97 protein-coding genes, 4 tRNA genes and 1 pseudogene (2 of these 102 cut by a window edge) are annotated in these 115,343 nt (G+C 65.5%); 25 read left to right on the top strand and 77 right to left on the bottom strand.

Annotated features, from left to right (window positions below; genetic code table 11):
- Nucleotides 1–140: the 5' end (the start) of a ribulose-phosphate 3-epimerase gene (gene rpe / locus K940_RS0105525; RefSeq protein ID WP_028476720.1), read on the bottom strand. It extends 517 nt beyond the left edge of the window; only the first 140 of its 657 coding nucleotides appear in the window; its start codon is at nt 138–140; its stop codon lies off the left edge, out of view.
- 96 nt (nt 141–236) lie between these two features.
- On the opposite strand from rpe, the gene K940_RS0105520 reads away from it, so the two are divergent.
- Both K940_RS0105520 and K940_RS0105515 read left to right on the top strand, forming a co-directional pair.
- Nucleotides 237–659, top strand: a complete 423-nt coding sequence (locus K940_RS0105520; protein ID WP_028476719.1) for an anti-sigma factor — start codon at nt 237–239, stop codon at nt 657–659.
- The gene (locus K940_RS0105515; protein ID WP_028476718.1) at nt 659–1,519 is read left to right on the top strand and encodes a SigB/SigF/SigG family RNA polymerase sigma factor; all 861 of its coding nucleotides are present in this window, start codon (nt 659–661) and stop codon (nt 1,517–1,519) included. The genes K940_RS0105520 and K940_RS0105515 overlap by 1 nt, the downstream gene beginning before the upstream one ends.
- 18 nt (nt 1,520–1,537) lie before the next feature.
- Here K940_RS0105515 and K940_RS0105510 read toward each other — a convergent pair whose 3' ends face one another.
- The 18 genes from K940_RS0105510 to pyrR form a co-directional block, all read right to left on the bottom strand.
- The gene (locus tag K940_RS0105510) at nt 1,538–2,887 is read right to left on the bottom strand and encodes an RsmB/NOP family class I SAM-dependent RNA methyltransferase (protein ID WP_081706182.1); all 1,350 of its coding nucleotides are present in this window, start codon (nt 2,885–2,887) and stop codon (nt 1,538–1,540) included.
- A gap of 110 nt (nt 2,888–2,997) precedes the next feature.
- On the bottom strand, nt 2,998–3,921 hold the full coding sequence (fmt, locus tag K940_RS0105505) for a methionyl-tRNA formyltransferase (protein WP_028476716.1): 924 nt from the start codon (nt 3,919–3,921) through the stop codon (nt 2,998–3,000).
- Nucleotides 3,921–4,487: a peptide deformylase gene (gene def, locus K940_RS27045; RefSeq protein WP_036527583.1), complete on the bottom strand. Its 567-nt coding sequence runs from the start codon at nt 4,485–4,487 to the stop codon at nt 3,921–3,923. The genes fmt and def overlap by 1 nt, the downstream gene beginning before the upstream one ends.
- A gap of 147 nt (nt 4,488–4,634) precedes the next feature.
- On the bottom strand, nt 4,635–6,056 hold the full coding sequence (locus K940_RS0105495) for an MFS transporter (protein ID WP_028476715.1): 1,422 nt from the start codon (nt 6,054–6,056) through the stop codon (nt 4,635–4,637).
- A gap of 152 nt (nt 6,057–6,208) precedes the next feature.
- Nucleotides 6,209–7,162, bottom strand: a complete 954-nt coding sequence (locus tag K940_RS0105490) for a triacylglycerol lipase (protein ID WP_036527581.1) — start codon at nt 7,160–7,162, stop codon at nt 6,209–6,211.
- 131 nt (nt 7,163–7,293) lie between these two features.
- Nucleotides 7,294–9,315, bottom strand: coding sequence for a primosomal protein N' (locus K940_RS0105485; protein WP_028476713.1), 2,022 nt, complete (start codon nt 9,313–9,315; stop codon nt 7,294–7,296).
- Nucleotides 9,316–9,420: 105 nt separating this feature from the next.
- Nucleotides 9,421–10,632: a methionine adenosyltransferase gene (gene metK, locus K940_RS0105480; RefSeq protein ID WP_028476712.1), complete on the bottom strand. Its 1,212-nt coding sequence runs from the start codon at nt 10,630–10,632 to the stop codon at nt 9,421–9,423.
- Nucleotides 10,633–10,892: 260 nt separating this feature from the next.
- The gene (coaBC, locus tag K940_RS0105475; RefSeq protein WP_051406902.1) at nt 10,893–12,149 is read right to left on the bottom strand and encodes a bifunctional phosphopantothenoylcysteine decarboxylase/phosphopantothenate--cysteine ligase CoaBC; all 1,257 of its coding nucleotides are present in this window, start codon (nt 12,147–12,149) and stop codon (nt 10,893–10,895) included.
- Between the two features lie 10 nt (nt 12,150–12,159).
- Nucleotides 12,160–12,432, bottom strand: coding sequence for a DNA-directed RNA polymerase subunit omega (gene rpoZ / locus K940_RS0105470; protein WP_036527579.1), 273 nt, complete (start codon nt 12,430–12,432; stop codon nt 12,160–12,162).
- A 113-nt stretch (nt 12,433–12,545) separates the two neighbouring features.
- Entirely contained in the window at nt 12,546–13,130 is a 585-nt protein-coding gene (gmk, locus tag K940_RS0105465) for a guanylate kinase (protein WP_028476709.1), read from the bottom strand.
- Nucleotides 13,131–13,138: 8 nt separating this feature from the next.
- Nucleotides 13,139–13,459: an integration host factor, actinobacterial type gene (mihF, locus tag K940_RS0105460; RefSeq protein WP_028476708.1), complete on the bottom strand. Its 321-nt coding sequence runs from the start codon at nt 13,457–13,459 to the stop codon at nt 13,139–13,141.
- 568 nt (nt 13,460–14,027) lie between these two features.
- Entirely contained in the window at nt 14,028–14,864 is an 837-nt protein-coding gene (pyrF, locus tag K940_RS0105450) for an orotidine-5'-phosphate decarboxylase (protein ID WP_028476707.1), read from the bottom strand.
- A gap of 52 nt (nt 14,865–14,916) precedes the next feature.
- The gene (carB, locus tag K940_RS0105445; protein ID WP_028476706.1) at nt 14,917–18,240 is read right to left on the bottom strand and encodes a carbamoyl-phosphate synthase large subunit; all 3,324 of its coding nucleotides are present in this window, start codon (nt 18,238–18,240) and stop codon (nt 14,917–14,919) included.
- Entirely contained in the window at nt 18,240–19,361 is a 1,122-nt protein-coding gene (gene carA / locus K940_RS0105440) for a glutamine-hydrolyzing carbamoyl-phosphate synthase small subunit (protein WP_028476705.1), read from the bottom strand. The genes carB and carA overlap by 1 nt, the downstream gene beginning before the upstream one ends.
- The gene (locus K940_RS0105435) at nt 19,358–19,879 is read right to left on the bottom strand and encodes a hypothetical protein (RefSeq protein WP_028476704.1); all 522 of its coding nucleotides are present in this window, start codon (nt 19,877–19,879) and stop codon (nt 19,358–19,360) included. The genes carA and K940_RS0105435 overlap by 4 nt, the downstream gene beginning before the upstream one ends.
- Before the next feature lie 150 nt (nt 19,880–20,029).
- Nucleotides 20,030–21,340 carry a dihydroorotase gene (locus tag K940_RS0105430; protein WP_036527663.1) on the bottom strand — a complete coding sequence of 437 codons (1,311 nt, stop codon included), beginning with the start codon at nt 21,338–21,340 and terminating at the stop codon, nt 20,030–20,032.
- Nucleotides 21,341–21,515: 175 nt separating this feature from the next.
- Nucleotides 21,516–22,475 (bottom strand): aspartate carbamoyltransferase catalytic subunit, encoded by a 960-nt coding sequence (locus K940_RS0105425; protein ID WP_028476702.1) that lies wholly within the window; start codon nt 22,473–22,475, stop codon nt 21,516–21,518.
- Between the two features lie 49 nt (nt 22,476–22,524).
- Entirely contained in the window at nt 22,525–23,160 is a 636-nt protein-coding gene (gene pyrR, locus K940_RS0105420; RefSeq protein ID WP_028476701.1) for a bifunctional pyr operon transcriptional regulator/uracil phosphoribosyltransferase PyrR, read from the bottom strand.
- A gap of 291 nt (nt 23,161–23,451) precedes the next feature.
- On the opposite strand from pyrR, the gene K940_RS0105415 reads away from it, so the two are divergent.
- Nucleotides 23,452–24,078 (top strand): alpha-ketoglutarate-dependent dioxygenase AlkB, encoded by a 627-nt coding sequence (locus K940_RS0105415; protein ID WP_028476700.1) that lies wholly within the window; start codon nt 23,452–23,454, stop codon nt 24,076–24,078.
- Between the two features lie 51 nt (nt 24,079–24,129).
- Here K940_RS0105415 and K940_RS0105410 read toward each other — a convergent pair whose 3' ends face one another.
- Complete coding sequence (locus K940_RS0105410; protein WP_081706172.1) at nt 24,130–29,904, bottom strand: TIR domain-containing protein; 5,775 nt, start codon at nt 29,902–29,904, stop codon at nt 24,130–24,132.
- A 1-nt stretch (nt 29,905) separates the two neighbouring features.
- Here K940_RS0105410 and K940_RS0105405 point away from each other — a divergent pair, with 1 nt between their 5' ends.
- Nucleotides 29,906–31,174 carry an SLC13 family permease gene (locus tag K940_RS0105405; RefSeq protein WP_028476698.1) on the top strand — a complete coding sequence of 423 codons (1,269 nt, stop codon included), beginning with the start codon at nt 29,906–29,908 and terminating at the stop codon, nt 31,172–31,174.
- On the opposite strand, the gene K940_RS27040 is transcribed toward K940_RS0105405, so the two are convergent.
- From K940_RS27040 to K940_RS0105375, 6 genes are all read right to left on the bottom strand, one after another.
- Nucleotides 31,164–32,042: an inositol monophosphatase gene (locus K940_RS27040; RefSeq protein ID WP_051406901.1), complete on the bottom strand. Its 879-nt coding sequence runs from the start codon at nt 32,040–32,042 to the stop codon at nt 31,164–31,166. The two genes, K940_RS0105405 and K940_RS27040, sit on opposite strands and share 11 nt — an antisense overlap.
- Entirely contained in the window at nt 32,039–32,725 is a 687-nt protein-coding gene (locus K940_RS27035) for a hypothetical protein (RefSeq protein ID WP_051406900.1), read from the bottom strand. Before K940_RS27035 ends, K940_RS27040 begins: the two co-directional genes overlap by 4 nt.
- Nucleotides 32,725–33,615: a hypothetical protein gene (locus tag K940_RS0105390; protein ID WP_028476697.1), complete on the bottom strand. Its 891-nt coding sequence runs from the start codon at nt 33,613–33,615 to the stop codon at nt 32,725–32,727. The genes K940_RS27035 and K940_RS0105390 overlap by 1 nt, the downstream gene beginning before the upstream one ends.
- A gap of 241 nt (nt 33,616–33,856) precedes the next feature.
- Entirely contained in the window at nt 33,857–34,363 is a 507-nt protein-coding gene (gene nusB / locus K940_RS0105385; RefSeq protein ID WP_028476696.1) for a transcription antitermination factor NusB, read from the bottom strand.
- A gap of 34 nt (nt 34,364–34,397) precedes the next feature.
- On the bottom strand, nt 34,398–34,961 hold the full coding sequence (efp, locus tag K940_RS0105380) for an elongation factor P (RefSeq protein WP_028476695.1): 564 nt from the start codon (nt 34,959–34,961) through the stop codon (nt 34,398–34,400).
- Nucleotides 34,962–35,009: 48 nt separating this feature from the next.
- On the bottom strand, nt 35,010–36,137 hold the full coding sequence (locus tag K940_RS0105375) for a Xaa-Pro peptidase family protein (protein ID WP_051406899.1): 1,128 nt from the start codon (nt 36,135–36,137) through the stop codon (nt 35,010–35,012).
- 180 nt (nt 36,138–36,317) lie between these two features.
- On the opposite strand from K940_RS0105375, the gene K940_RS0105370 reads away from it, so the two are divergent.
- The 4 genes and pseudogenes from K940_RS0105370 to aroB all read left to right on the top strand — a co-directional run bounded on the left by K940_RS0105370 (nt 36,318) and on the right by aroB (nt 40,042).
- Entirely contained in the window at nt 36,318–36,788 is a 471-nt protein-coding gene (locus K940_RS0105370) for an A24 family peptidase (RefSeq protein WP_028476693.1), read from the top strand.
- Between the two features lie 70 nt (nt 36,789–36,858).
- Nucleotides 36,859–38,067, top strand: a complete 1,209-nt coding sequence (aroC, locus tag K940_RS0105365; protein WP_028476692.1) for a chorismate synthase — start codon at nt 36,859–36,861, stop codon at nt 38,065–38,067.
- Nucleotides 38,067–38,717, top strand: a pseudogene (locus K940_RS33465) (shikimate kinase); the annotation flags it as partial. The gene aroC and the pseudogene K940_RS33465, both read left to right, overlap by 1 nt.
- 203 nt (nt 38,718–38,920) lie before the next feature.
- Entirely contained in the window at nt 38,921–40,042 is a 1,122-nt protein-coding gene (gene aroB / locus K940_RS0105355) for a 3-dehydroquinate synthase (protein ID WP_028476690.1), read from the top strand.
- A 54-nt stretch (nt 40,043–40,096) separates the two neighbouring features.
- Here the strand turns inward: aroB and K940_RS27030 are convergent, their stop codons facing one another.
- From K940_RS27030 to K940_RS0105325, 6 genes are all read right to left on the bottom strand, one after another.
- On the bottom strand, nt 40,097–40,576 hold the full coding sequence (locus tag K940_RS27030; protein WP_231390256.1) for a B-4DMT family transporter: 480 nt from the start codon (nt 40,574–40,576) through the stop codon (nt 40,097–40,099).
- Nucleotides 40,577–40,681: 105 nt separating this feature from the next.
- On the bottom strand, nt 40,682–41,497 hold the full coding sequence (locus K940_RS0105345) for a shikimate dehydrogenase (protein ID WP_028476689.1): 816 nt from the start codon (nt 41,495–41,497) through the stop codon (nt 40,682–40,684).
- Nucleotides 41,487–42,929 (bottom strand): endolytic transglycosylase MltG, encoded by a 1,443-nt coding sequence (locus tag K940_RS0105340; protein ID WP_028476688.1) that lies wholly within the window; start codon nt 42,927–42,929, stop codon nt 41,487–41,489. The genes K940_RS0105345 and K940_RS0105340 overlap by 11 nt, the downstream gene beginning before the upstream one ends.
- Nucleotides 42,926–43,489, bottom strand: a complete 564-nt coding sequence (gene ruvX / locus K940_RS0105335) for a Holliday junction resolvase RuvX (RefSeq protein ID WP_028476687.1) — start codon at nt 43,487–43,489, stop codon at nt 42,926–42,928. The genes K940_RS0105340 and ruvX overlap by 4 nt, the downstream gene beginning before the upstream one ends.
- On the bottom strand, nt 43,489–46,158 hold the full coding sequence (alaS, locus tag K940_RS0105330) for an alanine--tRNA ligase (protein WP_028476686.1): 2,670 nt from the start codon (nt 46,156–46,158) through the stop codon (nt 43,489–43,491). The genes ruvX and alaS overlap by 1 nt, the downstream gene beginning before the upstream one ends.
- Before the next feature lie 163 nt (nt 46,159–46,321).
- The gene (locus K940_RS0105325; RefSeq protein WP_051406897.1) at nt 46,322–47,710 is read right to left on the bottom strand and encodes a replication-associated recombination protein A; all 1,389 of its coding nucleotides are present in this window, start codon (nt 47,708–47,710) and stop codon (nt 46,322–46,324) included.
- A gap of 93 nt (nt 47,711–47,803) precedes the next feature.
- Between K940_RS0105325 and K940_RS0105320 the strand changes: the two genes are divergently transcribed.
- On the top strand, nt 47,804–49,447 hold the full coding sequence (locus K940_RS0105320) for an alkaline phosphatase (protein WP_231390254.1): 1,644 nt from the start codon (nt 47,804–47,806) through the stop codon (nt 49,445–49,447).
- Between the two features lie 25 nt (nt 49,448–49,472).
- Here K940_RS0105320 and K940_RS0105315 read toward each other — a convergent pair whose 3' ends face one another.
- Nucleotides 49,473–50,642: a phosphotransferase family protein gene (locus tag K940_RS0105315; RefSeq protein ID WP_028476683.1), complete on the bottom strand. Its 1,170-nt coding sequence runs from the start codon at nt 50,640–50,642 to the stop codon at nt 49,473–49,475.
- A 190-nt stretch (nt 50,643–50,832) separates the two neighbouring features.
- Between K940_RS0105315 and K940_RS27025 the strand changes: the two genes are divergently transcribed.
- Nucleotides 50,833–51,846: a hypothetical protein gene (locus K940_RS27025; protein WP_196812104.1), complete on the top strand. Its 1,014-nt coding sequence runs from the start codon at nt 50,833–50,835 to the stop codon at nt 51,844–51,846.
- 51 nt (nt 51,847–51,897) lie between these two features.
- On the opposite strand, the gene aspS is transcribed toward K940_RS27025, so the two are convergent.
- Nucleotides 51,898–53,688, bottom strand: coding sequence for an aspartate--tRNA ligase (gene aspS, locus K940_RS27020; RefSeq protein WP_036527646.1), 1,791 nt, complete (start codon nt 53,686–53,688; stop codon nt 51,898–51,900).
- Between the two features lie 223 nt (nt 53,689–53,911).
- Here aspS and K940_RS0105300 point away from each other — a divergent pair, with 223 nt between their 5' ends.
- A complete protein-coding gene (locus K940_RS0105300; protein ID WP_028476682.1) occupies nt 53,912–54,817 on the top strand; it encodes a neutral zinc metallopeptidase in 906 nt (301 codons plus the stop codon).
- Nucleotides 54,818–54,848: 31 nt separating this feature from the next.
- Here K940_RS0105300 and K940_RS0105295 read toward each other — a convergent pair whose 3' ends face one another.
- Nucleotides 54,849–56,579 (bottom strand): hypothetical protein, encoded by a 1,731-nt coding sequence (locus tag K940_RS0105295; protein ID WP_028476681.1) that lies wholly within the window; start codon nt 56,577–56,579, stop codon nt 54,849–54,851.
- Complete coding sequence (locus K940_RS0105290) at nt 56,576–56,905, bottom strand: type VII secretion target (protein WP_028476680.1); 330 nt, start codon at nt 56,903–56,905, stop codon at nt 56,576–56,578. The genes K940_RS0105295 and K940_RS0105290 overlap by 4 nt, the downstream gene beginning before the upstream one ends.
- A gap of 200 nt (nt 56,906–57,105) precedes the next feature.
- Here K940_RS0105290 and K940_RS0105285 point away from each other — a divergent pair, with 200 nt between their 5' ends.
- The 4 genes from K940_RS0105285 to K940_RS0105270 all read left to right on the top strand — a co-directional run bounded on the left by K940_RS0105285 (nt 57,106) and on the right by K940_RS0105270 (nt 62,303).
- A complete protein-coding gene (locus K940_RS0105285) occupies nt 57,106–58,107 on the top strand; it encodes an NAD-dependent epimerase/dehydratase family protein (RefSeq protein ID WP_028476679.1) in 1,002 nt (333 codons plus the stop codon).
- A 31-nt stretch (nt 58,108–58,138) separates the two neighbouring features.
- A complete protein-coding gene (locus K940_RS0105280; RefSeq protein WP_028476678.1) occupies nt 58,139–59,167 on the top strand; it encodes a radical SAM protein in 1,029 nt (342 codons plus the stop codon).
- A 128-nt stretch (nt 59,168–59,295) separates the two neighbouring features.
- Entirely contained in the window at nt 59,296–61,227 is a 1,932-nt protein-coding gene (locus tag K940_RS0105275) for a 2-oxoacid:acceptor oxidoreductase subunit alpha (RefSeq protein WP_028476677.1), read from the top strand.
- Complete coding sequence (locus K940_RS0105270) at nt 61,224–62,303, top strand: 2-oxoacid:ferredoxin oxidoreductase subunit beta (protein ID WP_028476676.1); 1,080 nt, start codon at nt 61,224–61,226, stop codon at nt 62,301–62,303. The genes K940_RS0105275 and K940_RS0105270 overlap by 4 nt, the downstream gene beginning before the upstream one ends.
- 33 nt (nt 62,304–62,336) lie before the next feature.
- On the opposite strand, the gene K940_RS0105265 is transcribed toward K940_RS0105270, so the two are convergent.
- The 3 genes from K940_RS0105265 to hisS all read right to left on the bottom strand — a co-directional run bounded on the left by K940_RS0105265 (nt 62,337) and on the right by hisS (nt 65,725).
- Nucleotides 62,337–63,356 carry a malate dehydrogenase gene (locus K940_RS0105265; protein ID WP_028476675.1) on the bottom strand — a complete coding sequence of 340 codons (1,020 nt, stop codon included), beginning with the start codon at nt 63,354–63,356 and terminating at the stop codon, nt 62,337–62,339.
- 150 nt (nt 63,357–63,506) lie between these two features.
- Nucleotides 63,507–64,154, bottom strand: coding sequence for a hypothetical protein (locus tag K940_RS0105260; protein ID WP_051406896.1), 648 nt, complete (start codon nt 64,152–64,154; stop codon nt 63,507–63,509).
- Between the two features lie 284 nt (nt 64,155–64,438).
- Complete coding sequence (gene hisS, locus K940_RS0105250; protein WP_028476672.1) at nt 64,439–65,725, bottom strand: histidine--tRNA ligase; 1,287 nt, start codon at nt 65,723–65,725, stop codon at nt 64,439–64,441.
- 139 nt (nt 65,726–65,864) lie between these two features.
- Between hisS and K940_RS0105245 the strand changes: the two genes are divergently transcribed.
- Both K940_RS0105245 and K940_RS0105235 read left to right on the top strand, forming a co-directional pair.
- Complete coding sequence (locus K940_RS0105245) at nt 65,865–66,758, top strand: peptidylprolyl isomerase (RefSeq protein WP_028476671.1); 894 nt, start codon at nt 65,865–65,867, stop codon at nt 66,756–66,758.
- Nucleotides 66,759–67,028: 270 nt separating this feature from the next.
- Nucleotides 67,029–67,574: a hypothetical protein gene (locus K940_RS0105235; protein ID WP_028476670.1), complete on the top strand. Its 546-nt coding sequence runs from the start codon at nt 67,029–67,031 to the stop codon at nt 67,572–67,574.
- 118 nt (nt 67,575–67,692) lie between these two features.
- On the opposite strand, the gene K940_RS27015 is transcribed toward K940_RS0105235, so the two are convergent.
- The 14 genes from K940_RS27015 to K940_RS0105160 form a co-directional block, all read right to left on the bottom strand.
- On the bottom strand, nt 67,693–68,088 hold the full coding sequence (locus tag K940_RS27015) for a DUF4913 domain-containing protein (protein ID WP_231390252.1): 396 nt from the start codon (nt 68,086–68,088) through the stop codon (nt 67,693–67,695).
- Nucleotides 68,085–69,941, bottom strand: coding sequence for a type IV secretory system conjugative DNA transfer family protein (locus K940_RS0105225; RefSeq protein ID WP_028476669.1), 1,857 nt, complete (start codon nt 69,939–69,941; stop codon nt 68,085–68,087). The genes K940_RS27015 and K940_RS0105225 overlap by 4 nt, the downstream gene beginning before the upstream one ends.
- A gap of 42 nt (nt 69,942–69,983) precedes the next feature.
- The gene (locus tag K940_RS0105220) at nt 69,984–70,529 is read right to left on the bottom strand and encodes a hypothetical protein (RefSeq protein ID WP_231390251.1); all 546 of its coding nucleotides are present in this window, start codon (nt 70,527–70,529) and stop codon (nt 69,984–69,986) included.
- An 80-nt stretch (nt 70,530–70,609) separates the two neighbouring features.
- Nucleotides 70,610–72,307 (bottom strand): peptidoglycan DD-metalloendopeptidase family protein, encoded by a 1,698-nt coding sequence (locus tag K940_RS0105215; protein WP_028476667.1) that lies wholly within the window; start codon nt 72,305–72,307, stop codon nt 70,610–70,612.
- A 40-nt stretch (nt 72,308–72,347) separates the two neighbouring features.
- Entirely contained in the window at nt 72,348–72,653 is a 306-nt protein-coding gene (locus K940_RS0105210) for a transposase (protein WP_231390264.1), read from the bottom strand.
- A gap of 67 nt (nt 72,654–72,720) precedes the next feature.
- Nucleotides 72,721–74,652, bottom strand: a complete 1,932-nt coding sequence (locus tag K940_RS0105205; protein WP_028476665.1) for a hypothetical protein — start codon at nt 74,650–74,652, stop codon at nt 72,721–72,723.
- 7 nt (nt 74,653–74,659) lie between these two features.
- Nucleotides 74,660–76,150, bottom strand: coding sequence for an SCO6880 family protein (locus K940_RS0105200; protein WP_028476664.1), 1,491 nt, complete (start codon nt 76,148–76,150; stop codon nt 74,660–74,662).
- On the bottom strand, nt 76,147–77,625 hold the full coding sequence (locus tag K940_RS0105195; protein ID WP_036527641.1) for a hypothetical protein: 1,479 nt from the start codon (nt 77,623–77,625) through the stop codon (nt 76,147–76,149). Before K940_RS0105195 ends, K940_RS0105200 begins: the two co-directional genes overlap by 4 nt.
- A gap of 221 nt (nt 77,626–77,846) precedes the next feature.
- Nucleotides 77,847–78,659 (bottom strand): hypothetical protein, encoded by an 813-nt coding sequence (locus K940_RS0105190; RefSeq protein ID WP_028476662.1) that lies wholly within the window; start codon nt 78,657–78,659, stop codon nt 77,847–77,849.
- Between the two features lie 117 nt (nt 78,660–78,776).
- A complete protein-coding gene (locus K940_RS0105180; protein WP_155980751.1) occupies nt 78,777–79,055 on the bottom strand; it encodes a hypothetical protein in 279 nt (92 codons plus the stop codon).
- Nucleotides 79,056–79,060: 5 nt separating this feature from the next.
- A complete protein-coding gene (locus tag K940_RS0105175; RefSeq protein WP_028476660.1) occupies nt 79,061–79,357 on the bottom strand; it encodes a hypothetical protein in 297 nt (98 codons plus the stop codon).
- Between the two features lie 52 nt (nt 79,358–79,409).
- Nucleotides 79,410–80,072: a DUF6668 family protein gene (locus K940_RS27010; protein ID WP_051406893.1), complete on the bottom strand. Its 663-nt coding sequence runs from the start codon at nt 80,070–80,072 to the stop codon at nt 79,410–79,412.
- Nucleotides 80,069–80,932, bottom strand: coding sequence for a hypothetical protein (locus K940_RS0105165; protein ID WP_028476659.1), 864 nt, complete (start codon nt 80,930–80,932; stop codon nt 80,069–80,071). Before K940_RS0105165 ends, K940_RS27010 begins: the two co-directional genes overlap by 4 nt.
- 15 nt (nt 80,933–80,947) lie before the next feature.
- The gene (locus K940_RS0105160; protein ID WP_028476658.1) at nt 80,948–81,913 is read right to left on the bottom strand and encodes a hypothetical protein; all 966 of its coding nucleotides are present in this window, start codon (nt 81,911–81,913) and stop codon (nt 80,948–80,950) included.
- A gap of 259 nt (nt 81,914–82,172) precedes the next feature.
- Between K940_RS0105160 and K940_RS27005 the strand changes: the two genes are divergently transcribed.
- A complete protein-coding gene (locus K940_RS27005) occupies nt 82,173–82,637 on the top strand; it encodes a hypothetical protein (RefSeq protein ID WP_036527574.1) in 465 nt (154 codons plus the stop codon).
- A gap of 208 nt (nt 82,638–82,845) precedes the next feature.
- Here the strand turns inward: K940_RS27005 and K940_RS0105150 are convergent, their stop codons facing one another.
- From K940_RS0105150 to K940_RS0105120, 7 genes are all read right to left on the bottom strand, one after another.
- Nucleotides 82,846–85,137, bottom strand: coding sequence for a RelA/SpoT family protein (locus K940_RS0105150; protein ID WP_231390263.1), 2,292 nt, complete (start codon nt 85,135–85,137; stop codon nt 82,846–82,848).
- A gap of 322 nt (nt 85,138–85,459) precedes the next feature.
- Nucleotides 85,460–86,032, bottom strand: coding sequence for an adenine phosphoribosyltransferase (locus K940_RS0105145; RefSeq protein ID WP_028476656.1), 573 nt, complete (start codon nt 86,030–86,032; stop codon nt 85,460–85,462).
- Nucleotides 86,033–86,069: 37 nt separating this feature from the next.
- Entirely contained in the window at nt 86,070–87,770 is a 1,701-nt protein-coding gene (locus K940_RS0105140; protein WP_231390250.1) for an ABC transporter substrate-binding protein, read from the bottom strand.
- A 36-nt stretch (nt 87,771–87,806) separates the two neighbouring features.
- On the bottom strand, nt 87,807–89,039 hold the full coding sequence (gene secF, locus K940_RS0105135; RefSeq protein WP_028476654.1) for a protein translocase subunit SecF: 1,233 nt from the start codon (nt 89,037–89,039) through the stop codon (nt 87,807–87,809).
- Between the two features lie 4 nt (nt 89,040–89,043).
- Nucleotides 89,044–90,741 carry a protein translocase subunit SecD gene (gene secD, locus K940_RS0105130; RefSeq protein ID WP_028476653.1) on the bottom strand — a complete coding sequence of 566 codons (1,698 nt, stop codon included), beginning with the start codon at nt 90,739–90,741 and terminating at the stop codon, nt 89,044–89,046.
- A 112-nt stretch (nt 90,742–90,853) separates the two neighbouring features.
- Nucleotides 90,854–91,240 carry a preprotein translocase subunit YajC gene (gene yajC, locus K940_RS0105125; RefSeq protein ID WP_028476652.1) on the bottom strand — a complete coding sequence of 129 codons (387 nt, stop codon included), beginning with the start codon at nt 91,238–91,240 and terminating at the stop codon, nt 90,854–90,856.
- A 175-nt stretch (nt 91,241–91,415) separates the two neighbouring features.
- On the bottom strand, nt 91,416–92,906 hold the full coding sequence (locus K940_RS0105120) for an NAD(P)/FAD-dependent oxidoreductase (protein ID WP_028476651.1): 1,491 nt from the start codon (nt 92,904–92,906) through the stop codon (nt 91,416–91,418).
- A gap of 65 nt (nt 92,907–92,971) precedes the next feature.
- Here K940_RS0105120 and K940_RS0105115 point away from each other — a divergent pair, with 65 nt between their 5' ends.
- Nucleotides 92,972–93,625, top strand: a complete 654-nt coding sequence (locus K940_RS0105115) for a TetR/AcrR family transcriptional regulator (protein ID WP_369797471.1) — start codon at nt 92,972–92,974, stop codon at nt 93,623–93,625.
- A gap of 39 nt (nt 93,626–93,664) precedes the next feature.
- Here the strand turns inward: K940_RS0105115 and ruvB are convergent, their stop codons facing one another.
- From ruvB to ruvC, 3 genes are read right to left on the bottom strand one after another with little or no spacing between them, the layout of a single operon-like run.
- Entirely contained in the window at nt 93,665–94,747 is a 1,083-nt protein-coding gene (gene ruvB / locus K940_RS0105110; protein ID WP_028476649.1) for a Holliday junction branch migration DNA helicase RuvB, read from the bottom strand.
- Nucleotides 94,748–94,753: 6 nt separating this feature from the next.
- Nucleotides 94,754–95,359 carry a Holliday junction branch migration protein RuvA gene (gene ruvA / locus K940_RS0105105; RefSeq protein WP_028476648.1) on the bottom strand — a complete coding sequence of 202 codons (606 nt, stop codon included), beginning with the start codon at nt 95,357–95,359 and terminating at the stop codon, nt 94,754–94,756.
- The gene (ruvC, locus tag K940_RS0105100) at nt 95,356–95,925 is read right to left on the bottom strand and encodes a crossover junction endodeoxyribonuclease RuvC (RefSeq protein ID WP_028476647.1); all 570 of its coding nucleotides are present in this window, start codon (nt 95,923–95,925) and stop codon (nt 95,356–95,358) included. The genes ruvA and ruvC overlap by 4 nt, the downstream gene beginning before the upstream one ends.
- A gap of 302 nt (nt 95,926–96,227) precedes the next feature.
- Here ruvC and K940_RS0105095 point away from each other — a divergent pair, with 302 nt between their 5' ends.
- Complete coding sequence (locus tag K940_RS0105095) at nt 96,228–96,434, top strand: DUF5988 family protein (RefSeq protein ID WP_028476646.1); 207 nt, start codon at nt 96,228–96,230, stop codon at nt 96,432–96,434.
- Between the two features lie 140 nt (nt 96,435–96,574).
- Here the strand turns inward: K940_RS0105095 and K940_RS0105090 are convergent, their stop codons facing one another.
- From K940_RS0105090 to K940_RS0105030, 12 genes are all read right to left on the bottom strand, one after another.
- A complete protein-coding gene (locus K940_RS0105090) occupies nt 96,575–97,327 on the bottom strand; it encodes a YebC/PmpR family DNA-binding transcriptional regulator (protein ID WP_028476645.1) in 753 nt (250 codons plus the stop codon).
- Between the two features lie 77 nt (nt 97,328–97,404).
- The gene (pdxT, locus tag K940_RS27000; protein ID WP_304412480.1) at nt 97,405–98,091 is read right to left on the bottom strand and encodes a pyridoxal 5'-phosphate synthase glutaminase subunit PdxT; all 687 of its coding nucleotides are present in this window, start codon (nt 98,089–98,091) and stop codon (nt 97,405–97,407) included.
- Between the two features lie 110 nt (nt 98,092–98,201).
- On the bottom strand, nt 98,202–99,023 hold the full coding sequence (locus K940_RS0105080) for an acyl-CoA thioesterase II (RefSeq protein WP_028476644.1): 822 nt from the start codon (nt 99,021–99,023) through the stop codon (nt 98,202–98,204).
- Between the two features lie 41 nt (nt 99,024–99,064).
- The gene (gene pdxS, locus K940_RS0105075; protein WP_231390262.1) at nt 99,065–99,913 is read right to left on the bottom strand and encodes a pyridoxal 5'-phosphate synthase lyase subunit PdxS; all 849 of its coding nucleotides are present in this window, start codon (nt 99,911–99,913) and stop codon (nt 99,065–99,067) included.
- Between the two features lie 259 nt (nt 99,914–100,172).
- Complete coding sequence (locus tag K940_RS0105070; RefSeq protein ID WP_028476642.1) at nt 100,173–101,216, bottom strand: NUDIX domain-containing protein; 1,044 nt, start codon at nt 101,214–101,216, stop codon at nt 100,173–100,175.
- Nucleotides 101,216–102,340: a glycosyltransferase family 4 protein gene (locus tag K940_RS0105065; RefSeq protein ID WP_028476641.1), complete on the bottom strand. Its 1,125-nt coding sequence runs from the start codon at nt 102,338–102,340 to the stop codon at nt 101,216–101,218. Before K940_RS0105065 ends, K940_RS0105070 begins: the two co-directional genes overlap by 1 nt.
- The gene (locus tag K940_RS0105060; RefSeq protein ID WP_028476640.1) at nt 102,337–103,305 is read right to left on the bottom strand and encodes a phosphatidylinositol mannoside acyltransferase; all 969 of its coding nucleotides are present in this window, start codon (nt 103,303–103,305) and stop codon (nt 102,337–102,339) included. Before K940_RS0105060 ends, K940_RS0105065 begins: the two co-directional genes overlap by 4 nt.
- Nucleotides 103,306–103,393: 88 nt before the next feature.
- On the bottom strand, nt 103,394–104,089 hold the full coding sequence (pgsA, locus tag K940_RS0105055) for a phosphatidylinositol phosphate synthase (RefSeq protein WP_028476639.1): 696 nt from the start codon (nt 104,087–104,089) through the stop codon (nt 103,394–103,396).
- A 23-nt stretch (nt 104,090–104,112) separates the two neighbouring features.
- A complete protein-coding gene (locus K940_RS0105050) occupies nt 104,113–104,703 on the bottom strand; it encodes an HIT domain-containing protein (RefSeq protein WP_051406923.1) in 591 nt (196 codons plus the stop codon).
- Nucleotides 104,704–104,711: 8 nt separating this feature from the next.
- Nucleotides 104,712–106,775, bottom strand: coding sequence for a threonine--tRNA ligase (gene thrS, locus K940_RS0105045; RefSeq protein WP_028476637.1), 2,064 nt, complete (start codon nt 106,773–106,775; stop codon nt 104,712–104,714).
- A 282-nt stretch (nt 106,776–107,057) separates the two neighbouring features.
- The gene (locus K940_RS0105040) at nt 107,058–109,301 is read right to left on the bottom strand and encodes a solute carrier family 23 protein (protein ID WP_028476636.1); all 2,244 of its coding nucleotides are present in this window, start codon (nt 109,299–109,301) and stop codon (nt 107,058–107,060) included.
- Nucleotides 109,302–110,359: 1,058 nt separating this feature from the next.
- Nucleotides 110,360–110,431 (bottom strand) — tRNA-Val (locus tag K940_RS0105030).
- Nucleotides 110,432–110,859: 428 nt separating this feature from the next.
- On the opposite strand from K940_RS0105030, the gene K940_RS0105025 reads away from it, so the two are divergent.
- The 4 genes from K940_RS0105025 to K940_RS0105010 all read left to right on the top strand — a co-directional run bounded on the left by K940_RS0105025 (nt 110,860) and on the right by K940_RS0105010 (nt 112,474).
- Nucleotides 110,860–110,932: transfer RNA gene (locus K940_RS0105025), tRNA-Gly, on the top strand.
- Between the two features lie 46 nt (nt 110,933–110,978).
- Nucleotides 110,979–111,049, top strand: a tRNA-Cys gene (locus K940_RS0105020).
- 1 nt (nt 111,050) lies between these two features.
- Nucleotides 111,051–111,125 (top strand) — tRNA-Val (locus K940_RS0105015).
- 119 nt (nt 111,126–111,244) lie between these two features.
- Nucleotides 111,245–112,474: a sigma factor-like helix-turn-helix DNA-binding protein gene (locus K940_RS0105010; RefSeq protein WP_028476635.1), complete on the top strand. Its 1,230-nt coding sequence runs from the start codon at nt 111,245–111,247 to the stop codon at nt 112,472–112,474.
- Here K940_RS0105010 and K940_RS0105005 read toward each other — a convergent pair.
- A complete protein-coding gene (locus tag K940_RS0105005; protein WP_231390249.1) occupies nt 112,440–113,381 on the bottom strand; it encodes a hypothetical protein in 942 nt (313 codons plus the stop codon). The two genes, K940_RS0105010 and K940_RS0105005, sit on opposite strands and share 35 nt — an antisense overlap.
- Nucleotides 113,382–113,840: 459 nt before the next feature.
- Between K940_RS0105005 and K940_RS0105000 the strand changes: the two genes are divergently transcribed.
- Entirely contained in the window at nt 113,841–114,881 is a 1,041-nt protein-coding gene (locus K940_RS0105000; RefSeq protein WP_196812102.1) for a hypothetical protein, read from the top strand.
- Between the two features lie 16 nt (nt 114,882–114,897).
- Here K940_RS0105000 and K940_RS0104995 read toward each other — a convergent pair whose 3' ends face one another.
- On the bottom strand, nt 114,898–115,343 hold the end of the coding sequence (locus K940_RS0104995; RefSeq protein WP_028476632.1) for a LysR family transcriptional regulator. Its footprint extends 475 nt past the window's final position; only the last 446 of its 921 coding nucleotides appear in the window; its start codon lies beyond the right edge, outside the window; its stop codon occupies nt 114,898–114,900.

Raw genomic sequence — 115,343 nt, 5'->3', positions numbered from 1 at the left:
ACCACCGGCAGACCGATTGTGAGGTTCGGTACGAAGTGCGCATCCATCACATCGATGTGCAACCAGTCGGCCCCGGTTACGGCCTGCGCCTCGTCGGCAAGATGGGCGAAGTCGGCGGACAGGATGGACGGCGCGATCATCGGCGCTGCCGGACGCGGGTAACTCGAATGGGGCACAACGCGGCAGTGTAGCCCGCGCGAGGGTTGTCCTGCTCAGGAGTGGGTAGCCTGCATAGGGTGACCAATATTTCGGCGGAACAGGGGCTCTGCAGCACCCCGGTGGACATTCGGGTGGCCGCGTCGGTGACACAGCTGCCCATCGTGCGTGGGCTCGCCGAAACCCTCGTCCTACTCAGCGATTTCACGCTGGACGAAGTAGCCGACATCCGGCTGGCCGTCGACGAGGCCTGCTCGACACTGATTGCCGTTGCCGCCCCGGAGACCAGCCTCAACTGTCGATTCTCCGTCGGAATCAGCGAACTTCTCGTCCGGGTCGAAGGCATTGCGGCGAAGCCCGGGTTGCCCGACCAACGCAGCTTCGGCTGGCACGTCCTTCGGACCCTCACCGATACGGTGAACACGGCGCAGGACTCGTTCGATACCACAGTGTCCGGATATCCGACAACGGTGGAGTTCCGTCGGATCCGGGGGAAGGCGTAGTGGCAGACGAAGACGCCGTATTCGACTCCCAGCGCGACGATGCCGACACCTTGACCACCTCGGACACGGCTGCCGACAGCGACTCCCTCGAGGCCGACAACGCCGTCGCTGGATACGACGATGTCGGATTGCTCTTCCAACAGCTCGCTGCCAGCGAAGCCGGGTCACCAGAGCGCGCGACCCTCCGCGCGGACCTGATCAGCCGCTGCATTCCCCTCGCCGATCACATCGCCCGAAAATTCAGCGGACGGGGCGAGCCGTTCGACGACCTGACTCAGGTGGCACGAGTCGGTTTGGTCCACGCGGTGGACCGCTTCGACGTCGAGCGTGGATCCAACTTCCTGTCCTTCGCCGTGCCGACCATCATGGGTGAGGTCCGCCGCTACTTCCGCGACAACACATGGGCAATGCGCGTGCCGAGAAGGATCAAGGAAACCCACCTGCGCATCGGTGCGGCCATGGACTCGCTGTCGCAGACGCTCGGGCGCTCGCCGACCGCCAAAGAGATCGCTGCGAAGCTGGAGGTGGATCCGGACGAGGTCACCCAAGCCGTCATCGCAGGCAACGCCTATCAGCCCAGTTCGATCGACGCCGCCGCCCTCGGCCGCGACACCGACGCCTCGTTGCTGGACACCCTCGGCGAGGAAGAATCCCAATTCGACAGGGTCGAAGAATATGTCGCGATCCGGCCACTGCTGGCCGGCCTGCCCGAACGGGAACGGCGTATCCTCACGATGCGGTTTTTCGAATCGATGACCCAGACCCAGATCGCGCAGCATATGGGCATCTCCCAGATGCACGTCTCCCGGATTCTATCGAAAACCCTTGCCCGCCTGCGTGAACAATCCAGTCGGGAATGACGACGATGCGGCCACAGCTCAGCGTGGCTTGCGTAGCGCAGCGAGAAACATCGCGTCGGTGCCGTGCCGGTGTGGCCACAACTGGGCTCCTGGCCCGTCCCCGAGATCCACGACCCCGGGGAGTAGATCGCGGGCATCCAGTTGTTCGACGCCCAATCGGCGGGCGGCGTCACCGACAACCGACACGGTCTCCGATAGGTGCGGCGAGCACGTGGAGTACACCACGACACCGCCCGGACGCAACAGGTCCCACGCGGCGGCGAGCAGTTCGCGCTGCAAGACGACCAGCTCGCGCAGATCCGACGGCGTGCGGCGCCAGCGTGCTTCGGGCCTGCGGCGCAGTGCGCCGAGACCCGAGCACGGCGCATCCACCAGGACGCGATCGTATCCCGCGGTCAAACCACTGGCACGACCATCGACGACATGGACCTCGACCGGGAGATCGCGCACAGCGCTACGAACCAGTTCGGCACGGTGCTCAGCAGGCTCGATCGCGTCCACCCGGAAGCCGTCGATCGCGGCGATCGCCCCGAGCAATGCCGCCTTGCCACCCGGTCCAGCACACAGATCGAGCCAACGGCCTCGATCCGGTCCGTCGAGCTCGGCTCGGGTCAGCGCAAGCGCGACCAATTGGCTACCTTCGTCCTGGACTGCAGCCATCCGCTCGCGTACCGGTTCGAGCGCACCGGGGTCACCCCCGTCCATGTAGACCGCGTATGGTGACCAGCGACCTTCCTCGCCGCCGGTCACCAAGGCGAGTTCCTCCGCGGTGATGTCGCCGGGCCTGGCCACCAGGTGTACCGATGGACGGGCGTCGTCCGCGGCCAGCAAGTCGCGCAGTTCGCTCGCACGGGCTCCGAGCGCATCGCTGAACGCCTGCGCAATCCACACCGGGTGTGCGAACTCGAAAGCCACCCGCCCCACCGGATCCGTGGGGGCGAGTGCCTCGATCCATTGCTCGGTGGTTCGTTCACTCGCTCGCCGAAGCACCGCATTGACGAAGCCGGCCTTACCCGAGCCGAATTCGGCGCGCACCATCGCCACCGAGGTATCGACCGCTGCATGTGCGCCGACCCTGGTGCGCAACAACTGATAGACGCCCAAGCGCAGCACATCCAACAACGGCCCATCGATCGCCTCGATCGATCTGCCCGCGCCCTCCGCGATCACCTCGTCGAGCAGTCCGAGCGTCCGACAGGCACCGTAGACGAGTTCGGTCGCCAGCGCTGCATCCCGGCCGGAGACTCCTCGCTGCCGTAGCATCGCCGGCAAGGCGAGATTGGCATAGGCATCGCGCTCGCGCACCGCGCGCAGGACATCCCGCGCCACCGAGCGCGCCGGATCGAACGATTCCCGAGGTGCTGCCATCGATCCCCGGCGAGCCGGACGCTGAGCATCGGGGCGGTTCTTGCGGCCGGACGTCGAACGTCGGTGCGGTGTGCGCCCATTGTCGGCGCCACGCTTGTCGTGCGCGGCGCTCACAGCGCCATCACGCCCGGCTGCAGACGAGCGCCTCGAGCCCAGTCGAGCGCGGCCATCGGTCGCTTGCCCTGCGCCTGAACGCGACCGAGCCGCACCGCAGTCGTGGCGGTGCCGATATGGACACCCGACCTGCGGACGTCGACCACCGCTTGGGGCAACACGTCGTCCACCATCTCGACCGGACCGAGTTTCAGCCGAGTGCCCTGAACCTCGGTCCAGGCTCCCGGCGCCGGGGTGAGGGCGCGAATACGCCGGTCGATCGCCAACGCCGGCTGATCCCACCGAATGCGTGCGGCCGCGGCATCGACCTTGGGGGCGTAGGACACCCCCTCGGTGGACTGGGCTACCGAGGACACCGTGCCGTCCTCCAATCCATCCAGCGTTGCTTCCAACAGCCGAGCGCCACTGTCGGCCAACCGGTGCAGTACCGCGCCCGTGGTATCGGTGACCGCGATCTTCTCGGTCACCGTGCCGAATACCGGCCCGGTGTCCAGTCCGGCCTCGATCCGGAAGGTCGATGCCCCGGTGATCTCGTCACCGGCATCGATCGCCGCCTGCACCGGTGCGGCGCCGCGCCAGGCGGGCAACAGCGAGAAGTGCAGGTTGATCCAGCCGAATCGAGGAATATCGAGCAGCGGTTCGGGTAGGAGTGCGCCGTAGGCAACCACAGGACAGCAGTCCGGGGCCAGATCGACGAGTTGCGCGACGAATTCCGGTTCCGCTGGCCGCCGAGGCGTGAGCACCGCGACGCCGAGTTCGTCGGCCAACCTGCCGACCGGTGACCGAGTCACTCTCCGGCCGCGTCCGGACGCAGCGTCCGGACGGGTGACCACAGCGATCACCTCATGTCGCGTAGAGCGCAGCAGACGCTGCAGCGAGGGAAGGGCCGGTTCCGGGGTGCCGGCGAAGACCACGCGCATCAGCGAGCCGATCCCAACGGATTGGGCCGAGCCCCACCGCTCATCGAACGCGCGGGTCGAGAAGTCGATCCCGCAGCGAACCAGTCGGATTCGCGAATGACTCGCATCGCTTCCTTACGCTGTGCCGGATCGAGACGATCGATGAACAGTACCCCGTCCACATGATCGGTCTCGTGCTGCACACATCGAGCCAGCAACCCCTCCGCCTCGAATGCGATCGCAGTACCGTCGACGCTCATGCCGGACACACGTACGCGCTGTGCCCGTCGGGTGTCGTAGCGCAGACCGGGAATCGACAGGCAGCCTTCCGGGCCGACCTGTTGCTCCTCACCGACGGCCTCCCAGTGCGGATTCACAACATGTCCAGCGGCGTCGGCGGTGTCGTAGACGAACACTCGCAGCCCGACCCCGATCTGTGGCGCCGCCATACCGACACCGCCATCGTCGTGCATGGTCTCGGTCAAATCCGTGACCACCTGTCGCAGATCGGAGCCGAACGTGGTGACCTCTGCCGCGCGGGCGCGCAGGATGGGGTCGCCGAACAGGCGAACGGGCTGAATGGTCACTGTCGGCTCCCGATAGCAAACGAACACGGTCGCCTCATTCTAGTAATACTCTGGCGAAATTCCTGACCCACCAGCCAACAGCTGATACAACTCCTATGCGGACCGGGCGGGGTGCCGATCCCTCCGCCCGGCCGCCCACCATCACGACTACTTCCGGTCGCGGCCAGCTGGCAACGCGAGCGCAAGCGCTGCGACGCCGAGCATGGTTGCAGCCAGCACGAAGAACACTCGACTGTAGGCGCTGCCCAGAGCCGCCGCCTCTGATGTGGGTGTGGCTGCGACGGTGACCAGCACCGCCAATCCGAGCGCGCCGCCGACCTGTCGGGCGGTGTTGATCAATCCCGACGCCGCACCCGCATCGGTGGTCGAGACTCCGGATGTGGCGGCCGTGGTGATCGGGGTGTTGAGTAGCCCGTTGCCGATACTGAAGACGATTGCCGGGCCGAAGATCCCGGTCAGATACGCACTGTCCGCTGTCAGTTGCGCTTGCCACACGAACCCCGCCGCTGCCAGCACCGAGCCCACCGCAATCACGATCCGGCCGTCGATCAGGCGCATCAACCAGGGAGTTACTCGGGCACCGACCACTATTGCCACCACGGTGTGCGGCAGGAAGGCCACCCCGGTCTGCGCCGGGCTGTAGCCGAGCACGTTCTGCATCGACAAGGTGAGAAAGAACCACATGGGAAACAGACACGCCCCGACCAGCAGCATGGTCAGATTGCCCAGCGACACCGACCGCATCTCGAACAATCGCAACGGGATCAAGGGCGAAACCGCGAACCGGGACTCCACCATCGCAAACGCGCCCAACAATACGACGCCGAGGACGATCCCGATGATCGTCGCCGTGGAGGTCCACCCGGTGTCGGCAGCTTCGGCGATCCCGAACGTCAGCACACCCAGTCCCGCCGTCGCCAGCACGGCTCCGGTTGCATCCAACCGCGGGCGTGTCCTCCCCGGCCGGTCGGCAAGCACGTGACGCACGGTCAACAGCCCGGCCACGACCCCGATCGGAACATTGATCAACAGGATGGAACGCCACGACAGGTACTCGGTGAGTACGCCCCCGATGAGGTTGCCCGCTGTGCCACCCGCAATGCCCACCGCGGTCCATGTCGCCAATGCCTTGGTCCGAGTCGGCCCTTCCGGGAAGGTCGCCGTCAGGAATGTCAGCGTGGCAGGAGCCAGCACCGCTGCTCCCAATCCCTGCCCGGCCCGCGCGGCGACCAGCGTAGCGGCGGAATTCGCCAGTCCGCCGACGAGACTCGCGCCGCAGAACATGACCAGGCCACTGAGAAACACCCTGCGACGGCCGTACAGGTCCGCCAACCGCCCACCTAACAGCAAGAACCCAGCGAACGCCAGGAGGTAGGCATTGACGACCCACTGCTGGCCGACCTGGTCGAACTGGAGGGCGTCCCGAATCGACGGCAGTGCGACGTTCACCACCGAGATGTCGAGCACCACCATGAACTGCGCGGCGCACACCACGGCCAGTACGACCCCGCTCGCAGTGGCGCCTGTGCGCTCGGTACCGACGTCGTCAGCGGTCTCGTGGCGCACCATTCCTGCCTCCAATTTGATACGTTCGTATTGGATACGTTCGTATCAGGCTACAAGCAGGACGGAGATCGACCGGCCACCGGTGGCGAGAATCACCACATCCGGGTTCGAAGGAGTGCAGCTGCGAAGGCGGGCGCCCGAAAGGGCGGATCGGATCAGGAATTCCCGGCGATGACCACTTCCGGAATACCAGTGCCGAGCGGCACCGGCCGACACACGGGCTCTGGGTTGTTCGGATCGAGCACGGTGAGTAGCAGCTGCTGCACGAACGGGTCGTACACCATGTGGAAGTGCCCAGTGAGGTTGACCGGGCACATGTCTTGCAGGACGATATTGCGCGCCCCGGGACCTCTCAGTGCGATGTTGTCGAATGGTTGAATCATTTCGTCCACCCGACTGCCGACAGTCACGTACTGCACACCCGGGACGGTATCGCCGCCAGCATTGAGATCGAGCATGATCGGTGACCCGGCTGCCTGCTGGACTGCCGCGAGCGAAGTCACCTCGGCGACCGCCGGCAAAGCACCCGGAATCGCCGCGGCGATCGGCACCAACCCATACATCACGCCACCGTAGCTGGGCGAGGCCAGGCCGACCCACCGCCCGACCTTCGGGCCGCCACCGAGCTTGTTGACGTAATAACGCGTCACGGTGGCGCCTTGGGAGAACCCCACCAGATCCACCTTGCTCGCCCCGGTGGCCGCGAGTACCCGGTCGACGAACGCACCCACCTGGTGGGCGCTCATCACCAGATCCTCGGTGCCGTAACTGTCGGCACCCGGCGCGCCGCCGTAGTTCGGCGCGAACACGCAGAACCCGGCCGCGGCCAGCTGCGGCCCGATCACCGACCAATCGGAGTAGGCCGTGGAATCGGTCCCATGTGCGAGCACAATCGGTCGGGGATGCTCAGCGCTGGGCACACACTCGAAATCGTTGGTGCCCATCGGGGTCGAATTCGGATGACCGGTCTGATACCGCGCAGCAGCCAAATGATCGGACTGCGGCGGACCGGCATTCGTCGGCACGTCGACTGGGCGGAAATCGACCGGCTCGGCCGCACTCGTACCGGATCCCAGAGCGGTAGCCGCGGTCAACAGTCCCGCTAGCATCAGACTCCAGAATCGTGTATTTCTTTCGAGTGTCGATCTATTCCGCTGCCACATAGCACCATAGTCTGGCCTACAGACGCCGAATCCTGAAAGCATTCGACGAATTGCACTGTTCACAGCCGCGGAGTCGGCTAGCCGATATCGATCGGGTCGATCTGGACACGCAGCGGAGCATCGGAACGGTGGGTACTGCGTACCGCGCGAGCAGCACGCAGAGCGTGTGACAGAGCCGAACCTTTGCCGCGCCCGACCCGTAAGAGCATGCGTTCGACCACAACGGGCGAATCACCGGAAGAGAAGGGCCTGCGCGCGCTGTCCGGCAATGGCACCGGGCCGAGCCTGTCGACGGCGCCGGGAAGGTCCGCCGCGGCGAGCAATTCGGCGATGGCTTCGGCCGGGCCATCGATCGCGGCCAGACGCACCGCGGGTGGAAACCCCACCTCCGCGCGCGCGGCGACCTCGGCGCGCGCGGCACCCACCGGATCCCAACGGACCAGCGCTTGCACAGTCGGAAGCGACGGCTCGGCCACGACGACGACCTGCCCGCGTGTCCGGACCAGCGCGGCGGCCGCCATCCAGCGGCGTAGCGCGTCTTCTGCGGCCCGCAGGTCCGCACGACCGAGCAATGCCCAACCATCGAGCAACAGCGCGACACCGTATCCACCCGCGACCACCGGTTCGGCGCCCACCGTCGCGACAACCACCTGGGGTCCCGGATCGACACTGTCGAGCACCGCACCACCACTGGACGCACGGATCGGCACGTTCGCAAACGCACGACCCAGTTCTTCGGCCGTGCGCGCAGCACCGATCACCATGGCTCGCAACGCGCGCGACCCGCAGGCGGAGCAGCTGAACCTGGTCTCGGTGACACCGCACCACCGACATGTCGGACTCCGAGATTCTGCGGTGGCCGACCGTGCGTCGGCTTCGGAAGCCGATTCACGCGCCGTCGACACCGCCAGCGGCCCGTGGCAATGCCGGCACCGTGCGGGCGTGCGGCATCGGGCACAGGCCAGTGCGGGGATGTAGCCGCGGCGTGGAACCTGCACCAAGACCGGGACTCCATCCTGCAGTGCGGCTCGGGCTGCAGCGAATGCAACCCCAGGAATCCGGACCGCGCGCGCGACCGGGTCACGTTCGAGCGCGATATCGCTGTCGCCGGGGGCGCTGATCCTGGGCACGGCCCGACGGAGCACGACGCGGTCGGCTACCAGATCGTGCGCCCACCCGGAATCCACCAGCGCCTGAACTTCTGCTGTCCGTGCGAAACCCGCTGCCACAAACGCCGCCCCGAGCTCATGTGCCCGCAACAGCGCAACGTCTCGCGCATGCGGGTAGGGCGCGCGCGGTTCGGCGTAACTGTCGTCGCCATCGTCCCAGAGGGTGATCAGTCCGAGATTCGCCACAGGCGCGAAAACTGCGCTGCGCGTACCGACGACCACCCGCGCCGACCCACGCAGCACCGCAAGCCACCGCCGGTACCTGGCCGCGGGACCGAGATTGGCGCTGAGGCCAACGACCGAATCACCCATCAGCCGAACGCATTCGGCCAACACCCGGTCGAGGTCCCGCTGGTCCGGAACCATGATGATCGCGCCGCGTCCCTCCCGAGCCGTGACGGCCGCAAGTTCGGCCAGCCGCTGCGGCCAGTCCTCGTCCGGTAGAGCTTGCCATGCGGCCCGAGCACCTCTACCCAGCGCGAGCGCGCGGATGAGCGCGCTGCCGTGCACGTAGCGCTCCCACGCGCCGAAATTCACCTCGTCTGGCGGTGTCGACCGACGAACCGATCCACGCCCGGTACCCCTGGGCGCCGACTTCCCGGACACGCGAGACTCGGTGCGGGCATGTCGGGGCGGGATGGCCAGGCGTAACACATCGGCACGGGTACCTGCGTACCGCCCGGCAACCATGGCCGCCAGTTCGAGGATGTCCGGCGTCAGCACCTGCTCGCCCGACACGACGCGCTCCAATGCGACCAACGTGCCGTGGTGGTCGCTACGCGCAAGCCGTTCGAGGAGATAGCCATCGACCAGGCGACCCGCGAAACGCACCCGCACGCGCACTCCGGGCTGAGCCAGCTCGTCCCACTCGGCCGGCACCGCGTAGTCGAAATCCCGGTCGAGGTGTGCCGGGGACAGCAATGGAAGCACGCGTGCAACCGGACGTTCAACAGCTGTCGAGCCCGCGGCCGGATGGTCCGGCGGGGTGGGGGCGGGACTGGCCGCCGCGGGTTCGGTCACTCCGCCGCGATCGAGTCAGAGGCCGATTGCGGCGCGCAGCTTGTCCGCACGATCGGTACGCTCCCACGGCAGGTCGAGGTCGGTACGCCCGAAATGACCGTATGCTGCAGTCGGTGCATATATCGGACGCAGCAGGTCGAGGTCGCGAATGATCGCACCGGGGCGCAGGTCGAACACCTCTGCGATCGCGGCCGAGATACGTGCCGGATCCACTCGCTCGGTACCGAAGGTCTCGACGAACAAGCCGACCGGGGCCGCCTTTCCGATGGCATAGGCCACCTGGACCTCGACCCGCTCGGCCAGTTCGGCCGCGACCACATTCTTCGCGACCCACCGCATGGCATAGGCGGCCGAACGATCCACCTTCGACGGGTCCTTGCCGGAGAAGGCGCCGCCGCCGTGACGGGCCATACCGCCGTAGGTGTCGACGATCACCTTGCGGCCGGTCAGACCGGCATCGCCCATCGGACCGCCGAGAACGAATTTGCCGGTCGGGTTGACCAGCAACCGGACTTCCGAGGTGTCCAGACTGGGAACTTCCAGGTCCGCCAGCACCACGTCGACGACTTTTTCGCGGATATCCGGAGCGAGCAGATTGTCCAGGTCGATATCTGCGGCGTGCTGCGTGGACAGGACAACGGTATCGAGGCGCACCGGGCGGTCACGGTCGTACTCGATGGTGACCTGGGTCTTGCCGTCGGGACGCAGATAGGGCAACACTCCCGACTTGCGCACCTCGGTCAGCCGACGCGACAGCCGATGCGCGAGCGCGATCGGCAGTGGCATCAGCTCGCGGGTGTCGGTGGTGGCATAGCCGAACATCAAACCTTGGTCACCGGCGCCTTGCTTTTCGATCTCGTCGTCGGACCCGCCGACGCGCGCCTCGTGTGAGGTGTCCACGCCCTGGGCGATGTCCGGCGACTGTGCACCGATGGCAATGTTCACGCCGCACGAATTGCCGTCGAAACCCTTTGCCGACGAGTCGTATCCGATTTCCAGGACCTTCTCCCGCACGATGCGTGGTATGTCGGCATAGGCCGAGGTGGTGACCTCGCCGGCGACATGGACCTGGCCGGTGGTGACGAGGGTTTCCACCGCAACCCGACTGTGCGGATCTTCCGCCAACAGGGCGTCGAGGATGGAATCGCTGATGGCATCGCAGATCTTGTCCGGATGTCCTTCGGTCACGGACTCACTGGTGAAAAGCCGGCTGCCGGAAGTGCGCACAGTTCTTCCCTCTCCCTCAACGGGTTACTCGTATCGGCTTGCGCCAGTAACGCCGAGCCGCTACCGCGCAACCCACCTATTTCACACTATTCCCTAACCGTCGACACAGCGAACCGCGCCGACCGTAGCCGAGTCCCTGGCACCGCCACGCGAGCTCGACTTTCGATGGTGGCGCCATCGACCCATCGGCTGGCAGTTCCAGCGACAGCGTGCGGCCCGCCTAATCGGCGACGCACCGCAGGCTCAACCCGACAACGCACTCAACCCAACAACGCACTCAACGCATCCAGCACCCGACTTGCCAGCAATGCTTTCGAGCCATGATCCAGCGCCTGCACGGTGCCGTCCGATCCGAGCAGCCAGCCATCGTTGGTGTCCACTTCGAACGCCTTACCCTCACCCACCGCATTGACCACCAAGAGATCGCAGCCCTTACGGTCGAGCTTGGCTCGTGCGTGGGTCAGAACGTCGCCGTGTTCGTCGCCGGTCTCGGCAGCGAAGCCGACGATAGCGGTGCCCTGCAGCTGACCATCGCGCCGCGCCTGGACCAACCCGGCGAGGATGTCGTCGGTCTTGGTCAGCCCGATCACGTCGGGCTCGCCAGCGCCCTTCTTGATCTTTGCCGTGGCCACATTGGTCGGCCGGAAATCGGCGACAGCGGCCGCCATGATCACCGCGTCGGCACCGACCGCGTGCTTGTCCACAGCGGTCTTCAACTGTTCTGCAGTAGTGATGTGCATCAAGTCGACGGCAGCGGGAGCGGCCATCTCGATCGTGTTGCCAGCGATCAGCGTGACCTGGGCGCCGCGTTGGGCCGCGACCCGCGCGAGCGCGTACCCTTGCTTACCGGAACTGCGGTTACCGAGAAACCGCACCGGATCGAGAGGTTCTCTGGTCCCACCTGCGGTCACCACGATTCTACGGCCAGCCAGATCGCGTGGGATCGCATCGGCGCGTTCGAGCAGCAACGATGCGAGCCCGAAGATCTCCTCGGGCTCGGGCAGCCGTCCGGGACCGGTATCGGCGCCGGTCAGCCGACCCGCAGCCGGCTCCATCACGATCGCGCCCAGAGCTCTCAGCGTGGCGACATTACGCACGGTTGCCGGATGCTCCCACATCTCGGTGTGCATCGCCGGGGCGAACAGAATCGGGCATCGGGCCGTCAGCAATGTGGCAGTGAGCAGATCGTCGGCCCGGCCGGCCGCGGCACGCGCCATGAGGTCGGCCGTCGCCGGCGCAATGACCACCAAGTCCGCCTCCTGCCCCAGCCGCACGTGCGGAACCTCGGGCACATCGGCAAAGACGCCGGTGTGGACCGGGTTCCCGGACAGTGCTTCGAAGGTCGCGGTGCCGACGAACCGCAATGCCGACTCGGTCGGGATCACCCGAACGTCATGTCCGGTCTCGGTGAAGCGCCGGATCAACGAACACGCCTTGTAGGCCGCGATCCCGCCGCCCACACCGACGACGATCCGAGTGGTCACTGTGCCTCCGGCATGGTCGTAGTCACGGCGAATCCGGGTCGCTTCACTCGCCTTCGGAATGCTCGAGTAGGTCGGCGTGGATCTCGCGCAACGCTACCGACAACGGCTTCTCCTGCAGGCCCGGCTCGACCAGCGGCCCGACGTATTCGAGGATGCCGTCACCGAGCTGGTTGTAGTAGTCGTTGATCTGACGGGCGCGCTTGGCCGAGTAGATGACCAGGGCGTATTTGGACGAGGTGCGCTCGAGCAGTTCGTCGATCGGCGGGTTTGTGAGGCCGACCGGGGTGTCATAGGCGGGCGCGTTCTTGGTGTCCATGCTGCTCACTAGGGGCACTCCTGCAGTATCGGATGGCGCATGAGCGAGGGACCCCGCACACATGATCGTGCAACCTGCCTTCACGGGCCCTGATCACTCATGCACACGTAGGGTCACGAACTCGAATTTGTGCTAACAAACAACGATACCAACTGCTCGCAGGCGCTGGTCACCTCGTCGTTCACAATGACGATGTCGAACTCGTCACAAGCGGCCAGCTCGGTTCTGGCAGTCTCCAACCGGCGCTCGATGGCTTCGGCCGACTCGGTACCGCGAGTACGCAATCGTGCCACCAATTCGTCCCAACTCGGCGGGGCGAGGAACACCAAAATCGCGTCCGGGATCGCGCGTCGCACCGAGCGCGCGCCTTCGAGATCCACTTCGACCAGCACCGGAAGACCTTCGGACAGCGCAGCGCGCACCGGGCCGGCGGGAGTACCCGAACGCTGCAGGCCCCCGTGGATTTCCGCCCATTCGAGAAGCTCACCCGCCGCGATCATCGCGTCGAACTGCGCGCGGGTGACGAAACGATAGTCCAGGCCGTCGACTTCCCCGGGTCGCGGATCCCGCGTCGTTGCCGACACGCTGAAAACCAACTCGGGCAGTCGCTCGCGGACGCAGCGGACCACCGTGGACTTACCCACGGCCGAGGGGCCGACCAGCACAACCAGTCGACCCTTCTGCGTGTGTTCGACCACCGCTGTCGTCAGGCGTCGAAATCGAACCGGGCCAACAGCGCCTTGCGCTGCCGATCGCCGAGCCCGCGCAACCGACGGGTCGGGGCGATCTCCAACTCGCTCATGATTTCCGCTGCCTTGACCTTGCCCACCTTCGGCAGGGCCTCCAGCAGCGCCGACACCTTCATCTTGCCGAGAATCTCGTCGGTTTCGGCGTCGGTGAGGACCTGCTTCAGATTGGTGCCGCCACGCTTCAGGCGCTCCTTGAGCTCCGCCCGAGCGCGGCGAGCGGCAGCCGCCTTCTCCAAAGCAGCGGCGCGCTGCTCGTCAGTCAGCTGGGGAAGGGCCACGGTTCCTCCGTCTCATCGTTCAGTGCATCAACTGCTGCCGGTAACCCGGCAGTCTCAGCGACCGTACCCACGCCGTGCGTCGATTGCGAACCCACCCCCCAGGTCAGCGCATGATTCCGCAAGCGGTCGGGGCGTGAGCGCCCCAAGACGGGTCCCAGCGGCGCGACGGAGCGCCGCGTCGTGGCGAATCGCCGAAACACCCCGTCACCAGGGGTTATCGACAAATCGAGTAGTCGCGGAACAGCCGCCGGGCCACAACACACCACGGCGGACGGGCCGCAGCTGCCCTACCAGGAACTTTCTCGGATTTTTCCGCGTGTCGCCCGCATCACGCGCGTGTCGGACCTCATCCGGGCCCACCGTCGGTGCGACCGTAGAACGCCTGTGTGCGCTCGAGAGCTTCGCCGTTGATCCCCCGATGACCAGCCACCGCCGAAACCGGCGCACACGCGCGATCAGAGGCTGATACGGACCACGTCTGCACGCACATTTGCACATACGGGCAGCGGATCGTCGAACGCCGCGGCCGACGGTCGGGCCTCGGCGGTCAGTTCTGGAGAAACGCCAGTCAGTTCTGGAGAAACGCGAAGCCGTCCTGGAGTTCGCGCACCATGGCCCGCAGCGCCGGTACACCGGGACCCACCTGCAGGACCTCCCGCGAAACGGTCGGCACCGCCGAGGCCAGCATCGACTCCGGGAGCAGGCCACGGATCGTATCGGGACCACCGCCTTGAGCGCCGACACCGGGCATGAGGATCGGACCGCCGAGTGCGGACAGGTCCGGCGCCTGGGTCAGCGTGGCGCCCACCACCACGCCCACCGAACCGAACTCGCTGTCGTGCTCGGTCGCCCGATTACACGCCGCAACCTCGTCGACCATCATCTGCGCGACCGTACGCCCATCGGAAGCAGCGGCGTGCTGCACCTGTCGCCCTTCGGGATTCGACGTGGCTGCGAGCACGAAGACGCCGCGATCGTTGACCCGTGCGCGTGTCAGGGCCGGTGCCAACGACCCGAATCCCAGGTACGGCGAGACCGTCACCGCGTCCGAACCGAGCGGACCGTCGGCCAGCCAGGTGTGCGCATAGGCGTCCATGGTGGACCCGATGTCGCCACGCTTGGCATCAGCGACTACCAGGGTCCCCGAGGCACGCAGGGCGCCGATCGCGTCCTCCAGCACCGCTATGCCACCGGAACCGTAGGCCTCGAAAAAGGCGACCTGGGGTTTGACCAATGCGACACGACCCTCGAACGCCGACACACAGATCTCGGCGAACTGCGCGAGCCCGGCCACATCCTCGGTCAGCCCCCACGATCGCACCAAATTCGGGTGCGGATCGATGCCGACGCAGACCGGGCCGAGGCGTTGCATCGCCCGACGCAGTCGGCTGCCGAACGTCGTCATGTCCGACACCCCGCTACGCGACCAAGGCCATTCATGTCCGCAACATCGACTGTCATCCCCGCAACACCGAGTGAAGCTCCTGCAAAGAGCGCACGCCGACTCCGCCGTCGATGCTGGCCTCGATGCCCTGAACCGCCGCCGCAGCGCCCTGCACAGTGGTGATGCATGGAATGTTCACGCCGACTGCCGCGCTGCGGATCTCATAACCGTCCACCCGAGGACCGGAGTTGCCGTACGGGGTGTTGAATACCATGTCGATTTCACCGTCACGGATCTGGTCCACAACCGAGGGCAGCGAACTGTCGGTCCCATCCGCGTGATCGGGGTCGGAGTGCTTGCGTACCCGCTCGCACGAAATGCCGTTTCTGCGTAGCATCTCCGCTGTTCCGTCGGTGGCAAGGATCCGGAAACCCAGATCATGGAGCCGTTTCACCGGGAAGACCATCGCGCGCTTGTCCCGGTTGGCGATCGATACGAATACGGTGCCCTCGGTCGGTAGTGAGCCGTACGCTGCAGTCTGACTCTTGGCGAAGGCAGCGCCGAAATCAGCGTCGATGCCCATCACCTCACCGGTGGACTTCATCTCCGGCGACAACAACGAGTCCACCCCACCGCCATCGGGGCGACGGAACCGGTGGAACGGCAGCACGGCCTCCTTGACGGCGACCGGAGCCTCCAGAGCGACGTGGCCACCATCGCCCTCGCTCGGCAACATGCCTTCTTTGCGCAGCTCTGCAATGGTGGCGCCGAGCATGATCCGGGCAGCAGCCTTGGCCAAGGGCACGGCGGTGGCTTTGGACACGAACGGAACCGTACGACTGGCCCGCGGATTGGCCTCCAGTACATACAGGACGTCGTCCTTGAGCGCATACTGCACGTTCAGTAGGCCCCGCACGCCGATTCCCTCGGCCAACGCGGCGGTGGAACGACGCACTGCCGCGATATCACTGCGGCCCAGAGTGATCGGCGGCAGCGCGCACGCGGAGTCGCCCGAGTGGATCCCCGCCTCTTCGATGTGTTCCATCACGCCGCCGAGATATACCTCGTCGCCGTCGCACAACGCGTCGACGTCGATCTCGATCGCGTCCTCCAGGAACCGGTCGACCAACACCGGATGCTCCGGACTGAGCTCGGTCGCCCGCGAGATGTAGCTCGCCAGTGACTTCTCGTCGTAGACGATCTCCATACCGCGTCCACCGAGCACATACGACGGTCGCACCAACACCGGATAGCCGATGTCCGTGGCGATCTTCTCGGCCTGCGCGAAGGTGGTGGCCGTCCCGTACTTCGGAGCGGGAAGCCCGGCGCCGACCAGCACGTCACCGAACTCGGCTCGGTCCTCGGCCAAGTCGATGGCCGCCGCGCTGGTGCCGACCACCGGCACCCCCGCCTCGGTCAGCTGCTGCGCGAGCCCGAGTGGGGTTTGGCCACCCAATTGGACGATGACGCCGGCGACGGCGCCGGACTCACATTCGGCGTGATAGACCTCGAGTACATCTTCGAAGGTGAGCGGCTCGAAGTAGAGACGATCGGCAGTGTCGTAGTCGGTGGAAACGGTCTCGGGGTTGCAATTGACCATCACCGTCTCGTAGCCGGCTTGCGACAGGGTCTGTGCGGCGTGCACACACGAGTAGTCGAACTCGATGCCTTGGCCGATCCGATTGGGGCCGGAGCCGAGGATGATCACCTTCTCCAGCGTGCGTTGCGGCGCGACCTCCGACTCGGCCGCGGGGTCGAGCTCGTAGGCCGAGTAGTGGTAGGGGGTCTTGGCCTCGAATTCGGCAGCACACGTGTCGACAGTCTTGTAGACCGGGCGGACACCGAGCCGATGCCGCAGTGCGCGCACACCGCGCTCTCCCGCCAGCTCGGGGCGCAGCGCGGCCAATTGGCGATCGGACAGTCCGTGATGCTTGGCCCGACGCAGCAGTGGCTCGTCGAGCACGGGTGCATCGAGGATTTCGCGACGCAAATCCACCAGGCCTGCCACTTCGGCGACGAACCACGGGTCGATGCCCGACGCGGCGGCAACGTCCTCGACACTCGCCCCGTGCCGCAGCGCGCGCTCGACCTGATAGATCCGCCCCTCGGTCGGAGTACGCAGGTCGTCGAGGATGGCCTGTGGGTCGGTCCACTCTCCATCGTCACGCGTCCAGAACCCGACCGACCTGGTCTCCAACGAACGCAACGCTTTGCCCAATGCCTCGGCGAAGTTGCGTCCGAGCGCCATCGCCTCCCCCACCGATTTCATGGTGGTGGTCAACGTCGGATCGGCGCCGGGGAACTTCTCGAACGCGAATCGTGGCGCCTTGACCACGACGTAGTCCAGCGTCGGCTCGAAGCACGCCGGCGTTTCCTTGGTGATGTCGTTGACGATCTCGTCGAGTGTGTACCCGATGGCAAGCTTGGCGGCGATCTTCGCTATAGGGAAGCCGGTTGCTTTGGAAGCCAGCGCAGACGAGCGTGAGACGCGCGGGTTCATTTCGATGACGATCAGGCGACCGTCACGCGGGTTCACCGCGAACTGGATGTTGCAGCCGCCGGTGTCGACGCCGACCTGGCGCAGGATGGCAATACCGAGATCGCGTAGCTTCTGGTACTCGCGGTCGGTGAGCGTCATCGCCGGGGCGACGGTGACCGAATCACCGGTGTGTACGCCCATCGGGTCGACGTTTTCGATCGAGCAGACCACCACGACGTTGTCGCGCCCGTCGCGCATCAGCTCGAGTTCGTATTCTTTCCAGCCGAGAATCGACTCCTCGATCAGCACGTTCGCGGTCGGTGAGGCCGCCAACCCGCCCCCGGCGATGCGGAGCAGGTCTTCGTCGTCGTAGGCCATGCCGGAACCGAGACCGCCCATGGTGAACGACGGTCGGACGACCACCGGGAAACCGAGGTCGGCGACGGTCTCGCGAACCTCGTCCATGGTGGAGCACACGCGCGAGCGCGCGCACTCCCCACCCACCTCGGCCACGATGTCCTTGAACTTCTGCCGATCCTCGCCGCGCTGGATGGCGTCGAAATCCGCGCCGATCAGTTCCACGCCGTACCGCGCCAGAACACCGCGCTCGTGCAGCGCGACCGCAGCGTTCAGTGCGGTCTGGCCGCCGAGCGTGGCCAGGATGGCGTGAGGACGTTCCTTCTCGATGACCTTCTCCACGAACTCCGGCGTGATCGGCTCGATGTAGGTCGAGTCGGCGAACTCCGGGTCGGTCATGATGGTGGCGGGGTTCGAGTTGACCAGCGACACGCGCAAGCCCTCTGCCCGCAAGACCCGGCACGCCTGGGTGCCGGAATAGTCGAATTCGCACGCCTGGCCGATGACGATCGGGCCAGAGCCGATCACCAGGATGTGCTCGAGATCCTCGCGACGAGGCATCAGGCTCCTTCCATGAGACCGGCGAAACGGTCGAACAGGTATGCGGCGTCATGGGGGCCGGCGGCGGCCTCGGGGTGGTACTGCACGGAGAAGGCACGTCCGTCGACCAGTCCGACTCCTTCCACTGTGCCGTCGTTGGCACACACGTGGCTCACTTCGGCCCTGCCGAACGGGGTGTCGAACTGCTCACCTCGCTCACCCTCCAATGCGAACCCGTGATTCTGCGCGGTGATCGAGATCCGGCCGGTGTGGTGCTCGACCACCGGGATGTTGATTCCGCGGTGGCCGAACTTCATCTTGTAGGTGTCGCGGCCGAGCGCCCGGCCGAGTATCTGGTTACCGAAGCAGATGCCGAACAGCGGCAGGCCTGTGGCCAATACGCCGCGGGTCAACTCGACTGCGCTGTCGGCGGTGGCCGGGTCGCCGGGGCCGTTGGACAGGAAGACGCCATCGGGCTGCAGAGCGAGGATATCGTCCAGCGTCGTGGTCGAGGACACGACGTGTACCCGCATGCCGCGCTGAGCGAACATGCGTGGGGTATTCGTCTTGATACCGAGGTCGACCGCGACAACGGTGTGCCGGTGGGTCCCGCGCGGTTCGATGGTGTAGAGGGCGTCGGTGCTCACCTCGCCCGCCAAGTCGGCTCCCAACATCGACGACTGACCGTTCACGCTGGCCACCAGCTCGGCGGGTGCCCCGAGCGCGTCGCCGGAGAAGATACCCGCCTTCATCGACCCTCGGCTGCGCAGATGGCGCACTACCGCGCGGGTGTCGATGCCTGCGATGCCGACGATCCCCTGGCGTGCCAGCTCGTCCGGCAACGTTGTGGTCGCACGCCAGCTGGAGGCCCGGCGTGCAGGGTCACGGACGGCGTAGCCGGCCACCCATATCTTGGCGGACTCGTCGTCCTCGTCGTTCCAGCCGGTGTTACCGATCTGCGGTGCGGCGGCCACCACGATCTGGCGATGGTAGGACGGATCGGTGAGCGTTTCCTGATAGCCGGTTGTCGCAGTGCAGAACACTGCCTCGCCCAGCGTGCGGCCTACGGCGCCGAAGGCGCGCCCGCGGAATATCCGTCCGTCCTCCAGGACCAGCGCCGCGTCTGCTGCGTCTCGTGTCATCCCTCGTCATCTCCTGTCGTCGGCGCGGTCGGATCTGCCGTCGTAAATGTCCGCCACGCCGGGTAGACCGATTTGTCGTCGCCGCGGAAGCCGGTATCGACCTCGGTTCCGGTCGGCAGCTTCCAGCGAATGACCAGAACGCCGTCCTCGGTCATCACTTTGCCCGCATGGCCGCGTTCGGTGCGTACCGCGGTGATGGATTCCTGTGGAATCCAAATCGCGGTGGCAGCGCCGCGTTCGAGCAGAATCCCGCGTTCGAACCGCGTGAGTTCCGCGGTCGCCCGGAAACCCAGATCACCCACTGTGATCCGGTCCTGCCAACCGGGAGCGATGGTGCTGCCCAAATACAGCCCGGTGGTCGGCTCCAGTACCTGTGCTCCGAGATCGGCCGGCACCTCGGGCAAAGCGCCGATACGCTCGGCCTGACCTGCAGCACGCGTGTGCCAACCCCGATACATCAGCCACAGGAAGACCGCGAACAGGACGAACAACCCGACAATCCAGAGCGCTCTTTCCATCGACGGACCTCCTGTGGTCTTTCTGCGGCATTCCCGGGCGCCTCGTGTCGGCAACGATGGTGACCGCGTCCCAGGGTCGCCACTGTCGCCGTGCTGTGCACAAGACGTTCGCTTCCGGTCGGCGCGGCCGCACGGCTACGGTACGAATGTTCATCCGCGCCTGGTCATCTGAGCCTCCACCTGGTCGGGTCTGGCTTTGCCGCCGCGCGCGGTGACCCGTCCGCGCAACAGCGTCGCCGTCACCCGGGCCGGCAGGGTCATCGCCTCGTACGGCGTGTTGTGCGAAATGCTGGCCAGCTCCGCGCCGCGCACCGTCCAGCGCGCATGTGGATCGACCAGCGTCACATTCGCCGGTTCGCCGACTTCGAGTGGCCGGCCGTGTTCGTCGAGACCGACGATTTCGGCGGGTCGTTCACTCAGCACCCGGGCAACGCCACGCCAGTCGAGCAGGCCCGGCTCGACCATGGTCTGCACGACGATCGACAGCGCAGTCTCGAGTCCCAGCATGCCCGGCCGGGCAGCGGAGAACTCGCAACACTTGTCCTGTTCGGCGTGCGGAGCATGGTCGGTGGCGACACAATCGATCGTCCCGTCGGCCAGTCCCCGACGCAGCGCGGCGACGTCGGACGCCTCCCGCAGTGGCGGGTTGACCTTGTTGACCGCGTCGTAGGTCTCCAGTCGGGAGTCATCGAGCAGCAGGTGGTGCGGCGTCACCTCTGCCGTGATCGCAATGCCACGAGACTTCGCCCAGTTCACCAACTCCACTGTGCCTGCGGTCGAGGCGTGGCAGATGTGAACTCGCGCGCCGGCGTCCCTGGCCAGCAGCGCATCGCGCGCGACGATGGATTCTTCGGCCGCACGGGGCCAGCCCGCCAGACCGAGTCGGGCCGCCGCGGCTCCCTCGTGCGCGACCGCGCCCTGGGTCAACCCGGGCTCTTCGGCGTGCTGGGCGATCACCACACCCAGTGAGCGCGCGTATTCCAGGGCACGCCGCATGATCAGTGGATCGTGCACGCACCGGCCGTCGTCGGAGAACATCCGAACCGCTGCGGCGCCGGTGGCCATCGTCCCCATCTCGGCGAGTCGTGTTCCCCCGAGCCCGACCGTGACCGCGCCGACCGGGTATACGTCGACCAGACCCACTTCTCGACCGCGCCGCCACACATGGTCGGTGACCACCGCCGAGTCGGCGACGGGGTCGGTGTTGGCCATCGCGAACACCGCGGTGTAGCCGCCGATCGCAGCGGCGGCAGAACCGGATGCGATGGTCTCGGTGTCCTCTCGCCCGGGCTCCCGTAGATGGGTGTGCAAGTCGACGAAGCCCGGCAACAGGATCTGCCCGGACGCATCGATGATCTCCGCGTCGGCTGCGTCCAGATCGGTGCCGATCCGACGGATTTCGCCATCGGCCATCAGCAGGTCGACCGGTTCGCCCTCGCCGTACAGTAGTGCATTCTTCATCAGCACCGGGGCCGCGCTCGATTCGCGCCGACCAGCCTTACTGCACTGGTTTTCCATGGTGCCGCCTCCGGATCCGACGTTCATGCCACCGCCCCTCGGGCGCTCACTGCCACCGCCCCTCGGGCACTCACTGCCACCGCCCCTCGGGCACTCACTGCCACCGCTCCCCGGCCACTCATGAAACCGCCTCCTGAGGCCCGGCGAGCAGCCGGAACAACACGGCCATTCGCACGTGCACGCCATTGGTGACCTGTTGTAAAACAGCAGCTTTCGGCGAGTCCGCGACCGGGGAGGCGATTTCCATGCCACGCAGCATGGGACCGGGGTGCAACACCACCGCATGGTCCTCCAGCAGGCCCAGCCTGCGTTCGGACAGCCCGTAGCTGATCGCGTACTCGCGGACCGACGGGAAGAACCCGCCGTTCATCCGCTCGGCCTGCACGCGCAGCATCAGCACTGCGTCGGCTCCGACCAGCTCGGCGTCCAGGTGGTGTGAGATGTGCGCGGGCCAGGACTCGACACCGATGGGCAGTAGCGTGCGCGGAGCGACCAAGACCACTTCGGCGCCCAGGGTCGCCAGCAGGAAGACGTTCGACCGCGCTACCCGGCTGTGCAGGATGTCTCCGACCAGGACGACTCGCTTGCCCGCGATGTCGCCGAGTCGCTGCCGGAGAGTCAGCGCATCCAGTAGAGCTTGGGTCGGGTGTTCATGCGTTCCGTCGCCGGCATTCACGATCGCCGGACCGCTGCGGCGGCCGGTCGAGACGGTCCATTCGTCTGTCCAGCGAGCGATCTGGTGGGCTGCACCGGAAGCCGGATGGCGCACGATCAACGCATCTGCGCCCGCGGCGTGCAGCGTCAGTGCCGTATCGCGCAGTGATTCCCCCTTGGTGACCGAGGACCTGCTGGCGCTGACATTGATCACATCGGCACTCATCCATTTGCCGGCCACCTCGAACGAAACGCGAGTGCGCGTGGAGTTTTCGAAAAAGACCGTCATCACCGTGCGACCACGCAAGGTGGGCAGTTTGTGCACTTCCCGACCGAGCAGGGCTTGTTCGAACCGTTCTGCCTCATCGAGCAGTTCGGTTGCTGTGGCGCGATCGAGTCCGATGACGGAGAGTAGATGCCTCATGCGTCCGCCGCCCGGCCTCGCACGAACTGCGCTCCGGTGTACAGCGCGGTCATCCATCCCCCTCGTGCTTCAGGTAGACGCCGTCATGCCCATCGTGTTCGGTGAGCAGCACAGAGATCCCCTCGGACCGATTGGTCGGCACGTTCTTACCGACGTAGTCGGCGCGAATCGGTAGTTCGCGATGGCCGCGGTCGACGAGTACCGCCAACTGCACGGCTCGTGGGCGACCCAGGTCACGCAAGCCGTCGAGCGCGGAACGAACGGTCCGGCCGGAAAAGAGCACGTCATCGACCAGAACCACCAAGGCGTTCTCGATACCGCCTTCGGGCACCGAAGTCCGCTCCAAGGGCCGATGCGGACGGCTGCGCAGATCGTCGCGATACAGCGTGATGTCGAGTGAACCGAGGGCCGGGCGAACTCCGGAGAACTCCTCGATCTTGTCGGTGAGTCGCGCCGCGAGCGTCGTACCCCGAGTGGGAATTCCGACCAGCACGACACGCGGTGCTTCCGGCTCACGGGCGTCCAGCGCGGTCTTCTCGATGATCTGATGCGCAATGCGTGCGATGGTCCGCCCGACATCCGACGCCGACAACAACTCGCGAACCGCCGCTGTCGCCTCCGAAGCCTGGCGTCGCGACGACTCGGCAGCACCGAACTCGGCATCGCGCTCTTCGGACACGGCCACGCCGACCTCCTTCCCCGCCTCACCGGACGGTCCGTTAAAGGATGTCTTACCGGATGCAGCCTAGCAGCGGCTGACCTCCGCTTTCACCGGGCATCCCCGCTGTGAGCGGGGCCACCGACGCCCAGTGCTCGCGGTGTCGCCTGTGAGCACTGCTGCGATCACGGACCCCACTGCGTGGCAGCGTGACTGCGCATCGAACCCCGCCGCACTCCTCCAGAGCGCCGCTGCGGAACCACGACACCGATCGAGACCGACTAGCACATATGTTCGATACCGGCTAGGCTCCATCCCATGTCCGCGCCGCTACAGGGATCACTGCTCGACGGGTGCGGCGATGTCGAATTCGGATCGCTACGCCCGATGCGACGGGCCACGCTCGGCCGGGGCGCGTGGGTCGATCTGCTGCCAGGGTGGTTGTCCGGCGCGGACGCATTGTTCACTCGCCTGGCCGAGCGCGTGCCCTGGCAAACCGAGCGCCGCTCGATGTACGACCGGGTGGTCGAGGTACCCCGATTGCTGAAGTTCTACGCAGAGGACGATCAGCTGCCGGATCCGGCATTGGCCGACGCTCGCTCGGCTTTGACCGCACATTATGCGCAGGAATTGGGTGAGCCGTTCCGGACGGCCGGGTTGTGCTTCTACCGGGATGGACGAGACAGCGTCGCCTGGCACGGCGACACCATCGGCCGCGGTGCGATGCACGACACGATGGTCGCCATCGTGTCGGTCGGTGCACCGAGGGCACTGCTGCTGCGTCCGCGTGGCGGTGGCCCAAGTGTCAAGTACCACCTGGGACATGGCGACCTACTGGTCATGGGCGGCTCCTGTCAACGGACATGGGAGCACGCGGTACCGAAGACACGCAGACCCGCCGGCCCACGGATCAGCATCCAGTTCCGCCCGCGCGGGGTGCGGTGAGCCGCCACTGGCTCGCAACGGCACGTTCGCCGATAGCTCAGAACGACAGGCTCAGAACGGCACGTTCATGGGTAGCCGACGAACCTCCGGTAGGTACTGGTCGAGTTCTCCCGATTCGAAGCGCGACATGCCGATGACATGCCAGAACTGCCCCGCAGTGCGTCCCTCCACCTTGTATCGACCGTCCGGCGCAAGGGCAGCCCAGCCCTCCGGCAGGCCGACCAGCACAGCTCGGATCTCGGGCACGGTATCCGCGCCCGCCGCATCCGGCACGGTCCAGAGGATGGCATTGCCGTCGTCACTGCCACTGGCGAGCAGTCCACCGAAAGGATCGAATGCCAGTGACCACACCCGACGCTCGTGTCCCTCGAGGGTGTGCATATGCCGTCCAGAACCCACATCCCACAGCTGCACGACCAGGTCGTCACCAGCCGTGGCCAGGATCTTGCCGCTCGGGTCGACCGCGGCGGCCCAGAGCCGCCCAGCATGCTTGTGCAGCTCGTGCACGATCTCACCGGTATCGACATCCCAGATGCGCACAGTGGTGTCCCAGGAGACACTCGCGAGCTTGTCGCCGCAAAACGCCACGCCGTACACTCGGTCCCGATGTCCGGCCAGCGCGCGCACGAGCTGGCCGGACTCTATGTCCCACAGCCGTACGACCGAATCGTCACAACCGGTGGCCATGAGCGTGCCCTCGGTGTCGAAGGCTATGGAACGCACTCGGCCACGATGCTCGGCGCAGACCGCGTGCGGAGCCCCAGTAGTGCGCATCCAGATGGTCACGGTGTCGTCGTCGTTCGCCGTCGCGACGAAAGTGTCGGTGGGGTCGAAGGCCATCGCCCATACCGGGGCGGACTCGACATTGATATGGCGCTGGAACAGACGTGCGTCCAGATCGAACAGACTCAACCGTCCGTCGTTGCCCACCGTCGCCAGTTGGTGCGCGCGCGTCGCGCTGAACCGAGCGGATTCGAAAGCGAGCACCCGATCCTCGCTTCCCGCCAGCCGGCGATTCAGCTTGCCGGTCACCGGATTCCACAGCCGGACCACGCCGTCGTTTCCACAGGTGGCCAGCTGGGTTCCATCAGCGTTGAACGACACCGACCGGACCTGCCGCCCATGTCCGGTGAGCACGTGCTTGCACCCGCCGGTGGTCGGATCCCACAACCGAGTAGTGAATTGGTCGTCGGTCACCGCCAACTGCCTGCCGTCCGGCCGAAACACGAACGGCCAGATCGACCCGGTGTGCGCGGTGATCCGGCGCCGCAGTTCGCCGGTGGCACCGTCGCTGAGGCACAACAGGCCAGCGCTGTCTCCCGAAGCCAGTAGCTCTCCCGCGGGATCGAACGCCAGCCAGTAGATTGCAGCGCGATGCTCCACGATCCGATGGCACTCCTCGCCGGTGCGTACATCCCAGACACGCAGTCCGCCTTCGGTATCGCCACTGGCCAGTAGCGGCAAGGTCGGATGAAACGCGAGCGCGTACACCTGGCCACGGTGTCCGGGCAGCTCCTGCCGCACGCGGCGGCTGCGCGAGTCCCACAATGCCAGCGTTCCATCCGTTCCACCGAACGCAAGCAGGTCGCCCGATGGGGCGAAGGTGATCCGAAACACCGCGCCCGCGGCACCGCGAAATTCGGCCTGTGCACTACCGGTCTCCGCATCCCATACGCGGACGAAGCCGTCCCGATAGGACGCGGCGAGCAATCGTCCGTGAAAGGCCAGGCTGTAGATCAACTGCCGTTGCCCTTCGGGAGCCGGCCATTCGTGCCGCAAGCGGCCGGCGGGCAGCTCCCAGACCCGCAGCACCCCGTCGGCGTCGCCAGTAGCCAGCAGGTCTCCGTCGGGACCGAGCACCACGGGCCAGGGCCAGGCGGCGTGTTCGTGCAGTGTGCGACGCAACATGCCGGTCGCCACATCCCAGATGGCGACAGTGCCGTCACCGGAACCGCTGATCAGCACGCTGTGGGTGTAGGCGACGGCGAAGCTGCGGGCGCGGTGACCCTGCAGTGTGCGCAGCGGCAGGCCCGTGTCGGTGTCGCAGAGCAACACACCGCCGTCGTCGCTGCCGATGGCCAGCGTCCCACCATCCGGACTGTAGGCCAGCGGCTGCGGCAATCTGCCGTGCCGGGCATGGAAGCCGTGTCGCACCCCGACGGCGGCCGGAGCGAATTCGATACCCGCGCTCGCGCCGGGCACCTGTGCGGCGCCGAGCATGTCGGCTTCGGCTGGAATGCCGGTGACATCGAGCAGCGCGGTGCGGCTCCAACGACTACCCGCTGCCGATGCGCCGGTCAGATCGGCACGCGCCAGACGCGCCCTGGTGAAGTCCGCGTCGCTCAAATCGGCGCCGACCAAACTCGCATCCTCCAGCCGGGCACCGACCAGCCGGGCACCACGCAGGATTGCCCGATCGAGGATGGCGCCGACCAGCCGGGCATTGCTCAAGTCGGCCCCGCTGAGATCGACCTGACGCATATCTCGATAGGAGAGATCCTCACCGACCAGGATTGCCCCACGCAGGTCAGCGCCGGGAGCGGTGCGTAAACGAGTGATCACCCGCACTGCGTTGGTCCGGGAGACTTCGTCGGCCACTGGATCTGCGAGCACCGACTCCGCCCATGCGCGCGCGGCGCGAACGTCGGCGAGATCGCACAGGAAGTCGACCGTCAACTGAGACAGCGGCGCATGCGTCAGGGGTGCCGGTGCAGCCACGCCCGCGTCGAACTGCTCGGCAATGTGCTTGGCCACCAACCATTCGGTCACCGAGTTGTGGATGAAACCGAACAGATTCTCCTCGGTCCGTACCAGGAGGCTCCCCGCCCCGATCGCATGCGCTGATTGCGACACCGACATCCGGCCCGAACCGGTCAACTCGACCAACCCCTGCGCCACATGGGTCAATTCGGACGGACGCAGGTATGGTTCCCCGGTCTCCCAGCTACGCAGCGCCAACGCAGTGACGGCAAACCACAATTCATCGATGCCCAGGCCGGGCAGGGTACCGGCGGTGGCCGTACGCTCCGCTTCGTAGGTGAGCCAGGAATCCAGAATCTCTCGATACAGCCCGGCCGCGCCCACGGTCTGCCGTGCGCCCGCCGCCGCACGCAGACGCCGTTCGTCCAGATCGGCGATGAAGCTGAGCATTCGAGGATTCTGCGCCAGCCCCAGCAGATCTTGGATTCCGGTGATCAATCGGATGCGTGCGTCCGCCCGGGCCAGGTCACCGCGATATCGGTTGGTCAAGAAAGCTCGGATCTGCGCCGGCGCGAATTCCTCGATCGCGAGAATGTGCCGGTCACGCAACACCTCGACGCGCTCACCCATTGCGGTCAGGATCTGCGCGCGGGATTCGAAGTGCTGGGTGCGACTGGCCACGATGATCTTGGCCTTGCCCACCGCTGCCTGTAGCAACGTTTCGAGGTGCTCGGCGGCGAGTTCGTAGCTGACTCTCGTGACGAGCTCGTCGAAGCCGTCGAACAACAACACCACCCGCCCCTCGTGCAACATGTAGCGCAACGCTTTCAGATCGATGCGCTCTTCTCCGTGGTTGGCCAGGTGCGCGGCGACCAGACCGTCCACCGAGTGCGTCTTGTCGAGACTGCGCAGCTCGACCAGAATCGGCAGCAAGGCAGGCGACGACTCGGTGATGCGCCGGGTCAATTCACGTAGCGCGAACGTCTTACCCCGCCCGAAGTCGCCGAGTAGCAACACGAACCGACCGTGATCCTCGTCGATCAGGCGCTGCAGTTCGGCGACCAGGTCGTCGCGAATCTCGTGGCCACCACGTTCGAGCAACCGAAACCGTTGTGGTACATACATTTCGGGTGCATATCGACGATCGGACCCGAGTCGCACACGTTGGTGGGCGAGATAGTCACTCAGATCGAGCAAACCTTGGAATTCGGTGAAACTCCGTATCCGAAGACCATGGCTGGCGGCTTGTTCGCGCAGGTGGCGCGGTGGGGGCGCACCGCGGTAGACGAGTTCGGAACCGAATTCCGGGTCGTGTCCGACAAGGTCGACGATCGAGTGCCCGGTCATGTCCCCGACATGGACACCGACTCGCCAGACTGCGGTGATGGCGTCTCGCTGGTGAGTGATCAGCAGATGCGGCGGTTCGGCTTCGATGCGCCGGATCCGCGCCCCGGGATACCGAGTTTCACATACCTCGGCAACCCGCTCGAGCAGCCTGCTGTGCGGATCGACGATCGCCGGCGCGTCGTCGGGCGGCTCGAGCGGCAGGTCCGCAACGGATTGTTCCGGCGACAGTGCGGCGGATGCCTTCGTCCAGGACAAGGCCACACGAGCGGGTTCGCCCGATCGATCCGCTCCTACGGCGAACCGGTCCAGTCCAACGGCGCTGAACTGGACGATCTCGGCCTGCCCCGGCGCCACCGCGGGGAGCACGGGCAGTGTGCCGTCGATCCGATCCACATAGGGCCCGCCCGGTCCCGGCCCATGGAACACGAGGTTGAGTCTTTCGCCGAGCAACCGCGACAGTGTGTCGGCATCTCGCAGCAGCGCTGGCTCACGTGGCGAGGTGTCCGGTCCGGGCACCGGATCGTGCCGGACGACACCGAGCCGTAGCCAGCCACGATCTTCGAACGGGCGTAGCCGCTCGGCGAACCAGGCGGCCTGGGTTTCACCGATATGGCCGTAGTCGCTCTCGGCGTGATGCGTGGCCGCCATCGTCGAGTTCAAACCTGCGACGACTATCCGCAAGGCGGGAATGGGAAATAGTGTCCAGGGCTGCCCGATGTCGAAGACGAGGTCGTCGAGTCCGTGGTACAGCTCGCCGAAGAGCCGAGCGTATTGCTCGAGCTTCGGGAAGAAGGGCGGCTGCGGGCGCCGATCGTGCGCTTCACAGTGCAGAAAGTATGCCTTACAAGCGATCTTCGAGGCGTCGTGGTTGCCCGGCACGACCACCAGCCGGTCGGATTCCAGCCCCAACAACACCCGAAGGCCGGTCAGAAACGCCAACGCTTCATCGACCTCCCGAGGGCGCCCCGATTCGGTCAGGTCACCGGTTACCACGACCAGATCCGGCTTCGGGGCACCGTTACCGACCGCCTGCGTGACATCCGCCCAGACCCGGGCTTGCCGTTCGAGTCCCGTGCCGGGTTCGTCCGGAGCCAGCAGACCGCGACCGAAACGCGGTCCCGCCACGTGCAAGACGGATACGCCCGAACGATGGTCGGCGCGCGCCGCGCTGCCGGGGAACACGGGGGCAGCCGCCGGGGTCCGTCGACCAGCCCGGAGCACCGATCCAGCGTTGCCCTCGTCGACCTGCCCCACCGCAGGCGCCTCGGCGGCGTCGTCGTTCGGAAAGCTCGGTGCGGTATCCGGCTTCGCTCGACCGGACTGCAAGTGACCGACCCGCTCCAGCAATTCCCGGCGCGCCGCATCTTCGGTGGATACCCCTACCAGGTCCAGGTAGGTGATGGTGGCCAGCAGACCTTCCAGCACGCAGTCGGCGATCCGCACGGGAATCACCTTGGCAGGGTCGGTGCGGAATGCCGCTTGCCATTCCATGGTTCCGTAGCGCGACGCCAGGTAGTTCTCCGACAGCACCGCAATCACTGCCACCGACTCGCGCACGCCCCGATCCATGAAGTCGACAAAGTTGGTGCCGGGCACGAAATCCCATGCTTGGATGACAGTGCGATAGCCTGCGTTCTCCAACTGCCACGCCAACCAGGTCGCCCAGCGCTCGTCTGCTGGAGAATAGCTGATAAAGAAGTCCCGCGGCCGCCCCTGGTAGATCACACCACCAGTATGTCCCACCCCGAGTATCAAGGCACGCAGCGCAAACGGTGCCATGATGGCTGACGTGCCCGAGCAGGTCGATTCCACCGGAGGCAGCCCCTCCGACCCTGTCACGACGTCGAGGTCTGGCTCGAGACCTCGACTCGGGGTACTGGACTGGGTGCAGGTGGCGTTGCTGTCGGTCGGTGTGCTGTGCGTCGTGTCCGGATTGCTGCCACGCGAGGAGGCTGCGGCGAACCTGCACCGCATCGGCCCCCTGCTTCTCTTTCTCGGCAGCGTGATCGTGCTGGCCGAACTCGCCAGGCAGGCACAGGTCTTCGACGTCATTGCCCATCGACTGGCGATCCTCGGTCGTGGCCACTACCCCGCACTGTTCGTCCTGTGCGCAGCATTCGCCTCCGCAACCACGGTCCTGCTGAATCTGGACACCACGGCAGTGCTCATCACTCCGGTGATGCTGGCGCTGGCGCGTCCCGCCCGAATTCCCCCGTTACCACTGGCCATGACCACACTGTGGTTGGCCAATACTGCCAGTCTGCTGCTGCCGGTGTCCAATCTCACCAACCTGCTCGCTGCGGACCGGATCGCACTCACGGCAACGGAGTTCGCAGCCACGATGTGGGCTCCGCACCTGGCTTCGATCGTCACCACGATGCTGTGTCTGTGGCTGTGGTACTGGCGGCCCGCCCGGCGTGGCTCCGATCGCTACATACCACCGAACCCGATCCGCCCGGCGAATGCGCGCGAACGTGCGCTGATGACGATCACGGCCGGCGCCTGTGTACTGTTCGTCGTCGCGATACCTCTGCTCGGCGACCGCATTGCGGTAGCGGCATTCGGCGCGGCGGCCGTGGCGGTGGCGGCCTTCGCCATCCTCGACCCCACCGCCTTGCGCCTGTCGCTCATTCCCTGGCAATTGTTGGTATTCGTGACTGGTCTGTTCCTCGTGGTGCCGACGCTGGGCCGATGGGGCCTCGACGAGCTGACACATGTGTTGATCGGCACCGACGCCGGCGCCTGCGGCGCCTACCGGGCTGCTGCGACAGGCGCCGCCCTGGCCAACCTGGCCAACAATCTGCCCGCCTACGCCGCAGGCGAGGCGGTCGTTGCGGTGCACAACGGCAACCAGCTTCTGGCACTGTTGATCGGAACCAATGTGAGCCCGATCGTTACGCCGTGGGCATCGCTGGCCACCCTGCTGGTCCTGCAGTACTGCCGCACGCACGACGTCCGTGTCCCGATGACCCGCTTCGTCCTGACCGGTCTCGTTCTCGCCGCCGTCGCCACCACCTCCGCGGTCGCCGCATTGCTGGTCACGAGCTAGCCGGCTCGATCGGCTGGTGGTCCAAACCGCAGACCGTCACAGCAGCTGCCGATTTCACCAGCACGCTCAGCTCGTGCCACCGCTCGGGTACCGCTGCGATGAAATTCACCTCCGTCGTGCGCGGATCGAGACGGTCGTCCAATGGGGCGCCGTGGAAATCCGTGACCTGGATACCGCTTTCTCGGGCCAGCAACGTACCTGCCAACCGATCGACCGCCCCGGATCGATAGCCGACGAATCCGTCGATGTCGCCGCGGCTGAGCATCACCCAACACAGCAGCGGTGACCAGAGTTGAATGAGCCTGCGCGACCCGGATTCGAGCGTCAAGCGCAACGCTCTCGCAGTGCGGTCGGTGCGCGTGACCTGGTAGCCCTGGAGCCAGGCAAGGACCTGCGTGGGTGATCCGATGGCCCGCGGGGCCGGAACCACGCGCCCGTACGGACCGGTCAGCCCATGGTCGCGCCTAGCCAGCCAGGTACGGTCGGCGACGGGTTCGTGCACGATAGCGAGTACCGGAACACTGTTGTGGCACAACGCGATGCCTACGGTACACACCGGAAGACCGATGGCGATGTTGTTGGTCCCGTCGAGCGGATCGACGATCCAACACCAGGCCTCGTCGCCATCGTGCCAGCCGGATTCTTCCGCGAGAACCCGATGGTGTGGAAAAGCCTGCGCAATGTGTTCGAGAATGATGCGTTCTGCACGCAGATCGAGAGCGGTGACCACGTCCCTGCCCGCGTCCTTCGTTCGAATCGTCTGCGGATCGGTCAAACCGGCGCCGATGACTCGCCCCGCCGCGACGACCGCGGCGACCGCCACCTTCGTCGCCGCATCGAGTGTGGTGACCAGCGGGGGCGCATTCACGAGCGCACCCTCTCGGATCGAATCTGCCCGGTTTCGGGTCCGATGGACGCCAGCCGGGTCAGCACCGCGCCGGCAATCCGCCTGGTTTCTGTCGAGGTACACGCAGTTCGACGCACGCGATGGTCGGTCGCAGACAACGACCCGAGCGACAGATCCGGTGCTCCGAGGCGGTCGATGCCCAGCACCATGGTCACTGCTTCGCTCGGCACGTCCGAGATATGGAACGCGCCGGCGGACAGGGCGTAGGCCTGCCCTGCCCGGACTCGCTGCCTCGAGCGCGTCTGGGCGGTGACCAGTTCGGAAGTGGCGAGCATCAGATCCCCGTCGGAGCCGCTTCGCACCTCGAAGAGCCGATGGGTGGGATGTGCGGGAGCATGGTCGATATCGATGATCTCATTACCCACCGACCCGTAGAGCACGATGCTGAACAGATCCCAGCTGTGCGCGTGCACCGCCGACGTGGTGGGGACAGCTCGAGGGTTCTCGGTCCACACGTGTATGCACACACCCAGCCCGGCGCCGCGCCACGCCGGAAAACACAGAAAGCCCAACGGATGCCGGACCGCTTTCAATGCGCTGTTCCCCTCGCACACGTCGGCCATCAGACGACGGGTCCAGCGTTGCGCAGTGAGCCAGGGTGTCGTAGACCTGATCGATGTGCCGAGATGGTCGTAGAGGTTCACTAGTACGGGTTCCTGGGCGCAAGCGCGAGCCGCACGATATCGGCGACGTCGCGGTCGGTGAAGGATACCGGGAGCGGAAGGTCGAGTCCCTCGAACAGCCGGCGCACTTCGTCGACAGTCGGCTCGTCGGACAGCGGTAGCTCCTCACTGCGACCCAGCGGGACCTGATGAGTCTGTTTGAAGCTGGCCACCAGCTCTCGATTGAAGTCCCGGTAGTAGGGTTTTCCCCGCTCGAACAGCATGGCAGGTGTATTCGGATTGTTCTGCGTGACGATCACACAACTCGATGACAGATCCCAGCGGAACGTCGACATCACCGCGGACAGCCCCACCTCGATGGTCAGAAAGGTGAACCGCTGTCGATACCAGCAGGCGGCCAGTATCATCGCGAATGCCTCCTTCCGGGTCCGTTCGGTGGTCCACTGCTCCCCGACCCGGTCGGCCTCCATGACCAACGACGAGCGAAACTGTGCGTAGGTCTTGCACAACAGCTCGTTGGACGGGTCCAAGATCTCCAGTTGCATACGCAACGGGCGCTGCTCGCGCCGTGCATTCTCGACACACGCACGCAGTGTCACTGCGCGCACGTAGCTACCGGTGCCGCCCTTGAAGATCCATTGCTCGGTGTCGCGCCGAGCAAGTGTGTGCGCATGCCCGATTTCCGGCCCGTAGAGCAGCTGCACCGACGACGCATCCCGCACTGCCCTCGAAGACAAGTGCCGATCGCGCAATGACGTGGTAGCCAGCAAACCCAGCACCAGCAACACGACCGCATTCACCTGCTCGACATCGACGAGATCGAGTATCGCGAGCACGCCGACCACCAGCGCGAGCATCAACGCGACGACGCCATCGATATTGGTCCGCGTCCACGTCAGCACCCGTGTCATGCAGCGTCACCCTCCCCTCCGGTCTCCATCAGGATACGGGCAGTGCCCGGACCCGGGACGACGGATGCGAGAAGAAGACCTGCGACAAGCGTCACCGCAGCGCCGACTCGGTCTACGGCACAACCACATTCGAGTCGACGAGCTCACGACCGCGGCACACCGGCTCCGCGACGAGGAGCGTGCACCTGGCGTATCGGATACGCGAGAATCTCGCGTGGGCGTCACCGGCGCGGAGATCGGTTCACATCTCCGGTGGCTGCACTGCACGCGTCGCGGCCGCCGCGGCACGTACCTGCGGTGCGATGAGAACGACCTGACCGAGCACGCCGTTGACGAAGGCCGGAGAATCATCGGTGGACAGTTCTTTCGCCAGTTCGACCGCCTCGTCCACCGCGACGACCGGGGGGACGTCGCCCGCGTGGAACAACTCCCATACCGCAATCCGCAATATTGCGCGATCCACGGCCGGAAGGCGCGACAGCGTCCAGTCCTGAAGATAGGACTCGATCGTCCCGTCGACCCGGTCCAAGTCCTCGGCCACGCCTCCGACCAACGTGTGGGTATATGCGTGCACCGGCGCAACCGCCTGGTCGTGAGCGGCCAGCTCGACGCGCTCACCGAGAAGGTCAGCGGCATCGATGTCGCGGGCCTCCGCCTCGAACAACAGGTCGACGGCACGGCGCCGGGCCTTGTGCCGCGCGCCGAACTTCTTGTGTGTGGACTTCTTGTCCACCGGCTGGTCCGCCACCGTCAGATCATCCTCGGATCAGTCGATCCGACGATCACGCATTGACCCGGCCGAGGTAGCTGCCATCACGCGAATCGATGCGCAGCTTGTCACCGGTATTGATGAACAGCGGAACCTGTACTTCGGCTCCGGTCTCCAGCGTGGCCGGTTTGGTGCCACCGGTGGAACGGTCGCCCTGCAGACCGATGTCGGTATGCGTGACCTCGAGCTCGACCGAAACGGGCAGTTCGACATACAGCGGCGCCCCCTCGTGCGTGGCCACCTGTACCGTCATCGTCTCCAGCAGGAAGCGAGCGCCGCTGCCGATGGTCTCCTCGGCAATGGCGATCTGGTCGAACGTCTGTCCGTCCATGAAGACGTAGTCGGTGCCGTCGTGATAGAGGTAGGTCATGTCGCGCCGGTCGACATTCGCGGTCTCCACCTTCACGCCAGCGTTGAAGGTCTTGTCGACCACTTTGCCGGACACGACGTTCTTCAGCTTGGTCCGGACGAACGCGGGGCCCTTGCCCGGCTTGACGTGCTGGAACTCGACGATCTGCTGAAGTTGGCCGTCGATCTTCAACACAAGGCCGTTCTTGAAGTCGCTGGTGTCCGCCACTGTCTTCGGATCTCCTCGTTCTACCGCTCGGTCTCGGGCAGACCGGCGTCAGTCGACGACGGTCAGGTCTCTGCTGGTGTGGGTGAGCAAATCCGGTCCCTCTTCGCGTACCACGAGGGTGTCCTCGATCCGAACGCCACCGCGGCCGGGGAAGTACACACCTGGTTCGACGGTGACCGCCACGCCAGACAGGAGTGTACCGGTTCCGGTTTTCGCGATTCCTGGCGCTTCGTGGATCTGCAACCCGACGCCGTGCCCGAGACCGTGCACGAACAGCTCACCGTGCCCAGCGGCCTCGATCACCGACCGAGACGCGGCGTCGACGTCGGCCACCGGCGCCCCGGGTCGCAGCGCCGCACGGCCAGCTCGCTGTGACGCCTCGACGAGCGCATACACCTCCCGCTGCCAGTCGTCGGGCCGGCCCAGCACGAACGTGCGGGTCATGTCCGAGTGGTAGCCGCCGACGACGGCGCCGAAGTCCAGTTTGACGAAATCGCCCAGCGCGAGCACGGTATCGGTTGGACGGTGATGCGGGACAGCCGAATTGACTCCGGTCGCCACGATGGTCTCGAACGACACCGCCTCGGCGCCGTGCTCGTACATCGCCCACTCCAGATCCCGGGCCACCTGGAGCTCGGTGCGGCCGGGACGCAGCTTGCCCTGCTCCAACAGCGCAGCGAGCCCGGCATCGCCCGCCGCGCAGGCCGCGCGCAACCGAGCGACCTCGTAGTCGTCTTTGACCATCCGCAACTGCTCGATCAGCCCAGGGGTAGCGACGAACTCCAAGCCGGTGCGTTGCTCGAGGAAGCCGCGGTGCTGATCGACGGTTACCGAATGGCTTTCGAAACCGACCCGGCCGAGCTGCCACTCCCCCGCCAACTGCACGACCCGGCGCACAGTCGCCCGCGCGACCTCGGCCCGCAGGTCCGGAACCTGTTCGGCAACCTGCGTTCGATATCGACCATCGGTGCCGATCACCGTGCGGTCTTCGGCGGTGCGGGTGTCCCACGTATACACCAGCACAGCGGCGTTGGAGCCGGTGAATCCGGTCAAATATCTGATATTCACCAGATCGGTGACCAGCAGGGCATCGACCCTGTTCTCCACCAGCAGGCCGCGCAGCGCGCTACGCCGCGCCGCATAATCGGGCACCGAGCCCGGGCGATCAGCACACATATGTCAAAACTACCGCCGCCATACCGCCACCACACACCGCGTGCTCACCACGCGCTGCGTGGCTCTCCCGATCGGCAAGCCGTTGTCGTCTGTGGAGCAAAGTTGTTCACATTCGATCGCGATGTGCACATTTCGGTCGGTGACCGCCGCCCGTGGCCGTGGCCGAGTCACAGTGAAGCCATGACCGTGATCGCACTCGTCCTCCTTGCCGCGTGGTGTGCAGCACTGTCGGTCGTGGATATCCGCTTCCGCCAACTACCGAACCGACTGACCGGTTTCGGCGGATTGGCCGTTCTTGGATACGCCCTGACAACAGGACATTTCGCGATCGCCTTACTCGGCGCGGCGCTGCTGGCGGGGCCGTACCTGCTGGTGCACCTGGCCGCGCCGACCGCGCTGGGCGCGGGAGATGTGAAACTCGCGGTAGGCCTGGGCGCCGTGGCCGCTCTCGGCGGTCCGCACGTGTGGGTCTGGGCCGCGCTCGGTGCGCCGATGCTCACAGCATGCATCGCGGCCGGTGTAGTGGTGACACGACGTATCGACACCTCCCGAGGTGGAGAAAGCAGTGCTCCGGTCACTGTGCCGCACGGACCCGCAATGTGCGTGACGACTCTGCTGGCCCTGTGTTCGTCTATTGCGTCCCCGAGCTGAGCTCGGGGTGCTCGCCGTCACGACGGGCCACATTCCCGAGCAGCAGCGTAGACGTGGGAAGATGAATGCTGTGCTGCGTTGGATAACTGCTGGAGAATCCCATGGTCCCGCTCTCGTCGCCATGCTCGAGGGGATGGTGGCCGGCGTCGAGGTGACCTCCGACGAGATCTCTGCGCAGCTGGCTCGCCGCAGGCTGGGGTATGGGCGCGGCGCTCGGATGAAGTTCGAGGCCGACAAGGTCACCATCATCGGTGGCGTTCGGCATGGGCGCACGATGGGCGGACCGGTGGCCATCGAGGTGGCCAACTCCGAATGGCCGAAGTGGGAGACGGTGATGTCGGCCGACCCCGTAGACCCTGCCGAGCTCACCGACGTGGCACGCAATGCCCCGCTGACCCGCCCGCGGCCCGGGCACGCCGACTACTCCGGAATGCTCAAGTACGACTTCGACGATGCCCGCAACGTACTCGAGCGCGCCAGCGCCAGGGAAACCGCCGCGCGCGTCGCGGCGGGAACCGTGGCACGCAACTTCCTGCGTCAGGCGTTCGGCGCACAGGTCGTCTCGCATGTGGTCTCGATCGGCACAGCGCAGAACCGGACCGCCATCGCTCCGAGTGCCGCCGACCTCGCGGCAGTGGACCAGAGCCCGGTGCGTGCATTCGACCCGGAGGCGGAAGCAGCGATGATCGCGGAAATAGAATCCGCCAAGAAGGAAGGCGACACCCTCGGCGGTGTCGTCGAGGTGATCGTCGAAGGCCTGCCGGTCGGGCTGGGCTCGTTCACCAGCGGCGAGCACCGGTTGGACGCTCGACTCGCCGCCGCGCTGATGGGCATTCAAGCGATCAAGGGCGTCGAGGTCGGCGACGGCTTCGAGACGGCTCGACGGCGGGGCAGTCGAGCGCATGACGAGATGCGACCCGGTTCGGACGGTGTGCTGCGCTCGACGAATCGAGCCGGCGGGCTCGAGGGAGGCATGACCAACGGCGAGGCGCTGCGTGTACGGGCGGCGATGAAACCGATTTCCACCGTGCCGCGTGCCCTGTCCACGATCGACATGACCACCGGTGCGGAGGCCGTCGCGATCCACCAACGCTCCGACGTGTGCGCCGTGCCCGCCGCTGGCGTGGTCGCCGAATCCATGGTGGCGCTGGTCGTCGCGCAGGCCGCACTGGAGAAGTTCGGCGGCGACTCGCTCGGCGAGACCATCGAGAACATCACCAGCTACGTCAAGCGCATCAGCAGCCGACCTCACATTCCTGCTGACAGTCGGTCGCAGTGATCGCCCAGACCGATCCACGCGCCCCGCGTGTGGTTCTGGTCGGACCGCCAGGCGCGGGAAAGTCCACGATCGGCCGCAAGCTCGCCCGAGAACTCGGTGTCGAGTTGTACGACACCGATGCCGGCATCGAACGCGAGACCGGTCGAACGATCCCCGAAATCTTCGCCGAACATGGTGAGCCGGAGTTTCGCAGGATCGAGGAGCGGGTGGTACGTCGCGCCGTCCTCGCCGAGCGCGGCGTCGTATCGCTCGGCGGCGGCGCGGTTCTGTCACCGGACACCAGGGCGTTGCTGCGCAGCCGCACCGTGGTCTACCTGGAAATCAGTGTGTCCGAGGGACTCCGGCGTACCGGGGCGACCACGCAACGCCCCTTGCTCAACACCGTGGATCCTGCCGCGGCATACCGCACATTGATGCGGGCCCGACGTCCGCTGTATCGCGATGTGGCCACGATCCGGGTCCGCACCGACGGTCGTAGCCCAGGGCGAGTGGTGCGCATGATCATGACGAAACTGGGATTGGAACCGACGCCGTCCGCCACACCCGAACCGACTCGACGAGCGCAACCCGCCACTGTCCCCGTGGGCGGCAACAGGTCCCGAGCCAGACGTCGGGCCAGAGCCCGAGCTGCGGCCCGGCGCAAGGCAACCGACCAGGGCAAGGTCACCGAAGCCAGCTCCGGTTCCCCAGCGGAACCCGGGGTGACATCGCCTCGTTCCCGTTCCACCCGCAACGGACGCGGCACAGGTGGATCCGATGCTGCCGGTACGAGCACAGGTGACCAGGCCAACTACGGCGCCGCACGCCCTCGCCAGCAGTCGACAACAACACCAACAGAATCGGAGCAAGCCACGTGACCCAGCCGCGTCGTCTAGAAGTGCACACCGCCAACCCGTATCCGGTGATCATCGGTCGCGGGTTGCTCGGTGAACTGGTCGAGTCGGTCGGCGGCACGACCACGGGCGTACGTACCGTGGCGATCTTCTACCAACCCCCCTTGGCGGAGACCGCCGAAGCGGTGCGCAAGGCGGTGGCCGACACCGGCATCGACGCACACCGTATCGAGATTCCGGACGCTGAGGCGGGCAAAGACCTGGCCGTCGCCGGGTTCTGCTGGGAAGTGCTCGGGCGTATCGGGTTGACACGCAACGACGTGATAGTCGGCCTCGGCGGCGGCGCTGCAACCGATCTGGCCGGTTTCGTCGCCGCGACCTGGATGCGTGGGGTACGCGTCGTGCACGTCCCCACGACATTGCTGGCCATGGTCGACGCAGCAATCGGCGGTAAGACCGGAATCAATACCGAAGCCGGCAAGAACCTGGTCGGCTGCTTCCACGAACCGTCCGCTGTACTGGTCGACCTGGCCACGCTGGAAACCGTGCCGCACAACGAGATCGTGGCAGGAATGGCCGAGATCATCAAGGCCGGTTTCATCGCCGACCCGGTGATCCTCGATCTGGTGGAGCGCGACCCCGAGACGGCCCTCGCCCCAGGAGGCGATGTGCTGCCCGAACTGGTCCACCGCGCGATTCGAGTGAAAGCGAATGTCGTTGCCGCCGATCTGCGGGAAGCGAGCCTGCGCGAAATCCTCAACTATGGGCACACCCTCGGCCATGCAATCGAGCGACGTGAGCGCTACCGTTGGCGGCACGGTGCAGCCGTCGCTGTCGGCATGGCCTTCGCTGCCGAACTCGGTCGACTTGCCGGCCGACTCGACGACGCGACCGCCGACCGGCATCACACGATCTTGTCGGCAATCGGGCTACCGACCAGCTACGAGGCCGACGCGCTGCCCCAGTTGCTCGATGCCATGCAGACCGACAAGAAGACGCGATCGGGCATGCTGCGCTTCGTCGTGCTCGACGGTCTGGCCAAACCCGGTCGCCTGGAAGGACCCGACCCAGCGCTGTTGGCTGCCGCGTATTCCGCGATCGCGCGCGACAATCCTCCGCACAGTGGCGCGATCTTACTGTGACCTAGGAAACCTGGCGTACGCGACCGAGGCACCCGACCCGATGGACGGCGGGGATCAGGTCGCGGTGCCTGCTGCAGGGAAGGCCGCTGGCCCGCCCGAGTTACCTCGTCTGCCGCGACGCTCGGCCAACCGGCGACCGATACCGACGCCGATCAGCGCTGGCACGAACACCAGCAGAACGATGAACGACGCGCTCGCGGTGACTTCGAAGAGCAAGCCCTTGTCACCGAGATCGAACCGCGGCAGCCGATCCAGCACCCACGCCACCAGACCGCTCCCGATGCCCGCGGCGGCGCCGGCCTTCAACCACAGCAAGGTCATGTCGGTACCGCGTCCAGAGCCCGTGGAGGCGGCGTGGTCCCGGAGACCGTCGCGCACACCCCACGATACGATCGCCGCCAACAGTGCGACGATACACAGCATGCGCATCTGCGCGCCGTGCGTCGGCCAGTAGACCATTGCGAAACCGAGTACGGCACGCAGCGCCACCACCAGCGCCCCGAGCACGACGGACCGCAGTACCCAAGCATTCATGCCGAACACCATAACCTGAGCGGGTGGAATCCGACCTGGAGCTCGCGCCGATTTCCACGGCGATCGTCACGCAGTACGGCATTCCGCCACGCGAAGCCAGAAACCCTAGACCGAGCCCGCCAACGCAGCGGCCATCTCTGCCCGGGGCGCCGGACGTCCGGTGAACTGCTCGACCTGCCCGTAGGCCTGGTTCAACAGCATGTGCAATCCACTGACCACCGTGTGACCTGCGCGTTCGACAGCATGCGCCAAGGGCGTCGGCCATGGGTCGTAGATCGCGTCGAGCACCACCGGGGCCGATGCGACCGAGTCTGCGACACCAGCGGCAGCAGCAGCAGGAACGGTACTCACCACCACGCCCGCTGTGGCGCAGACCGGTCCCACGGACTCGGCATCGAAGCCGATCGATGCCGCAGTCATCCCGAGCCGGTCGGCAAGTTCCATCGCGCCCCGCGCTCGCTCGGGGTTCCGCACGGCCAGAGTGACGGCGCGCACGCCGAGCTCCGCAAGAGCCAACAGCGCAGGCCTCGCTGTTCCTCCGGAGCCCAATACAACGGCCTCGGCCACCTCGGCGATGCCGATACCGCGCAGGGCGCCGAGTACCCCGTCCACATCGGTACAGTCGGCAAGCCAACCACCTGCGGTACGGATCAGCGTATTGGCCGAGCCCACCAGTACAGCGCGCTCGGTCCGCTCGCCCGCGTACGCGAGGGCCGCCTCCTTACCCGGCATGGTCACCGAGAGTCCGACCCACTCGGGTCCGAATCCGTCCACCAATCCCGGCAGTTGTTCGGCCGAGCATTCGATGCGCTCGTAGGTCCATTCCAGGCCGAGCGCACGATAGGCGGCCAAATGCAGTTGCGGGGAGCGTGAGTGTGCAATCGGCTTGCCCAGCACCGCTGCCTTGCGTCTACCGCCCACTGTCGAGAATTCCGCTCTGCCACGCTATCTCGATATTGCTCAAGTGCTCCTGATATCCGTCGGCGAACAGCGTGGTGCCCTGATGGTCGATCGTGACGAAGTACAACCACGGCCCGGGCTCCGGATCCGCCATGGCGCGTAGCGCATTCAGCGACGGCGCGGAGATCGGCGTAGCCGGCAAACCGGACATGGCGTAGGTGTTCCACGGCGTACGTTCCGCCCGGTCGGCGTCGGTGGTCGCGACCTCGGTCCGATCCAGTGTGTAGTTCACCGTCGAGTCGAATTGCAACGGTTGGTCGACCCGAAGCCTGTTCACGATCACCCGAGCCACTTTGGACATATCCTGTGGCAATGCTTCTCGTTCGATCAGCGATGCCGCAATGAGGGTCTGATAGGGATCCAGTTGGGTCTTGGCTCCGGACTGTAGGAGACCGTTGTCCTGGTAGCTACGTGTGCTCGCGGTCACCAGCTCCTTCAGGATCTGCTCGGGTGTGCCGCTGGGATCGAAATCCCATGCACCCGCGGCAATCAGCCCCTCGAGCTGCCTGGTGCGATCGGGTACCGTCCGAACTTCCTGCGCGGCCCACTCCGGCACGCCGAGCGCGGCCAGATCCGTACCCGCGCCGGCGGCGTCGAGCTGTTCGTAGGTCACACACCGTTGCGCCGGCCCGGTTCCGACGCAGCTGGCCGCGGCGATCTTACGGTAGATGCCCTCCTTGCGTGCACCGGTGTTCACATCGTGTTGGTCGTGCAACTGGCGGCCTTCGGAGACCACCAGATTGCCGACCCGCGAGGAATTGGTGACCAACGCGGCTACTGCTTGCGCAGCGGGGCTGCGACTGGCGATCGCGTAGTAGCCGGGCTGCACGGTACTCATCCTCGAATCCTGGACTGCCGCTTCGTAGAAGGCGCCCGTACTTGCGACAACTCCGCGTTCGAGCATGGCCACAGCGATCTCCTGCGCAGTTTCACCCGGGTGTACCTGCACCACCACCAGAGGACCGCCGGAACCCGTGTAGTCTTCGGGCACCCGCCCGCCACCGAACAGCTTCTTGCCCGCGAAGCCCGCTGCTCCGGTGAACACCAGCATGGCCACCCCGACGACGATCCACAGATTGCGCCGCCGACGCTTTCGTTCGACGGCCTTTCGGGCAGCAGCACGGGAACGAGCGCCACGCCGCCCAGCACGATTCGGCGCGGAGCGGCGATTCGGCGCGGAGCGTTTCGGTCGCACAGACGAGTCCTCGTGCTCAGCCCACGAGTCCGGGTCACGCCACGACTCGGCAGCGGGCTCGTCGTCCTCGTCGACATGCCGCGGGATGACCATGGTGTCGTCCTCGCGCGCAGCCCAGGCAGTGTCGTCGCGACGGTAGCGTCGATCACCTTCACGCTGCCGGAACTCTTCCTCGGCCCGCGCCCATCGATCGGTCATGCCTCGTCTCCGGACGACTCGACGCCTCCTGTGGGTACCGCCTTCAACACCGCACTCCGTTCGTCCAACCATCCCTGCAGAATCGACACGGCCGCAGCCTGATCGATCACCTGCCGCTGGCCACGCGCGCGAACACCGCTACTCCGCAAGGCGCGTGCTGCTGACACCGTAGTCAAACGTTCGTCAGAAAGTCGGACCGGCACCGGGGCGATAGCCATCTGCACACGCTCGGCAAATGCAATGGCCAGCGTGGCAGCGGAACCCTTTTCCCCACGCAGAGTCCTGGGTAAGCCGACGATCACCTCGACGGCCTCATACTCCCGCACAATTTCAGCAATTCTGGTGACATCGGGTGTCGCGCGCGTGCTCCGGCGTTGGGCGGCGCGAGCCACGGTCTCCACCGGTGTCGCAAGAATGCCGTCGGGATCACAGGCGGCCACCCCGATGCGGACACTACCGACGTCGATTCCGATCCGCCTGCCCCGCCCGGGATCCGTGGCCGGGTGCGGACGGTCGGGCCGACGTGGCGCGCGCGCTTTCTGCCCCTGGTGGTCGCTCATCACCCCGCCAGTTCGGCCACCCGGGCCCGAACCGCAGCCAAACCTGCAGGGATGCCCGACGGATTCGTGCCGGCGCCCTGAGCCATCTCCGGCTTGCCGCCGCCCCGACCCGCGATGCTCGGACCGAAGCTGTCGACCAGTTCCCGGGCTCGGATTCCGAGTTCTTGCGCGGGCTGGTTCACCGCAACCACGAAGGGAACCTTGCCATCGACCTTGCCGAGCAGCACCACCACCGCAGGCTCGGCACCGAACCGGCTACGGATGTCGGTGGCCAGAGCCCGAAGGTCACTGCCCGATACGCCCTCCGGCGCGGCGATGGCGACGAGAAGCGCGCGACCGATCCGCTCCGCCGCGTCGACGAATTCCCCTGCCGCCGACAACACTGCCGCCATCTTGGTCCGCTCGAGTTCTTTCTCGGCGGTCTTGAGCCGCTCGACGAGTTGTTCGACTCGGCTCGGCACGTCCTGCGGGGGTACCTTCAACATCGAGGACACTCCAGCCAGCAGAGCGCGCTCCTTGGCGAGGTATTTGTAGGAGTCCAAACCGACGAATGCCTCGACCCGCCGGACTCCGGATCCGACCGACGACTCGCCGAGCACCGTGATCGGACCGATCTGCGAGGACTGCTGCACATGCGTACCGCCGCAGAGTTCCATCGAGAATGGACCACCGATCTCCACGACGCGAACCTCGTTGCCGTAGTTCTCACCGAACAGGGCGAGAGCACCCATCTGTCTGGCTTCTGCCAAGTCGGTGACAAATGTGTTCACCGGAAAGTCCGCGCCGACCGCCTCGTTGGACACCGACTCGATGTCGACCTTCTGCTGATCGGACAGCTGACCCTGCCAGTTGAAATCGAAGCGCAGGTAGCCCGGCCTGTTGAGCGAACCCGCCTGCACGGCGTTCGGGCCGAGTACCTGGCGCAGGGCAGCGTGCACCATGTGCGTGCCGGAATGTCCCTGGGTGGCCCCGCGCCGCCAGGACGGGTCGGCTTGGGCGAGTACGGCATCTCCCTCGGTGATCTGCCCGGATTCCACCGTAGCCTTGTGCACCCAGATCTTCTTGGCGATTTTCTGCACATCGCGCACCTGGAGTCGGAGGCCCGAAGAGGCAGTGATCGAGCCCCGGTCGGCGATTTGGCCACCGGATTCGGCATAGAGCGGACTGCGATCCAAGATGACCTCGACGTCCTGCCCTGCCGTTGCAGTCGGCACCCGCACGCCGCCGGTGATCAAGGCGAGCACGGTGGCCTCGGAGGTCAGTTCGTCGAAGCCGGTGAACTCGGTGGCACCGCGATCGACCAGTTCCTTGTAGATCGTGAGGTCTGCGTGGGCATGCTTACGAGCCTGCGCGTCTTCCTTGGCCCGCGCGCGCTGTTCGGCCATGAGCGAACGGAAGCCGTCCTCGTCGACCGACAGCCCGGCTTCGGCAGCCATCTCCAGTGTCAGGTCGATGGGGAAGCCATAGGTGTCGTGCAAGGTGAAAGCGTCGGACCCGGAGATCGTCGTGCCGCCGCTGGCCTTCACTGTCGCGGCGGTGTTGTCGAACAGGGTGGATCCGGTGTTGAGCGTCTTGAGGAACGCGGTCTCCTCACCGACCGCGACGGTCTCGATGCGGCGAAAATCGGTAGCCAGTTCCGGGTAGGACGGCGCCATGAGCTCGCTGACGACCCGCAGCAGTTCGCCCATCACCGGCTTCTCGGCGCCGAGCAGTCGGGCCGAGCGCACGATACGGCGCAGCAGGCGGCGCAGCACATATCCGCGGCCGTCATTGCCCGGGTTCACGCCGTCGGAGATCAGCATGGCCGCCGAGCGGGCATGATCGGCGATCACACGGAAGCGAACATCGTCCTCATGCCGAATCCCGTAGGAACGACCGGTCAACTCTTCGGCCCGGCCGATGATCGGGCGCAGCAGGTCGGTCTCGTACACATTGTCGACACCCTGCAGCAACAACGCGATACGCTCCACGCCCATGCCGGTATCGACGTTCTTTTTCGGCAGCGACCCCACCGGCTGGTGTCCCTGTTTCGGACTCAGTTCCCCACGAACGTCCTGCATGAAGACGAGATTCCAGATCTCGAGATACCGGTCCTCGTCCACGACCGGCCCGCCGTCGCGACCGTGCTCGGGTCCGCGGTCGAAATAGATCTCCGAGCACGGTCCGCCGGGACCGGGCACGCCCATGTCCCAATAGTTGTCCTTACCGTCGCGGAATTGGATGCGCTGCTCGGGAAGACCAACGACCCGCCGCCAGATCTCGGCAGCTTCGAGATCGTCCTGGTACACGGTGACCCAGATCCGCTCGGGATCGAACCCGTAGCCTCCGGCGTCTTGCGGCTTGGTGATCAGGTCCCACGCAAGGGTGATCGCGTCCCGTTTGAAGTAGTCACCGAAAGAGAAGTTCCCGGCCATTTGGAAGAACGTATTGTGCCTGGTCGTGACGCCGACCTCATCGATATCGCCGGTGCGCACGCACTTCTGCACACTGGTGGCCCGCGGATACGGGGGTGCTTCTTGGCCCAAGAAGTACGGCTTGAACTGGACCATGCCTGCGTTGACGAACAGCAGGTTCGGGTCGGCCAGGATCAGCGAGGCGCTGGGCACCTCGGTATGGCCGGCACGGAGAAAATGGTCCAGGAAACGCCGTCGGATCTCGTGGGTCTGCACAAATGTCCAGCTTACCGGTGGCGCGCACGCGATTATTCATCGACCGACAGTCACAGGTGTCGCAGCGCCCCCACGAAGCGCGACCCGCGGCGCGCCATCGTGACCTCGTGGAATCTGCCCTTGCTCTGCACCGAGAATGGTTACCGACCCCGCAGCCGAGCCGTCACCCGCGGATGATGCGACGCAATTTGTCGACCCGAGGGCCGATCGCACGTTCGTGGCCGTGGTCGGTGGGGTGATAGTAGTCGACGCCGATCAATTCGTCGGGCGGGTACTGCTGGGCGAGCACGCCGTCGGCGTCGTCGTGCGGGTACCGGTAGCCCTGTGCGTTGCCGAGTGCGGCCGCGCCGGCGTAGTGACCGTCGCGCACATGCGGCGGGACAGCGCCCGCCTTGCCCGCGGCCACGTCGGCCAATGCGGCACCGATGGCAACCACCACAGCGGCGGACTTGGGGGCGGTCGCCAGATGGATGGTCGCCTGCGTCAGCGCGAGCCGCGCCTCCGGCATGCCGACCAACTGCACCACCTGGGCCGCTGCGGTCGCGGCCTGCAACGCTGTCGGGTCGGCCATGCCGATGTCCTCGCTCGCGTGGACCATCAACCTGCGCGCGATGAAGCGAGGATCCTCTCCTGCGCTCAACATGCGAGCCAGGTAATGCACCGCGGCATCCACGTCCGAGCCGCGAATGGATTTGATGAATGCACTGATCACGTCGTAGTGCTGGTCGCCGGCGCGGTCGTAACGCACCGCCGCCCGGTCCACGCTGGCCTCGACGAGATCGATACCGAGCGTGGCATCGCGAGCGGACTCGGCCGCAGCTTCCAATGCCGTGAGTGCGCGACGAGCGTCACCGCCCGCGATCCGCACGAGGTGATCCAGCGCCGCCTCGGTCAGGGTGTACTCGCCGCGCAACCCACGCGGGTCGGCGATCGCTCGGGTGAGTACCTGGCGGATATCCGCCTCGGACAGCGGCCGCAAGTGCAACACCAGAGAGCGAGACAGCAGCGGCGCCACCACCGAGAACGATGGGTTCTCCGTCGTCGCGCCGACCAAGAGGACGATCCGATTCTCCACGGCGGCCAACAGCGCATCCTGCTGAGTCTTGGAGAAGCGATGCACCTCGTCGATGAACAACACGGTCTGCTCGCCGACCGACAGCCTGCGGCGCGCCCCGTCGATGACCCCGCGCACCTCCTTGACGCCCGCCGAGAGCGCCGAGAGCGCCTCGAAACGACGCCCCGTAGCTTGTGAGACGAGCGCCGCCAGAGTCGTCTTTCCCGTCCCAGGGGGGCCGTATAGGAGTATCGAGGCCGCGCCCGATCCCTCGATCAATCTGCGCAGCGGGGAGCCCGGGCCGAGCAGGTGCTGCTGTCCCACGACTTCGGCCAAGGTGGCCGGACGCATACGCGCCGCCAGTGGAGCATCCGGGTCGCCGCGCACGATCGCGGTGATCGAATGCCCCGCAGGCACGGCGGCATCGGGCGCATCGAACAAGCCGTCACTCACGAACGCAACGCTACCGACCGGCACCGACAGCACCCAAGGCCGCATCGAACGGCCCGGCGTGGCACCCGGCCACCCTCAGGTCGCAATGTTGCCGGACCCGAGTTGCGTGTGAGCCACACTTCGTATGGGATCACACCCGTGAAGCACAACGCGGCCATCTCGGATCAGGGCTCCCTCGAAGGATTGACACGACGCACTCTCCTGAAAGGAAGCGCGGCAGCGGCCGGCGCTACGGCGGTATTTGCCGCCGGACCTGCTGCTGGTGCGACGCCACCCGTCTTTCGACACGGCGTCGCTTCCGGCGATCCGCTCCCCGATGGCGTCATTGTCTGGACCCGCGTCACGGTGTCCGACGACGCGGTGCCGGGCTCGGGCCTCGGAGAGCCGACATCAGTTCGCTGGGAAGTCGCTACCGATGAACGATTTGCCTCGATCGCCGCATCCGGCACGACGATGGCCACGGCCGATTCCGACCACACCGTCAAAGTCGATGTGACCGGTCTCGTGTCGGCAGCCGACTATTTCTATCGCTTCGTCGCACAGGGACAGACCTCGCCCGTCGGTCGCACCAGAACTGCGCCCGCCGCCGCGACATCCCCCGAATTCCTCCGGTTCGGCGTGGTCTCCTGCTCGAACTGGGAGGCCGGATACTTCGGCGCCTACCGGCACCTGGCCGCTCGCGCCGACCTGGACGCCATAGTCCATTTGGGTGACTATCTCTACGAGTACGGTCGCGGAGCCTACGCCGGCCGCAACGGCACAGTGCGGCCGCACGAACCGGCCGGCGAGATCGTCAGCTTGGCCGACTACCGCACCCGCCATGGGCAGTACAAGACCGACCCGGATCTCCTCGGCCTGCATGCGCGGTTTCCCTTCATCTGCACCTGGGACGACCACGAATCCGCGGACAATGCCTGGTCCGGCGGCGCAAACCACCACGACCCCGCTACTCAGGGCGCCTGGTCGGACCGCCGCGCCGCCTCCGCGCAGGCCTACCTCGAATGGATGCCGGTCCGTGCGGCCGGGTACGGTGCGGATGCGCGGATCTATCGACGGCTCCGGTTCGGCACTCTGGCCGAACTCTCCATGCTCGACCTCCGCAGCTACCGCGACGAGGAAGCCAAACCCGGCGCCGGGTGGCGAGTTGCCGACAGCGACGCCCGCAGCATCACCGGCAAGGAGCAGATGGAGTGGCTGACCGCGGGCCTGGCGTCCGCGCCGGTCCAGTGGAAGCTGGTGGGCAACTCGGTCATGATCGCCCCCTTGGTCTTCCCGCCACTGGAACCGTCCACCACGGCGGCATTCACCAGCACCGTCGGTATCCCACAGTCCGGTCTGTCGGTGAACGGCGACCAATGGGACGGCTACACCGCGGATCGTCGCCGGCTGTTCCGCACGATCTCCGAACAGCAGATAGCCGACGTGGTCTTCTTGACCGGAGACATCCATACCTCATGGGCCGCGGACCTGCCCATCGATGCGGCGCAGTATCCGGGCGCCGGCACGGTCGGCACCGAATTCGTCGTGCCTTCGGTGACCTCGTCCAGTGTCGGCGACCTGGTCCGGGTGAACTCCACGCCACTGGCCGATTCGATCAGGGCGATCAATCGCCACTTCCATTATGTCGAGTTGGACTCGCACGGATACGGCGTGCTGGAGGTCACCGCGGAACATGCGCGTATGGACTGGTTCTACCTCCACGACATCGTCGACCCGAATACCACTGTGCGCCATGGAGCCTCGTTTGCCGTCCCCTCCGGTGGTCGGGTCGAACGCCGGTAGGCGCACCGTGGTCGACCGGCGAACGCTACTCCGACCAGTGTTCCTCCAACCTGGCCGAGACGTCCTCGGCGAAATCACCGACAATATCGTCGCCGGTACACCGCGCATCCTCCGCGAGCGCGGCCCAGCGGTTGATCAGCGCCGCCGAGCGCGGCACCGAGAGCCCATGTTCGCGTGCCGCCGCGATACGCGTGTGGTCTGCCGGCAAGAACCAGTAGGTCGACAACCACACCCAGATCAGGCGCGCCTCGAGAATGCGCTCCGCGAGCAGTTCGTCGTCGGCGAGCGCGGGCCACACACCCACCACCTCCGAGCGCCACGCCTCTACCATCTGTGCGGCTCGGTCGCGTGAGAGTTCGACATCACACAAACAGCCCGGGAAAGACACCAGAACGTAGGCGATATCGAGAGTGGCGTCGCGGAAGCCACCCCATTCGTAGTCGAGGAAACGTGCACCGTCGTCGTTCAAGATCACATTGTCGGGACACAGGTCCGACGGACTGAATGCGCGAAAACGCCCCGCCGAATAGAGTCGGTTACCGCGCACGATCCGCTCGGCGATCTCGCCAGGTACCTCGATTCCCAGTTCACGCCGCAACAACCCGGGCACTTCGGCAATGGCCGACTCGGCTTGCTGGGCTATTCCATCCACCCGGTGCACCACATCGACCCGACGCAACAACGCGACGAAATCTGCCTCACGCCCGACGGTCGCCGCATGCATCCGACCCAGTGCCTGTGCAAAGGCCATCAGCGCATTGCGCGCGGCCGGCTCGACACCGGCCTGTAGCACGTGGGTCAGCATCGAGTTCTCCCCGAGGTCGCTCAGGATGAGCAACCTGTCGGGGAGGCTGTGCGCGATGAGGTATGCGCCCGGCCGCTGTTCACGGCTGAGCGCAGTCGTGAACTGATACGACACGGTCTCGCGCAGGAATGCGGAATCGACACTGGCAACGCCGGGCGCCAAACCGCCGGTGCGACGGTCCTGCGCCGCCCCACGGACCTGCTTGACGATCAGAGTTCGCGGCAACGAGAAGGCGTTCTCGGCTACCCGTACGCGCAGGACCGTCGTCCTGCCACTGCCGCTGAGCTCGATCGGATCGCTCAGCTTCACCGGAGCACCCATTCGCTTTGTGAGCAACTGTTGCGCTGCGGAAACGACTTCGGCGGCGCGTTCGGCCAATAGTGCGGTCATCGCTTCTCAAGCTACTCGCATCGGGTCACTTCTAGCGAGCGGTTACACAACCATTCCGCGTCACTCGGCGTGTCTGGCGCGAAGCCGCCGCATGGCCTCCGGACGCTTGACACCAGTGCGTCCGTGGGGTTTTCTCGTCGTCAACTGCCCTGCGCCGCACCGTAAACCAGATGAGTGGAAAGGTCTATGTGTGACCGACGCCCCGCCTCCTACGCCCAAGCGATCACCTGGTGGCGACCGTCGTCCGGACGATGCCGCTCAACCGAACGACCACGATCGACCAGGTAGTCATCAACCGGGCGAACCAGGATTCGGGGCACAGCCAACGCATCGGAAAGCGCCGGACCCCTCCGCGGCGAGACCGGGGACCGACCATCGTCCCGAGACGTCGCCCCCGACGGATGACGCACAGTCGGCGGACAGCGGCACAGAGCTCGGCACCGAGCGGCAGTATCCACTCCAGCCCCAGCCCCAGCCGGTAGGGGAACCACAGCTCGGCGGCTGGGGATCACCCAGCCGAGCGCCGACAGCGCAGCCGATCTACGGCTATCAACAAGCCGCCACAGGTTCTGGGGCACTCGACGTGGGCCGAGCGCTCAGCTTCGGCTGGGCGAAATTCCGATCCAATCTCGGACCCTGGATCGGTGTCACCGCGGTGGGCCTACTGATCTACTTGGCATGCCTGCTCGTGGTACAGATCGCCAAACCGAGGACGATGCTGGCTGTGCTGTTCGTCTTCCTGATGGTCATGGCAGCGGTCTGGCTACTGCAGGCGGCGATGATCCGCGGCGCCTTGTATGAAACCGACGACAGCCCACCGCCTTTCGGAGCGTACTTGCGCGGCGTGAACGTAGGAAACGTCCTACTGACCGCGCTACTCGCGTTCGCGCTGATGGTGCTCGGCTTCTCGTTGATCGTCGTTCCCGGAGTACTCGCTGGCTGGCTGTCGATGTTTGCGCTGCATTTCGTCATCGATCGCGACCAAGGTCCGATCGAGGCGCTGAAGTCCAGCTGGACGTTGGTGCTGTCCCATGCCGGCCCGACGGCTCTGCTCGCGCTCACGGTCGCGGCGGTCACGATCCTCGGACTGCTGACGTGCGGCCTGGGCCTACTGGTGGCCGGCCCGGTCACCGCCATCGCGGTGACCCGAGCCTATCGCCTGCTCACCGGGGACCATCGCACCGAGGACTCCGTGCACATGTGACGAGGACGACAGCCGATGACAGCGGCACAGGAGCTGTGCACCGAACGACGACTACCGCACGGTCTGCGTATTCTCGCTCATCCGCCCCGGCTGGGCCTCCAGCCCCGCCTCCTTGCGTTGCTGCGCGGTAATGGGTGCGGGCGCGTCGGTCAAGGGGTCGACGCCGCCTCCGGTCTTGGGGAACGCAATGACCTCACGAATCGAGTCCTCACCGGCGAGGAGGGCGGTGACTCGGTCCCATCCGAAAGCAATACCGCCGTGCGGCGGGGCGCCGAAGGCGAAAGCGTCCAGCAAGAAGCCGAACTTCTCCTGGGCTTCCTCAACGCTGATACCCAGTACCTCGAAGACACGCTCCTGCACCTCACGACGATGGATACGAATCGAGCCGCCGCCGATCTCGTTGCCGTTGCAGACGATGTCGTAGGCGTAGGCCAACGCGGAGCCCGGGTCGGTGTCGAAGGTGGCCGATGATTCCGGAGTCGGCGCGGTGAACGCATGGTGCACGGCAGTCCACGCGGAATGGCCCACAGCGACGTCACCGCTGGCGGTCGCCTCGGCGCTCGGCTCGAACAGTGGCGCGTCGACGATCCATACGAACGACCATGCGTCGTCATCGATCAACCCGACCTTGCGGGCGATCTCGTTGCGCGCCGCACCCAACAACGCGCGCTGGGCCTTCGCCGCGCCGGCCGCGAAGAACACACAGTCGCCGGGCACTGCACCGACATGCTTGGCCAGACCCTCGCGCTCACTGTCGGAGAGATTCTTCGCGACTGGGCCGCCCAATGAGCCGTCCTCGTTCACCAAGACGTACGCCAGCCCCTTGGCGCCGCGCTGCTTGGCCCACTCCTGCCAGGCGTCGAGCTGTCGCCGCGGCTGACCGGCGCCGCCCGGCATGACCACCGCACCGACGTAAGGTGCCTGAAAGACCCGGAACGGGGTGTTTTCGAAGTATTCGGTGCACTCGGTGATTTCGACACCGAAGCGCAGGTCCGGTTTGTCGGTACCGAAGCGGCGCATGGCCTCCGCATAGCTCACATGCGGAATCGGCGTGGGGATGTGGTGATCGACCAGCTTCCACAATGCGACGAGGATCTCCTCGGCCAGCTCGATGACATCCTCTTGACGCACAAAGCTCATCTCGATGTCGAGTTGGGTGAACTCCGGCTGTCGGTCGGCGCGGAAGTCTTCGTCGCGATAACAGCGCGCAATCTGGTAGTAGCGTTCGATGCCACCGACCATGAGCAGCTGCTTGAACAACTGCGGGCTCTGCGGCAACGCATAGAAACTTCCCGGCTGTAGGCGGGCCGGTACCACGAAGTCCCGCGCGCCCTCGGGCGTGGATCGGGTCAGTGTCGGCGTCTCCACCTCGATGAAATCATGGCGGGCCAGCACCTCCCGAGCCGCTGCATTGACCTTCGAACGCAGCCGTATCGCATGCGCTGGACCTGCACGGCGCAGATCCAAATACCGATGCCTCAGACGGGCCTCCTCGCCGGGCTGCTCATCCAACTGGAACGGCAGCGGGGCGCTCTCGTTCAAAACCTCCAGATCGGTGACGTTCACCTCTATGGAGCCGGTAGGTAGTTCGGGGTTCTCGTTACCGCTAGGTCGCAGCTCCACCGCACCGGTGATGCGTACGCAATACTCGGCTCGTAGCCTATGCGCCTGCTCTGCGGGCGCACCCTCGCGGAACACCACTTGAGCCGTACCCGACGCGTCACGCAAATCGATGAAGATCACTCCACCATGATCACGCCGCCGGGCCACCCAGCCGCTGAGAGTGACGGTCTGACCGGCATGCTCGCTTCGCAGCGAACCAGCCAAGTGCGAGCGCAGCACGGGGATCCTTTCGACGACTCCAGCACCGGGCAGGGTGACCAGGTGCGGGTCCATCGTAGTGAGACCCATCGGCGAAGTGGAAACTGATATGGCCACACCCGTGTCAAGCTGTATCGATACCTGAGTGGCCGCTGCGCGATCACGCGACGCGCGCGGCGGCGTCACGACCGACCTATCAGCGTCAGCAACCTATCAGCAGTGACCACACGAGAAAGCAACGCCGATGACCGTCGACGAGGGTACGCAGATCGACCGGAACCGAGTATCGCCCGGTATGGGCCGCACGCTTGCGCTCGGCGGGGGTGGGGTTGGACTGGTCGTGCTGGTGCTCGCCCTGCTGCTGGGTGGGGATTCCAGCTCCGCGCTGGGCAACCTCACGGGCGCAGCCGAGCAGAACTGGATGCAGACCGGTATGCCGAGTTATTGCAGGACCAGCGCGGACGCGAGCACGTATCTGGACTGTCGGGTAGCCTTCACCGCACGAAGCCTGGACGCAGTGTGGTCGGCCGCGCTGCCCGAGCAGACCGGCAAACGCTACACGCCACCGAGGGTGGTCCTGCTGTCCGGCGCGGCGGCGACCGCTTGCGGCAATGCGACCAGCGCAGTGGGCTCGTTCTATTGCCCGGCCGACCGGACGACCTACTTCGACGCCACCTTCTTCCGCACGCTGGCCACTCGGTTCGGCGCCAGGGGCGGCCCACTCGCGCAGGCGTATGTGGTAGCACACGAGTTCGACCACCACATACAAAGTCGACTCGGCACCATCGCACACGCACAACGCGACCGGCACGGGCCGACATCCGCCGCAGTACGCACCGAACTACAAGCCGACTGCTTTGCCGGCATCTGGGCACACTTCGCAGCCACCACACCTACAGCCGGCCCTACCCGACCGCTTTTCGAACGACTGTCGGACCGGGACGTCGAGGACGCAGTCTCGGCGACCGCGGCCGTCGCCGACGATCGCAGCCGGCGCGCCGCACGCAGTGGGGTGAATCCCGAAGCATGGAAGCACGGTTCGTCCGAGCAGCGGACGAAGTGGTTCCTTGCTGGCTATCGGACGGGTCGCGTGCGCGCCTGCAACACGTATCCCGTACAGGACCTGAACGATCCACCGGCCTTGCGGTAGAAGCGGATTCGACCCCGATCCGGTGCGAACCTCAGAATTGATCCTGCTCGTAGTCCGAGCTGATGATTTCGTCGGCATGCGTTGCGCCGATGACGTCCGGGGTCGACTCCCCCAGCGGGCCGGTGAGGTCGTCACTCCCCGTGGGACTCACGTGCGGTTGCACTGCGCGCGAGTGCTCGTCGTCGTTGCTCCGCTGGCCGGCGGCACCTGCCGGTCCACCCATGAAGCCGTTGCCAGCGGCCCCATGGGGACCAGCACTGCCCGACATACCGGTGCCGACCGGAGCCCCTCCACCAAGTGGAGCGCCGAACAGGGAACCGGCACCGGCAGAGGCACCAGGCAGACCGACCCCAGGACGGATCGGTGCAACGGGGACACCAGCCGCCCCGGCTCCGGGCATGCCACCGGAAAACCTGGGCGCCGATGACACGCTCGGCGTTCCCGGGCGAGCGGAGCCACCGAAGGGTCCGGTCGGCGTGCCGGTCGACCCGCCCCCTGGGGCCGTCGAGGTTCCCGCACTGCCAGGAGCTCCGGTAGCCCCGGCCGGGGCACCACTGCCGGCGCTCGACGCCTGACCGGTTTGCGCCGAAGCCGGCGTGGTCGTAGGGGCCGAGGCCCCCTGCGGTACGGAGGAGTCCACGCCTGCGGTCTCGGTCACAGCATTCGACCGCACCTGATCCAAGACCGGCTGGCCGATGTTTCGCGCCAACGATTGTGCGATTTCGTGTGGTGGTGGCCCGCCGCCCGGTGCAACCAGTTGTTGCACCACGCCGGCGAGCTCCGCAGTCTTGCCCGCGAGATCCCCTCGAGTGGCATTGACCACCCCGACCGCTCGACCGAGATGATCGGTGGCCGAGGCGATCAGTGCTGCCTGCGCCGGCGGTGTCACGATCACGGGCGCGAGCGCGGTCGCCTCGGCTGCGAACGATGTGGCAATGCCCAGCAGCTTCGCGTTGCCCTGCTCCACGACCACGGCGGCGCGCTTGGTGAGTTCGGAGATATCGATGCCACGCTGGCTGGCCTGCTCACCCTCGGCGTTCGCTTGCTGGCTCGCAGCCTGAGCGTTTCGGGCAGCCTGGCTCTGCCACAACTCGTCGACCGATGCCATACTTCCTCTACCCACCTGCATGGCCAGCTGGATGGCCTGAGAGGACTTGTCGAGCAGAGCCGTGGGGTCGAGCGCTCCGATGATGCCGGTGCCGAAGCTGCCGACGAGATTCAGGATGGGCTCGATCAGCAGGTCCACCCCGGGCAGCGCCGGCAGGGCAATGCCCTGCAACAGGGTGGCGACCGGGTCCGTGGGCAGCGGTGGCAACGCGACAGCCGGCGCCTGGTTCGCCACGGCGGACAACGCGTTCGGCACCGCAGCGAGCGCTCCGCCCAGCACCTCGCGGGCCTGGTCGGCCACGGCGGCAACCTGACCGGCGATGGCATTCACGTCACCGAGCAGTGCCGACGCCTCGGGCAGCAGGTCGGGTGCACCTCCCGCACCCAGCGCTGCGTCCGTTCCGATCGAACCTGCGGGAGCCGGCGCGCCGAGCGCAGAGTGATCCTCGGAGGTTGCGCGCATCATCGACGCAGGCGGCTCGATCGTCGGCATGTCCGCCGGCAGCTGCGGCAACGGCAGGTCGAGAAGCGCTCCCAACGGCGATTGTTGCAGTAGGTCCAACACGGTCTCCGGGCCGCTGTCGACGGTCGGCTCGGCCGTGTGCGAGACGGACTGCTCTGTCGGCGCGATGACGCCGCTGTCCAGGGGCCTCACACCCCGCCTCCGATCCGATCGGTCTGCGACCCGAGCGCACCAGCGTTGAAGGCGTCGACGGCATCGTAGGCCGCGGCGGCGTTGAACGCCGAGTTCGACAGACCCGCGAACTTGGTCGACAGATCATTGATGTCCTTGGCTTGCAATACCTGCGCAGCGGCGAACATGGCCAGGTAGTCGGCTCCGATCAAACCGAACACCGGCACCAGCGCAGACACGCTCTGCACCGCGTCGAGATTGCCCGCCACCGCGAGATCGGTGGCTATGCCGGCATTCGTGGCTCCGAAATCCCGGACCGCTTCGGTCTCTACCGAGAGATCACTCATCGAGTTGGCCCCCCAAGTCGTCGTAGACGTTTACGTCGTGTGTCCGTTGCGGCCGGCTACCGAATTGGAAAGGGCTGCAACAGTTGGGCTCAATATAGCCGACGCCGTCGGCGAGTTCGAGCCCGAGCCGCTATGCGACCGGAGGTCTCTACCAAATGAAACACGTTGCAAATTAGAACGAGTTCTATATTCTGTCTGTCATGAAGGTCGCAGTGACCGGCGCCGCCGGCTACCTTGGCACGAATCTACTCGAGCTGCTCGCCGCCCGCGGCCACCAGATCACCGCGATCGACCGGGCGATCCCGGCCGGAACTGCGGCATCGAACATCACCTGGGTACGCGGCGACGTCCTCGATCCGTCATCGATGCGCACTGCACTGGCCGGCGCCGAGATCGTCTACCACCTGGTCGCGGTGATCACTCTCGCCGACGAGGACGACCTCGCCTGGAGGGTCAATACCCAGGGTGTGCGTGTGGTCGCCGAGGCGGCGCGCGCGGTCGGCGCGCGCCGCCTGGTGCATGCCAGCTCTATCCACGCATTCGACCAATACCGCTGCGGTGGCCGTATCGATGAGACCGCCCTGCGATCGACCGACTCCCGTTTGCCGGTGTACGACCGCTCGAAGTGGGCCGGCGAAGTGGAATTGCGCGCGGTGATCGACCGCGGTTTGGACGCGGTCGTGTGCAATCCGACCGGGGTTTTCGGTCCACTCGACTACAGCAAGCCGCTGTCGCGGATCAATCGGACGCTCCAGGACGCTGCGCGGGGCCGTGTGCTCGCCATGGTCGGCGGGGGCTTCGATTTCGTCGACGTGCGTGATGTGGCACAGGGACTACTCCTGGCCGGTGAACGAGGTCGCACGGGCGAGAACTACCTGCTCGGTGGGTCGATGACCTCGATGGTCGACGTATGCCGCGCGGCGGCCGCCCATGGCGGCAGCCGGGGGCCGATGGTCACGGTTCCCGCAAAGCTCCTATCCGTCGCCATGCCGCTGCTGGCGCCGATCGGCAGACTGGTCGGCTCCGACATCCTGTCCAAAGCCGCCCTCGGCGCCGTGACCTGCGCGCCGATCGTCGATCATGGCAAGGCCGAGCGCGAGCTCGGCTACCGACCACGGCCTCTCGACGAGACCGTTGGCGATTTGGTCACCTTCTTCCGCGACCCCGCCCGACTCGCACACGACGCCCGAAGTATCGCTTGACAGCCATTAGAACCCATGTTCGACTTTGGAGGTGCGGTGGCAGAACCGACCCCGGGATCTCGAAATCCCGGACCCCGATGGGAGCTTCCTCCCCGGGCTGTCCGGTGCAGGGTTACCCCGCACGGTGCGAAGCCCCGAGTTCGCAGGTCTCACATTCCATGAAGTACTGTGCGACAACGCGCTGAATCCTGTACCCGCGAGTACGAATCTGCCATTCCGGTGGACTGTCGATCCTCTGCGCGGCTGCTCACCCGCATGTCGCCACTGCCGGGCACACGGCCCGCACAAGCATCTGGAATTGGACACGGGCCAGGCCGACACACACCTCGTGGTGCAGACCAATATCGCCGCGGTCCTGCGCAGACAGCTCACCGGAAAGGCATGGCGCCACGAGTCGGTCACCATCGGCACAAGCGCGGATCCCTATCAGCGAGCCGAAGGCCGGTATCGGCTGATGCCGGGCATCATCCGCACGCTTGCCGATTCCAGGACGCCGTTCTCGATTCTCACCAAAAGCACACTGCTGCGCCGCGATCTGCCGCTGCTGGCAGCAGTCGCACGCGAGATCGAGGTCCGGCCTACGGTATCCCTCGCGATCCTCGACACCGAACTGCATCACAGCCTGGAGCCCGAGACTCCATCGCCCGAGGCGCGGCTGAACCTGGTGCGCACCCTCGCCGATGCCGGCTTCACGGTGGACGTCCTGGTCTCACCGATCATCCCCTGTCTCACCGACAGCCGGGCACAGCTCGACGCGGCTTTCGCTGCGATCGCCGAGGCAGGGGCCTACTCGGCCCTGACCTTCCCGATGCACCTGGCCGGCAACGCCCGGGAGGGGTTCCTGTCCTGGTTGGCCCGGCGCCATCCAGCGTTGCTGCGCCGCTACCGCCAGCTCTACGGCCGCGACACGTCGGTCACGCCCGCGTATTCGGCCTGGCTGCACGCACGAACCGATCGCCTGCTGGCCGAGCACGGTCTGACACCGTCCCGGCACGCAGAATCGCGATCCGCGCCCGAAACGGCCGACACACCCGCCCCACAGCTGGCATTGTTCGCCTGAGGCGACCTCGCAATCGGAGCGTGCCTCCGCCGCGGGAGACACCCGCGCACTTTTCGGAAACATCCATCGCCTTCGACGGAGTAGTTTGGCGATGACACCTCACCGCAACGAGGAAGTGAAGCACGCATATGGTTTCACACCAAAACGATGCCGGCACTGCAAAATTGGAAAGGGTTGTCATTCGGTTCGCTGGAGACTCCGGTGATGGTATGCAACTGACCGGCGATCGCTTCACCCACGAGGCCGCCGCCTTCGGCAACGATCTAGCAACCCAGCCTGATTTCCCGGCCGAGATCCGAGCACCGCAAGGCACGCTGCCCGGCGTGTCGTCGTTTCAGATCCAGATCGCCGACTACGACATCTTCACCGCCGGCGATCAGCCCGACGTGCTGGTCGCGATGAACCCCGCCGCACTGAAGGCGAACCTGGACGATCTGCCCCGTGGCGCCATCGTCATCGTGAACACCGATGAGTTCAGCAAGCGCTCCCTTGCCAAAGTGGGCTTCGTCGCAGACCCGTTGTCCGACGAGACGCTGTCGGATTTCGTGGTCCATCGAGTGCCGATGACCTCGCTCACCTCGAGCGCAACCGAGTCGACCGGCGTGGGAAAGAAGGACGCCCAGCGTGCGAAGAACATGTTCGCGCTAGGCCTGCTGTCCTGGATGTACGGGCGTCCGATCGGCGGCACCGAACAGTTCATGCGAGAGAAGTTCGCGGCGAGACCGGACATCGCCGAAGCCAACATCGTGGCCTTCCGGGCGGGCTGGAACTACGGTGAGACCACCGAAAGCTTCGCCACCACATACGAGATCGCACCTGCGCAACTACCGGCGGGCACGTATCGTCAGATCACCGGCAATACCGCGCTGGCCTACGGATTGATCACCGCCGGCCGGCTCGCAGAGCTACCGGTGTTCCTGGGCACGTATCCGATCACCCCTGCCTCGGACATCTTGCACGAACTCAGCAAGTACAAGCACTTCGATGTCACCACCTTCCAGGCCGAGGACGAGATAGCCGGGATCGGGGCAGCGCTGGGCGCTTCGCTGGGCGGCGCGCTCGGCGTCACCAGCACCTCCGGCCCCGGTCTGGCGCTCGAGAGCGAAACCATCGGCTTGGCCGTGATGACCGAATTACCGCTGATCGTCATCGACGTACAGCGGGGCGGACCGTCCACCGGCCTACCGACCAAGACCGAGCAGGCCGACCTCCTCCAGGCCCTCTACGGGCGAAACGGCGAATCGCCCGTGGCGGTTGTAGCACCACGTTCGCCCGCCGACTGTTTCGCCACAGCACTGGAGGCAGCGCGAATCGCGCTCGGCTACCGCACACCGGTGCTTCTGCTGTCCGACGGCGTCATTGCGAACGGGTCGGAACCGTGGTCGGTGCCCGACGTGACCCGGCTGGACGCGATCGACCCAGCATTCGAACAGGACGGCGACGACGCCGAGGGGTTCCGGCCCTACACCCGCGACCCCGACACGCTGGCACGTCCGCTCGCCGTACCGGGCACCAAGGGACGCACTCACCGCATCGGCGGACTGGAGAAGGCCGACGGCAGCGGCGACATCTCCTACGACCCGGCGAACCACGATCTCATGGTTCGGCTGCGCCAGGCCAAGATCAGCGGAATCGCAGTACCCGATCTGGAGGTGAACGACCCGGAGGGCCGGGCCGAACTTCTTCTGATCGGCTGGGGTAGCACCTACGGACCGATCGGTGAAGCCTGTCGGCGTGCGCGCCGGCGCGGCGTCCCCGTCGCGCATGCGCACCTACGGTATCTGAACCCGTTGCCTGCCAACCTCGGTGACGTGCTGCGCCGCTACCGCACCGTGGTTGCGGCCGAGCTGAACGGCGGCCAGTTGGCGATGCTGCTGCGCGCGAAATATCTGGTCGATGTCAAGCCCTGGACGAAGATCACCGGCACCGCATTCACCGTCCAGGAAATGGTCGGAGTCATCGACGCAGCGCTGGACGGGTCCATCGAAGACCTCGAACAGGACAAGGTCTTCGCCGCACGGGCGCAGGCCACCTATCGCACAGTTGGGGGTAACACATGACCGCGGTGGAAACCTCACTCACCGGCATCGATCTGGGACTGACCGGCGTGTCCGGGGTGCCGCGCGCCGATGCGCCACTCACGGCCAAGGACTTCATCTCCGATCAGGAGGTGCGCTGGTGTCCGGGGTGCGGCGACTACGTGATCCTGGCGACGGTACGCGGCCTTCTCGCCGAACTCGGTATTCGCCGAGAGAACCTGATGTTCGTCTCCGGTATCGGGTGTTCCAGCCGGTTGCCCTACTACCTGCAGACGTATGGCATTCACTCCATACATGGTCGCGCACCTGCGATTGCAACCGGTCTCGCGGTCAGCCGTCCCGACCTGTCGGTCTGGGTAGTGACCGGCGACGGCGACGCGCTGTCCATCGGGGGCAACCATCTCATTCATGTACTGCGCCGCAACGTGAACATGACGATTCTGTTGTTCAACAACCGGATCTATGGACTGACCAAGGGGCAGTATTCCCCGACTTCGGAGCAGGGAAAGATCACGAAGTCCACCCCGATGGGATCGGTCGACCACCCGTTCAACACCCTTTCGGTAGCGCTGGGCGCAGAAGCTACTTTCGCCGCTCGTGCGCTGGACTCCGATCGCGTGGGACTCACCGAGGTACTGCGCGCGGCAGCCCGGCACCGCGGTACGTCGTTCGTCGAGATCCTGCAGGACTGCCCGATCTTCAACGATGGTTCGTTCGATGCACTGCGCCGGGGCAACGCCGCCGACCATCTGATCCCGCTCCGGCACGGTGAACCGATTCGCTTCGGCCGCGACAACGGATTCGCCGTCGTCCGTCGCGGTTTCGGACTCGCGGTGGCCCGTGCGGACAACGTGGCGGAATCCGATGTCGTGGTCCACGACGTCACAGCCGAAGGGCCCGAGTACGCCTATGCACTGTCGCGACTGTCCGGCCAGCATCTCGACCACGTCGCCATCGGAATTTTCCGTCAGGTCTCGCGACCGGTCTACGATGACGCGCTACGCAGCCAAGCCGCGGCAGCCCGGGAAACCCACCCGCTCGGCCCCGACTCGCTGCAGTCCCTGCTCACCGGGCCGGAGACGTGGACGGTCGACTAGTTGCACCGCCGATCGGGGTGGGCGCCGCCCCGATCAACAGGGTCGGATTCGCTTGGCGAAACCGAGGTCGACGACCGCGTCGCGTTCGCGTATGAGCTCGGCGACCGAGACGTCGATTCGGCTGCGGGCGAGGTCGTCCACCGCCAGGTCCGGCACGATCGTGTATTCGCCGTCTACGCAGGTGACCGGAAACGAACTGATCAACCCCTCGGGTACTGCGTAGGAACCATCCGAGGCAACGGCCATGGAGACCCAATCACCCTCGCGGGTGCCGAGCACCCAATCATGAATGTGATCGATCGCGGCGTTCGCGGCACTGGCTGCCGACGACGCGCCCCGAGCCCGGATGATCGCCGTGCCCCGCTGTTGGACGGCCGGAACGAACTCCTCGGTCAGCCAGACCTGGTCGTCGAGCAGCTCACGCGCGGGCACACCGCCGACGAGGGCATGCGCGATATCCGGGTATTGCGTCGCGGAATGGTTTCCCCAGATCGTGACGCGGGCGATATCAGCGGCCGGAGTACCGGTCTTCCTCGCCAGTTGCGCAATAGCGCGATTGTGATCCAAGCGGGTCAGCGCGGTGAACTGGGAATCGGGCACATCGGGTGCGTTGCTCATCGCGATGAAAGCGTTGGTGTTGGCCGGATTCCCGACCACGAGGACTTTCACGCCATCCGCCGCCGTGGCGTTGATCGCGGCGCCCTGCTCGGTGAAGATCGCGCCGTTGGCCGCGAGCAGATCCGAGCGTTCCATGCCCGCCGTGCGAGGACGAGCGCCCACCAATATCGCGATATCGGCTCCCGCGAAGCCGACCCATGGATCAGCGCTGATATCGACGGAATCCAGCAAAGGGAACGCACCGTCGTCCAACTCCATCGCCACGCCTTCGAGCGAGGCCACCGCGGTCGGAACCTCCAACAAGCGCAATCGGACCGGGGTGTCCGGGCCGAGCAACGCACCCGCGGCGATCCGGAACAGCAAACCGTAGGCGATCTGACCCGCGGCTCCGGTCACTGCGACGGTCACAGGCGCGGTCCCAACGGCAGTGCTCACGACGACGAACTCCTTGCGGTCGACGGACTCTTCTCGCCCACCCTAGCGACTCTCACCGCCGGCGAAGCCGAACGGTGAGCTACGCGACAGTGGTGGTCGCCTCAGCGCCGACCAGGCGATGAGCACGCCGGCAGGTCAGGTCGTCTCGGCTCAGCCGAGCGCTGTGACTTCGGCGTCGGTGAGCACCACAGGTGACACCATGTCCTTGGCCCGCGCCATTTCCACGGCGCGATACAGCGGCCGGTCCTCCAGTCCGGCATCGCGTGCCTCCGCGCGCAACTGCTGCACGAGCAGCGACGACACTGCTTCGGCCGCAGGAGAATTCCCCACGGCGAGGGCGTCGGCGAGCCTACGCAAACCGAGTAGGTGCAACTCACGCCCGCTGCCGGTGTCGGTGTACATGGCGAGCGGGACGACCTGGGAAACTGCTCCCGCGGTGATTCGCAGCGCGACGCGGCTGACTCGATCGGGGAACACCAGCACCTGCACTCCTGACATTGCGGACACGTCCACCCGCCGCTCACCGAACATCGTTCTGGCATGGATCACGTTGTCCGCCAACCATATTTGCCGACGGCGCAGCCCGAAGACGTACACCAGGGTGGGCACGGCGACCACGAGTCCGATAGCCACAGCCAACGTCCAGCTCATGACGATCGCAGCCAGCAGCGTGGCGCCGACTCCGATACCCGCGGCGGCGAGCGCGAGACGGCGCAACATCGGGGCATACACTTCGGGTGCGACGAGATCGAGCCCCACGGGCGTGATCGCCCGACCGTCATCAGAACTCGTCGACACTGCCTGCCCTCTCACGACTTCCGGTTGTGTGCGCCCGCCACGCTACGCGCCGACCCCCGCACCGGCAGCGGTGCGACGCGCCGTGTCCATCGCCACGCTCCCGACACCAGCAATCGAAAGGATGCCCGAGAGCCGGTCCGATACGGTCTCGACTCGTGCAGAACAGTCTCGAATCGTGAAGAGGTTGCGCCCGGTCGACCTTGCTCGCTCGATGCCGCCCACCGGCTTTCCGACTACGTGGCAATTCCCGATTGCGCCAGACCAGCCGTCACGACCGAAGCCGCTCATCGTGCCACGCGTTGGTGGGCGAGCGCCTCCCGGATCACCCCGACTGCCTCGGACAGTGGAATCTCGCGTTGCTCACCGGTTGCCAAATTCTTGAGGCCGAGGGTGTTGCGCGCCAGGTCTCGATCGCCGAGCACGACCGCGAGCGCCGCCCCGGACCGGTCCGCGGCCTTCATCGCACCCTTCACACCACGGCCGCCGTAGGCGAGATCCACCGCGACGCCGGCCGCTCGCAGTTGTGCGGCCAGCACAACCAGCCGCTGCTTGGCCGGCTCGCCGAGCGGCACCCCGAACACCTCGCATCGCGCCGAATGGCCCGCCGACTTCCCTTCGGCTGCCAAGGCCAACATCGTACGGTCGACACCGAGACCGAAGCCGATCCCGGACAACGGCTGGCCACCGAGCTCGGCCATCAGGCCGTCGTACCTCCCCCCGCCACCTATTCCCGACTGCGCACCGAGACCATCGTGGACGAATTCGAAGGTGGTCTTGGTGTAGTAGTCCAGTCCACGCACCATGCGGGGGTTCACAACATACGGCACACCGAGTGCGCCCAAGTGGGCGAGTACCTGGTCGAAGTGCGCCTTGGCCGACTCGGAGAGGTGATCGATCATAACCGGGGCGTCCGCGGTCAGGGTGCGGACCTCGGGGCGCTTGTCGTCCAGGACGCGCAACGGATTGAGTCGGGCGCGTCGTTTGGTTTCCTCGTCCAGTGGAAGCTCGAACAAGTACTCCTGCAGCAGCTCCCGATACTGTGGTCGGCATGTTTCGTCACCCAACGAGGTGATCTCGAGCCGGAATTCGTCCAGCCCGAGACCGCGGAATCCGGCATCGGCAACAGCAATCACTTCGGCATCCAGGGCCGGATCATCGACACCGATCGCCTCTATTCCGACCTGCTGCAGTTGCCGGTACCGACCGGCCTGCGGCCGCTCGTAACGAAAGAATGGACCCGCGTAGCTCAACTTCACCGGCAGCTGCCCCCGATCGAGACCATGCTCGATCACTGCGCGCATCACTCCCGCGGTCCCCTCCGGGCGCAATGTGACACTGCGATCACCGCGATCCGGGAAGGTATACATCTCCTTGGTGACGACGTCGGTCGACTCACCGACTCCACGAGCGAACAGGTTCGTATCTTCGAAAATCGGCAGCTCGATATGCCCGTACCCAGCCAATCGAGCCGCACGGAGCAAGCCCTCGCGTACCGCGACGAACTCGGCCGAGCCGGGTGGCAGGTAGTCCGGCACCCCCTTCGGGGCAGAAAAGCTGCTGGTCTTGGTCACGATGCTCCAGTTTCCACCACCACGGCCCGAGAAGTCCAACCGGTTGTGCGAACGAGTTCTCAGCGAGGATCCGGGGCAGTCTCAGGAAGAAATGGCACACTCGTATCCCGACACAGTCGACTATGGGAGGAATGTGGTAGTGCCGAGCAATGAACAGCGGCGAGCGGCAGCCAAACGCAAGCTGGAACGTCAGCTCGCCAGGCGGGCGGAGCGGGCACGCAGACGCAAGCAACTCACGATCGCCGGATCGGTACTCGGTGTCGTCGCAGTGGTCGCCGCTGCCGCGACCGTCTTCGCGCTCACACGCGGGCAGGACAGCGCATCCACGGCGATAGACGACGGCGCCTCCACGGCGATAGACGACGGCGCCTCCACGGCGATAGACAACGCCTCCGTCGTGGACGACGATGACGCCACCGCCGCGTGCAGCTACGACGACGGCGGAGCTCCCCCCGCCCGTCCGGTCACCAAACCGCAGGCCGACGGCATCCCGACCACCGGCATAAACGCGACGGTCAGCGTCAGCATGGAGACCAATCGGGGCCCGCTCGGGCTGACGTTGAACAATGCCGAATCGCCGTGCACCGTGAACAACTTCATCAGTCTGGCCGCGCAGAACTACTTCGACGGCACCGACTGCCATCGGATGACAGCGAGCGAGACCCTCAAGGTGCTGCAGTGCGGTGATCCCACCGGGACCGGAACAGGCGGACCTGGCTACGTCTTCGGCAACGAGTACCCCACCGATCGATACGCACCCGGCGACCCGGCAGCCATGCAGCCATCGAATCTGTACAAGCGCGGCGTCTTGGCGATGGCAAATGCTGGGCCCGGCACCAACGGCAGCCAGTTCTTCATCATGTACGCCGATTCCCAACTGCCACCGCAGTACACGATTTTCGGCACGGTCGACGAGAACAGCCTCGCCACCTTGGACACAATCGCCCAGCTGGGCCAAGACAACTCTGCACAACCCGGCGACGGCCGACCCAACCAGCCGGTCACCATCCAATCGGTGCTCGTCGACCGCTGAGCCGCCAGGATGAATGCCTGTTTTCCGTATGAGCGGCGCGCTCGCCCCATTGTGCCGACGATTGTCGGGTAATCTCGAACCGCGACGTTCCTGTGGCGTGGCCGGCCCGGCGCGAGCAGCCATGACGGCACTGCGGCGGGAATCGGTGGCCGTGGTCACCGGCGACATTCCACGGAGGATCGTCGTTCGCCCGGGATGGCTGTGACGGCGTGTCGCGCGGCCGAGCACCACAATTTTCCATAGTGATCACTGCGACATCGGGGAGCAGTCATGTCCGAGGAGCTGGACGATATCGGCCGGGAAACCGCGGCCATACTCAGGACAATGTTGCAGCTTGCGACGCTCGTCGCCCTACGGACCCGAGAACGTGGTCAGAAGGAGGCCGAGGCGCTGGTCAAGGTTACCGAGGCACGCGTCAAAGAGGCTCGGGAGATGCAGGTCCGTGAGGCCCGCGATGCGAAGGCCAAGGATCCCCGCAATAGCGAATTGGCCCGGTTGATCGACCAACCGATCGCCCAGAAAGGGGTTTCCCTGGACAAGGACCGCTTCTCCGCGCAGGCAGAAGCTGCGCGGGTCGCGGCCAATGCCGCCGAGGCCAAGCCGGCGTTGCTCTACGACTCCGCCGAACGCCGCAACGCGATTGCAGCGCATCTCACCAAGGCGGGCGTCCCACCGGAGCTGGTTGCGGTGCGGATGCTTGCCGAAATCGGGCAGGCACGGCCACCGAGTGATGCCGTTCGCACACGGCCGGAGCAGGCGCCGACGGTGACCAGAGGCCGGGAACAAGACTCACCCGGCCTGGAACGCACCAGGTAGCCCTGGACAACGTCCGCGGAATATTTTCGCGGACGTTTCGGCGGCACAGAGACAGTGACACCGGTCGCCGCGCGCACTGTGTCCGGGAATTCGCTACACGGACTCTGTCCAGGAGTGCCTACGCGGACTCTGTCCGGAAGTGGCCGACTGTAGGGTCGTCGAACATGCCGTGTTGTGGCGACTTCGTCGGCAGTGGGCTGATCATGTCCTTGTGGCCATTGCGAACGCTGCAATACTTGAACGGCCCCCTGGGGTCGAACAACTTCGACATATGCGGGTCCGCGTGTTCGAGGAACCAGACACTCATCCCGGTTCGGGCATCCAACCGATAGTGCTCCCACGCACGCCAGAGCGCTTCCAGCCGCATGACCGCCTCGCCGTGCCGCCACCACTCGGGGCACCACACCGTGTCGCTGAGATCGGTGACCTGGCGCCGATAGATCCGGCTGAGGTGGTTCTCCACGAACTCCACCACGGTCGCGTGAATCATCGGCTGTTGCTGTTGCTCGGTCACAGCGGCCGAACCTCCTCGATATGTCCCTGGTCCGGTGGCGGAAACTTCTTGAGCGACAACGTGGACTTCTCGAGTGACGGCGCACCGAGCAGGTCGGTGATCTCCGTCTTGCGCTGCGGATCATGCTGCGAGATGGACTTCTTCACTTCAGTAGCGTATTCGCCCTCCCACCACGGCACGGTACGAACCAACACCGGCGGCGCACCCGAGGGAAACACGATGGCCCGGCCGCGTGGCAGTGTGGCCAGGCCGTTGACCGTGAAGGTTTTCGATGAACTCAGCGACCGTGAATAGCTCTTGTTACCGCCCTTGGATTCGGAGACCGACTGAGAGATCACGTCGTAGTCACCGAGCACATCCGAGCGTTCCTGCAAGAAATGAGTGTCGTCCACACCGCTGCCGAGCACTTTGATGTTCGCTGCCGACCACAAGGCATTCATCCCGCTGTCGCCCCAGCAACGCGCGCCCTGGGCCCACGACTGCAGGACTGTCATGACGACGATTCCGCGTGAGCCGAAATGACTGTACTGCTTGGGCAGATCCTTCCAGCGCACCACGTTCGCGGCCTCGTCGAGCACCGCCAGCATCGGAATCGCCAGCCGGCCGCCGGCCGAGCGCGACGCCTTGCGCATCGCGACGTCGATCACCGCCTCGGTGAGCGCGCTCACCAACGGGGCAGCCGACCCCCGACCTTCCAGCGACAGGCTGTACAACGTGCCGTTGCGCTCCAAGAACGCCAGTTCGTCGAACTCCCGACCACCACCGTCTTTGGTGATCCACGGATGGACGTTCGACAGTTTCAGGCAACGAATCATCTTCTTGGCGGTGCCGAAGATGCCGCTGCGTGTGCGCGGGTCGGTGTTGTATTGCGAGGACAGGCCGGAGGCCGTGTAGTGGTGCCGAGCGGCACGCAACAACTCGATCGGCTCGGTGTCCTGTGGGTTGGTCACCCATTCCCAGACCTGCACGATCTGGCGACTGCCGTTGCCGTCACCGACAGCAGCGGCGAGAAACAGCCCGGCCAGCAGATCCTCGGCTTCGGGATCGAAGAACGCGTCGGTCTTGGTATCGCGCCCGTCATCGCTGTCGGCGAAATGTCCCGCCAAGCGCGCCGCGCGCATCTCACACCCTTCGCGCTTGGCATCCACCCAGGACAGTGGATCCCAGAACCAGGTCGGCTCTTCACCGGCCACCCCCTGCGGGTCGAAGACGTAGGTGGGACTTCCCTTGGCTTCTCGGACGTCACGGGTCGCATCCACGACATCTCGCTTGTTCGACGTGGTCAGCACCGGCCCGATCGCGGTCAGTATGGCCGGGATCACCCGGGAGGTCGACTTGCCTTGTCGTGGACCCCAGATATCGAGGTGCAAATCCTCGTACGAGCCGTAGAGCATCACCCCATCGGCCACCCCGACGCCGATCGGCACACCGGGAACGTCCTCGTAGCCGAGCTGCACGCCGAGCTGCCGGGCCTTCTCCCGAACGCCGGACTCGGTGAGCATCGAGATCGCGGCGCCGGAACCCATCACATCGGCCTTGGCGTCGACCGGAAGCTGGCCCGCACTCGCACGCTTGTGTAGATGCGCGCGGATCACGAAGTAGCCGACCGCACTCATGATGACCAGCACGACGATTGCCGTGGCCGCACCCGGCCACTGTAACCGTCCCCTGGCCAGATCTGCCGCGATGGCAATCGGATTCACCGGAACATTCTGTGGACTGCCCGCGAGCATATTTCCCAGATGCAGTGCAAGCCACAATGTTCCGAGGACCACGAACCCGGCGTAGATCAGATACAGACCGACATCGGGTGTGGGTACGGCCGGATCAGCGACCTTTTTCTTCTTCGCCATGTGTGCCTCCTGAGTCAGCCGTCACGAAGGATGAGCCGGTGGTCAGCGGAATGCGTCCAGCCGCCAGCCATCCGGCGTGCGCACGACCGTCGCGATCACCGTGGCCGGTGGTAACGGTTGCCTGCGCCCATTCGGATGGACGACGGTCTGCTCTATCCCGATCTTGAACTGCCGTACGTTCGGGTCGGTCGGGTTCGGCGCTTTCTCGCCCGAAGCGAAGGTGAACGCCTCCACACGCGCTCCTTCCTCCGCCCAATCCGCCCACTGTAAGCTCGGCTTCGGTAGGTCCACCTCGGCCGGCGGTGCCTCGAGCAGGCGAAGCAAACTGGGACCGAGAAAGTTCCGTGCTCGCACCAACGAAGCGCCTCGGCTCTCGACGGCGGGTCGCCAGCTGTAGATCTGCTGCAACGCCGCGACCGCTACACCGTCGGGCGTCCCCGGGTCCGGAGCGGGGACGTCCTCGAGCAACCGAGTCGTCACCGTGGCTCGATCTCCCTCGGATCCCTTGTCCACGAGGTCATCCCGACCACACCCCACACTCAGCATCGCGAGGCCCAGCACCAGAATCACCCCCAGACTCACCCGCACGTTCGCTGTGTGATTCCAGGCTAGCCGGACACCGCGGCATTGTGGCGGTCTCGCCGCTGCGGGGTCCACCCCAGGCATGCTCACAACACCCTCCTCGCTCGCGCGTCTCCGGGTACCGGCACTTCTCCGACGCCTCCTGCCGATCGCGGGTCCGAGCCCGGAACCGACTGAATCATTCGACCGCTTCCGACATAGATGCCCACCAGTGTCGGCCCACGCGCCCCGAACGAACTGAACACCAAATCGCCCGGTCGAACCGCGCTCATCGACACCTCTACCCCAGCCTCCCACTGCTGTTCGGCTGTGCGCGGCAACATCACCGTCGCGGACGAAGCGGCGAATACCGCCGCCGAGGTGAGCCCCGGTCCATCCACACCGCCCCCGCTGGCTCCTTGTGGCCCCCCGCCACCCCACACGTAGGGCGCGCCGAGCCAGTCGCGCGCGGCCTCCACGATCTGTGCACCGATCGAGCCCGAACCGGGTGTGAAGCGGCCGAACGAGCCGGGCGCGCGGTATCGCGCCTCCATCGCCAGAATATTCTGCACGTACGGCCGGGTCTCGATATAGTGCGCTGCCAGCTGATTCGGCAGCCCACCCGACCGAAGGACCGCACCCTCGCCCGCGTTGTACGCGGCCAACGTCAGCGCGAGGAGATCGCCGCGCACCCTGCCGTCCGACAACCATCCCTGGATCTTCTGCGCGAGGGCGCACATATACCGTCCCTGGCCGATGATTGCGTCGCCGTCGTCCCACACACTGGCTACGCCATTGCCGTCGGCGTCGATCACGTAGGGTTGGCCGTCGGTCGGATCGATACTCGCCGCGGTGCCCGGCAAGAATTGGGCCAGCCCCTGCGCGCCGGCCGGTGAGGTCGCACCACGCCGGAAATCCGATTCCTGTTTACCTTGGGCGGCCAGCAACGACGGTGTGATCTGCGGGCAGATCGAACCCGCACGGCGGTACCAGATTTCCAGTTCCGCTGGCACCGATCCCATAGCAAGGGCGCCCCCGGCAGTACCGAAACCGCGGCTGCACCGCGGGTCGCCGGAGAAGGCGCGTGCTCCACCCACGTCCGGGGTAGGAGCGCCATCCAGCCACGGCAGCGGGTCGATGTGGCGTCCGCCGGTGAAGCGCCCACCGGGGACGACCTCGAAATGCAAATGTGGTCCACTCGATTCGCCAGCCGACCCGACCGCACCGATGTGCTGGCCCGCAACGACGACGTCCCCGGCTCGGACCATCACACCGGAAGCCCACATGTGCCCGTAAACTGCAGAATACGACCGGCCGTTGGCATCCACCGAATCGATGACGATCCAATTGCCGAAACCCGATGCTGCCCCGGCAGCCACCACACGCCCGTCGGACACCGAGAAGATGGGAGTGCCGTCGGCTGCGGCCATGTCGATGCCCCGATGCCTGCCATCCCGCGAGCCGAAGACGTCCGACAGCGTGAACGTGTCGATGGCCAACGGCAGCACACGACGCAGCGGTCCGACTTCCGCGGCCAGTACCGGCGGTTGGGTCGTGATCGGATTGTGCGGGGTCAGCCCCGAGCTCTCGGGCGATTCCGGACTCGTGGCGTCACTGGGAGCCGTACCCGCCGAGCCCAGTCCATCCCTGCGATCGCCGCCCCACGGTGGTGGCAGCGACTGCGAACCGAGTGTCGGCCCGTCTTCGCATGCGTCGTCCACGACGGGCAGGACGATCACCAGCACGAGCGTCACGAGTGCGAGCACCGTACCGAGCGCGGTCCACAGGACAGTTTTGCTGTTCATCGCCGTCGCACCCTGGCCGCGCACTGCGCCCGGGCGAGGATCACGTCCGGTGCCGGGCTTCGTTGAGCGTGTCGGCCAATGTCCGGTTCATCTCGGCTGCGGCCGCCAACTGCTGTTGTAGCAGTGCGACCTTACGCCGCAACGCGGTTGCGTCCATGCGCTCTGCACAAGGACCTTCGGCTGCGCGGACCCAGTTGCGCACCGAGTTGGTATGCACGCCGATCTGTTCGGCGACCACACGGCACGCCTCCGATTCGCTGCGTAGCTTGCCGGTGAGCGCGATGACCTGGGCGACGGCAGCCTGCCGAACCTCGGGCGAGACCCGACGGTAGGGCCGGTGCGGCATCACGCGCGGCACCTCCCTCCGGCCAGTGCGTCATAGTCCGCTTGCGCGTCGCGCCTCGACTGCGCAGTCACGCCGCACTCCCAGGCGAATCCGTTCCCCGCACCGCTGATTCGGTGAACTTGCTGAAACGCTGGTTGGTATCGTGGATCCCGCTCTCCTTCTCCGACTGGGTGAATTCCATGTGGAACGGAATACCAGGACGGCGGTCTTCGCCGATCTTCAACAGGAACTTTCCGGTACCGGGCGGAGACGGTCGCTGTTGTCCTGGTTTGAGCGCCTCCCCGGTCAACGCTTGCGGCGCCGACCATCCGGTAACCATCTCCTCTTCGGCCGAGGTGAACGGCACAGTGCTGTCCAACCGCTTGATCTCCTCGGCCGGAAGCGCGCCGAAAATCTTGGAACGCGCCCGCTCGAGGAACCCCAGTGCCTTTGCGATGGCGGCGTCCGACCCAAGTGCTTGCAAGTCTTTGATGGTATGGCTGATCATGATCAAGGCGGTGGCGATGCCACGCTGCAGTCGAGTGAGCTCATCGACCCGATCGACCATGAAGTCGCCCAACCCGAGCACCTGCCACAGCTCATCCATCACCACTTGGAAATAGCGCTGCGAACCGAGCTCGGCATCGGCCAGAACGTGCGCGGCCTCGACCGAGGCGAACCCGTCGGCCCAACACGCCAACATCACCGCTGCCTTGAGTTTCTTGTCGCCGGTCGGGATGTGTGAAACATCCATGCATACCGCGACCGCGCTGGTATCTATCGCCACCGTGGTCTGCCCGTTGAACACTGCGCCGAACGGGCCTCGGGTGAGCGCGCGCAACGAGCGGCGCAAACCCTTGATGGCCTCCTGATAGGCTGCCGGTTCATCGGCGCCTGCGTCCAGCATCAATTCCTCACCGCCACCGACGATCACCTCCAGCAGATGTTCCATGATGGGCGGCTTGTCCGGGGTGAACCCACTTCCCGGTTTGTAGAGGATGCGCAACGCAGTGGAGATCAGGGTCTCCTCGTAGTCGCGGACGCGGTCGCCACGCACCAGTTCGACCAGCCCCGCGATCAGCGTCACCTGCCTGGCCCGCAAATCCTGCAACACTTGAACCTGCAGTTCGGGAAACTCTTCCAACCGAGGAACGACCGCACCGAGTACACCGGCCGCGAGCGGATTGAGCTTGCCGTGCCCGTATCCCAGATCGATCACTTGGCCGCCGACCAACTCGACCATCGTGCGGTAGTCGGGTTTGACGTCGGCCAGAATCAAGGGCGTGATCCCCTGTGCGATACCGCCCAGCACGATCCGACGCACCAGCGACGACTTTCCGAAACCATTGAGTCCGAGGACGAACAGGCTCGGGGCGGTGATGAAGCTGCCGCGCATGAACCAGTTCATCGGGTCGAAACAGACCGGCGAGCCGGTATGCAGATGTGATCCGAGAGGCGTGCCGATCAACGGTGCGCCGGCGCCGACCGACCACGGCCACAATCCGGCAACTTGAGCCGTGGTGGCGCGATACTCGACCGGCCGACCTACGACGTTCATCCGGCCACCACCCGGCCCTGCGTAGCCGCGATCGGTGAGTTGCGCTGTGCTGCGGTCGAAACCGTCCTGAACGGTCCGCTCGGCTCGCGCGGCGTAGTTGCGACGACGGGTGTCGTCGGTGCGAACTCGGAACTGTGCCCACGCTGCGCGCAGGCCACTGCCCTCTCGGGCGATCACTTCGAGCTTTGTGCGGGTGGCATGGTCGAGCAGCCGAGGGCCGGACTGCGTGCGGGTATCCCGCTTCGAGGGTGTGCGGCCAGCCGTCGCGGAGCGCCGCTGGCCGGTATGCTCCTCGGAGCCGGAGTGGCGCAGCCGGTCGTCGCCGTTCATCGGTGGCGACTCCCGGCCGGGACGCCGTCGCCGCGAGCGGCGAACTCTGTTCTCGGCGCTGGATCGTCCAGGGCGAGCGCGGCGTGTGCGCTCGTCGCGTTCCCGTACAGCCGGTTCGTGGTCGCGTGCCATGAATCGCTCACCCCGCCAGTGCCTTCGGAATAGTGGCATGCTCCGGCAGAATCACCCCGCAACCGAGCGACGCCGCAAACGCGGCCGCCTGGTAGCGGTAGCACCGCCGAATCTTCAACCGCGCCTGAGTCGACAAGTCGCGGGTAATGGCTTCGATGCGCGGCAGGTCACCACGTAGCGGTTCGGTGATGGTCACCAACGCTCCGAAGCGGGTCACACCGTGACCCCGGGCTTGCTCCTCGCGAGCCTGCTGGGTCGCACCCACCCGCAGCGTCGCTGCCGCCGACACCACCCCGCGCTCACTCTGCTGCGCCACCAACGCATTCTTGAAATCGTCGTCGACGATTTCCGCGGCGTCGGCAGCCGAATGCGGACGGTACACGATCGCGATACGTTTGCGCGGGACTTCCGGGTTCGGCGCCAGCAAACGCTGCAGGACTCGTTCGTCGACCGCGCCTTCGGGGGCGGCGTCCATCTCCCAGGTGACCGACCGGCCACCATCGTGCACCAAGTGATCCCACTTCTCGTCATGCGACACCGGCCCGGCGTCTGCCCAGTCCAGACCGTGGCCGGCAGGTTCACCGGCGGCGACCTCGAGGTCGGCCTGCGACGCGGGGTCATAGCTGCGTCGGATGAACGCGATCACTTCGTCGGCCGACATCGGCTGCGCCCGAACGCCCGCCTCCGCCAGCGCAGCGCAAATGCCAGGCAAGCGGCGGCCGATCTCGACAGCTTCTTCGGCCGGGTTCTTACGGCGTTCGGCAGTGGTGGCTTTGAATGTGATCGCCACCCGTGGCAACAGCTGAACCCGTTCCTGGGGCAGTTCGGTGGCCAGCTCGTACATCACCTGTTGGGCCAGTTCGGGTGCTTCCGACTTCGTGATCGTGGCCACCTCTGTGAGCAAACGATTTCCGGTTTCCGGCACAGTATCGATGACCGGGACGACCCCGACGATGTCGCTGGTCTGCCCGACCGAGGCCAGAAAGGTGCCCCACGCCGAAACCCACCGATCGATCACGGGCTGATCCACTGCCTCGTGCCCCTGAGGCCAGGCGCGCAACACGACGGTGTACTGCGCGAACTGTGGAAGATGAATCATGCCGAAGCTGTATCCGCCCGCATCGATGCCTTCATAGAGCTTCGAGGGTGCAAGTAGTCCGGGTAATCGGGTGACACCGCCCGGGATACGCGAGAATCGACCTCCGCGATAAACATGCTCGCCGCGGCTGCGCGAGCGCATCCAATTGAACATCATCAATCCCGTCTCGTAGCCTGAACGCCCTCCAGTGCGCCACACGAGGGGAATCATGACCACGACGCCCGTGCCGCCGACGATCACTCCCCACCGGAAACCACCGACCATCGCCGTGATCAGCGCAGTGATCACGACCGCGAAGCCGAGAACGGTCTCCTCCCAACGCAGACCGAACAGTCCGGCGCTGCGCGGCTTCTGCCAGAGCCCATACGAGCGCCGCTCGTAGGCGTCGGTGACAGTCATCGTGGAATCGTGCTCCTCCCGAGGTCGGGTGCACGGTTGGTCCAGCGATCACCCGCGACGTCACCCATGGCTTGGTCGGCCCGGTTCAACCCGCCGCTCGCCGCACGCGCCGCCCCGATACGGCCGGCCGCCCTGGCTGCTCCGGAGGGTACTCCTGCCGCGCCCGAGGGTTCGGAGGCTCGCGGACCTGCGCCGCCGCCCTGACCTCCGCCACCGCCGCCGCCACTGGGTGGAGGTGCCGGCCGGGGCGCACCACCACCACCTGCTGGGCCACCCGGCCGTGGACCGGTGCCACTGCCGCTCACGTAGCCGGCGGTACCGGGCGCCGCCGCGCCCTTGACGCCGACGGCCTTGGTGCCCATGGCGCCGAGACCGGCCGCGGCGAGCAGAGTTCCGCCGGTAGCAGTGAGACCGGAACCACCGCTACCGACGATCGCGACAGCGGGAGTGACCAACCGCATGAGCGCTGGCAGCACGAACGCCACACTGCACAGCAGCACCAGCGCCACCAGCATGCGCTGAGCCTGCTCACCGTCTGGCAGACCACTGGTATCGGTGAGCCCGTCGACATGTCCCGCGGTGGTGAACGCGATCATGTATACGATCGCCGCCACCGGTTTCCACAGCATGAACGCGATGATCCAGCCGATCAGCTTCTGATAGGACTGTTTGCCCACGTCCATACCGGAGGACGCTGCCGCCAGCGGAAGTACACCGGCCGCGATCACCAGCAGTCCTTGACGGACGATCGCGAGCACGATCTGCGCCAGCGCGCCGAGCAGACCCACGATCGCGATGATGAGGACCAATCCCGGCGAAAATGCCTGCAACTTACTGGTTTTCACCATCAGCTCGGCGAGGTCCTTGGCATTGCCGTTGGTGGAGTCGTTGATGATCCACTCCGAGAAACGATCCGATGCTTGCGTTCCGGCCACGATCACCGCACCGAGCATCCATGAACTGAAAACCACTCGGGTGAACATGCGAAACGACTCGGCCGCCTCGTTCATCACAGCACCGCGCCTGGCCTCGGCCAAGCGCGCACCAGATATGATCACCGACGCGATCAACAGCAAGATCTGTACCTGATAGGTGTAGTCGTTGATCTTGGTGAACAGCGAGCCCGAATCGCTGGCGACTTCGTTGGGCACCTTCATCCAGAAGGTCAATGCCAGGATGATGGCCTCGCCGAGCCCGCTCATCAACGAGTCGACCACCTTGCCGAAGGTCGAGTCCCATGCCTTGTCCTTGACCGCCGTCGCAGCCTGACCGGGATGCGTGGCCGCATTGCCTGCTTTGCAGGCCGCAGACGCGGCATCCCCCAGGGAGATACCCGGGATCCCGATATTGTCGAGGGTGTCGTGGATCTCGTTGCAGGTCTCGTCGAAACCGTAGGTCTGGCCATAGGCCACCGTCGGGGTCGCGATCATCACCGTGAAGATGACCGCGAATATCGTGATCAGCCGCCTCACCATTGTCTGCACCCCTCGGTACTCCGCACGAACTCCATCTGGACTCGCCTGCTTCCGGTCACCTCGGCGAGCTTCCCATTTCCTGGTCGCCACACAGTCGACGACCTGGATTTCGGGACCGTGCTGCTGTCTGGAACTGCCGGCGTCGGGCGAACCGGAGCTCGCGACACCCACCACCTCATGGTCGCCGCGCGAGGCCAGTGGCATGCGGCCGCAATACCGGGTCACCACGTCGTCCACCCCGCCAGCGACTCGAGATACTCCGTTCGCGCGTTGCCGGACGTCGCCGGCTTCAAGCGCCAGTCACCGGCCTCCCACACCATGACCAAGCGTGTCGTCGCCCACAACTGTGCGCCGTCCACCACTGGCCCCCTGGTGGCCAGGCGCACGATCGCGAGATCGTCGGCATAGTCGTCCACCTTGAACGCATCGGAGGCAACGAAATACCGGGTCACCTTCTCCGGCTGTTGCTCGGGCAGTCGGGCATCGACCAGAGCCCGATCGTATGCGGCGATCTGCTGGGCAGACACCCGCACCTGACGCACGTACAGATCACGGTCCGCGGGCCGGGCGTTGAGCCGGTAGGCGATCTGCGCGGCCGCCAGCACCGCGCCCTGTGGCGTGTGGGCGTACCCCACCGCCTGGTTGTCCTCGATGCGCACCGGACCATCGGACGTGGAGAACGGGACGGAAGCGCCGTAGACCCGCTGCCAGCCATACGGTTCGGTTGTGCCGTCGGGTGCGGCGGTCAGCCAGTCCGGGTCGGTCGGCTTGCGTTGCAGGGCCGGATTTTGGGGCAAGGGTTGTCCGGCCGCGTTGTTCGGGATATCCACCCGTCGGCCGAGAATGTCCACCTCCGGACCGGCGAAGCCGGTGCCACCCGTGGCCTCGGTAACGGCGGGGCTGCCGTCGATCCGTTCGTCTCCACGGCCGAGGAAGACAATGATGCCGACCACCATGATCGATACCAGTACAGCCGCAGACGTCACCAGACCGAAGGAGACGCGCTCGCGGGCATACGATTCCTTGTCGCTCACGCCGGTGCCTCCCATCTCGCTGTGTCGCCGGGCAGCGCATCGACCGAGTCCCGACGGTCCATCGCCCGCATGATCGTCGAAATCATTGCCGCGTCATTCCTGTCTCGCTTCGGTGGTTCACGCGGGTAGGAACGCCAGCGCGATCCCCGATGCGGTACTCGCCACGGCCGCACCCAGCAAGCTCATCAGCACGCCGTGCGAAGAGTCGTTCATGGCCAGATCGCTACGAAACGCCAGCCACAGCTTGCCCGCGGATACGATCATCCATGCCAGGCACACCAGCAGTACGAACCACAACAGCCAGTTCAGCAGTTGCATCAGCGGCTCGAGGACCTCGGCCGGGATCTGCTTGTAGGCCAACACCTCGACCATCGACCTGTGCTCGATACTCGACATGGACATCAGGTACCGATGACGGCATTCATGATGGTGCCGGCGCTGGTGGCTACGACACCGCCGATCATCGCACCCGCCACCATCTTCGGTGATTCGAGTCCCCCGCCTGTCCACTTCTCCCAGGCGAACTTGCCGCCGGCGTAGATGATGCCGCAGACACCGGACAGCAGAACGAACCACGTGAGATACCGCACCAGTTGCAGGATCTTCTCCGAGCCGGGCGGAGCTTCGGGCGTCGGATTTCCGACTTGCGCGAGTACGTTGCCGTAGGTGTCTTGTACGGCGAGGAAAATCGTGCTCATCGGGTGCCTTTCTCGCATTCGGATGTGGTCGTCGCCGACGCGCTGCAGGCGTTCATCGATCCGTCGGCTTCCTGAGCTGCGGTCTCGGGCGGTCGAATGTGGTCTCCTCCAGTGCCGTCCGCGCGGCAACGACCATGGCGGCGCCGAGTTCGTGGATACCGGGCGGCACATCTTCCAACAGGTCGGGCCGGCGTTTCTTGGGCGGCGGTGGGTCACCCGGAGACCACACCGGCAGCTGCTCCGGTTCGACCAGAGTCCACTCCTCGTACCAGGGCACCTGCCACACCTGCCCGGCCAGCGAGGCGACCACGTCGCGGTACCGCCGGATCTCGGGAGCCATCCGACCGGGTCGTGCGGCGACGGTCACCAGACCGAGCACGTCGCAAGGCCCGGCAAATCCCGAAAGGTGCTGGCGGAGAAGGTCGTGCGCATGGGAGAGACCCGCGATGGTCTCCCTCGCAACGAGAACGACGAACGGACTTTCGCGGTCGAAGACGCCGGGCCAGCGGCGGCCCGAATCCGCCGCGGGCGCAAGCACATGCGCGAGCGTACTGGCTCCTGCCCCGCCGTGCACGCCCAGCAGCCACACCAAGGGTGCACGACCGACACCGGGCACCGGACGGCCCCAGATAGCGGCACGCCGGGACTCTGGAGGGGCGATCACGCCGGCAGGCGGAGGATCGGGTCGACGTGGAAAAATCATGGCGGCGGTCATGATGCCACCCCGGTGAGCAGACGCCTATACGCCCGGCGCGTCTCAGGAGCCAGCGATGCGTGCCGCACCAGCTCTCCGCGCGCCAGATGCGAGTCGTACGGAATCTCCTCGATATCGCGGACCCAGCCGGACAGATGTTCACGCAAATGTTCAGCTACCCGAATGTCCTGGTCAGGATACTGATGCGAGACCACAATGGTGACCTCCCCGACAATGCCGCCGCCGCGTCGGTCGACAGGGTCTCCGAACTGGTCATCGAGCCATTCCAGTGCAACTCGCAACCGGTTGGCGGCGTCGTTACGTGCCGGAATGGCAAGGACCAGAGCCACATCCGCGTCCGCGAGCAGAGGAAGCAGTTGCCGCGCAGCGATCGGGTGTCCGCCATCGTAGACCGCGGTGTATCCGGCATCACGCACCGCACGGGCGACCGTGAGATACGTCGCACGCCTGCGCAACGGCTCGGCATCGCGCCACAGCAATCCGATCCCTGATGTGGCGCGCGACAGACACTCTCGCAGCGGTGCGGGCTCGTCGTCGCCTCGCCCGTACAACCACGACTGCAGGCTGACCGGGTGTAGATGCTCGTCCGCGCCGCGCAGCGCCAGATCACTACCCGCCGACGTCGCGTCCACCGCGACCGTCGGCCGTCCCTCGCCGGCGAACTCACCCGCGATGCCCAGCACCGTGGTGGTGGTGCCGGCACCACCGCATCCCCCGACCACCAGAATCGAACGCTGCCCTCCGGACCCATTGTCGTCGCCGCGCAACCGAGCTACCGGAGCCTCCGAACGCACCGACTGGCTCACCGAGTCACCCGCTACCGGCGCCTCGTCGAGCCAGCGACTCCAGTCCTCTCCCATCTACCTCTGCTCTCCCTACCGTGCCGCGATACCGGTGATCAGGGTGCGGCCGTGGATCACCGCGGTGGTGACCATCTGTTTGTTGTAGGTGGCGGGTGTGCGTCCGGGTCGGTATTCGGTAACCTCCACCGAATACCGGCCTTCGTCGATCGTCACGATCCGCACGCAATGCGTCGTCCCGACCGGGACTGCGTCGATACCGCGCTGGATGATCTGGGCAGGCTGGACGGCCGCATCCGGCGCTACAGCCGCCCGTGCTCGTTCACCGGAACGGTCGACGTAATACGCGTACTGGAAGTGCAGCACCGCGTCCGGACCGGATTCGGTTCCGCCCGCTTCCGCGCTACGCACGACATCGCCGCCGTTCTCGGTCGGGCAAGCGCGTGCCCCGCCGACGAGCGGGTGAGCACCCGCCTGCACAGTGCCGGCGGTGAACTGCATCGATGCCGACAGCGGCCTGGAGATGTTCTCGGCCTCGACAGCACGACCAGCCAACGTACGGACCGCAACCGCGGCGCACACCGAAACCGCGACGAGCGCCGCCACCGCCGTAACCGCGACAATGAATACACGCCCTCGACGCGAAGCGCGGCGCTCACCCACGTCGTGCTGCGCCGACAGGGTCGGTCCCGATCGACTTCGGGCCGCCGAGTCCGGCTCGTCCGACCATGGGAACTGGGCCACACCGGTTCGCGCTGGTATGACGTCGTCGTCGTCGGGCCCAGGTGCGCGACCGGTGACGACCCAATCCGACCATCCGCCGCTGAATTCGCTGCGCTGGGCGGAGAGATCCGCCGGAAGGCTCGGCGTGGCCGCTGGCGGTGCGACAGTGCCGAGAAGGCGATTCTCGCCCGGCGCAGCCACATCACCACGATCGGCGACGACCGCACCCGTGTCGCCCGGCGGAGCCGCTGGCTCGGAAGCAGCTTCCGGCTCCAAGGCGCCGTACCACCGAGAAAGCTGTTTGTACGACTTCAACATTCCCCCCTTCCCGCAGAGGTGGGCACGCGGTATCGCATTGTCGGACCCTCTCGGCGATCAGTTCGTGGAGGACGGGTGAGCTAGGGGTGGGCCGGGTCGGTCGGCGGGCGGAGTCGATGTCACGCCGCCGGATGAGGCGCCATCGGCTCCTGTCCCGAACGGGAATTGTCCCGTACCGGACGAACTCGACGCGCGCGACGCGCCGGAGGTGTGAACGATGAATCCGATGGGATGAGGGTGCCCGACAATCCGCAGGTCGGTGTCGCCGCCGAGGGCGTCGGTCACGCGCGCGACGGCGCACCTGTCCGCGACCCAGGCCCGGGAAGCCGGACGGACTCCGGGTGTCGGTGAGACGAACTCCGCGCGGAGCGTTGCAGAGGCGGTAGGCGGATTCGACGGCGTCGCGACCGAACGTGTGGGTCTGTCCGGAGTCGGCATCACCTCGACGACCGCCACGATGCCATCGACCACGACATCGGGCGCGGATTCACCGGTAGTCCGAATTCCCAAGGCGTGCAACGCAGGACAGGGTGTGATCACAATGTTCGCCGAGGGTACCACGAGATTGGATGGCTCCGCGGCCGCGGGTGTGACCGTCGCCACAGCCACAGCGGATGCGTTCACCATCCCCGGGCAGAATGCCGTGTATCCAATCATAGCGATCCGCAATCACATCATTATGCCGCAAACCAACCTCGACGCCATGAAACCCAATAGACCGTAACAGATTCCAGCTATCCCCGCCGCATTGCCGAAAAACTTTCGTGAAACAACCCCCGGCACTGCACATCCCGTGGCGCGCACCGGGAGGCACTTCGGTAAGTTTCCGATGATTCTCACGGAGCGGCAAACCTGTTCGGTCCCCAACGGTCCGAAGCCCCTTGCACCTATCGCTAATCAGCAGCAATCCAGCGGATTACGGCGTCGACGACTCAGGCGGCAGACGTGACACGATAGACGTCATAGACGCCCTCCACATTACGGACCACGTTCAACAAGTGACCGAGATGTTTCGGGTCGCCCATCTCGAATGTGAATTTGCTGATCGCCACCCGGTCGCCGTGCGTGGTGACCGAGGCCGACAGGATGTTCACCTTCTCGTCGGCCAGCACCTTGGTCACGTCCGACAGCAGCCGAGTGCGATCCAGAGCCTCGATTTGAATCGCAACCAGGAACACCGACGACGGTGAGGGCGCCCAGGCGACCTCGATGATTCGTTCTGCCTGTGCGCGCAAAGAGTCGGCATTGGTGCAGTCCGTGCGGTGCACGCTCACCGCGCCGCCACGAGTCACGAAGCCCAGAATCTCGTCCCCGGGGACCGGAGTGCAGCATTTGGCCAGCTTGGCCACAGTGCCTGGGGCCCCAGGGATCAGCACCCCCGCATCACCGGTCACCCGCTGCTTGTTCGGTGTCGTCGACGGCGTGGAGCGCTCGGCCAGTTCGTTCTCCACGTCACCGATACCGCCGAGTTGGGCCATCAGCCGCTGGACCACATGATGTGCCGACACCTGGTGTTCGCCGACCGCGGTGTAGAGCGTGGAGATGTCGTTGTAGTGCAGTTCCTGTGCCACCGCGGTCATCGCATCGACGCTCATCAACCGTTGCAACGGCAACCCGACGCGGCGCACCTCCTTGGAGATCTGTTCCTTACCACTCTCCAGAGCTTCTTCGCGCCGTTCCTTGGCGAACCACTGGCGAATCTTCGCCTTGGCCCTCGGCGACACCACGAACTTCTGCCAATCTCGGCTGGGACCGGCGTTCTGCGCCTTCGAGGTGAACACCTCGACGACCTCGCCGTTCTCCAATTGTCGCTCCAACGCGACCAGCCGGCCGTTCACTCGGGCGCCGATGCAGCGGTGCCCGACCTCGGTGTGCACAGCGTAGGCGAAGTCGACCGGTGTCGACTTCTGCGGCAGCGTGATCACCTCACCCTTTGGGGTGAACACGAAGATTTCCGGCGACTTCAGGTCGAAGCGCAACGACTCCAGAAACTCTGTCGGATCCGCGGCCTCACGCTGCCAATCCAACAGCTGACGCATCCACGCCATGTCGTCGACTTCGGCAGTGTCGTTGGGGTGACGACCGCGGGTCTCTTTGTAGCGCCAGTGAGCGGCGATGCCGAACTCTGCGGTTCGGTGCATGTCCTGCGTGCGAATCTGCACCTCCAGCGGCTTGCCGTCCGGGCCGACCACTGTGGTATGCAGTGACTGGTAGACGCCGTAGCGGGGCTGGGCAATGTAGTCCTTGAATCGACCCGCCATCGGTTGCCACAGCGAGTGCACCACACCGACTGCCGCATAGCAGTCGCGCACCGCTTCGCAGAGGATGCGGATGCCGACCAGATCGTGGATGTCGTCGAAGTCCTTGCCTTTGACAATCATTTTCTGATAGATCGACCAATAGTGCTTCGGGCGCCCTTCGACGATCGCGTCGATCCGTGAGGCGGCCAGCGTGTTGACGATCTCGGCACGCACCCTTGCCAGATAGGTGTCACGTGATGGGGCTCGGTCGGCGACCAAGCGAACGATCTCGTCGTACTTCTTCGGATGCAAGATTGCGAACGCGAGATCCTCCAGCTCCCACTTCACTGTCGCCATTCCGAGGCGATGGGCCAGCGGCGCGATGACCTCCAGGGTCTCCTTGGCTTTCTTGGCCTGCTTCTCTGGTGGCAGGAAGCGCATGGTGCGCATGTTGTGCAGTCGGTCGGCCACCTTGATCACCAGCACCCGCGGATCCCGGGCCATCGCAATGATCATCTTACGAATGGTCTCCGCCTCGGCGGCCGCACCCAAATTGACCTTGTCCAGTTTGGTCACACCGTCGACCAGGTGAGCAACCTCGGAGCCGAAATCCTGGGTGAGTTGCCCGAGGCTGTAGCCGGTGTCTTCCACGGTGTCGTGCAGCAGCGCGGCCACCAAGGTGGTGGTATCCATGCCGAGTTCGGCAAGGATATTGGCCACGGCGAGCGGGTGCGTGATGTAGGGGTCACCGGATTTTCGGAACTGGTGTTTGTGTCGTTCGTCGGCAACATCGAAAGCGCGCTGCAACAGGTTCAGGTTCGCCTTCGGATACAGCTCCCGGTGCACGCTGGCCAATGGCTCGAGCACCGGCTTGACCGCTGCAATGCCGCGCTGACCGGTCATCCGCCTGGCCAGTCGCGCGCGCACCCGCCGCGAGGCCGAGGTCGGGACGGCCGCTGAGGCTCCTGGCTCACGGGCAGCCATCCCCGCGGGTGCCGCGGTCTTCGACGGTGTGCCCTCGATGGCGGGCGTGGCACCGTTCGCCTGTGGGGCCCCCGATGTCGATTGCTCGACATGCGCCTCGCCCAGATGTTGAGCCATGCCACCACCTCTCCGTGCGTCGGTCGAACCACCGTATCCGACCGGTGCAATCTCCCGAACCACCAACTTTAGTCCGGTCGGAACGTGGCCGTTCGCCCAGCCGACACGAGCTGTGCGTCCTCGAGCGGCGGCAGTCTTCGAAACCAACCAACGCCTGGGCGAGGCGGCAGAGACGGTCTCCGGTGAGCGAAAAGGCGACTTCCGGTCAGACCTGCACGATCGAGGTGACCGGATACGCTCTTTGCCGAGCGCGGCCACCGAGGATGGTGAGTTCCAGCACCACCGCGGCAGCAACGACCTCGGCCCCTGCCTGCTCGAGCAGGTCGGCAGCGGCTGCCAGGGTGCCACCGGTAGCCAGGACGTCGTCCACCAGCAGCACGCGGCGGCCGCGCAACTCGATACCCCGCGCAGGGATCTCCAAGGCAGCGCTACCGTATTCCAGATCGAATTCCCGGGTGATCACCGGAGGCGGCAACTTTCCTGCCTTCCGGACGGCGAGTACGCCGGTGCCGAGGGTCGCGGCGACGCCGGCTCCGAGGAGGAAGCCACGCGCGTCGACTCCGGCCACCAAGTCCGCATCGGGTGCACACGCAGCCATACAGTCGACCACCGCGCGCAGACCTTCGGCGTCGGCGAACACGGGCGTCAGATCCGCGAACCGCACTCCGGGTGTGGGGAAGTCGTCCTGCCAGCGGGTCAACAATTCCACCGCTTCGGCAGCCCTGGCAGTCCGCTCCACAGCTACATCCTCGGACTCGATTGCCGCGTGCTTACCCATCGACACCTCTCCATGATCACATCACCCACACCGCCGGTCACCGCTCGAGCACCCACCGGTCCATATTCCAGCCCGACCCGAACCGCGTGGGGGCGGCTATCCCGTTGCGCAGCCCCGTGCCGAAAGCAATCATGCGCGGTGTAGCGAACAGCGGGATGCTCGGCAACTCCGCCCACAACAGGTTCTCGGCCTCGGTGAGCAGACCCAGCTGCGCGGCCGAATTGTCGTCGACCGCGAGCTGATCGGTGATCGCATCGTAACGGTCGTTGCCGAATCCGCCGAAATTGAGTCCGCTACCGGTACGCAACGCAGTGATCGCGACCGCTGCGTCGAGCGAACCAGCCGGACCGGATGCCGACGCCGTGCTGCCCAAGACGGCGTCGACAGCGCCCTCGCCGAGCTGGTCAGGGGTGAAATCGGCAGAGCCGGCGTCGGTCACCGTGATACCCGCGGGTGCACACGCATCGGCGATCAGCGCGACGGTCCGGGCGCGGCGAGCATCCGGAGCCAGGTAGCCGATCCGAACGGTCAGGTTCGATGCACCCGACGCTGCAAGCGCCTGCGCGGCATTCACCGCATCTGCCCCGGTGAATGCGTTCGCCGCACCGATGGTCATCGGGTAGAACAGCGAATCCTGTTGCACGATATGCGCGTTCGACAAGCCCGATCCCAGTCCCGTCTCGGGCGGATCCGGCACGGTACCGAGTTCGTCGAACAGCGCCTGCCGTGGCACGCACAATGCGAACGCCCGACGCGCCTGCGCCGTGGCGAACGCGCCACTGGTCGACAACACCACCTGTTCGACCCCGCGACCGGGCAGGGTGTGCACCGAAAAGCCCGACACGTCGAGGTTTTTCACCGAACCGGCCCCAATATCGACCACGGCGACGGCGTTGTCGGCGACCTTCCGGGTCGGATCGGTCGTCTTGGGCCACACCACGATACGGCCCGTCGCGGGCTTGTTTCCCCACCAGCGGCTGTTGGCGACCAGGACCAAGCCTTCCTGCTCACTGAACGATTCGATCCGGTACGGCCCCGACGACGGGAAGCGGGACAAGTCCACCGCGCCGTCGGCCGGGAAGGTCCACCCCGTATTCCAGAACTGCGCAAGTCTGCCGACAGCGTCCAGGTCACGAGCCTGAATGGCCGACACCACGTCGGGCACCTCCGCCGCCCGCGCTGCGACGTGCGCGGGCATCATCTCCCCAGCAGCGAACAGATTGCGCCACGGCATATAGCGTCGACCAGGTCGAAAAACCACGGTCGCATCCCGTGAACCGGATTGGCAATCGACCCGCTCGATAGCGTCGTACCCATCGGTACTGGCGGCATCGAAGAGCGGATTCGGACCGCCGTCACCGGGTTCGGTGAACTGCCCGCTGCGGGCAGCCCAGGTCAGCACCAAATCGTCACACGAGGTCGGTACACCGTCGGAATACACGCCGTCCGGGTTCAGGCGGTATTGAATGGTCTGCGACTCGCCGGGCACTTCCTTGGCGGTGCCGACATCGGTGTCGGCGACCTGCTGGCCGTCTGGGCCGGTGTAGAAGAACCCGGTGAGCACACGGGAGAACACCGCGACCGACCCGGACGTGGCTCCTAGTGTGCTACCCCCGTTGTAGGTGACAATTGTGGCGTCGGTCGCATAACCGATGGATGGCACGTGGTCCCTACTGGCGCAACCGGCCATGAGCCCCGCAGCCAGCGCGGCGGCAGCGAACACTCCGATCGGTCGCATCACTGTACCTGGCGGTCGCATGAAATCCCCTCGTGGTCAGTGCCGTTTCCTGTGCCTCTTTCCGCTCGGCCGGCGAGCACCGGGTCCGGGCGTCTGCCCGACCGGACGGCCGCGCGGCGACGTGTCGCGCGAGGTGCGGGCCGCAGAGCGCGGTGTGGTGTCGCCACCTGCGCGGGCTTCGGCCGCACCGGCACGCTTGGCCATAACCTTCTGGGTATGGGCCGCTACCGGCCCCCAACGCTCCTTGATCGACACCAGCAATGGAGTGGCGAAGAAGATCGACGAATACGTGCCGACCAACAAACCAACCAACTGCACCAGCGCCAGGTCCTTGAGTGTGCCGACGCCCAACATCCAGACCGCGATCACCATGAGGCCAACGATCGGCAGGATGCCGATCAGCGTGGTGTTGATCGAACGCATGAGCGTCTGATTCACCGCCAGGTTGGCCTGCTCCCCGTACGTACGCCGGGTTACGTGCAGAATACCCCGGGTGTTCTCCTCGACCTTGTCGAACACGACCACGGAGTCGTACAGCGAGAATCCCAGGATGGTGAGAATGCCGATCACCGTAGCCGGACTGACTTCGAATCCGACCAACGAATACACCCCCGAGGTGACGGTGACATCGAAGACCAGAGCCGCGAGCGCGGCCACGGCCATGTACGGCTCGAACCGAACCGCGATGTACACAGCTATGAGCGCGAGGAACACCGCGAGAGCGAGCAACGCCTGACGAGTGATCTGGCCGCCCCAGGTCTCGCTGACGTCAGAGGTACTGATCGTAGCCGGATTCGGATCGCCGTTTCGGTCCTTTGGCTGGAATTCCGCGAACAATGCGCCGGTCAGCGCCTCGGCCTGCGCCTGGTCCAGCGCCATCGAACGAATCAGGATGGTCGATGAGCCCCCTGCGCCCACGGTCTGCACCGATACCGGATCGGTGCCGAGGGCGTCGTGGTATGCGTCCTCGACCTGGCTGGGAGTCGCGGACCCAGCCGGGAACTGGATGCGCGAGCCACCCTCGAAATCGATGCCGAAGTTGAAGCCGCGCAAGACGATGCTCCCCAACGAAATCAGCACGACCACGGCGGTGACCACAAACCACATCCGGCGCTTGCCGATGACGTCCAGAGCGCCTGTACCGGTGTAGAGACGGTTGAGGAACCCGTGCCGCGGTGCGGGTGGCTGGGTGGCCGCGTCGAACGTCGGGGTGCTGGCGGAGGAGTTCGCCTTGTCGAGAGACGCAGTGGTGTTGCTCTTGGTCGTCACGTCCTCATGCCTTCCCAGCGGCAGCCACGGCCGCCTTCCGCTCGCGGGCGACCTGTTGGATCGCGCCCAGTCCGTTCACGGACGGTTTGGACCAGAACACCGTCCGGGAGGCGAGCAGCATCAGTGGCGACGTCACCAGGAACACCACGACGACGTCGAGAACAGTGGTCAGGCCGAGGGTGAATGCGAAGCCCTTCACCTGGCCGACTGCCAGGTAGTACAGCACCGCTGCGGCGATGAAGCTGACCGCGTTGCCGGACAGGATGGTCCTGCGGGCCCGCTGCCAGCCGCGGGGCACCGCCGACCGGAAGCTTCGGCCTTCACGCATTTCGTCCTTGATGCGCTCGAAGAACACGACGAACGAGTCGGCCGTCATCCCGATACCGATGATCAGGCCGGCGATGCCGGCAAGATCGAGGGTGAAATCGATCCAACGCCCGAGCAGCACCATGAGGCCGTACACCGCTAGTCCGGACGCCGCCAACGATACCGCGGTGACGAATCCGAGCATCCGGTAATAGGCGAGGCAGTACAGCAGCACCACCACCAACCCGACCGCCCCCGCGAGCAGCCCAGCCCGCAACGACGACAACCCGAGGGTCGCCGACACCGTCTGAGCCTCGGATGTCTGGAACGACAGCGGCAGCGAACCGTACTTCAGCGTGTTCGCCAACTCCTTTGCCGTCGTCGCCGTGAAATTCCCCGAGATCTGGGTACGACCGCCCAATTGCGGCCCCTGCTGCACGACCGGTGCGCTGACCACCTGCGAGTCGAGCACGAAGGCGACGCGTTGCTGGACGTATTCGCCGGTGAGCGCGGCCCATGCGTCACTGCCGGCGGACTTGAACTCCAAGTACACCTCGTGCCGAGGTTGCTGCTGATTCAGTCCGGAGGTCGCGTCCTTGATCTCCTGACCATCGATCCGACTCTTGTCCAGCAAGAAAACCTCGGTGCCGTCGTTCGAGCACGTCACCAGTGGAAGTTCTGGGTCGTCGTTGCCGGCGAGCGGATCGGGTGCGCTGCAATCCAGCGTTTCCAGCGCCGACTGTTGGACCGCCGGGTCCGTACTCTGACGCGTGGCCTTGGCTGCTTGGATATCCTTGGCGGCTTGCTCCGTGGGCGTCGACCCCGGGTCCATCGGCGCTGGGACGGGCGCGGCAGGAAAGACACGCGGTTGCACCTCGAGTGCCGGCGCCTCGGGCGCGGCAGGTTCGGACGCGGGCTGCTGCTCGGCCGCTGGCGCATCGGGTTGCGCACCCTGCGCAGCCGGGTCCGCCGGCGCCTCGGGCACGGCCGGCGGCGCACTGCGGGCCTCCGCGGGGACAGCCTGTAGTACCGGTCGGATGTAGAGCTTGGCCGTCGTTGCCAGCGCGCGCGCCTGCTGCCCGTCGTCGCCGGGCACGGTGATCACGATGGTGTCGCCGTCGATGACGACCTCGGAACCGGATACGCCGAGCCCATTGACCCGGTTTCCGATGATCTGTCGAGCCTTGTCCAGACTGTCCTGGCTGGGCGTGCTGCCATCGGGCGTGCGCGGGGACAGGGTGACCCGGGTACCACCTTGCAGGTCGATACCGAGCTTGGGCGTCGGCGACTTGTCACCGGTGAAGAACACCAGGGCATAGACCGCGATCAACAGCACGGCAAAGCCGCCGAGCAGCCGCAGCGGGTGCGGGTGCGCCGCTCCCTGGGAAGGTGGCACAGTACTTCATCTCCTAGACGGGGCATCGAGCGGGCAAAGGCGGACATGCGTCGGCCACGCCGGACGCAGGGCCACCGCGTCGACCCCGGCGGGCAGAGCACAACCGGACGAATCAGTCCTTGGACAGCCGAGTCTCGGTCTGTTCGGCGGATTCCTCGGTGGCGCCGGTCGCGTTCGATGGGTCGGCGACGGTTTCGGTCGATCCGGTGTCGGTGGCCGGTGCGGTCTGGTCGGTGCCGACCACATCGTCGGTGCGCACCTCACGAATGGCCTGACGCAGCCAGGTGGTGATCACGTCCTCGGCGATCTCGAGATCGACCGTGGTCTCATCGACCTCGACCACGGTGCCGTACAGCCCCGACGTGGTGACGACCTGATCGCCGACCTCGAGGTTGTCCTGCATATTCGCGATCTTCTCCGCCTCCCGCTTCTGGCGGCGGACACCGAGAAACATCGGCACGAGCAGGGCTACCAGTAGCAGTGGAAACAACAGTTCCATCGTCGAAGTCAGTCCCTAGTGTCGTGGGTGGGATGGACAAGTACCCACACAGTCTGCCAGTTGACCGCACGGACGCCACACTCGCACGTCTCTTGGGTCCGCGTGGCGCTCACATCCGTCGACGTTCCAGCCGTGCACCACATCGCTGCCGACCCGACATGGCACCGGGTTCGGGTCAAGCGATCTTGCCGTAGGCGTAGTCGTCGAGTGAGAAGGCGACCGCCTCACGGTGGGCGTTGATCGTACTCGTCGGCCGCAACAGCGCGGCTTCACCATGCGGGTTGAAGTAGTAGCTGTGCGCGGTGGCGCAGTCACCGTCGTAGAAGACCGACGAGCCGAGCTTGGCGGTGACGCGATCCAGAAACGCGGCGTTGGCCTGTTCGGTGACCTCGAAGGTGGTCTCCCCTCGGCGACGCAACTCCCCGAACAACCGGCCCATGTGCTTCATCTGGGCTTCGATCGTCGTAAAATAGGACAGGCCACTGTAGGAGTACGGGCTGTTGAGGCTGAGGAAATTCGGGAACTTCGGCACCGTGATGCCCTCGTAGGCTTGGAATCGGTTGTCCCGCCAGAATTTTCCGAGGTTCACCCCGTCACGCCCGATGATCTCGATCGCTGGGAAGTTCGCATCCCAGAGGTCGAATCCAGTGGCGAGGATGAGCGTGTCTATCGCTATCGTCCGTCCGTCGGCAGTGACGATTCCCTCGGGGACGACATGGTCGATCCGCTCCGTCTCCAACCGCACGTGCCGCTGGTTGAACGTCGCGAAGTACCGATTGGAGAACGTGGGTCGTTTGCATCCGAAGTCGTAGTCGGGGGTGAGTTGCTCGCGCGTTCTCCGATCTCGCACAGATGCCCACAAATGCGCCTTGGCCAGCATGCTCACCCCTGCGTGCAGCATTTTGACCTGCTTGAAATGCAACACCCCCACCACCATCAACGCTTCGAGAAGACCGGTGTTGACCAGCCGTGCGGCCTGCTGCGTCGCCGGCACCAACTCGAACAACCGTTGCACCGACTCCGGGATCGCGGCATCGATCTTGGGAACCACCCAGATCGGAGTGCGCTGGAACACGGTCAACGCACGCGCCTTGCGCGCCACCTCGGGTATCAGTTGCACCGCGGTGGCGCCGGTACCGATGACCGCGACGCGACGGTCGGCGAGGTCGAAGCCGTCCTGCCATGCGGTCGTGTGGAGGATGTCACCGGCGAACGAATCGATACCCGGAAAAGGTGGCGTGTAGGGCTGGGACAGGAATCCGGTCGCGGTGAGCAGATAGCGGGAGGTAACAACACCCCCGCCCGCAATGGACACGATCCAGTATTCACCGTCGTCGTCCCAGCGTGCGCCCTCGACCGTGGTGCCGAACCGCATCCGACGTCGCACGTCGTACTTGTCGGCGACGTGTTCGGCGTAGGCCTTCAACTCGGCTCCCGGGGCGAACAGCCGCGACCAGTGCGGGTTCGGCTCGAACGAATACGAGTAGGTGACCGAAGCGATGTCGACCGCCAGCCCCGGATACCGATTGACATGCCACGTGCCACCGAGATCGTCCTCGCGTTCGAGGACGAGGTAGTTGCTCAGGCCCAGCCGGTCGAGCTGGATAGCTGCGCCCATGCCACCGAATCCCGCACCGACCACGACCGCGTCATATCGAGGCGCCACGCCGAACCTCCCGACAACCCTGCCATCCCGGAATGACATATCATTCCTCTTCTGATGACCGTATCATCAAAAGTGTGACAAAGCCACCAACCCGCGCAGAACGACGCAAAGCCGAATTGCGTCAGGAGATCATCGACACCGCGTTCCTCTGTTTCGCGGAGGAGGGCTATCACGCGACCGCCATCGCCGACATCGCAAGCCGACTGGGCATCGGGCACGGCACCTTCTATCGATACTTCAGCAACAAGCGCGACATCATCGATCACGTCATCGACGATCTGGCCGGTCGCATCATCGCAGCTCTCGGCACGGAGAATGCGCCCGACGCGGCCACCACGCTCGATGAGTACGAAGCTCAGATCGATCGCATAGCGGTGGCCCTCACCGAGATCTTGATCGCCGATCGCCGGGTGGCTCAACTGCTGCTCTATCACGCGACCGGAATCGACGACGAGCTCACCCATCGTCTGTATCGCCTGCTCGATACGGCCGACACACTGACCGCGGGGTATCTCGACCACGGCGTCGAACTCGGCTATCTGCGCGCCGACCTGGATACGGTGAACACCGCACGCGCAGTCACCGGAATGGTGATCGGCGCCATCGTGTACTCCTTGCGCGAACCGGACGACGTGGGGATGACCGGGGTGAGCACGGCCATCCACCGGTTGCTCATCGATGGCGTCCGCAACGACCGGGCGCCGCGCGGGACGTCCTGACCTCGCGGCGGCACCTCGACAGCGCCCGCAGCACTCCCGTCACTCGAACAGATCGAGAGTGGCCTGCGGCTCCCGCCCGCGCACTTCGATGGCACCGAACACCGAATCCGGAGGAGGCACCAAGCCGAGGTGCTCCCAGGCTCCGGCTGTGGCGACCCGACCTCGCGGAGTGCGTGCGACCAGGCCCGCGCGCACCAAGAACGGTTCGCATACCTCCTCGACGGTGGCGGCTTCCTCGCCGACTGCGACCGCCAACGTGGACACACCGACCGGGCCGCCGCCGAAATTACGCACGAGCGCACCGAGGACTGCGCGATCGAGACGATCGAGACCGAGTGCGTCCACGTCGTAGACCTCGAGCGCTGCGTGCGCTATGGACCTGGTGATCCGACCATCGGCACGAACCTCTGCGTAGTCGCGCACGCGGCGCAGCAGGCGGTTGGCGATGCGGGGCGTGCCGCGGGAGCGACCCGCGATTTCGGCCGCGCCCTCCTCGTCGACGGAGACGCCGAGGATGTGTGCCGAACGCTGGAGGATGCGCAGCACCTCGGCGGGCTCGTAGAAGTCCATGTGACCGGTGAAACCGAACCGATCGCGCAGCGGGCCGGTCAGTGCTCCGGATCGGGTGGTAGCGCCCACCAATGTGAACGGAGCGATTTCGAGGGGAATGGAGGTCGCACCCGGGCCTTTGCCGACGACCACATCGACCCGGAAGTCCTCCATCGCCAGGTAGAGCATTTCTTCGGCAGGGCGGGCCATGCGATGGATCTCGTCGATGAACAACACATCGCCCTCCACCAGGTTGCTCAGCATTGCCGCAAGATCGCCCGACCGTTCCAACGCGGGGCCCGAGGTGATCCGCAGGGCAGTGCCGAGTTCTGCAGCGATGATCATCGCCATGCTGGTCTTGCCGAGACCCGGTGGACCGGACAACAAGACATGATCGGGTGTACTGCCGCGCTGTTTCGCCCCACGCAGAACCAACGTGAGCTGTTCGCGAACTCGGGGCTGACCGATGAAGTCCTCCAACGACTTCGGGCGCAAATTCGCCTCGATCTCGCCGTCGGACGTCAGATAGTGTGCGCTGACCTGTGATTCAGTCGACTCCTCGGGGTGGCCCATCTCGCCCTACCGGTTCTTGCCCAAAAAGCCGAGCGCGGCTCGCAGAGCGATGGAGGTATCGGTGACGGAGTGGTCGGCAAGGACTGCGTCGACTGCTTGTTCGGCCTGTCTGGTGGCGAAGCCGAGCCCGAGGAGCGCTTCGACGACCTGGTCGCGTACCGGTGTCACCACCGAGAACGGTGACGCTCCGGGTGGTCCGGTCGGTAGGGCAACGCGTTCGACTTTGTCCCGCAATTCCACCACCATGCGCTCGGCGCCCCGCTTACCGATCCCGGGGACCCGAGTGAGTGCGGCTACATCGCCCTCGGCAAGCGCTGTGCGCAGCGCTTCCGGTTCGAGCACAGCCAGGACCGCCATGGCAAGGCGTGGACCGACGCCGGAGACCGTCTGCAGTAGTCCGAACACATCGCGGGCTTCGGTGTCGGCGAAACCGTAGAGCGTCATCGAGTCCTCGCGCACGATCAGCGTGGTGTAGAGCCTGGCTTCCTCGCCATTGCCGAGTCCGGCGACGGTGGACGGGGTGACGTTGAGTCGATAACCGACACCGGCCGCTTCGATCACGACGTGGTCGAGTGCGATCTGCACGACCTCGCCTCGCACTGATGCGATCATCGACGTACCACCTTCCGCTGTTCGGCCAGCCGTTCCCGATACCGCCGCTGCGCGGCGGAGGCTTTCGCCTCCGCTGCGGCCATTCGCTCCAGCAGCGGCGCCCGCCAACAATGGCAGATGGCCAGAGCCAACGCATCCGCCGCGTCGGCCGGTCGAGGAGCGGAAGGCAGACCGAGAATGCGGGTGACCATGGTGGTCACTTGCTTCTTGTCCGCGATGCCGTTACCGGTGACCGCGGCCTTGACCTCGCTGGGTGTGTGGAACACCACCGGGATCCCACGGCGCGCCGCAGCGAGCGCGATCACCCCACCGGCCTGTGCGGTGCCCATCGCGGTGCGAACATTGTGTTGGGCGAAAACTCGTTCGATCGCGACGGTTTCCGGTTGGTGCAGTTCCATCCAACGATCTGCAGCGTCGGCGACCGCGAGTAGGCGCTGGGCCAGCTCCACATCACCGGGGGTGCGGACCACGCCGACGTCCACTGCGGTGACCTTCCGCCCCGATCCACCCTCGACCATTCCGAAACCACACCGGGTGAGTCCGGGGTCGACGCCCATCACCCGCACGACAACCCCTCTCCAGGCACGAACAATTGTTCGAGAGTTTAGCGCAGCCGCGGACGATTACGAGCCCCCGACACGTCGCCCGATCCACCCGATGGCGCGCTGGAGCATTCGAGCAATTCGCTGAGGCATGCCGGGACACGAGCGCCGGGCACGGCCGGTGGTGCGCGTCCGGCCAGGGGCGCTGCACTCGGAGAGGACCGACCCGCGTGCCCGAATCGAGATCAGCAAATGATAAGCAAACTTACGCATTTCGTGCTCCGAATCCGCCACACCCGATGCCGCCACGCTTCTACCATCCGAGAATGAGCACTGTTGCCAAGGCCGTCCTCGAAGGCGGACCGCACGACTTGCCCGCGCGTATCGTCCCGATCACCCCGCCCGGAGTCGAATTGAAGATACCCTTCCGGGGGGGATACGAGCATTTCGCAGCGACCCAGCGAGAAAGAGACACTCCCGAAGGACGACTGCGCGTCTACGAATGGTGTGAGCGCACCAAGGTTGCCGAGTAGCTCGTGGCACGTGCGGAACCCGTCACCGAGAGGATCGTTCTGCTCGTGCATCCTCGCCGAGTGCACACCGTTGTCGTTGCCCTACTGCTGTCGTTGTACTGCACTGTTCGATACCGACCCACGCGAACCCGGCCCACCGACTACTCGTCGAGCTGCGCAAGCACCTCATCGGGGATGTCGACGTTGGTGTAGACATTCTGCACGTCGTCACTGTCTTCGAGTGCGTCGACCAGCTTGATCATCTTGCGAGCGCCGTCGGCGTCGACTGCCACCGACACCGAAGGCTGGAAGCCCGATTCTGCTGAGTCGTAGTCGAGTCCAGCGCTCTGCAGTGCAGTACGAACGGCCACCAGATCACCGGGATCGCTGATGATCTCGAACGATTCACCGAGGTCGTTGACCTCTTCGGCGCCGGCATCGAGCACTGCAGTCAGTACGTCGTCTTCGGACAAGCCGTTCTTCTCCACGATGACGATGCCCTTGCGATGAAACAGATAGGACACCGAGCCCGGGTCGGCCATGTTGCCGCCATTGCGGGTCATCGCGACCCGCACCTCGCCAGCGGCGCGATTGCGATTGTCGGTCAGGCATTCGACCAATACGGCAACACCATTGGGGCCGTAGCCCTCGTACATGATCGTCTGCCAGTCGGCGCCGCCAGCCTCCTCGCCACCGCCCCGCTTGCGGGCGCGCTCGATGTTGTCATTGGGAACCGAGGACTTCTTCGCCTTCTGGATCGCGTCGTACAGCGTCGGATTGCCATCCGGGTCACCACCACCGGTACGGGCCGCCACCTCGATATTCTTGATCAACTTCGCGAATAATTTGCCACGCTTGGCGTCGATCGCAGCCTTCTTGTGCTTGGTGGTGGCCCATTTGGAGTGGCCGCTCATTCCCTACTTCCTTCAGGTCGGTGACACGTCTGGTCGGCTTCCGGACCGGCATGGCCGGGACGACAACATTGCTCAGCCTACTCGGACGACTGTCCCCGAGCGGCCCCGCCCAGCGCCGCCACTCGAACCAGGTCCACGAACATGCCGTGCACCCGCAGATCGCCGGTGACCTCGGGATGAAAGGAGGTGGCAAGCACATTGCCCTGACGTACTGCAACCACCCGGCCCTCGGCGGGGCCGTCGGGAACCCTCGCCAGAACTTCGACGCCGGCTCCTACCCGCTCGACCCACGGCGCCCGAATGAACACCGCTCGAACCGGGCCCCCCTGCAGGCCCGCGAACACGAGATCGGTCTCGAACGAATCGACTTGGCGGCCGAACGCGTTGCGGCGCACCGTCATGTCGATCCCGGACAATTGGTGGGCATCCGGACGCGTGTCGAGCGCTTCCGATGCGAGCAGGATCATGCCCGCGCACGAACCGAATGCGGGCATCCCGGCTCGTAGCCGGTCGCGCAGCGGCTCCAGCAACCCGAACGAAGCCAGCAGCGTGCTGATCGTGGTCGACTCACCGCCTGGTAGCACCACCGCATCCACCGCCGCCAACTCCGTTTCGCGGCGAACCAGAATCGGCGCGGCGCCACAGCGCTCGAGCGCTACGACGTGCTCCCGGACATCTCCTTGCAAGGCCAATACCCCGATGGTGGGGCGAGATCGTCTCGGCTGCAGGTCGTCGACACGTTCGGCTACCGGGGTACTGTTCACCCCGCAGAGCTTACGAGTGGCATCGATGCCCGCCTCGCGCGCACGGCCGTCGCGCTCGCCCGGGGCCGCGACTGCAGAGTATCGCAGTTCCATCGCGTCCATCGCGCCGCTCAGCTCTCACGCCAGGTACGGATCAAACCCTCCTGAATCACCGCAGCGACCAACGCACCCGCGCGAGTGAAAATCTTGCCGCCGGTCAAGGCGCGGCCGAAGTCGGCCGATGGTGAGGATTGATCGTAGAGCAGCCACTCGTCGGCGCGGAACGGTCGCAAGAACCACATAGCGTGATCGAGCGAGGCATTCTGCGTCGGTTCATCGGGATGGTTGACCTTGGAAGAACCGAGCAGCGTCATATCGCTCATGTAGGCGAGTGTGCACACGTGGACGAGCGGGTCATCGGGTAGCCGGTGTCGATAGCGGAACCACACCTGCTGTTGCGAGACCACCCTGTCACGCCGCGACACTTTCTCTTGGGGCACTGTCCGGATGTCCCAATGCTCCCATTCACGCACTGCCCAGGGTCGGTCGAACTCCAACTGCTCGATCTCATCGGGCAGCTCTTCCGGCATCATCACCTCGGGCATGACGTCCTGATGTCCGGGCCCGTGATCACCGACGTGGAACGAAGCCGCCATGGTGAAGATCGCGGCCCCGTCCTGTAGGCCGGTCACCCGACGAGTGCAGAACGATCGACCATCGCGGATGCGATCGACCTGGTACACGGTCCGTTCCTGCGGATTACCCGGACGCAGAAAGTACCCGTGCAACGAGTGCACTCGAAATCGCGGCTCCACCGTCCGGACAGCAGCGACGAGAGCCTGGCCGGCGACTTGCCCACCGAAGGTCCGCGGGAGCTGGGTTTTGGTGCACGCACCGCGAAAGATATCTCGCTCGAGCCGCTCGATCTCCAGCGCCTTTTCGATTCTCGCCATGCGCTAGGTTAGCGCGACCGGCACCAGTACCTCTGCCGCGATCACCAGCCACGCTCCGCCAACCGATGCGGCTGCGCAACATCCTCGACGTTGATTCCGACCATGGCCTCGCCCAGACCACGTGAGACTTTGGCCAGCACATCCGGATCATCGTGGAACGTGGTGGCCTTGACGATGGCGGCAGCACGCTGCGCCGGATCACCGGATTTGAAGATGCCCGAACCCACGAATACACCTTCGGCTCCGAGCTGCATCATCATGGCAGCATCGGCTGGGGTGGCGATACCACCAGCTGTGAACAGCACAACAGGCAGTTCACCGGTCGTCGCGATCTCACGGACCAACTCGTAGGGTGCCTGCAACTCCTTCGCGGCAACGAACAACTCGTCCTCGGGCAGGGCCGACAGCTGGCGCAGCTGCTGGCGAATCTTTCGCATGTGCGTGGTCGCGTTGGACACATCGCCGGTACCCGCCTCCCCCTTGGAGCGGATCATGGCCGCGCCTTCGCTGATCCGACGCAACGCCTCCCCCAAGTTGGTGGCGCCACAGACGAACGGCACGGTGAAGTTCCATTTGTCGATATGGTTGGCGTAGTCGGCCGGCGTGAGCACCTCCGATTCGTCGACGTAGTCGACACCGAGACTCTGCAGGATCTGCGCCTCGACGAAGTGCCCGATGCGCGCCTTTGCCATGACCGGAATCGACACCGCCGAGATGATGCCCTCGATCATGTCGGGATCGCTCATGCGCGACACGCCGCCCTGTGCCCGGATATCCGCCGGAACTCGCTCCAACGCCATCACAGCGACCGCACCGGCATCCTCGGCGATCTTGGCCTGCTCGGGCGTCACGACATCCATGATCACTCCACCCTTGAGCATCTCGGCCATTCCGCGCTTCACGCGAGCGGTGCCGATGGTCTGGGTGGTCTCGGGCGTGGTCACGGCAACTCCTGAGTCATGTGCGCCAAATGGTCGCGCGGGTCTCGAACGCCCCAATTCTAGGTGCCCACATCACGCCGCTAGATAGCCAGTTACCCAGCACTGGCCTGGTCCGATCTCGCCTGCCGATCTCGGCTGCTCGCAGACCGATGCCACTGCGACCCCGTGCTGTGCAGACACAGCCCACACTGCGATGAGCTCGAGGCGGTCAGCGGATGGAACGCACCTCGAAATCGGCATTGCCCGACACCACCTCGATGGCCTGGGGAAGCAATTCGTCGAGATCGTACGGGTACACCGTTTCGCCGAGCTGGTCGAGCGCCACGATGTCGGCGGCCCCACACCATTTGTGAGCGGTGATGTAGTGGCGTTCGATCGCGGTCCGATACGCCGCGCTCGGTTCGAATCCGTGCACCCGCAAGCCGAAGAAGAGCTCTTCGGATCGAATCAGCTCGCCATCGAACGGAAACACCGCGACCCGCCGCCACATCGGGCCACGCAACGCGGCCGGATCGGCCCGATACCCGGTCTCCTCGTAGAGTTCGCGTACCGCTGCCGTGCGCAAACTCTCGCCGGGCTCAACGCCGCCACCAACGGTGAACCAGAACGACACTTCCGGGGTCTTGGGATCATTGCCACGCATCAACAGTGTTCGGTCCTGCTCGTCGAGCAGGACAACGCGGGCGCTCGTGCGAATCGAGTCGACCGCGAGACCGGTGGCCGCAGCAGGGGTCGCGCGCTCGGTGATCTCGAAGTAGGACGGCAGCGGGGCGGTGCCACCGAGATGGAGGATGCGCACCGGGCGTCGCGTACGCAGGGCGAGAGTGTCGCGCACGGCATCGTTGTGGAAACGACGCGCGATCAGCACTCTGGCCTCGGCGTCGGCCAGTTCGGCGACCAATTGCGGGCGCAGTGTGCCGATATCGACTGCCGACAGCGCGGTCGACAGCTGGTTCTCCACGGTCTCCCGCTCTGTACGACCGGCCCGCTCTGCCCGATCGGCCAGCCCGGACAGTCGCCTCGCTTGTTCTGCGAGGATCGGATCGGATACTGGACCCGCCACGGCCATGGCCACCGACCTGGCTACCACGGCCCGTCTCGCCAGTGCCGCATCCAGTGCCTGCCAGGACTGGTCGGAACGGACGTGTAACCGATCGAGCCGATTGGCAGTCGAATATGCCCAGAGACCGACCGCGGTGACCAGCGCGGCGATCAGCGTGAGGACGAGAACCGTCGTTGCGGAAAAGGTGATCATCCGAGCGCCCGCACCCGCGCATCGCCTATGGTCACCGTCTCGTAGACGCGCAGGATCTGTTCGGCCACGACCGGCCAGTCGTATTCGCCGACGATCTGACTTGCCACCTCTACCAACGCTTCTCTGTGTGTGTTGTCGGCGAGTACGGTGTGTAAGGCACGGGCCAGTCCGGTGGAATCGCCGACCGGAACGAGCATACCCGCCTTGCCGTCACGCAACACTCGCCGGAAAGCGTCCAATTCACTAGCGACCACAGCGGTTCCCGCCGCCATCGCCTCGATCAGGATGATCCCGAAACTCTCCCCACCCAGGTTGGGTGCGACGTAGACATCCGCGCTGCGCATCGCCGAAGCCTTCTGCGCATCGGACACCTGACCGAGAAAGCGCAACCTCCCTGCCAGCGCGCCTGCCTGACGGCGCAACCGATCCTCGTCCCCGCGACCCACGACGAGGATCTCGACGTCCGGATGACTGCGCACCAGATCCGGCAATGCTCCGAGCAACACGTGGATTCCCTTGCGTGGTTCGTCGTAGCGACCGACGAACAACACCGTCCCACCCGGGCGTGGGTAGCCCGACAACATCGACGCCCTGCCGAACGCCGGAACATCGACGCCATTGGGAATCTCTACCGCGTCCGAGCCCAATGCCTCCACCTGCCACCGTCGCGCAAGATCCGACACCGCGATACGACCGGAGATCTTCTCGTGATACGGCCGCAGGACCCCCTGGAAAGTGCTCAGCACCAACGACTTCGTCGTCGAGGTATGGAATGTCGCAACGATCGGTCCCTCGGCAATCTTCAACGCCAGCATGGACAGACTCGGTGCGTTCGGCTCGTGAATGTGCAGTACGTCGAAGTCGTTGCCGTCGATCCACCGGCGAATTCTGGCATAGGCCATCGGCCCGAAGGACAACCGAGCCACGGATCCGTTGTAGGGGATCGCGACTGCTCGTCCGGCCGACTCGACGAAGTCCGGCAACGGGGTGTCCTCCGACGCGGGCGCGAGCACACTCACCTTGTGACCGCGTTCGATGAACACCCGCGCCAACTCGACCACATGCGCCTGCACCCCACCAGGGACGTCGAACGAATAGGGACAGACCATGCCGATCTTCATGGCGCGGCATCCCTCCCGTCGGACCGAATTTCGGCTTGCGCCCCGGCGATCAGGGCGCGCCGCCGAGGCGAGAGGTCGTCCTCCCACAGTGGTTGCATCATGTGCCAATCCGCGGGATGGTCGGCGATATTCGCGGCAAATCGATCCGCCAATCGCTGCGTGACGGCAGCCACTCCATCGGATACATCCAGCGGCGCTTCGGTCCGCAGCCCCCAATCTTCGCGCCCATCGGCATCCACCTCGAACCACGCATGTACCGGCATCAGCGCCGCACCGGTTTCGATGGCCAGCTTCGCCGCACCCGCAGGCATCCAGGTGCGCTCCCCGAAGAACTCGACCGGAACGCCTTTTCCGGTCAGGTCGCGCTCCCCCATCAAACATACGACCTTGTTCTCCCGCAGCCGTGCCGCCAACTGCCCGAAAGGCGGCTGTTCACCGCCGGTCAGCGCGAACACCTCGAAGCCCAGGCTCTCCCGGTAGGCGACGAACCGCTCGAACAGCGATTCCGGCCGTAACCGCTCCATCACCGTGGTGAAATTCCCATAGTGCTGCACCAGCCAGACACCGGCAATGTCCCAGTTTCCGGAGTGCGGCAGCACGAAGATCACGCCCCGATCCTCGGCCAGCGCGGCATTTACGAACGGCAACCCGTCGACCCAGAAGTCGATCTCGGCATGGTCCATCGTGGGTAGCCGGAACGCCTCGCGCCAATACCGGGCATACGACCGCATACTGGCGCAGATCAACTCGTCGGGCACATCCGTGGGCACGACACCGAGTACGCGAGCGAGATTGCGCCGGAGTTGGTTCGGTGCGCCACCGGCACGGAACTCCCGGTTGGCGCGCCGCGCGACGCGGTCACCACCCCATGCGAACATCCGCCGAGCGGTGGATTCGGGCAGCGCGCGGGCCAACCGCCACCCCGCGGCGTACCCAGCGGCGCCGAGATTCTCCCTGATACTCATAGTCAGATCTTCGCTGATCCTGGGTCGGACCCGAGGACTGCTGTCCAGGCGCCATTGTCGACGAACGGGCCTTTGACGCCGAAGCGGGTCACGACGGACGCCCTGTGGGACCGGCGGTCCCGGCACTCGAATCATGCGACCGGTCGGCCGGGATCACAGCGCGCGCCCCTGGCGAATTGCGCACTGCCAACACCCTTTGCACGACAGTGACGATGCTGAGCACGGCGAGCACCCACATGGCCACGTGCACGGCGTAGGTGAGCCACTCGATTTCCCAGTACCCACCGACACCGGTGAGTCCCGCACCGACCAGCACGATGATCAGTCGGTCCGGCCGCTCGATGAGTCCGCCGTCCGCGGACAGCCCACTGGCCTCGGCTCGCGCCTTTGCATAAGAGATGACCTGTGAGGTCACCAGAACGATGAGCGTCGCCACGAATAGCGCCTTGGACTGTTCCTGGTAGACCGCCCACCAGGCCAGTCCGGCGAAAATGGCTCCGTCGGCGAGCCGGTCGCATGTAGCGTCCAGCACCGCCCCGTATTTCGTGCCGCCACCGCGCGCTCGAGCCATCGCCCCGTCGAGCATGTCGAACATGACGAACAACCAGATCACCATGGTTCCCCAGAACAGGTGCCCGGTCGGGAACAATGTGACTGCCGCGCCGATCGACGCAGTGGTCCCGATCAGCGTCATGGCATCCGGGGTGAGTCCCGTGCTCACCAGCGTTCGACCCATCGGCGCAGTCGCCTTGGCGAATGCCTCACGCCCGAAGAAGCTCAGCACGATCGATCCGCCCGGTCGCTCATCTACGCCTCCTTCCAGGCCGCCGACAACAACGCCCGGGTGTCCCGCAGCAGTTGCGGCATCACCTTTGCTCCTCCGATGACGGTGATGAAGTTCGCGTCACCACCCCACCGCGGCACGATGTGCTGATGCAGGTGATCGGCCAGCGAACCACCGGCCACCCCGCCGAGATTCAGCCCGACATTGAAGCCGTGTGGCCGGGATACCTTCTTCATGACCCGAATCGCCTGCTGGGTGAAGGCCATCAGTTCGGCGCTCTCGGCTTCGGTGAGATCCTCCAAGTCGGCCACCTTGCGATAGGGCACCACCATCATGTGCCCAGGGTTGTACGGGTACAAATTGAGCACTGCGTACACCAATTCGCCTCGGGCGACGATCAAACCGTCCTCGTCCGACATCGTGGGAATATCGGTGAAGGGATGTCCGGTCGACACTTTGGGACCCGTGGCCGCCTCCGCGATATAGGACATCCGGTACGGCGTCCACAATCGTAGAAGATGATCCGGCTCGCCGGCCCCGCTGTCCACGATGCTGCCCGGCTCGGCCGGGGTCGCGCTCTCGTCGTCCAAATCCGCGAGCCCCTCCGGCACCATGCTCTCGGTCATGCCCCACCCTTGTTCGCTGCTCGAATGTGAAAACTATCGGCCGTCGGCGATGCGTTCTCCCGGCCCGCGATCCACTCGACCACCGCGGCCACTGCGTCATCGATCGGGACGCCATTGCGTTGCGTGCCATCGCGGAATCGGAAACTCACCGCATCGGCGTCCACATCTCGCTGACCCGCGAGCACCATGAACGGTACTTTCTGCGCGGTATTGCCGAAAATCTTCTTCTGCATGCGGTCGTCACTGTGGTCCACGTGGGCGCGAATGCCCTGGTTCCGCAGCCGCTCGATCACCCGCTCCAGATGTGGGACAAAGCTCTCCGCGACCGGTATGCCCACCACCTGCACCGGCGAGAGCCACGCCGGGAAGGCTCCGGCGTAGTGCTCGGTGAGCACACCGAAGAACCGTTCGATCGAGCCGAACAGCGCGCGATGGATCATCACCGGTCGCTGTTTGCTGCCGTCGGACGCAGTGTATTCCAGGTCGAATCGCTCCGGCAGATTGAAGTCCAGCTGGATCGTCGACATCTGCCAGGTGCGCCCCAGTGCGTCCCTGGCCTGCACCGAAATCTTCGGGCCGTAGAACGCCGCGCCGCCTGGATCGGGCACCAAGTCCAGACCCGAAGCCGCGGCCACGGTGGACAAGGTCTCGGTGGCCTCGGCCCAGATCTCCTCGGAACCCACGAACTTCTTCGGGTCCTTGGTCGACAGTTCGAGATAGAAATCGTCGAGGCCATAGTCTGCCAGCAGATCCAGCACGAACCGCAACGTATCGGTCAGCTCGTCGTGCATCTGCTCCTTGGTGCAGTAGATGTGCGCGTCATCCTGAGTCATGCCGCGCACCCGAGTCAGGCCGTGCACCACACCCGATTTCTCATAGCGATAGACCGAGCCGAACTCGAACAGCCGCAGCGGGAGCTCCCGATACGACCTGCCGCGCGCACGGAAGATCAGGTTGTGCATCGGGCAGTTCATCGGTTTGACGTAGTAGTCCTGGCCGGGCTTTCGAACGGCGCCGTCCTCGTCGTACTCGGCGTCCAGGTGCATCGCGGGAAACATGCCGTCTCGGTACCAGTCCAAGTGACCGGACAGCTCGAACAGCGCCCCCTTGGTGATGTGCGGGGTGTTGACGAACTCGTAACCGGCCTCGACGTGCCTGCGGCGTGAATACTCCTCGAGCTCTTTGCGGATGATGCCGCCCTTGGGGTGGAACACCGGTAGACCCGAACCCAGTTCGTCGGGAAAGCTGAACAGATCGAGCTCGGCGCCGAGCTTGCGATGATCGCGGCGCTCGGCTTCGGCGAGCAGGTGAAGGTGCTCGTCGAGCGCCTGCTGCGATTCCCATGCGGTGCCGTAGATGCGCTGTAGATCCTCGCGGCTTTGGTCACCCCGCCAGTAGGCGGCCGAACTGCGGGTCAGTGTGAAGGCCGGGATGAATTTGGTGGTCGGCACATGCGGACCACGGCACAGGTCGCTCCAGACCTTTTCACCGGTGCGCGGGTCCAGGTTGTCGTAGATGGTCAGCTCGGCGCCGCCGACCTCCATGACCTCGGGATCGTCCACACCGGATTTGTCACTGATCAGCTCGAGCTTGAACGGTTCCTTGGCCAACTCGACCCTGGCGTCGTCGACATCGACCGGTCGGCGGGAGAACCGCTGCGCGCCCTTGACGATCTTCTTCATCCGGGATTCCAGCCTCGCGAGATCGTCCGGGGTGAACGGCCTGTCGACCTGGAAGTCGTAGTAGAAGCCGTTCTCGATGTAAGGGCCGATACCCAGCCGTGCCTCCGGAAACTCGCGCTGCACGGCTTGAGCCAGCACGTGCGCGGTGGAGTGTCGGATGACGTTGCGCCCGTCGGTCGTATTCGCCGCCACCGGCTCGACGTCGATGTCGGTATCCGGGGTCCAGGACAAGTCCTTCAGCTCGCCCGCCACTCGCACGACGACGATGGTGTCCGGACCCTTCACCGGCAGCCCCGCTTCGCGCACCGCGGTGCCCGCCGTCGTCCCGGCCGGCACCCGAACGAGAGCGACGGGACTGATGCGGGCTGAGGTGGTCACGGCTGTGTTCTCCTTGGCATCCTGCGTGCGGGCGGATTCCCGCTGGATCGGGCGCCGACGGCGTAGTCGCCCCGGCGCGACCATGCTATCGGCCCCTGTGACCAGTGTGCCGATGGACCACCGTCGGTATGCCGCACACAACCGATCATCCGAACCGCGAAGCCCGACTCTCCCCCGCCGGACGCGACCGCATCCCTTGGCAAACCTCGGCCCAACATGACGCAACAGCTCGCGACGGTCGGTCCGGTCATCGACCGGACCGACCGTCGCAGCGGCTACCGCCTATACCGGGGCAGCGTGGTGACCGGCGTCCTCGATGCGCGCCAACCCGTTCACAGTCACCTCGACCACTCGCGCACTCGCGATATCGAAGAACAATCCCGATACGGTGACACCGCGATCGGTGATCGCCTGGAGCACTGCCGGATGACGCTGCAGCGTCTCCAATTGCACCGCGACATTCACCATGGCGAGCTGGTCGACCGCGCCGAAGCCGGCCTCGCGGGCAGCGACGGCTACCGGGTGCCCGGCACGAAACGACTCCACACTCGGCCGGGCGTGCGACAACCACGCGTCCATACCGGGTACTCCATCCTCGCAGGACAGGGCCGCCATCGCGCCACACGACGAATGCCCGCAGACGACGACCGAGCGAACGTTCAGCTTCTCGAGCGCAAACAGTAGTGCTGCCTCGACCGACGCATCACCGGTGGTCGGCGCCAGATTGCCGACATTGCGCACGGTGAACAGGTCACCCGGTCCACTGTTGGTGATGATGTTCGGCACGATCCGAGAATCGGAGCACGTCAGGAAGAACGAATCCGGGTCCTGCTCGTGGCGCAGTTCGTCCAGGTGTGGCCGCACGACATGCGCATGACTGCGGTGGTAGGCCGCGATACCCGCAGTCACCGGGTCGGTGTGCTTCGCCGCGGGACGCCACGGGCCGAGGATGTCGTCCCAGACCGATCGGGCGAGGCTGCGCGCCGGCGGCTTCGCGGTGGCGTGCGCCATCCTGGCACCGCCGATCTCCACGAACTCGACGCGGCCACCACCGGCCTCGTGCTGGCGCGCGAACTCGACAATAGCTTCGGAGGCGGCGTGATCGAGGAAGTCGACAGTCATCTCCACCGTGACATCGGTTCCCGCAGGGACCTTCGCCAATTGAGCCGACAACTTCGGCAAGGCGAGGAAGGTGGCCGAACCATCGATACTCACCAGCCAGCGCTGTGTGCCAGATACCTGTTCGGCGGTGATGGCAACCCGGACCACCCGCCACAACAGCAAACCGAAGGCCAATCCCAGACCGATGAGGACTCCCTCGAGTAGGTTCGCGAACACTACGCCGAGCACGGTGGCCGCATACACCAGCAGATCTCCGGTGCGCCGGGCGAGCCTGATGTGCGCCAACTTGACCAACTGGATGCCGATCACGATGAGTAGACCGGCCAACGCTGCCTTCGGAATCTGCTCCACCACAGAAACGAGCATCACCGAGAACACCAATAGCCAGACACCGTGCAAGGCCGCGGAGGCGCGGCTGCGCGCGCCCGCCTGCACATTCGTGGCACTACGCACGATCACGCCGGTGACCGGCAGGCCACCGACCAAACCGGAAAGTACGTTGGCCGAACCCTGGCCGATCAACTCGCGGTCGAAATTGGTGCGCTGGCTCGAGCTCATCTTGTCCACGGCCACTGCGGACAACAAACTCTCCACGCTGGCAATCAGCGCTATGGTGAGGACCGCGAAGGCCACGGCCGCCCAATCACCGCTGGGCAAAGCGGGCAGCGCCATCGCATCGAACAACGAACCGTTCAGCGCGATACGTTCGGCTTCGGCGGGCAATACCAGCGACAGCAGGGTGCCGGCGACTACCGCCACGAGCGGCCCCGGTACGGCGCGGATCCTGGCGGGTACATAGCGCCAGCCGAGCATGATGGTGATCACGACGATGCCGATGAACGCGCCGCCCCCCTGCAGCGTCGCCAGCTGCTCGGGCAACCCGACGATGTTCTGCCACGCCGAGCTGCGCGACGAACCGCCGAGCAAGACATGTACCTGCTGCAGCGCGATGGTGATACCGATGCCGGCCAGCATCGCGTGGACCACCACCGGCGCCACGGCGAGCGCGGCCCGGGCCACCCGGCTCAGACCGAACAGGATCTGCAGCACTCCAGCCGCGAAGACGATGAAGCACGTCATTCGCCAGCCGAATTGATTGATCGTCTCGGCGACGACGACGGTGAGACCGGCTGCAGGGCCACTCACCTGCAGAACCGAACCACCGAGCAGCCCGGCAACGATTCCACCGATCACCGCAGCGATGAGTCCCGCGGCGACCGGAGCTCCCGAGGCGACCGCGATACCGAGCGAAAGCGGCAGGGCGACAAGGAAAACCACGATCGACGCCCGCACATCATGACGCAGTATCTCCGTGACGCGCTCGGGCAGCCGCCCCGAGCCGCTGGCGGGACCCGATGGTGCGGGCGGTGACAGTGGTGGGGCTATTTCGTGATCGATAGCCATGACTCTCCTTCGCCAACTCGGCCGAAGCGCCGAGGTCGGTTGACGATCAACATGTCCAGCAGGGGCACAAGACCGCGAACCGGCGTCTCGCGGTGAAGCAGTCCCGGCACGACACCGGGCCGGGATGTAAACGAGTGGGACTGTATTGGTAAAGACTTAGCAAAGCCTGAGAAAACTTACGGCACTCAGATGCCGAGTCCTCGGCGTGTCACCCGTGCCGTGCTGCGCCACACACGATTCTCGACCGAGCGCCATGATGGACCCGTAACTCACGACGGTCGAGCTGTCCGATTCTGTTGACTGCCACTCGATCACCCGGGTCGTCACAGGACCCCGGAACCGACTGGTTCCACACCCTTCACCAACCGAGTATCCGAAACCTCTGGTCCACAGAGCCGAAGTTCGCAGTTCAGGTCGATAGTAAAGGAATCACAAAGCGAACGGAAAGCTATCGGCCACGACTGACGCAAGTGCTACTGAATTGTGATTTCAGTCACACATCAATGTCGAGGCCGCCGCCTGGTGGCCAACTCCACTGGAATCTGCGGGCCTGTGCGGCCTGCCGGCCCCGAAGTTGGTAACTGCAAGAGATCTCGTAGAGTCCGGCGTTGCGGTCGGTGGACAACGGGTGATCGCCGAGGAGCTGTAGCGAGTGATCAGTCGGCGAGGCCGGCGGAGTTTGCCAGACTGCATAGGCTGTCGCTGGCCCGGCGCTGCTGCTGCGCGGCGGTTGTGACTGCGGCTTTGACCACTGGGGCGCAGCGGAAATGTTCGGGCGCGGCGATCGGCCAGCGTCACCCAGATCGACCTCGGCGCACACCCGTGCGGCGGCCCATTCGGCCGTGATCAGTGGTCGACGTGTACCGGATCCTGAATGTGTCTACCGAGGATCGCCGCGGGTTGTCGCTCACCACACAGGTGAACCTGTGCTTCGCGGCCTCGGTGCCGGTCGTCGAACGCCACTGTGAAATACCGATGTGGCTTTCGCAACTCGATTGACACAACAACAAGAAAAGCCCCCGACCAGGGCATTCTCCTAGTCGTGGGCATTTTGACAGTGGTCCCAGCTGGGATCGAACCAGCGACCTTCCGCGTGTGAGGCGGACGCTCTCCCGCTGAGCTATGAGACCGCATCGAAGTCCGGGAGCGGGTCGCGTCTTCCGGACGAGACGAAACAGTAGCATGCGACGGTGGCGGACTGCCAAATCGACGCCGGACACGAGCTATTCGCCGACGTGACGCACGGTGAACGGCTTGGTAAGACAAGTCCGAGGGCGATGAGACAAGTCCGAGGGCGATGGTCCGCAATTGATGGATACGTATGTCACCGGGACCGGTACCACCCTTCGTGGCGCCGACAGCCGACGCCCCCGTGCAGCCGGCCCCGGAGTCCAGAACCGCGTCGCAATCCCGCCAACCACAGACGCCCCTGTCGTCACACCCCGCATCACCCCAGGGTTCTGCCCTCCTACCAGCGGATTTGTACCTTTCACCAACTGTCGGCTAATGTTTCTTCTCGCACCACGGAGGCCGAAAACGAGCCCCCGGAGTGCAAAGTGCGGATGTAGCGCAGCTGGTAGCGCATCACCTTGCCAAGGTGAGGGTCGCGGGTTCGAATCCCGTCATCCGCTCGAGAGGTAGGACCGAGCAACTTTCCTGCACTGTTCTACTTTGTGCGGTGGAGTGGCCGAGTGGTGAGGCAACGGCCTGCAAAGCCGTGTACACGGGTTCGATTCCCGTCTCCACCTCGCGCGATTAGCTCAGCGGGAGAGCGCTTCCCTGACACGGAAGAGGTCACTGGTTCAATCCCAGTATCGCGCACCACCACCTCATGAAGGTCGGGTCGAGGGATCTTTGGAACCGCGTCGCCTCCGGCGACGAAAGATGATCCACTGTCGGCCACGACGCGGCCTTGCGCCGCGGCAAGTCAGGGGGTTCGTCGCGTGCCCACGGATTCAGCAGCACACAAGCGGTCTCCAGACGATCATGCCGATCGCCATCTATTCGACTTGCGTGAGGGCATCTCCTTCGAACTCGAAGAAGTCAATGCGGTGCTCGCCGAGCTGATCGCGATACACGCCGATCGCAGAGCCAAAGATGCCGAACTACTCACAGCTCGGCTGGGCATCGGCGGCGCGAAGCCGGAAACCCTCACACATATCGGTACGCGCTATGACCTCTCCCGCGATCGGGTGCGTCAGCTGCACACCAAAGCGGTCGCACAGCTGATCCACACCGCACAACAGGCCGGCGACCACGTCACCAGAATGCTGAGTTCCCGCTATCCGATCGATGCCAGGGATCGGCAACTGGTGCGCCGGCTCCTGGTGGAGACATACGTGACCGACACCGATCTTGCCGCCACAGAACTGTCCTATGTGAAACTGCGACTCGCCGGACACACCGGCCTGGATGCGAGACGGATCGCCGGGTTCGTCAGCCAGCGCATAGCCGCCTGGCAGAAGAAGACCAATCGACGCCTGGCAAAACTCTATGACGCCGAGCCGAGCGACACGAACCAGTTGTCCACCTGGCTGGGACACATCGACTGGCCCGAAACACCGACCGTGGCCACGGTCCCCACCAGCGCGGCCCGCACCGCGGACGTCGACGACGATGGACGAGGTCGCTTCTATTTGGACAAGGTCGGCCGAGAGGTGCGGTTCGACTCCGGGCTGGAGGCCAGACTGCTCTGGATTCTCAACACAAGTGACGTGGTAGAGACATTCCAGGAGTACCCGGTAGCTGTCCGCTATCACCTCGACGGCGCCGAGGACTGGCATTGTCCGAGCGTTGTGGCTCGACTCACCAGCGGACGAGTGGTCCTGATCGACGTCGAGGCACTCGGCCATGTCGGCTTCCACGTCAATCGAGTGAAGGCCGCCGCTGGCCGGGCAGCTGCCCACGCCAAGGGCTGGGGGTGGCTGATCTGGACCGGCAGTGCAATCGGCGTTCCCGACATGTCCACTCACCCGGTCGACTCGGCGAGCACACGAATGCTGCACGGGCTGGTCGCGCGCGGTCCTGTGCGGCGGGACGGGTTGGCCGCGGTACGCGCGCAGACCGGTCTGGAATTGCTCGACTTTCTCGCACTGGTGCTGCAGAACGACTGGCGCTGGGACCGCGCCCCCTTTCGGCTCAGCGCACCACCATCGCCGACACCACGAATGTAACTATCAGCAACATCGCGCACACGGTGATCAATTGCCAGCGGCCGATGGCCTGCTCGAGGCTTGCGATGGTGTTGCGCAGCGCAGCGTCCAATCGGTGGCCATCGGCGATCGCGCGCTGGGCAGCGGCCAGTGCGCAAGCCTGATCCTGCGCTGCTGTCTCCGCACGGTCCAACCGGGAGGTGAGTTTCACGACATGCTTCTGCTCGTCCCGCAACGACTTGCGAGTCATTGCCAGCGCAGTGCGCTGGTTGACCAGTTCCTGACGCTGCCGTGCGATGACAGCCGCCTGTGTTTTCGTGTGATGCTCCCAATCGGTCACGGTTGCCCACCCTCCTGTCCGCTCGTCGCGATAGCCCCACACGACGTCGCCGTGCACCCACCCTTCGATGAACTCACGCAATTCGACCGGTTCTCGCCGGGGCGCCGCCATCGCATGTTCGGTGTCCAGTACGCCCGTGACCGCGCGGTAGTCACAGGCTGCTGGTGCGAAGTCTGCGATGCCCAAGGCGTGCAGATAGGGCACCCAGTAGCCAGGTGGACACAACCACAGCACGTCGGTGCAGCCCGCAGCGCGGAGCCGGGCAGTGTGCTCCTGGGCGAGTCCACGCTCCAATGGACCCCGACGGATCTCGATCGCTCCCAACCGGTCGGCCTTGCGCCACCGGATGTCGACCAACTGTGTCCCGACCCTTCGATCGACGTCGGCTTCGTCCGCTCCGTAAGCGAGCAATCTGCCGCACAGCCAATACTCCAGTCGCCGCAGATCCCACTGCGTGGCGGAACACTCCGAACATTCACACGCGTAGCCGGTCGACGACCTACGTACTCGGTCGCCGCTGTCCCCGATACCCAACTCTGCGAGCATCGCCCGTCGCCCGCAGATCTCGGCTCGCTGTTTGGTTCTCATGCGACCACTCCTGCACAAACCGCCTTGTCTCGGCGACCCACGCCATAGATCAAGAGTGCGTCAGGTTCGGCAACCTCGCCAGGTCCGCCTACCCCGCGCTCGGGTGCGCCGCACGGAGACAACCGCCGGGCACAGTATCGATATGCCGTGCCACACAACGATTTTCTCGAGGTCACGGACCTATGGCACTGGCGGGGATCCGCCGGCCTGTGTCCACATCCGAGTCGACAGGCGGAGCGCAAGCCGCGGTCCGGGCCTGTCGCAGTGCCGGGTGTCGATATGCGTCCGAACAACACGTCGCCGAGAGATTTTTTCGGACAAACCGGATCGAAAGCCACCGCGCGTGTATGGATACGCGCTCATGGGCTTACGCTGCTTCGGTCAGATCATTGGATCGATGCACTCCGATTCTTCACGAGCCGCGGATCTCCACAGAGACAGATAGTATTGTCCGGCTGCATGCGCGCTGGGCCGATACGGGGAAGTGGGTACTGGATGGAGCACGGTCAGCACACTGGCGAGTCGATCGGCACAGTGTTGTCGAGCATCGCATCGGCTCTCCGAGAGATCAGTGAGAAGCTGGACACGGTCGCGTCGCAGGTGGACGATGCCTCCACCACAGCGAACCAGACGGTCCAGGGCCGGTTGGCCAAGCTGGAAGCGTGGGCTTTCCGCGCCGGGCAAGATATTTCGGGCATCGATGCCAAGGTCGAACGCCTGGCGTCCGTGACAGACAGCTCACCGGTTCACGCCTCGTCGGCAACCGAGAAACGGCCCGCCGCGCGCCCACCGGGCCGCGACCTCGCCGACCGGGCACCGGCGCCACAACGGAGGGACCATCGTGAATCCGCGGGTTCTCGAAATGGAACGCGGCTGCACGACACCACCCGCGATTCGGCGCACGCGGCACCGGATCCGAGTTCGCCACGACAGGCGGGAACGACTCCGCCGAGCGAACCGGCTATGACCGCCCTGGAGTCGAATCTCGTCTCGGGGCGAAGCTTCACCGCGTCCACTGCACACGATCGTGGGATGCGCTCGAGCGAACCTGCCCCACCGCTCACTGCGCCGATTCAACCGGAACGCCGCACGGGGCAGCGGGATACCTTCACCGCGGAGCACGAGTCCACGCTCGGGCCGATCTCTCGCACAGCACCCGCAAGCATCGGGAGCGAGGGCGGCGCGCAGTCCGCGATCGATACCCCGTCGAGCTCCGACCACGAGAATTCCGACACCGGAGCTCCCGCGGAAGTGCACCCGTCCGGACTCACCGGGGCGCACCGCGCCGCCGACGAGGATCACACTCCGGTCGAAAATACCCATGTCGACAAATTGCAGGCGATGCTCGACGAGCTCAAACGGACAGCGGCGGCCCCGCTGAGTCATTCGGAGCTGTTCGGCCCCCCCGTGGGCGATGCGTCCTCGAAAGGTTCCGAGCGACCGGACACGCCGCGCAGACCGACCGACTACCGACTGCCCAGTTCGCCTCCGCTCACTTGACGAGCCGGACCGCCGATCATATCGGCGGGCGCGCCCCGGCCGCGGAGCGCAGCATGGTCTCGTGGACGAGATCGCGCAGCCACCGGTGGCCGCCGTCGGCGGTGTAGCGCGGATGCCATGCTATTCCGAGGGCGATTTCGGGCAGCGGGAGCGGAATCTCGAATGGAGTCAGCCCGAGCGCGGGCAGCGTTGTCGCGGTCAGCCATGCAGGCACCGGGCAGACCAGATCACTGCCGCGCACCGCAAACAGCGCACTCGTCACGGTCGGCACGGTAGCCACCACCTTTCGGGTCCGGCCATGCAGCGCAAGGCGGTCGTCGATCGGGCCGTGCGGTCGCCCATCGCGGGAAACGCTCAGGTGGCGCGCCGCCGCATAGGCACCGACAGTGACCGGGTCGGTGACCAGGGGGTGACCGGCCGCCGCCACCCCGATCATGCGGTCGCCGAGCACGCGACGCACGG

This window comes from Nocardia sp. CNY236, from assembly GCF_000482385.1.
Taxonomy (GTDB): Bacteria; Actinomycetota; Actinomycetes; order Mycobacteriales; family Mycobacteriaceae; genus Nocardia.
Note: the sequence above shows the minus strand (reverse complement) of the source record. Positions and strands in the feature narration are given on the sequence as shown.

Excerpts from the sequence above, each read along its gene's own strand:
- K940_RS0105510 (WP_081706182.1), bottom strand. The coding sequence starts at position 2,887 with ATGGCAGCACCTCGGGAATCGTTCGATCCGGCGCGCTCGGTGGCGCGG.
- fmt (WP_028476716.1), bottom strand. The coding sequence starts at position 3,921 with ATGCGCGTGGTCTTCGCCGGCACCCCGGAACCGGCCCTTCCCTCGCTG.
- K940_RS0105495 (WP_028476715.1), bottom strand. The coding sequence starts at position 6,056 with ATGGTGCGCCACGAGACCGCTGACGACGTCGGTACCGAGCGCACAGGC.
- K940_RS0105490 (WP_036527581.1), bottom strand. The coding sequence starts at position 7,162 with ATGCTAGCGGGACTGTTGACCGCGGCTACCGCTCTGGGATCCGGTACG.
- rpoZ (WP_036527579.1), bottom strand. The coding sequence starts at position 12,432 with ATGGACACCAAGAACGCGCCCGCCTATGACACCCCGGTCGGCCTCACA.
- pyrF (WP_028476707.1), bottom strand. The coding sequence starts at position 14,864 with ATGACGACGTTCGGCAGCCGACTGCGTCGGGCGATGCAACGCCTCGGC.
- carB (WP_028476706.1), bottom strand. The coding sequence starts at position 18,240 with ATGCCTCGTCGCGAGGATCTCGAGCACATCCTGGTGATCGGCTCTGGC.
- carA (WP_028476705.1), bottom strand. The coding sequence starts at position 19,361 with ATGACACGAGACGCAGCAGACGCGGCGCTGGTCCTGGAGGACGGACGG.
- K940_RS0105435 (WP_028476704.1), bottom strand. The coding sequence starts at position 19,879 with ATGGAAAGAGCGCTCTGGATTGTCGGGTTGTTCGTCCTGTTCGCGGTC.
- K940_RS0105430 (WP_036527663.1), bottom strand. The coding sequence starts at position 21,340 with ATGAAGAATGCACTACTGTACGGCGAGGGCGAACCGGTCGACCTGCTG.
- K940_RS0105425 (WP_028476702.1), bottom strand. The coding sequence starts at position 22,475 with ATGAGGCATCTACTCTCCGTCATCGGACTCGATCGCGCCACAGCAACC.
- K940_RS0105415 (WP_028476700.1), top strand. The coding sequence starts at position 23,452 with ATGTCCGCGCCGCTACAGGGATCACTGCTCGACGGGTGCGGCGATGTC.
- K940_RS0105410 (WP_081706172.1), bottom strand. The coding sequence starts at position 29,904 with ATGGCACCGTTTGCGCTGCGTGCCTTGATACTCGGGGTGGGACATACT.
- K940_RS0105405 (WP_028476698.1), top strand. The coding sequence starts at position 29,906 with ATGGCTGACGTGCCCGAGCAGGTCGATTCCACCGGAGGCAGCCCCTCC.
- K940_RS0105390 (WP_028476697.1), bottom strand. The coding sequence starts at position 33,615 with ATGACACGGGTGCTGACGTGGACGCGGACCAATATCGATGGCGTCGTC.
- K940_RS0105375 (WP_051406899.1), bottom strand. The coding sequence starts at position 36,137 with ATGTGTGCTGATCGCCCGGGCTCGGTGCCCGATTATGCGGCGCGGCGT.
- K940_RS0105370 (WP_028476693.1), top strand. The coding sequence starts at position 36,318 with ATGACCGTGATCGCACTCGTCCTCCTTGCCGCGTGGTGTGCAGCACTG.
- K940_RS27030 (WP_231390256.1), bottom strand. The coding sequence starts at position 40,576 with ATGAATGCTTGGGTACTGCGGTCCGTCGTGCTCGGGGCGCTGGTGGTG.
- K940_RS0105340 (WP_028476688.1), bottom strand. The coding sequence starts at position 42,929 with ATGACCGATCGATGGGCGCGGGCCGAGGAAGAGTTCCGGCAGCGTGAA.
- ruvX (WP_028476687.1), bottom strand. The coding sequence starts at position 43,489 with ATGAGCGACCACCAGGGGCAGAAAGCGCGCGCGCCACGTCGGCCCGAC.
- K940_RS0105325 (WP_051406897.1), bottom strand. The coding sequence starts at position 47,710 with ATGCGGCCTTGGGTGCTGTCGGTGCCGGTCGGTAGCGTTGCGTTCGTG.
- K940_RS0105315 (WP_028476683.1), bottom strand. The coding sequence starts at position 50,642 with ATGACCGCACTATTGGCCGAACGCGCCGCCGAAGTCGTTTCCGCAGCG.
- K940_RS0105300 (WP_028476682.1), top strand. The coding sequence starts at position 53,912 with ATGACCGTCGACGAGGGTACGCAGATCGACCGGAACCGAGTATCGCCC.
- K940_RS0105290 (WP_028476680.1), bottom strand. The coding sequence starts at position 56,905 with ATGAGTGATCTCTCGGTAGAGACCGAAGCGGTCCGGGATTTCGGAGCC.
- K940_RS0105285 (WP_028476679.1), top strand. The coding sequence starts at position 57,106 with ATGAAGGTCGCAGTGACCGGCGCCGCCGGCTACCTTGGCACGAATCTA.
- K940_RS0105275 (WP_028476677.1), top strand. The coding sequence starts at position 59,296 with ATGGTTTCACACCAAAACGATGCCGGCACTGCAAAATTGGAAAGGGTT.
- K940_RS0105270 (WP_028476676.1), top strand. The coding sequence starts at position 61,224 with ATGACCGCGGTGGAAACCTCACTCACCGGCATCGATCTGGGACTGACC.
- K940_RS0105235 (WP_028476670.1), top strand. The coding sequence starts at position 67,029 with ATGTCCGAGGAGCTGGACGATATCGGCCGGGAAACCGCGGCCATACTC.
- K940_RS0105225 (WP_028476669.1), bottom strand. The coding sequence starts at position 69,941 with ATGGCGAAGAAGAAAAAGGTCGCTGATCCGGCCGTACCCACACCCGAT.
- K940_RS0105215 (WP_028476667.1), bottom strand. The coding sequence starts at position 72,307 with ATGAACAGCAAAACTGTCCTGTGGACCGCGCTCGGTACGGTGCTCGCA.
- K940_RS0105210 (WP_231390264.1), bottom strand. The coding sequence starts at position 72,653 with ATGCCGCACCGGCCCTACCGTCGGGTCTCGCCCGAGGTTCGGCAGGCT.
- K940_RS0105205 (WP_028476665.1), bottom strand. The coding sequence starts at position 74,652 with ATGGCACGCGACCACGAACCGGCTGTACGGGAACGCGACGAGCGCACA.
- K940_RS0105200 (WP_028476664.1), bottom strand. The coding sequence starts at position 76,150 with ATGACTGTCACCGACGCCTACGAGCGGCGCTCGTATGGGCTCTGGCAG.
- K940_RS0105195 (WP_036527641.1), bottom strand. The coding sequence starts at position 77,625 with ATGGTGAGGCGGCTGATCACGATATTCGCGGTCATCTTCACGGTGATG.
- K940_RS0105180 (WP_155980751.1), bottom strand. The coding sequence starts at position 79,055 with ATGTCGAGTATCGAGCACAGGTCGATGGTCGAGGTGTTGGCCTACAAG.
- K940_RS0105175 (WP_028476660.1), bottom strand. The coding sequence starts at position 79,357 with ATGAGCACGATTTTCCTCGCCGTACAAGACACCTACGGCAACGTACTC.
- K940_RS27010 (WP_051406893.1), bottom strand. The coding sequence starts at position 80,072 with ATGACCGCCGCCATGATTTTTCCACGTCGACCCGATCCTCCGCCTGCC.
- K940_RS0105165 (WP_028476659.1), bottom strand. The coding sequence starts at position 80,932 with ATGGGAGAGGACTGGAGTCGCTGGCTCGACGAGGCGCCGGTAGCGGGT.
- K940_RS0105160 (WP_028476658.1), bottom strand. The coding sequence starts at position 81,913 with ATGTTGAAGTCGTACAAACAGCTTTCTCGGTGGTACGGCGCCTTGGAG.
- K940_RS0105150 (WP_231390263.1), bottom strand. The coding sequence starts at position 85,137 with ATGGCTGCCCGTGAGCCAGGAGCCTCAGCGGCCGTCCCGACCTCGGCC.
- K940_RS0105145 (WP_028476656.1), bottom strand. The coding sequence starts at position 86,032 with ATGGGTAAGCACGCGGCAATCGAGTCCGAGGATGTAGCTGTGGAGCGG.
- K940_RS0105140 (WP_231390250.1), bottom strand. The coding sequence starts at position 87,770 with ATGCGACCGATCGGAGTGTTCGCTGCCGCCGCGCTGGCTGCGGGGCTC.
- yajC (WP_028476652.1), bottom strand. The coding sequence starts at position 91,240 with ATGGAACTGTTGTTTCCACTGCTACTGGTAGCCCTGCTCGTGCCGATG.
- ruvB (WP_028476649.1), bottom strand. The coding sequence starts at position 94,747 with ATGGGCCACCCCGAGGAGTCGACTGAATCACAGGTCAGCGCACACTAT.
- ruvA (WP_028476648.1), bottom strand. The coding sequence starts at position 95,359 with ATGATCGCATCAGTGCGAGGCGAGGTCGTGCAGATCGCACTCGACCAC.
- K940_RS0105095 (WP_028476646.1), top strand. The coding sequence starts at position 96,228 with ATGAGCACTGTTGCCAAGGCCGTCCTCGAAGGCGGACCGCACGACTTG.
- K940_RS0105090 (WP_028476645.1), bottom strand. The coding sequence starts at position 97,327 with ATGAGCGGCCACTCCAAATGGGCCACCACCAAGCACAAGAAGGCTGCG.
- K940_RS0105080 (WP_028476644.1), bottom strand. The coding sequence starts at position 99,023 with ATGGCGAGAATCGAAAAGGCGCTGGAGATCGAGCGGCTCGAGCGAGAT.
- pdxS (WP_231390262.1), bottom strand. The coding sequence starts at position 99,913 with ATGGCCGAGATGCTCAAGGGTGGAGTGATCATGGATGTCGTGACGCCC.
- K940_RS0105065 (WP_028476641.1), bottom strand. The coding sequence starts at position 102,340 with ATGAAGATCGGCATGGTCTGTCCCTATTCGTTCGACGTCCCTGGTGGG.
- K940_RS0105060 (WP_028476640.1), bottom strand. The coding sequence starts at position 103,305 with ATGAGTATCAGGGAGAATCTCGGCGCCGCTGGGTACGCCGCGGGGTGG.
- K940_RS0105050 (WP_051406923.1), bottom strand. The coding sequence starts at position 104,703 with ATGGTGCCGGAGGGGCTCGCGGATTTGGACGACGAGAGCGCGACCCCG.
- K940_RS0105040 (WP_028476636.1), bottom strand. The coding sequence starts at position 109,301 with ATGGCTATCGATCACGAAATAGCCCCACCACTGTCACCGCCCGCACCA.
- K940_RS0105005 (WP_231390249.1), bottom strand. The coding sequence starts at position 113,381 with ATGAGAACCAAACAGCGAGCCGAGATCTGCGGGCGACGGGCGATGCTC.
- K940_RS0105000 (WP_196812102.1), top strand. The coding sequence starts at position 113,841 with ATGCGCGCTGGGCCGATACGGGGAAGTGGGTACTGGATGGAGCACGGT.